Genomic DNA, 115,343 nt, shown 5'->3' on the forward strand with positions numbered 1-115,343 from the left:
AAAAGTTTCACGACTTAATGTTAGCATGGTTAGAGCAGCACGCGCCGGAGCAAGCTAAGCGGTGGCCTCAACTGTGGCCCCTTAAGGTTGATATATCTTTAAACAACCTAGCCGCTCCTTACGCCGAAGGCTTGCACTTTATCGTTAATTACTCGATAGATTTTTACCAAGGCGACCAAAGCCAAGCTGATAAGGCTGAGCACTTACTATATAAGATTATTAGCCAACTACCAGTAACAGAGTTAGAAAGCTGGCAACACTTTAATCCTAGGTTGAAGTAAGACGTCACTTAGCAAACATAATGATTAGTGATTTAGTTTAGGATAAACCATGAGCGAAACCGCTCCATTAAACTTGGTAAGCCTTCGCTCAAATCAGGCAAAATGCTAGTCAAGGCATTTGCCTGACTAGCTCTCAAACACCAACAAACTCGCTTCATCTAGCAAATACAAAATAGATTGGTAGGCTACGCTGCTAGCTTGAGATAAAGCTTGGAAAAGGTATTTTTTACTAAGGTATTTATGAATCAACTTAGAGCTCTAAACCATTTCTGCACTTTCCTCTTGCTAACAGTTGCAAGCAATACTGCACTTGCGGGAAGCGTCGGCGCTACAGATATTGCTTGTATGCTAATCAACGAAGGCTTTATTCTAGGAAAACCCGCGGTCATTCCCGTCCCAACTATTTCTCTGAATATAAATGATGACGCTAACCTTCACTCAATAATTGACACAGCAGCGTTGAGCATTGCCCTCACAACAGCAGCGACTTTAGAAACGAGCGTACAAAAACCATTCATTAGTCAATTTCAGGTTATGGTAAAAAACGGAGACGCTATAACAACAGTAAGAAGTTCCCCGAGAGAAAATCCAAGCCAGAATGTGTCGGTGTACGTTAACCTTAAAGAATCGAAAGGCGAGTTAAGCTTAGAATGCTTCTCCCAGTAACAAGATTAGGTAAATACTCGATCAAATATTTGCCTAGCTAGCCCCAAAACACCTATAAACTCACTTCATCTACCAAATACAAAATAGACTGATACGCTACGCCGCTGTGGTGCGATAAACCAATTTCGCAAGTTCTGCTATTGCTGTAACCACGAGTACAGCCTTCTGGTACTTGGGCTTTTAATGGCGCTAGCGCAGCTTGATTTAACTCAGGAGTGGTAAAGCCTTTGTCGCCCGCCCAGCCGCAGCAATAGATATGCTCGGGCAATATAGCTTGCTGGGCGCAGCGATTGGCGATGTCTAGCAAGGGATCGTGCATATCCATACGGCGCGAGCTGCAGGTTAAATGCAGCATTATGGGTTGTTCTAGCTTGGCGATGTTTAGTTTATCTAGGGCATGCTGATGAATAAAACCAATCGGTTCGTAAATATCGAGAGGCTGAGTAAATTGCTCTTGGCTGCGCTTAGCACAAGGGCTGGTATCCATGAGTACAGGCCAACGTCCATGCTCGCTAAGCTGCCAAATAATGTTCTCAAGCTGTTGGGATTTATCTGTAGCAATATCGAGCATGCCTTTGCTGTGATAAGGCATGCCACAACACAAATCATCTCCCTTGTCGGGAATAATTACCTCAAAGCCAGCTTTTTCCAGCACGTTACAAGTTACCTCTACCAATGGCCGAGGATCTATGGCATCGGCTTGTGGCGCCATAGTACGCGCCGCACAAGAGGGAATGTATACCACTTTATCTTTGTGAAAACGCGGCTGTGGCGGCTGGTATTTGGCGCGGGTGGGATAAGCAGGGTTCCAGGTTGGCACCTTACCCGCTGAGACTTTTGTAATGCCTTTACTAATAGAACTTATCGCGCTGGAACCAAGCACTTTTTGGCCTAACTCAGCGGTTCCTAACCCTAAACGCGTGATGCTAGCCACACTTGAGAAATGATCGGCTGTCCAACGCGCGATATTTTTATACTTGGCGTAATGTTGCTCGCGTAATTGGCGAACTAGATCTCCGGTATTGATCCCCACAGGGCAACGGTCGGCGCATAAGCCTACCGCGGCACAGGTATCTACTCCTTGGTACTTAAAGTCTTTTTCTAGTTGGATTAAACGCTTAGCATTACTGCCGCTGCGGCGCAATTCACTAAGCTCTCGATATAATACAATACGCTGCCGTGGACTAAGGCTCAAACTGCGCGATGGACACACGGGTTCGCAAAAACCACACTCAATACACTTATCCACCAGCTCGTTGGCGGCTGGCATTGGTTTTAAATTTTCTAGATGCGCTTGGCTATTTTGATTAAGAATCACCCCGGGATTAAGCAAACCTTGAGGGTCAAATAGCTGCTTAATTTGTTGCATAAGCGCTACTCCCTCACTGCCCCACTCTAGCTCGATAAACGGCGCCATATTGCGGCCTGTACCGTGCTCGGCTTTTAACGAACCTTGGTATTTAACCGCTACAAGTTGGCTAACGGCGTCCATAAAGCGGCCATAACGCGCGACTTCTGCTGGGTCTTCAAAACCTTGGGTGAATACAAAATGCAGGTTGCCCGCTAAGGCATGGCCAAAAATAATCGCTTCGTGATAACCATGCTCGGTAAACAAGGCTTGCAGTTCGTGTACACCATTGGCTAGGCGCTCGACCGGAAAGGCTACGTCTTCAATAATTACCGTAGTGCCGGTTTCCCGCACTGCACCCACTGCGGGGAACATGCCTTTACGAATGGCCCATAGGGCGGCGGTTTCTGACGATTTAGTGGTAAACGCAACCTCACCGATGCGGGGGAAACTGACCACGCTATCCATCACTTGTTGACAGAGCGAGGTCAGTTCATCGGCTTGGCTACTGCGCGCTTCCACTAGTAAAGCGCAGGCCTGCATGTCTAAGCTGGCAATAAAATCTGGCATGCCCGGTTGGTCTGCCACAGAAGCCAGCGCGCGGCCGTCCATTAGTTCTACCGCGGCTACCGGCTGGTCGGCCAATACTTGTACCGCTTTACATGCTGTGTCGCTATCGGCAAATACCAACAAGCTTGATGCTTTGTGTGGATGTTCTACCACGGTGTTATAAGTCAGCTCGGCAATAAAGGCTAAAGTGCCCTCAGAGCCAATCATCAGGTGCTGTAAAATATCGAAGGGATCACTAAAATCCACCAGCGCATTAAGGCTGTAACCGGTGGTATTTTTCAGCCGATATTTATGGCGAATTTTGTCGGCTAAGTCTTTGTTTTGCAGAGTGCTTTGAGCGAGTTCTGACAGCCCTTCTAACAAACCTTGATGGCTGCGTTTAAAGGCCGCTACGCTGTGCGGGTCACCGGTATTTAATACCGTGCCGTCAGAAAATACCACCGTAATAGACGCCATGGTGTGATAAGAATTCTGCGCCGTGCCGCAGCACATTCCCGAAGCATTATTGGCCGCTATACCGCCAATTTTACACGCGTTAATGGAGGCGGGATCAGGGCCTATTTTGCGCTGAAAAGGCGCTAAGTAGCGGTTGGCATCTGCGCCAATAACACCGGGCTGTAAGCTAATTTTGTCGCCGTCTTCCAGAATCTGATGCTGGCGCCAATCATCACTTAACAATATCAATACCGAATCTGAAATGGCTTGCCCCGATAAACTGGTCCCGGCTGCGCGAAAAGTATAAGGCAGCGCTAATTGGGCACAGCTAGCCATGACCAACTGCAACTGCGCTAAGTTATTTACCTTTACCACTAACTTGGGAATCAAACGGTAAAAGCTGGCATCGGTGCCGTAAGCCAGCGTTTGAGCGTGGCTGGTCATCAGCTGTTCGGGTAACAACTCTGCGGCAAGCTGGTCAAACAGTTGTTGGTAAGATCCCTCTAACGCCGGGCTGTTGGCTTGATTCATGGTGTAATCCTGTTCCATTTACTATCAATAATTAGCAATTAAATACTTTTTGGCGGCTTATTCGCCCTCAATCACTATCACAATTAATTCGCTGGGGCCGTGCGCGCCGTACGCTAAGGTTTGCTGAATATCAGCCGTTTTAGATGGCCCAGATATAAGCACCACATTACTGGGCAGCCCTTGGTGCCATTGCTGCTGAGCCATTAACAAAGCAAAGCTATCTACGATTTGACTGGCTTTAATAACAGCCACATGACACGGCGCTAATAGCGACAAACTGCGCGGCTCTTCTGCACTAGGTTTAAGCACCAAGGTTCCGGTGTCGGCAATTCCTGCGTCACACCCGGTTAAGCTTACCGACGTATTGTTGAATAAATCTGACTTGTGCTGCTCAAAATCTTGCTCAAAAACACCAAGCTTTAGTCGCGGTGTTAAAGCCTGAGTAAACAGCTGATACCACTCTCCCCCAGTGCCTAACATGGCGCTTTGCCATTGGTGCAACTCCGCTAACTCAATCAAGCTTCCAGTTAATTGTTCTACATTGGGTATGCTTATCACTTCAGCATGGGCGTTGGTTAGTTGCTGCTTAAATCGTGTTAAGCAAACCTCATGGCTAGGGCTTTGCCACGCTTGATGGCTACCAGCAGACGTTTTAGGGCTAAGCGCAGATACCGCACTTAAACGCTGCATAATATTGGCTTTTGCCAATGCACTTGCGTTGCTCATAAGCTCGCTCCTTTATTTGCCCGTTGTTTCATTTGCTGATGAAAACTCTGTGATGCCAATTCTGGTTTAGAACGGCAACGGGTCCACGCCCCCATAGGCAAAGGAATAAATCTCGCTAAGGTTAAAACCATGCGAGTGGCGAGGTGATAGATCTTTGGATGAGTGCTTAACCACGCCCAAAAACGCCAAGCATTGTGTTCGCTAAAACTGGCAGCACTGGCTTGGCCTTTTAGTGACGAAATGCCGCTCTCCGCAGGCATTTTTGCATCGTGACGCAAGCGCTGCAGCAAGCTGGGAATAGGAATATTCACCGGACAAACCTCTTCACAAGCACCGCATAAACTAGAGGCGGTGACTAAGTCACTGGTTTGCTCTAAACCTTGTAAATGCGGGGAAATAATTTTACCAATGGGGCCAGGATAGGTGGTGCCATATGCGTGCCCACCCACGCGGGTATAGACGGGACAATGATTCATACATGCGCCGCAGCGAATACACTGCAAGGTTTTACGCAAAGCGTCATCGGCATAAGCTTGCGAACGGCCATTGTCTAATAACACCAAGTGAACTTGCTGCGGGCCATCGCGCTCTGGCGAACGGCGCGGCCCCGAAATCATATTGAAATAAGTGGTAATGTGCTGGCCAGTGGCCGAGCGAGTTAAAATACTAAACAGTGGCGGCACATCGCTTAAATGCTCCACCACTTTTTCTATACCGGTCACCGCAATATGCAGGGGTGGCACGGTGGTGGTCATGCGGCCATTGCCTTCATTCTCCACCAAACAAAGGGTGCCTGTTTCGGCAACCGCAAAGTTCACCCCAGAAATGCCCACATCGGCTTGCTTAAACTTGTTACGTAAGGCTTTTCGACCGGTTTGGATCAACTTGTCTACCGACAAGGTATAATTAAAATCCTTGATATGCTCTAAGAACAAATCCGCCACTTGCTGCTTATTTTTATGGATAGCAGGCATAATAATGTGCGAAGGCGTTTCTTCTGCTAGCTGCACAATATACTCACCCATATCACTTTCTACGCACTCTATACCTAGGCTTTCCAGATGGTGATTTAGCTCGATTTCCTCGGTCACCATCGACTTACCTTTTACTACTTTTTTGCCCCCTGCTTGCTGGATTAAATCAGCAATCAGCTGTTGGGCTTGGCGGATATCTTCGGCCCAATGCACTTGAATACCGTTTGCTTGGCAATTTTGCTCTAACTGCTCTAGCAACTGCGGTAACTTACTTAAGCAACGCTGGCGAATGTTCTCGGCGTGTAAGCGTAATTGCGCTAATTCGTCTTCATCACTGAAGGCGTCTTTGCGCTTTTTTTGTAAGTAATCCATGGCGCCGCGAAAGTTCTGGCGTAGTTGTTGGTCGGCGAGCGATTCGCTGGCTTGGCGTTTAAATTGGCTTGCTTGGTAATGTTGTACACTCATGCTTTAGCCTCACTAGCGGGTTTAGTGCGCTTTAATAAAAAGCTGGCTAAGTGTTGGCCTTTAAACATGCTGGCCTCGCCACGATAGGCTAAGTGGCCATTAATGTTGGCCAAGCAGCCCCAATCGGCACTCACTAAGTAGTCGGCTCCCGATTGCTTTAAATGAGAGGCTTTGTCTTCCACCATCGCTTGGCTAATCTCGGCATGCCGCAATGCAAAGCTGCCACCAAAGCCACAGCATTCGGTATCGTAAGCGGCTTGTTTGAGTTCAACATTATCTAACTGAGCCAATAAGGCCTCAGAGCTTGTATGTATGCCCATTTCTCGTCGGCCACTGCAGGATGTATGCAATACCACTGAGCTAGCTTCGCCCGTGTCCGTTAGGTTTGCTCGGCATACTCGTGCCAAAAACTCACTAAATTCAAACACTCTTTGGCTAAATGCTTGTGCTTTTTCGGCATGTTCACTGGCTGCAAATAAGTCGGCATAGTGTTTAAACATCATACCCGCGCAGGAGCCAGACATTACCACTACCGGGTAGTTGTTGGGGAATAATGCCATTTGACTTAAGGCGACCGTTTTGGCTTGGTCTTGATAACCGGACGTGTAAGCAGGTTGGCCACAGCAACTTTGTTTTTCCACCCACATCACTTCTATGCCTTCGCGTTCCAGTAGTTCAATTGCGGCTAATCCGCCGTTGGGGTCAAGCACGTCTAACAAACAAGTGGCATAAAAATACACTTTGCTTGGCTTGCTCGGATACATCCTTAATCCTGCTTGGTTCATTCCCTACCTCATGCAAACTAGTCATGCTGATTTAGTGTTTATTGGCTTATTTTAGTTGAAGCTCCGCTGGCTAAAATAAGACCTTAGTGCCAAAGGCCAAATGTGAGAGTTCACACAAAGCCGAGGCTAAAACACACTTTTTATTAACATTTACTTTACACCTTCGACATTTATCCATATATAGAAACAAAGAAATTAATTATTTCCAAAAAATGCCAAATGTAGATGACTTAATTTTGTTTGCCAATGTAGTTGAGCAAGGATCCTTTAGCCGCGTTGCGGAACAACGAGAGCTTACTAACTCAGTGATTAGCAAACGAGTGGCTCGTTTAGAGCAAGAGCTATCGGTACAACTGCTATATCGCACTACCCGTAAACTCTCGCTAACCGAAGCAGGCCAAGCGCTATTTCTTCAAGCCAAAGATATTGCGCTAAGCGCACAAGAAGCCTTTGCGGAGGTAGGCGAATACGGAGAAAGCCTGAGCGGGAAAATTAAAATCAGTGTGCCCACCATTTCTGGCGAATTACTGCTGGCAGAAGCCTTAGCGTCGTTTTGTGAGCAATACCCAGACATTAGCGTGGATATGTCGATGGATAACCGCTTTGTAGACTTATTAGAAGGCGGTTTTGACTTGGCGATTAGAACCGGCAGCTTGCCTGATTCCTCGTTGATTGCTCGCCACATTATTGACTCACATTGGGTGGTGGTTGCCAGCCCCCGCTACTTGGCGAAGAGAGGTATTCCGTGGACACCCGACGAGCTCACCAAACATCGCTGCTTAAGCTACAGCTACCAAGAAGGTGGCGCTGAGGAGTGGATGTTTCACAGTAAGCAGCAAACTCAAGCCGTTCGAGTAAACAGTGGCTTTAGTACCAACAATGCCAGAGCCTTAAGAACCGCAGCAATAGCAGGACACGGGGTAATTTATGTACCTCGCTGCTTGGTACATGAAGACTTAGCCGCAGGGCGCTTACAGGAGATATTGGTAGGCCAAGCCGCCAAAGTACTCGGTATTTACGCGGTCTATCCTTTCACTCGCCAACAACCGAAAAAAATCAAATTACTTATTGAGCATATTCGCCAGCGCTATTTAGCCATCGCCGAATATTTTTAGCGCGCTTCACAACTTACTAAAAATGAGTAGTATTCGTTAGTTAAGATAAAAAATCCCCCTATACTGAGGGTATTCAACTGGTAAGAGCAATCTCTTGAAAAACCTTGTGGCTTGTTTAAGTTTAAGTCTACTCAGTACTTCAGTTATCGCTGCGGCGCTAATGAAGGTAGCTGTGCTCGACTTTGATTTAGATGAAGGTGAAGATGAACCGGGTTTAGATTACTTAGTAGAGGCTGCTAGACAAATTGATATTGAGCTCGAACTAATCCCCCTGCCTGAAGCGCGAGCCAGTCGCTTGTTAGAGTTAAACCTATTAGATGGTGAAGCTTTTCCTTACGATATTCCCAGCAGAAAAACTGACAACATGCTGAAAATAGATGTGCCTATTGAATCTTCAAAGTTGTGGATTTGGGTGCCTCACGATCAGAACTGCGTCTCCCACCCTGACCAGCTGAGTAACTTTAAGCCGGTTGGTTTAAGTGGTATCCCCTACTTCAACATTTTTTATCAACTCTCTGACGTTGGCTTTGAGAAAGTATCCTCGCCAAAACTAATGGTAGAAATGCTGCGGCGAGGTCGCGCCGACTACTTTGCAGCCAGCAAGCGCTCGGTCGAATTTATCTACAGCGCTCAAGAGAAACAGCAAATCAAATCCTGCTTTAACCAACACTTTATCGAAATCACAAGCTACTTTTACCTGAATAAAAAACACCAAGCCATTGCCGAGCTATTGGAGCAAGAACTATTAGAAGTGGTGAATTCACACCCCGATGATGATGACGATTAATATTTAGCATTCTCATTATTCAGCTAAACCTGCTACCTAAAACCATCTTTATAAAACGCATTTAAGCCCATGTTCCTAAAACACTTTAGCTTATGGCCAGCCAATAACAATACCGAGGCTAAAATAGTGAATGACACTAGAGCTCAAGCAAAAGTGCTGGTAGTGTTAGCCTATTCATCACATAACATGCAGGAGCTTAGCTTGTGAGCCGTTCTTCATTTCAACAGTTTCATTGGCAATCGAGCCAGTTCAAAAGTGCCAGCAATGATATTGATAGCTTTTATTCTTTACTCGCCGAGCAAATGCAGCGTTTAGGAATGCAGCAGCAAACACTTGGTGAAGTTGACGCTTACCCACTTGATCTTTACCAATCTCCTAACCCGCACTCTTCACGCCCAAACTTACTGATTAGTGCTGGTTTTCACGGTGAAGAAGCAGCTGGGCCTTGGGGCATGTTAAAGTTTCTCTCACAGCTAGATAGTGAGGTTTTCAACAAGATTAATCTTAGTTTACTGCCACTGGTAAACCCTACTGGGTTTAAAGCCGGCCATCGTTTCAACCAATATGGTGAAAACCCTAACCGAGGTTTTGAGTTTGCCGCCGGACGTGCGCTTGAAAGTGCCGATAGCTCTGCAGAAGGCAAACTGCTGATTGCTCAACAAGACTTGCTAAAAGCACTTAGTACAGATGGCATACTCACTTGCCACGAAGACGTGCTGCAGCATAACTGTTATGTCTATTCTTTTGAGCCTGAACAAGCCGCCGGTGCATTTAGCCTTAGTTTACGCGACAGCTTAGCGGGCTTTTTTGAAGTGGCTGCGGACAACAGTATCGATGGTTGCCCCTTAGATAAGGGCTTAATCCACAACCACTACGATACCTCGTTTGAATCTTGCTTGGTAAGATTAGGGGCTAAAAGGGGCGCTTGTAGCGAAACCCCTGCACTGGAAGACTTTGACCAACGGATAGATGCAAACTGCGCTGTAATGCAGCAGTTTGTTGCTTTTAGTCTCTAGGCCCTTAAGTTTTACATTTTACAGCCTAAGGATTCACTCTTAGGCTGGTGTTACTCTTTCAGCAGTTTGTAAATCTAACTGCATTTCTATCACCCCATCTTCCAGTTCAAACTTCACTCTAAACCCTAAATGTTTGGCTAAGCCTGCCATGCCTCGGTTTTGAATCATTGTCATCCCACTCAAGGTTTGGGTGCCCATTGCCTGATAATAAGCAATAAGCTTTTGCAGTAGCTGCTTGCCTAAACCCTGACCTTGTAAGTCACTTCTTACCACCATGGCAAACTCTGCATCAAGGTTATCTGGATCAATGCTCGCCCTTACTACGCCAAGGATGGCTCGGTCGTCTTCAGCGCTCTCGTCTACCGCAATAAAAGCCATCTCGCGGGCGTAATCAATTTGCGTAAGCAGCGCCATCTCTTCATGCGTCATTTGCCCTCTCGCGCCAAAGTAGCGCTTGTAACGGTCTTCTTCGGTAAGTGAAGAGTCAAAGGCTAAATGCTTGGGTTCGTCTTCTGGCAAAATAGGACGCAGCAATACTTTGCTACCATTTTTAATCTGGCAATATTCTTCTAATTCTTTGGGATAGGGGCGAATTGCCAAGCGCTGTCCTAAGCCTTGCTCAGCCGCTTGCAAGCGCATATTTACATCTAGCAAGGTAATGTTATCGCCTGCTGCGAGTACCGGGTTAAGGTCTAAACGAGCAATCTCTGGGCAATCAATCACCAAATCAGATAAGCGGGTGAGCATGGTACATAAGGCTTCCATTTTTAGCCCATTAGGCAAACGCCGGTCTCTAATTTTTTGCGCCTTAAGGGCAGAAATTACCAAGTAACGGGACAAACTCATATTCAGTGGCGGCAAAGCTACTGCGGCATCTTGGGTTTCATCCCACTCCGAGCCCCCCTCGCCTAAAAATATCGCAGGGCCAAACACCGGGTCGTTAATCACTGCCACTCGCAACTCTTGTGCTCCAGCGGTTAAGGCCATGCGCTGTAAAACCATCCCTTCAACTCTGGCTTGAGGGTAGGCCTGCTGAACCCTATCCAGCATTGATTCTGCGGCAATCTTAAGCTCTTGTTGGTTGTTAATGTTTAGACTGACACCGTGTACATCGGATTTATGCAAAATATCTGGGGATTGAATTTTCAGCGCCACCGGGTAACCAATATCTTCGGCACACGCGATAGCTTCTGCCACATCATGCACCAACCATGTATCGATAGTTTGCAAACCAAAAGCTTGCAGCAAAGGTTTAGCTTCATGGGTTTCTAATACAAATTTTTGCTGTTCTAGAGCACTTTGCAAAATCTGCTTCGCGCTTTGGTCAACGGCGGTTTCCACAGCAGTACTTGGGGTTTCTGAGAGCAGTTTCTGATTACGCCTAAATTCTACCATGTGCATAAACGCACCCACCGCTCCCTCTGGGGTGCGGTAAGTGGGAATGCCCGCTTTGGTAAATGCCATACGCCCTGGGTACGCCGTGGCTTCTCCCATCCAATTGGTGAGAATATTTAACCGCCGTGCTTTGCTATCTTGCTTAATCACCTTGATTAACGCCTCAGCGGTAGACTCGGCTCCCGCCAATGCCGACGGCGCGTGCATTAGTAACAAGGCATCAGCTTCACCGCTACTTGCGACAATGTCTAAGGCTTGGGCATAACGTGAAGGATCGGCATCACCAACAATATCTAAGGGGTTTTGCCCCGACCATGCGCTAGGTAAAACTTCAGACAACTTCGCTAAGGTCTCTTCGGAAAACTCAGCTAGCTTACCGCCGCGCTCCATCAAGGCATCAACCGCCAATACTGCTGGACCACCGCCATTACTCAAAATGGCTAGTCGTTCACCTTGCAAAGGATTGGCATAGGTCAGCGTTTCTACTGCAGCGAATAACTCATGTAAATCTTTAACCCTCAGCATACCAGCACGCTTAAAAGCCGCATCGTAAACCGCATCGTTGCCCACTAGGCCACCAGTATGTAAAGAAGCCGCCTTGGCCCCCACACTACTGCGCCCAGATTTAATCACCAAAATTGCTTTATTACGCGAGGCTGCCCGCGCCGCAGACATGAAACGTTGAGTATCTTTTACCGAATCGATATACAGCATAATTACTTGGGTTTTGGCATCTCGAGACAAATAGTCGAGTAGCTCACCAAAGTCGATGTCTAACGCATCTCCTAGGGAAATAAACGAGGAAAAACCTATGCCTTTATCATTAGCCCAATCAAGTACTGTGGTACACACCGCAGCAGATTGAGACACAAAAGCAATTTTTCCAACTTGGCTATTAGCATGAGCAAAAGACGCGTTAAGCCCAAGCTGGGGCAGCATAATGCCTAAACTGTTCGGCCCCAAAATACGCATACCGTAGCGTTGAGCCAATGCGAGTATTTGCTCGGTAACCGTTTGCTGTGGTTCATCAACACTTATGTCTAAACCACCGGCAGTAATAATGGCCGCCTTACAGCCAAACTGACCCAGCTTTTCTATTACCTCTGGCAGGCGAGTGGCGTTCACACACACCACCGCTAAATCGGGCCGCTGCGGTAACTTCTCAATGCTCGGGTAAGCAAGCACGCCCAGCACGGCTTTATACTTAGGGGTTACCGGCATTACTGGGCCATTAAACCCAGCACTCATCAAGTTCTTCATCACCACGTTGCCGGGGCGTAAAGCACGGTTTGATGCACCAATCACCGCAATAGATTTTGGAGAAAACAAGTCATGCAATTTGCGTTGGCTCATTCCAGCTGTCTCGCTTTTGCTTTTAGCTAATTAGGCTTAAGTGTAACGCTTATCTTAAAAGACTAAGGTATTCATTGTTCACAGTATTTACACTCTACTACCAAGGTCGCAGTCTACCGAGTGTTATCTGGGTAAGTACTTTGAACGAAAATGCCTTTAAGCTAAATAATCAGGCTATTACGTAACATAGCATCTACAATTATTTTAAAGTCACCCTGGTTTTTTTAACTCGCACTAGTTTTTTATACAAACAACTGGACAAAAAGCGTTTTTTTTATTCATATCTTAAAGAAACCCTGCAATTTTAAGGAAGAAAGCATGGCGTTAACCTCTATTCGCGCGATCGATTACATGACTAAAAATCCGGTAACGGTACAACCTACTACCTCGTTGTTTGAGGCTATCGACATCATGCTTGCTGCAAAAGTATCGGGTGCCACAGTAATAAACCAGCAACGTGAAGTGGTTGGAGTCATTTCTGAAATAGACTGTTTACAGGCGATTTTAAAAGGTACTTACCACGGAGAGATTGGTGGAAGTGTTGCCGATTTTATGACTGAAGAGGTGGATGTTATTGGCACTGACATGGACATACTGGCAGTAGCAGAAAAACTGATTAAGGAAAAACGCCGCAGAATGCCCGTAGTACAAAATGGTAAGTTTATTGGCCAATACAGTATTCGCAGTATTCTTAACGCGGTGAAAGAGTTTAATCTCAAGTAGCAAATAACAAAAAGGGCCGCTTATTGCCGCCCTTTACAACTTACCCGCTTAACGCACATTTAGTGAGCTTGGTTCACCACCATTTGCGATTGCAAACTTTCAATCTCAGCAATAATGCTCGCCGTGTTTTCACTGTCTGGCACCATGAGGTCAAGCTCGGCAGTAAATACATTCCCTCCGGCCTCCGGCACACTAACACGATGACACTCAAGCTTATTAACGTTCACCCCATGCCCCACCAACAAACGTGTAATATCGTTAATCAGTCCTGGTCTATCTTCGGCATCAATCACTAAGCGCAGAGATTCTGATTGCGATAGATGCGCAGGTTTACAATCGTGAATATCAAGCTGAACACCGTCTACATTAAGAAGCGCATCTTGTAAGGTTTGGCTATTTTTTTGTGGAACTTGAACTTTGAAGATACAGGCAAATTGCCCATCGAGGTTAACTACGCGACTGCTTAGCCACTTTCCCTGCTGAGAATGCGTTATATCGGCTAAGCGATTTAGCGTACCGGGTTTATCTTCGCCCACTGCGGTAACTAAAAATAGAGCGCTCATACTTCTACCCCTTTTTGTGCTAAAACCTACTCTAAGTTTATACCACCTGAGAGTGAACGGTGTGATAAAACTCCTAGTTTGAGGCAATTATCAGTAAAAGCTGTTTAAAATGCTAACTGGTAGCAAAAATTCATATTTTTTAATGACTTTTAACTATTTAGCAGACAAAAAAGCCGACGAAAGTCGGCTTAATTCAAGCAGGGCTAAATGAACTATTTGTTGCTATAAACACCAACATTTTTAAAGCCAGCGTCTTGTAAGTACAAGGCTTGTAGTTTGCTCATTACACCGCGATCACAGTACAACATATAGTGCTTGCTTTGATCCAAATCGCCAAACTGGGTGGCTAATTTAAAGAAGGGAATATGTTTCACTTCAACGCCATCCATTGCAAAGGGTTTTAGCTCTAGTTCTTCCATAGAGCGAATATCCAATATTACTGCTTCTTTATCTTGCGCAACCTCTTCGCTATCAACTTCGGTGACTTGCTCGTCGGTTTCTTTAGCAATATCGCGAATATCGGTAATGCGGCTATCTTCAACCACTTTGTCGAGTATAGAGAAATCAAACTTTTCTTCTTCAATAAGCAGTTTAGATTCAACCGCCTTCACCGTCGGTTTGTTAGAAATAACACCGCAGTACTCCGGCATAGTTTCCGCGAAATCATTGGTGCCAATGCGCTTAGCAACATCAATAATGTCTTGCTTGTCGGTAGCAATAAGCGGGCGCAATATCAAGGTTTCAGATACCCGGTCAATCATGCTTAAGTTTACTAAGGTTTGACTAGACACTTGGCCAACTGCTTCGCCGGTCACCAAGGCTGGTATATCCAGTTTCTTAGCTACCTCAGAAGCAGCCCGCACCATCATTCGTTTAAGCACAACACCCATTTGGCCGTTGTCTACCTTCTCAAGAATTTCGTTTACCACTGGGTCAAAATCTACGGCGACAAATTTCACCCGATGAGATGAGCCAAAACGTTTCCAAAGATGATGAGCAACTTGTTTAACACCTAGTTCGTGAGCACGCCCACCAAGGTTAAAGAAACAATAATGCACCTTGGCGCCACGCTTAATGAGCTGGTAACTTGATACACCAGAGTCAAAGCCGCCAGAGATGAGTGACAGAACACTTTCTTGTGTAGCTATCGGGAAACCGCCTAGGCCTTCATGTTTGGCCTTAACCAGATAAACATCTTCGTCAGATATCTCTAGTTTTACCGTCTCATCTGGATTCTTTAAGCGCACCCCATTGCTTTCGCAATGCTGGTTAAGGCCGCCACCAACATAACGCTCTACTTCAATTGATGAGAAATCATGCTTACCGCTACGTTTTACTCGAACACAAAAGGTTTTACCTTTTAAGCGGTCTTTCCACACCTCATAAGTCAGTTCATAAATACTGTGTAAATCAGTAAAAGTATGCTGAGATACTTCTAGAAAATGCACTATTCCCGGTGTAGACGACAAGGCTTCGATAACCGCCGCTCGGTTTTCTTCGCTTTCGTTACGCGAAGTGACCACCATTCGATCCCAGTCTAGGCGTACGCGAATCGTTTCATCGATAGGACTAATTACATTACGAATATTGCTTTGCAGGATTTTGCTGAAGCGCTTGCGAACTGGCTTACTCTTCATAGCAATTTCTGGAAATAGTTTAACGATGAACTTCATAACTCTGGGGCCTTGATAAATTTGGGCGCGAATTATACCGCGAGTTATGGCAGTGAGCCAATCTTGTTTATTTTAGGCTAAGAACAAGTGCAATACTTTTCTGAATAAAACGCAAAGCGAAGTAAAAAAGAGAGGACAAAAAAAGAAACTCGCCGGTATTAGCGGCGAGGTAAATAACTATTGTGCGTCGGAGACCGCGATCTCACCAGATTGAGAGGCTTTACCTTGCATAATGCCTATCTCTACACGGCGGTTGCGGCGACGATTTTCCAAGGTATTGTTTTTAAGCAGCGGTTGAGTATCTGCCACGCCACTTACTATCAACCGTTCTTCGGCAAACCCTTGTACCTTAATCAGCTCATGTGCCACCGATACCGCGCGTTGGCTAGAAAGATCCCAGTTTGAACGATACAGCTCCGATTCAGCTTGTTGATTATCGGTATGCCCAGACACCGTAACGATGCCCGGAATATCTTTAATCACTTCGCCCACACGGCGAATTACCGGCCTAAACTTAGGCTGCAAAAATGCCGAACCAGAAGGAAATGCGCCTTTTTCTCGGACGCGAATAATAATTTGCTGGCCTAATGACTCTACTTCAATTGCGCCATCTTCAATTTGGTCTCGCAATTGTTGAGCAATCCGCTTAGCGGTTTCATTTTGCTGAGCTTGAGTCTCTGATTGGCTTTGTGAAGATTGAGCTTGAGTAGCAGAGGCGCGGCCGCCGGTCTGTTGGCCTGCAGCTTTTTGCTGCCCGCCCGCATCGGCTTCTTCACCATCATGAAACTCCAGCTTGGCCTGAGTCATGTCAATGGTCTGCTGCATGATGGTTTCAATTGGTGTGGGTTCGGGCCGACCAGGGCGAAACTCCTGGGCAATCACCGAGGTTCCTTTGGGAATATCTTTTACTTCCAACAGGTTCTGCACACCAAAGGCATACTTCATCGACCCAGCGATTTGTTTAAACTTTAATACGTCCATCTCCGAGAATGCCAATAGCAATACGAAGAAACACATCAACAAAGACATAAGATCGGCAAAGGTGCCCATCCATGCGGGCAAACCTTCGGGGGGACATTTGCAAGGTTCTTCCATTACTGCGTCACCTATTCGTCGGTTGTACCAAGAGAGCGCTTACCTTCCGGCAGATAGTTTTTCAACACGCCTTCGATCACACGCGGATTTTGCCCATCTTGGATCCCTAATACCGCATCTAAAATAAGACTACGATTTAGCTTTTCTTCACCGGCACGCAGCAATAGCTTCTCACTAATGGGAATCGCCACCATATTAGCTAAAATGGCACCGTACAAGGTCGTTAACAAGGCTACCGCCATGGCAGGACCAATAGACTTAGGGTCATCCATGTTAGACAACATCGCTACCAAACCAATTAGCGTACCAATCATACCCATTGCCGGCGCCACATCGCCTAGAGCTTTGAATATGCCTGCGCCAAACTCGTGGCGTTCAGAAGTGAGAGAAATATCTTTCTCCATGGTGGCACGCACTACGTCAGCGTCGTGACCATCAACTAGCATATCAATGCCTTTTTGCATAAAGGGATTGGTGATCTCAGCTTCTTCCAAAGCTAAAAAGCCCCCTTTACGGGCAGCGTCAGCCATTTCAACTGAGCGCTCAATTAAATCATCGGGTTTGTCGGCCTTAAACATAAAAGCTTTGGCCGCAATTTTAATTGCACCCAAAAACTGGCCGAGGTTGTATTTCATCAATACAACGAATAACGAACCACAAAAAACAATCAGTACCGAAGGGATATCGATGAAAATCTCAATCCCGCCCCCCATCACCATCGCCATTACAACAAACGCGAAGGCGCCGATAATCCCAATCAGCGTTGCTAAATCCACTGCTTTTTCCTTTTAACCTGTAGCCTAGAGATTCTAATTAAACTAATACTAGTCTACTCCCAAAACAGAATCGAAGGTAATTTTGTGTTCTCATATCAATATCTTGACACACCAAGCTCTTCTATATTTATCGACCAAAATAAAAATACTTGAGTCGCATGTTTGACCTGCCTATACGCCTAGGGTAACTTTGCGCCAGCATAAGTATGAGAGAGGCCTTGGCTGTGGTTGCAAAAAAACCAGAAAAGATGAAGTTTGAAGAGACTTTAAATGAACTTGAGGACATTGTTCAACAATTAGAACAAGGTGAGTTAAGCCTCGAAGATTCACTCAAACAATTTGAGCGCGGTATCGGCCTTGCTAACGCTGGACAAGCAAAACTGCAGCAAGCTCAGCAACAGGTTGAGATACTTCGTCAAGGTCCAAACGGCGATACTTTAGAACCGCTGTCTCAGGAGTCTTCTGAGTGAATACTACTTTAGCCAGCACCATCGCTGACTATCAATCACAAATTAATGCGCACTTAGACCAAATACTAGAGCAGCAAACAGTAAACGACCCGCGTTTATTGGCCGCTATGCGCCATGGTTTATTGCTAGGCGGAAAAAGAGTTCGCCCGCTGCTTGTTTATATCGTAGGTCAATTAACCGGAGCTTCCACAGAGCTACTTAATACTGCAGCAGCAGCCGTTGAATGCGTTCACGCTTATTCGCTTATTCATGATGATTTACCTGCCATGGACGACGATGATCTACGCCGCGGCCAAGCAACTTGCCATATCGCCTTTGACGAAGCCACTGCAATTTTAGCCGGTGATGCCCTGCAAAGTTTGGCGTTTAGTTTAATTGCTGATGCTCCAGCCAGTGATGCGCAAAAAGTCGCTATGCTAAAAGTGTTAAGCCAGGCAGCCGGATATAATGGCATGTGTGGCGGACAAGCCTTAGATATTGCAGCAACCAATCAAACAATAAGCTTGCAGCAGTTAGAAACCGTTCACCAACATAAAACCGGCGCTATTATTAAAGCAGCGGTGATGCTAGGCGCAATTTGCGCCAATATTACCCAGCCAAATGAACAACAAGCTTTAGCTCGTTATGCCGATGCGTTAGGCTTAGCTTTTCAAGTTAGAGATGACATTTTAGATATAATTAGTGATACCGATACTTTAGGAAAACCTCAAGGCTCTGATGAGGCGCTAAACAAAAGCACATACCCAAGTTTGCTAGGCTTGGACGGCGCCATAGAAAAGGCTGAATTGCTAGGTAAAGAAGCGCTGTTAGCTTTAGAGAGTTTGCCTTACAATGGTGAGTTGCTAGCCTCATTGGCTGATTATGTCGTGCATCGAAACAACTAGTCGTCAACAATAAAAATAATGATAAGCATTTTATATGACACTGAATATTAAAGATTACCCAACTCTTGCTCTTGCAGACCTGCCTCCGCAGCTGCGCCAACTAGAGCAACAGCAGCTTCCCGAACTATGTGACGAACTTCGCCAGTATCTACTTAACAGTGTTAGCCAGTCGAGTGGCCATTTAGCCTCAGGCTTAGGCGCAGTTGAACTCACAGTTGCCTTGCATTACGTATACAACACACCCTTTGATAAATTGGTTTGGGATGTTGGTCATCAGGCTTACCCGCACAAAATTCTTACTGGTCGCCGTGAAAAAATGTCGACCATTCGTCAGTTTAAAGGTTTACACCCTTTCCCATGGCGTGGTGAAAGTGAGTACGACGTATTAAGCGTAGGCCACTCTAGCACCTCAATTGGTGCAGCCTTAGGCATGGCGATAGCCGCTGAAAAAGAACAACAGGGCCGTAAAGTGGTGGCCGTGATTGGCGATGGCGCCATGACCGCCGGTATGGCTTTTGAAGCGTTAAACCACGCGGGCGCAATCCACAACGACATGTTAGTGATATTAAATGACAACGAGATGTCGATTTCGGAAAACGTTGGCGCGCTCAATAACTCGCTAGCAAACATTCTTTCAGGCTCGTTGTACTCTTCGCTCCGTGAAGGCGGGAAGAAAGTACTCAGCGGTATGCCCCCTATTAAAGAGCTAGCTCGCCGCGCTGAAGAACACCTTAAAGGCATGGTAGTACCTGGCACTTTATTTGAAGAATTTGGCTTTAACTACATTGGCCCTATTGATGGCCATGATGTAAAAGGCTTAGTGCGAACATTAAGCAATATGCGAGACTTAAAAGGTCCGCAAATTTTGCATGTAATGACCAAAAAAGGGAAAGGCTATTTACCCGCCGAACAAGACCCTATTGGTTACCACGGCGTGCCTAAATTTGACCCTAGCCAAAGTAACCTACCTAAAAGCAAAGGTGCCGCGCCTACGTTCTCTAAAGTATTTGGCGATTGGTTATGTGACATGGCCGCCAAAGATAAAAAGCTAATGGGGATTACCCCAGCGATGCGCGAAGGTTCGGGCATGGTGCGCTTTTCTAAAGAGTTCCCTGAACAATACTTCGACGTAGCCATCGCTGAGCAGCACGCAGTGACCTTTGCCGCTGGATTAGCCATTGCTGGCTATCAACCAGTTGTGGCTATTTACAGTACCTTTTTACAGCGCGCCTACGACCAGTTGATTCATGACGTAGCCATTCAAAACTTGCCGGTGTTATTTGCTATCGACCGCGCCGGCATTGTTGGTGCAGACGGCCCAACTCACCAAGGTGCTTTTGATTTAAGCTACTTAAGAGCAGTACCTAACTTAGTAATTATGGCCCCCGCCAACGAAGATGAATGTAGGCAAATGCTCTACACAGGCCATTTACATCAGGGGCCTGCTGCGGTTCGCTACCCTCGTGGCGGCGCAGATAATACGCCAATCAACGATGCAATGAGCGCCATAGAGATTGGTAAAGCCAGGGTATTACGCGAAGGTAAAAAGATTGCCATTCTCAACTTTGGTAGCTTGTTATGTAAAGCCGCTCCTGTAGCCGAACACCTCGATGCAACACTGGTAGACATGCGCTTTGTTAAGCCGCTAGACAAAGACTGCATTCGCCAGTTAGTCGAGAGCCATGAGATAATTGTAACGGTTGAAGAAAATGCCATTTTGGGTGGCGCCGGTTCTGCAGTTAATGAGTTTTTATTTGCTGAACAACTTAACCAAGTAAAAGTACTTAATATTGGCTTACCCGACAATTTTGTTGAGCAAGGTAGCCAAGATGAAATATACCAACTATTAGGTTTAGACAGCGTAGGCATTCAACAAAAAATCGAAGACTTTAACAATAAGCCTTCTCGTTAATCTAACACCTGTAAACGTTCAAACAATGGGAATGGACTAGCCCGATTCATATTTTCAATATTAATCCGCTGGTTCAATGCCCATATCTTTCGTTGCCAATATAAAGGCACAAACACCGCTTCTTGGTATAATTGCTGCTCAAGATATTGAATAATCTTGTCGCGTTTTTCTTCATCAAGCTCTTGCTCGCCAGCCAATATAAGCTGGGTCACCTTTTCATTCCGGTAAGACAAGCAACCAGCCGTTTGCGGGCTTGTGCCGGTATCCTCAATGAACATAGAGCGAGCAATACTTAATACATCACCAGCATCACTTTGGCGGCGCGTTAACATCACATCACTTGCGCAGTTTTCAATATTGGCTTGATACTCTTGTTCATCTAACCATTCTGGAACGAGGGTGATGTTGACCCGATCCAACATCGACACCAATTGCGGTACCACTTTAGAGTGCTCACCAAATAGCTGTTTGGGGACTGCAATAGTAAGCGTAAAGCCATCTTCAAAACCCGCTTGCTGCAGCAATTGATGCGTCAGTAATAGGTTATAGCGCGGCAACAATTCTTTATTGTAACCAGGAAGACCAGGGATGCTTAACTGGGTAGACGCTAAAGCGTAAGGCCCCAACACTTCAGCTAACCTAACATTATCAATCGCCAAGTTTAACGCTTGGCGTACCCGCCGATTAGCCAGCGCGGGATGGCGTTGATTTAATTCAATGGCCAACCACTTTAGACCCTCGGTCTGAATAACCGATAGTTGCGGGTCTTTATTTAACAGCTCTACATAGTTATCGGGTACATGGTCTACCACATCCACATCGCGAGAAAATAAGCTCGCCATGCGCATTTCAGACTGCACAATTGGCACCACTTTAATTTGCGTAATATTACTGCGCTTGTTACGCCAATATTCAGGGTTGACGGAAAACTCGGTCACAATGCCCGGTATGTAACGGGCCAACTTAAAAGGTCCGGTTCCCGATACCGAGGAGACTATCTCGACGTTTTCTAATTCCTGGTTTGCTAGATAAAACTGTTTGTCTGCTGGGAATATATAACTTAAACGCTGAATCAACTCTGAGAATGGTCGGTAGGTGAGCACTTCAAACTGCGAACTATTTAAAGCTTTTAAGCTCTTAATCGGTGCAAACAAACTTTGTAAGTGAGGCTGTTGCTGAATGCGGTTAAAGGTCCACTCTACGTCTTCAGCCGTAAGCGGATTTCCCGAATGAAAAACAACATCATTACGTAACTCAAACTGAATTTGAGTAGGCGATATTATTTTCCACTTGGTCACCAAGCGTGGGGCGACTCTTCCTTGTTGATCAAGTAAAAACAAAGGGTCGAACAACAAGTGGTTGATAAAATTACTGTTAGCATCCACTTCCTCAACAATTACGTTAGGCTCAGCATGAAAAGCCGTTCCCCAAACCAAGGTTTTGGCTGGTGAAACATTTACCCAGCCTACAATTAACACCAATAACAGCGCTATTTTGTGTATTTTAGCTTTGGTTTTATCTAACAATGCCAACGTGAAGAGTCCTTGGTAAGTTTATCCAACTAACTTACACGGGATGAGGCAATAAAAAAAGCGGGACAAGCCCGCTTTTTGTTTGGTTTCGAGATACTTAGGCGATTCGCCCCTCTTCTCGCGCAAAACATGCCACTTGTGCATTTGTTTCGCGAACTAAGGCTGGCTGTTCTTTGTGGCAGCGGTCGTTAGCATAACGACAGCGCGCATGAAACGCACAACCTTGCGGCGGATTAAGTGGCGAAGGCAGTTCACCCTCTAGTTTAATCTTTTCGCGGCGATGAGCTGGGTCTAAACGCGGCGTACTCGACAACAACGCTTGAGTGTATGGGTGTTTAGGGTTAGCAAACAACTCTTCACAAGAGGCGTATTCAACCGCTTTCCCCAAATACATTACCATCACTTCATCGGCAATATGCTCCACCACCGACAAATCATGCGAGATGAAAATGTAGCTTAAGCCCATTTCTTCTTGCAGGTCCATCATCAAGTTTAGCACTTGAGCTTGCACAGACACGTCTAAAGCGGAGACAGGCTCATCGGCTACCACAACCTTAGGGTCTAGCATCAAACCGCGAGCAATGGCGATACGCTGACGCTGACCGCCAGAAAACATATGCGGATAACGGTCATAATGCTCTGGGCGTAAACCTACTTTGGCCAACATCGCTAGGGCTTTTTGCTTACGCTCAGCTTTGCTCATGTCGCTATTGATGACCAAAGGCTCTTCTAAAATGGTCCCCACCTTCTTACGGGGGTTAAGTGAACCATAAGGATTTTGGAAGATAATCTGAATTTTTTGGCGCAATGCTTTAGCGGCATCTTTACCCAAGCTTAAGATATCTTTGCCATCAAAACACAACTCACCAGCGGTAGGTGTTTCAATCATAGTGAGTACGCGAGCCAAGGTTGATTTACCACAACCAGACTCCCCTACTACCGCTAAAGTTTTCCCCTTTGCAAGACTAAAGCTTACCCCGTCAAGGGCTTTTACTGTAGCGTCTGGCTTAAACATGCCCGCTTTAACGTGGTAATGTTTTTTCACCCCGTTGACCGACAATACCGACTCTTGCTCTTGATTCGCGGGTTGCTCTGAATCTAACGCAGCCGCTTTCATAATAGTGTCACTCATGCGCTTGGTCTCCCTGCTTCATCAAGTGGCGTAAAACAACGCACTTGACGAACGCCCTCTCCCTGCATAGTGGGTTGTTCTTTCTGACAACGCTCTGTGGCATAAGGGCAACGTGGATTAAGCAAACAACCTATCGGGCGATCAAATGCGCCTGGCACTACACCTGGCAGTGCATCTAGGCGGTCTTTGCCCAGTGATGACTCAGGCAACGATCGCAATAGCGCTTGAGTATAGGGATGTTTAGGTTTAGAAAAAATCTGTTCCGCCGGGCCCGTCTCTACTACTTGGCCGGCATACATCACAATCACTCGATGCGCCGCTTCTGCTACTAATGCCAAATCGTGAGTAATTAACACCAAGCCCATGTTCTTTTGCTTTTGCAGATCTAATAACAAATCTACAATTTGCGCCTGAATAGTCACGTCTAATGCGGTGGTAGGTTCATCAGCAATCAATAGTTTAGGATCACAAGCAATCGCCATCGCAATCATCACGCGTTGACTCATACCACCAGACAACTGGTGCGGGTAAGTTTTCAAACGTGATTCAGGGTCAGGAATGCCCACTTGGTCAAGCAATTCAATCACTCGTTGACGGCGCCATTTTTTATCACCGCTTTGGTGAATTTTGAGCGCTTCGCTAATTTGATACTCAACCGTATAACAAGGGTTAAGGCTCGACATTGGTTCTTGGAAAATCATCGCGATTTCGGCACCAGTAATCGCACGGCGCTTATTTTCTGACATGGCCAATAAATCTTGACCTTCAAACTTAAGCGTATCGGCTTTTACCTTACCTGGGTATTCTATCAAGCCCATAATAGACAGTGAGCTTACACTCTTGCCTGAGCCAGACTCGCCTACAATGCCAACAATTTCACCTTTCTCTACGCTGTAACCCACTTGGTCTACCGCGCGAAACGGATTATCGCCATCACCAAATTCAACAGTGAGGTTATTAACTTCTAATAAAGACACAACTAATCTCCTACTGCTTCAATTTAGGGTCGAGTGCGTCGCGTAAACCGTCACCCATTAAGTTAAAGGCTAACACCGTTAACAGAATAACAAGGCCAGGGAAGGTTACGACCCACCAGGCGCGTTGCACAAACTGTAAGGCATCCGCCAACATGCTTCCCCATTCAGGTGTCGGTGGTTGAGCACCTAAGCCTAAGAAGCCTAAAGCAGCCATATCTAAAATAGCGTTAGAAAAACCTAAAGTCGCTTGCACAATAAGTGGTGCAGTACAGTTAGGTAAAATAGTGATGAACATTAAACGCAACGAACTAGCACCTGCTACGCGAGAAGATATTACGTAGTCTTTGTTTAGTTCGGCAATAGTAGAGGCACGCGTTAAACGCACGTAGTGTGGCAAGGATACAATAGCAATCGCCATGGCGGCGTTGAAGATACTTGGACCTAAGATTGCCACAATAGCGATAGCCAACAACAAACTTGGCATTGCTAGCATGATATCTACGGCACGCATAATCACAGTTTCTACTGCACCACGGAAAAATCCAGCGGTTAAACCCAATATTACCCCTAGGCCTAGCGAAAGGGTAACTACCAACACACCAATAAATAGTGATAACTGCGCACCGTGGATAAGACGAGACAAGATGTCCCGGCCTACGTCATCGGTGCCCAGCAAGTAAGCACTGTTGCCACCATCTAACCAAGCAGGAGGTAGTAACAAGGCATCACGATATTGCTCAATCGGTGAATGCGGCGCAATAACGCTGGCAAATATCGCTACGATTAGAATACAAATGATAAAAACCAAGCCAATCACCGCCCCAGTGTTTTGGCTAAAGTAGCCCCAAAACTCCTGCAAAGGTGTTTGAACTTGAGGCCCTGTCGTGGCAGGGCTAGTTGTTTGTTCTGACATTAAATTATGCTCCGTTATTTGCTATGACGGATCCGTGGATTAACCACGCCGTACATAATGTCTACTAGCAAATTAACTACAATAATGATGGTGGCAACGATTAAGATACCGCCTTGTACTACCGGGTAATCACGGCGACCAATAGACTCAATAAGCCACTTGCCAATGCCAGGCCATGCAAAAATAGTCTCGGTTAAAATCGCTCCAGAGAGCAAAATACCTACCTGCAAACCAATAACGGTAATTACTGGAATAAGCGCATTACGCAACGCGTGCACCACAATCACTCGCATTGGCGCCATGCCTTTTGAGCGCGCAGTACGGATATAATCTTCGCCTAATACTTCCAACATAGATGAGCGGGTCATACGGGCAATAACCGCCATTGGAATAGTGCCCAGCACAATGCTTGGTAGTACTAAGTGGTGCAAAGCTGAAGCAAAAGCGCCCTCTTCGCCAGACAGCAAAGTGTCAATCAACATAAAACCGGTGACTTCATCAATCCAATAAGTCACATCAAGCCTACCGGAGACGGGAGTTATCCCTAGGTTCACTGAAAAGACCAGCATTAACAGTAGTGCCCACCAGAATATGGGCATCGAATAGCCGGTTAAGGAAAAGGTCATGACCGAGTGGTCGAATACCGACCCTCGTTTCACCGCCGCTATAATGCCACAGGGCAGCCCCACTAAAATGGCAAATAAAGCAGCACAAGACGCCAGTTCCACGGTTGCGGGAAACAGCGTTAAGAATTCTTCGGTTACCGGTGTCTTGGTAATTAATGAACGGCCAAGATCACCACTCGCAATGTTTTTAACGTAATCAAAATATTGGACCAATAACGGTTGGTCTAAGCCTAATTCGGCACGCAAAGCTGCGTGGCGCTCAGGTGACACGCCTCTTTCTCCTGCCATTACCTCAATCGGGTCGCCAGGGATCAAGCGAATTAAGGTGAAAGTTAAAAGAGTAATGCCGATGAAGGTGGGTATCACCAACATCAATTTTTTTATAATAAACTGGAACATAACTACAGCTCTGTGTCAGAAGGAAGGAAAGGGGCTGTTGCCAGCCCCTTAAGCATGTTTATTTTAGCGACACGCCGTAGAAGTGGTGACCGCCTAGAGGGTCAACCTTAAAGCCTTGAACTTCTTTGCGAATAGGCTTGTAAGCAACTGAGTGAGCGATAGTGATCCAAGGAGCTTGCTCTTTGAAAATCAACTGTGCTTCTTCGTATAGCGGAGCACGTTCGGCTTGAGCAGAAATCTGCTTAGCTTTCATGATCACGTCATTAAATGGTTTATGACACCACATAGCACGGTTACCACCACCAACAGCATCACAACCTAGTAATACGCTTAGGAAGTTATCTGGGTCACCATTGTCACCAGTCCAACCTAATAATACTGTGTCGTGCTCGCCTTGCTTAGAACGCTTAAGGTACTCACCCCATTCGTAGCTAACAATCTCCGCGGTTACACCTACTTTGGCCCAATCAGCTTGAATTACTTCAGCCATACGACGTGCGTTAGGGTTGTAAGGACGCTGAACCGGCATAGCCCAGATATTGGTCTTAAGATCAGTAATGCCCGCTTCAGCTAATAAAGCTTTGGCTTTTACAGGATCGTAAGCGTAATCAACAGTTTTCTCGTTGTAAGACCACATTGTTGGTGGAATTGGGTTTTTAGCAATTTTGCCGCTGCCCTGGAAAACCGCATCAATAATGGCTTGCTTGTTAACAGCAAGGCTCAATGCTTGACGCACTTTAACGTTATCAAACGGTGCTTTTTGAGTGTTAAACGCCAAGTAACCAACGTTCAAACCTTCTTGGCTAAGCAAGTTGATGTCGGCATCTTTTTGCATTTGCTCAACGTCAGCAGGGTTTGGATAAGGCATTACATGACACTCGCCCGCTTTAAGCTTGGCATAGCGTACTGAAGCATCCGGTGTAATTGAGAATACTAAACGGTCAATGGCTGGAGCGCCTTGCCAGTAGTTAGCATTACCAACGTAACGAATGATTGAATCTTTTTGGTATTGTACTTTTTGGAAAGGACCTGTGCCCACCGGGTCTAAGTCTAATTTCTCTGGCGTACCTGCGGCTAGCATCGCGTCGGCTTGCTCAGCTGAAAATACCGATGCAAAGTCCATTGCCATGTTAGCGATGAATGGCGCTTCTGGCTTGCTTAATACAAACTTTACGGTGTAATCGTCAACTTTAACGATATCTTTCACAAGCTCGTTCATGCCCATGCCGCTGTAGTACTCGTAAGAACCACCAGACACTTTGTGGTAAGGATGTTCTGGATCATCTTGACGTTCAAAGGTGAACAATACGTCATCAGCATTAAAGTCGCGAGAAGGTTTGAAGCCTTTCTTTTGAGTATGGAATTTTACGCCTTTGCGTAAGTGGAAAGTATACTCAAGGCCGTCTTCAGACACGTCCCAAGATTCAGCTAGGCCAGGAACAACATTGGTTGTACCTACTTCAAACTCAACCAAACGGTTGAAGATGGTCTTAGAAGACGCATCAAATGTGGTGCCTGCAGTGTATAAACTTGGGTTAAAACCTTCTGGGCTGCCTTCTGAACAGAAGACAAACGTTTGTGTTTTAGCTTGCGCGCTCATCGCTATTGCACTTGCTACAAGTGCGATAGACAGCTTAGCTAATCCTTTTTTCATTATGATTCTCCGTGTGACATCTTGTCATGTATGCCGCCGTTATGGCCGCATTTCCGGTGTGTTTGCGAATAGACTAATAATTATTGTTCTTGATAAATCTAGACCCTGTTCTGCAAATTGTCGGTATTACACCAACATTTGTGAACTGAGTAAGACCTAAACAAGCCTGATCCGCTTTTTGCCCGTAATAAACTAGTATTTTTATCTGCCACTGTAAATAGCATAAACAGCATTTTATAAACCAAATCAAAGCCGAGCCAGTTAAAGTGATTAGGAAGTCGATATATTGTCATATTTATGCAGAAAAGAATAAGCTTATGCGTGATTTACATAAGCAGATTCAACTAGATTGAGGGGCAGTAGAATTCAGGAACTAGAGAATTTGATTAATTAAGCGAGAACAAACAGCACAACTTGCAAACAGATGGCGGCAAAAACGCCAGCTAATACGTCGTCTATCATTATACCAAAGCCGCCGTGAACTTTTTTATCTAAAACTTTAATCGGCCAGGGCTTTAATACATCAAAAAAGCGAAATAGCACAAAACCAAGCAATACATTCAGCGGTGACAAGGGCACCATAAACATTGTAATCCAGTAACCAACGAACTCATCCCACACTATGCCGCCGTGATCATGAACCCCCATAGCGTCACTGGCTTTTTGACAACACCACACGCCAAATATAAAGCTCAACACAACCAAAGTGATATACAACCATGACGATAACGGTGCGAGCAGTAAATAGAGGGGAATAGCTGCTACAGTGCCAAAAGTGCCTGGCGCTTTAGGGGCTAAGCCGCTACCAAAACCAACCGCACACAAATGTAAGGGGTTACGCAAATTTAAACGGGCTAAAGCCTTATCCATTATTGGTTCTCGTGAATAGCTTGCTTATACGAAATGGTCCCAACCAGCTTGATCTAGCTGATAAGGCTTGTCTTTATATTGTAATTTTATTTCGCCCTTACCCGGCGCTAACTGACCAATACAAGTATATTGTATGCCGCTAAACGATAGCGAAGTATCCACCGAGCCTTTATTAGATTCCGGCACGGTAAAGCACAACTCGTAGTCTTCTCCACCGTTTAAGGCAAAAGCAATGCTTTGGTCAATACTTACGGCTTCGTTCATGGTTTCAGATAAAGGTAATTGCTCAAGTTTTAAAGTCGCTGAACAACTGCTTTTTCTTAAGATGTGGCCTAAATCGTTGTATAAACCATCAGAAATATCGATAGTGGCAGAAGCAATATCGCGTAGTCCATAACCGGCTAATACCCGCGGCTGAGGGAAATAGTGCTGCTTTAAACTCAACTCCAATTGCTGCGGACTTAAGCTCAGCTGATTTTGTAAATGCGCTAAGGCCAAACCCGAATCCCCCAAGTTACCGGTCACATAGATCCAATCACCTGGTTTAGCCCCATCTCGACGCAGCGCTTTGCCATGCGGCACCACTCCATGCACCGTAACAGTAATGCTAAGCGGACCTTTGGTGGTATCACCTCCAATCAGGCTCACATTAAAGTACTCGGCTAAGTCGTAAAAGCCTTTGCTAAATTGGGCCAGCCACGCTTCATTTATTTCGGGTAAGGTAATCGCCAAAGTCACCCAGCGCGGTTCTGCCCCCATGGCGGCCATATCGCTAAGGTTAACAGCCAATGCTTTGTGCCCTAAAGCGCGTGGGGGAATATCGGCAAAAAAATGCACGCCTTCAACCAGGGTATCGGTTGAAATGGCAATGTGACTATTATCGGGTAAGGCAACTACCGCAGCATCGTCACCTACGCCAAGAATTACATCTTGGCGAGGCGCGCTTTTCTGGAAGTATTTGTCGATAATATCGAATTCACCCAGTGACGGCTGAGACGACATTAATTAAGACTTAAACTGCTGTAAGCGTAGAACTTTATCTAGTACACCATTCACAAACTTGTGGCTATCTTCAGCAGCAAATGATTTAGCCAGTTCAATGGCTTCATTAATGACAACTTTTGGCGGAACGTCAGTCACCATCAATAACTCATAAACACCGATTAATAAAATCGCATGCTCAACGATGTCTAATTCTTCTAACTTACGCGACAACGAAGAGCTCATCGCTTTATCTAGTTTTTCATGGTTAGCCACTACACCAGAAATTAAAGTAGAAAAATAAGGAACATCAGCCTTACTCATGTCTTGTTCGGTTAAGAACTGATGTTCGATGTTAGCAACGCTGTCCTTGGTCACTTGCCATTGATAAATTGCTTGGGTAGCAAATTGCCTAGCTTTACGACGTGCAGCTGGTTTCACAGAGAATTCCTCAAATTAAACTTCTATCTGATTAACTAAGTTAATCATTTCCAAAGCGCTTAGGGCGGCTTCGGTACCTTTATTACCCATTTTAGTGCCAGCGCGTTCAATCGCTTGCTCAATAGACTCAGTGGTTAGCACACCAAATGTTACTGGAATATCGTACTCCATCATCACTTGCGCTAAACCTTTGTGGCATTCATTAGCTACCAATTCAAAGTGGTAAGTTCCACCACGAATTACCGTACCTAAAGCAATAATAGCATCGTATTTTTTAGACGCTGCAATACGCTTAGCTGCTAGCGGAATCTCTACCGCACCAGGCACACGAACAACAGTGATGTTGTCATCGCTTACACCGCCTTGACGGGTTAGCGTGTCTACGGCACCAGATAATAAGCTTTCATTAATAAAGCTATTAAAACGGGCGATAACAATGGCTACTTTAGCGTTTGGAGTCGCCAAGTTTGCTTCAATTACTTTCATGGTTGTTCTGCCTATTCTTTGAGTCCATCAAAAAAATCGCGCCATTCTAGCACAACTAAAGTGATAGACCCTTAATTTAATTTTACGCCAAAGCGCATCGGAAATTATTCCTGGTCAATGTACTCAACAACTTCAAGACCAAAGCCAGAAAGCGCGTGATAACGTTTCGGAGAGCTTAACAAACGCATTTTACTCACACCTAAATCAGCCAATATTTGAGAGCCTACACCCACGGTGCGAGAGGCACTTTGCTGACGCTTTTGTGGTGGTGTTTCGCCACGGTCCTGCAACGCGAAGGCTTTGACTTGTTCAATCAAGTTTTCAGCATCGTCGTCGGTACTTAACAACACCAAAACACCATTTTCATTAGCGATCTTTTCTAATGCTTTATCCAGCGGCCAGCTCATTTTTCCGGCTCGGTCACTGCCTAATAGGTCACTAAAGGTATTGTGCAAGTGCACACGAACCAAAGTGGCTTGGTCTTCTTTAACCTCACCAGCTTGCATCACAAAGTGTACTTTCTCGTCGATAGTATCGCGGTAAGTAATCAGCTTAAAATCACCATGACAGCTAGGCATTTTACATTCTGCCACTCGCTCAATGGTGGTTTCATTGTTATTGCGGTATTCAATAAGGTCTGCAATTGTGCCCATTTTTAAGTCGTGTTCTTTACAGAACACTTCTAGATCGGGGCGACGCGCCATGGTGCCATCTTGGTTAAGAATTTCAACAATCACTGCGGCAGGTTCGCGCCCAGCCAAACGGGCTAAATCAGTTCCGGCCTCGGTGTGACCAGCACGCGTTAGTACTCCGCCTTCTTGTGCCATTAACGGGAAAATATGCCCAGGCATAACAATGTCACTAGGTTTTGCATCGCGAGCAACAGCCGCTTGAACGGTGCGTGAGCGATCAGCAGCAGAAATACCTGTAGTGACGCCTTGAGCGGCTTCTATAGACACCGTGAAATTAGTGGCAAATTGCTCGGTATTTACATCCACCATTAACGGCAACTTAAGTTGCTGGCAGCGCTCTCTGGTCATTGGTAAACAAATCAGACCACGCCCATAGGTGGCCATAAAGTTAATGGCTTCAGGCGTCACCATATCAGCAGCCATGATTAAATCGCCTTCATTCTCGCGATCTTCATCGTCCATGAGTACTACCATCTTGCCATGGCGTAAATCTTCAATAATTTCTTCGATACTGCTTAGTGACATAGCAAAACCTTTCTTACCTAAGGGGTGTTATTTATAGTTATTAGTGCATTTCATTATTGCTACTGGCTACTTTAAAAAGCCATGTTGCGCCAAAAATGCAGTATTGATGTTTGATTCGTTTTTACTCTCTTCAGCATAGCCGATTAGGCGCTCAACATAACGGGCAATCACATCAACCTCTAGGTTAATTTTTTGCCCTGGCGCCCATTGCGAGATAGTCGTTTGCTCTGCGGTGTGGGGGATAATGGTTAAACGCAGCTGCTGTTGTTGAACTTCATTTACCGTAAGACTAATCCCATCTACGGTTATTGAGCCTTTATGAGCAATATAGCGAGCCAGCTCGTTAGGAACTTTTAACCAAATGTTTACTGCCCTAGCACTAGGGCTAATAGTCACCACTTCCGCTAAGCCATCTACGTGGCCGCTAACGATATGGCCGCCAAAACGATTTGTGGCGAGCATGGCTTTTTCTAGGTTCACCTTATCGCCCTGCTTACATTTAGCCAAAGAGGTTAAACTAAGAGTTTCGGTGGAAACATCGGCGCAAAAGTAATCACTACCAAATTCAACGACTGTTAAGCAAATACCATTTACGGCGATACTGTCGCCCAGATGCACATCAGCCATGTCTAAACTGGAACAGGCGATATGTAAACGCACGTCTCCGCTGCGCTTTTCAATGCTCTTGATAATGCCAAGGGCTTCGATAATTCCAGTAAACATTATTATGCACCCTTTGCTTGTGGGATCCAGATAGTTTTAATGTCGGGGCCTACGCGGCGGGTTTCAAGGCATTGCCAAGAATTTAACTGATTCATCTCAGTAAAACCCTCTAGGCCTATTAAGCTTTGCGCATCGGCGCCCATCAACTTACCTGCTTGATAACAAATTAGCTCATCGACCAGCTTTGCTTTAATCAGTGCGGCCGCAAAATTTGCTCCTGCTTCCACCCACACATCGTTGATTTCAGCTTCCGCTAGCTGTTGCATCAACTCACTCAAGCTCTGGTCTGAATCACTTATGATAAATTGCTTATCAGCGGCTACTTGCGGCTGAAGTTGGGTTCCCGCTAGCCACAGTGACTTGGGATGTTTGAATATGTTTAAAGATTGAGAAGCCGCAGATAAACGTTGCTGACGATCCACCACTATACGCAATGGCTGGCGTAAGCTCTGTTGCTCTAGTTGGTGGGTTAAACTACCTAACTCATTATGGCGAACATTTAAACTCGCGTTATCTCTAAGCACAGTGGTAGCGGTAGACAAAATAGCATGGCTGCGAGCGCGTTCACGTTGAACATCACTCCGTGAATAAGAAGAAGTAATCCACTTACTTTCGCCATTCGATAAAGCGGTTTTGGCATCTATCGAGCCAGCCAGCTTTAAACGTACAAATGGGCGCTTACGTTCCACTCGGCATAAAAAGCCAGGGTTTAGCGCCCTCGCCGCTGATTCCATTAAGCCAGTGCGAACTTTAATGCCCGCCTGTTCTAACATACCAATGCCTCGACCAGCGACTTGCGGATTAGGGTCAACCATCGCAATAATCACTTCGGCGACTTGCTCTTCTATCAACATGCTTGCGCAAGCGGGTGTTCGGCCTACGTGGCTGCAAGGCTCTAGGGTGACATAGGCAAGTGCACCCACTACGCTATGACCAGTTTCTTTAGCCTTTATTACCGCGTTAACTTCGGCATGCCCTTCACCAGCCTTTTGATGATAACCTTCACCAATAATCTGGCCATTTTTCACCAGTACACAACCGACATTTGGATTAGGCGCGGTAGTGTAAGTTCCTAACTCAGCAAGGCGTAGCGCTTTTGCCATATATTGGCAATCTTGAGGGCTAAAACTCACTTATTTTTCCAATTTTGCAATTTCGTCACTAAACTCTTTAATGTCTTCAAAGGAGTGGTATACCGAAGCAAAGCGCACATAAGCCACTTTATCGAGGCTAATTAGCTGCTCCATCACAATCTTACCAATGAACTTGGTTTCAACTTCACGTTCGCCGGTGGCGCGAAGTTGAGACTTAATTTTATTTACTGACTGCTCAACTTGGTCAACACTCACCGGACGCTTCTCTAACGCTCGCATCATGCCTGCTCGCATTTTCTCTTCGTTAAAAGGTTCTCTTATCCCATTGCCTTTAATGACTCGAGGCATGACCAATTCTGCTAACTCAAATGAAGTAAAGCGCTCATGGCACTCTGAACACTCACGGCGTCTTCTCACCTGATGGCCATCAGCCACTAGACGTGAGTCAATAACCTTAGTTTCATGGGCGGAGCAAAATGGACAGTGCATGGGTGTTCCTTTAGTCAGATATGTAACGATTTTATCTGCTTAACAGGCCAAGGTACAGATCAGTAAAAACTTAAGCGCTGAAAACTTAAGGATTAATGGACGAGAGCTTTACAGCAAGTAACATTTCATTAGCACTGTCTTTTTAATAAGTGAAAAGCGAAGACCAACGCTCAGTTTGCTTTAAATATCTAAAAATTATAATCCCAAATAGCCATATATAAACTGTTGAATGAAATAGACTTTTATTAGTTCCGTTGATCCCCAAGTGTAATGTAGTAACCAATTACTACCCCTTACACTCTGCTAGCCCTTATCCTGCCATTGAAATGTAAACAAATTGTTAAGGTTAGAGTGATGGCTAAAGTACTTATTATTGCGGGCGATTTTGTTGAAGATTATGAATTGATGGTGCCGTTTCAAGCGCTACAAATGGTAGGGCATAATGTTGTTGCCGTTTGCCCAGAAAAGCAATCAGGTGAGCAGATAAAAACCGCGATTCACGATTTTGAAGGTGACCAAACTTACAGCGAAAAGCCAGGGCACAATTTTACTCTTAACGGCAGCTTTGATGAAATAGTTGCCGATGATTTTGACGCACTATTGTTGCCTGGCGGCCGTGCGCCTGAATACCTGCGCTTAAACCCTCAAGTGCTAGAGATCATCAAAATCTTTGCCAATAAGCAGCAACCCATAGCGGCGGTATGCCATGGTGCCCAGTTGTTAACGGCGGCAGGTATTGCCTCTGGCAGACACATTTCTGCCTACCCTGCTTGTGCGCCAGAAGTAACCGCAGCCGGCGGCGACTATGCTGATATTGCCGTAGACCAAGCAATAACAGACGGAAACTTGGTCACCGCCCCCGCATGGCCCGCCCATCCTCAATGGCTAGCTCAATTTAACGCATTGTTAAAATAACCTAAGTGAAAGAGCAAGTTTTGACGTTTTGTACCATGATTAGACTTCGATCTAATCATGGTGAGATTTGTTATGTGTGAGATCTATTCAGGTACTGAAGCCGAATTATTTGAGTTAAAGTCGCGTTCGGTGCGTTTAGACGGTGTGGTCACGAGTGTTCGTTTAGAAGCGATTTTCTGGCAGCTTTTAGAGCAAATAGCCGATGAAGCGGAACTGAGCCTAGCTGGTTTTCTAACCCAAATTTACCATGAAGTTTTGCAGCGAGAAGGCAAAGTGGGCAATTTCACTTCATTACTAAGGGTCGCCTGTACTACCCATTTAAATCAGGGCAAGCGCTTAGTGCTGCATCAAGGTACTATTGAGCAAACAGCAGGCAAATCCTTTGCCCATAACACTGTGTAGTCATCGCTATTGAGCAATGATTAACAGCATAAAGCTTCCCCAAATTACAAACTGTAGAAAAACCATTCTTTTTGCGCTGGCCACTGGATTCATGTCCATTGTTATTCTCTCTCTTTTGAAACTACCAACAATGCTGGTAATTTGACTTATCAATTAGATCTAAAAACTCAGCAAAAACAATACCAACTGCATGTTTGTTAAGCGTAGATCTAAACTATCCCTCCTTGGTTTGTGTTCCTATTCACATTTAGCCCGTAGAAATCCTAAGTTGGACTAAAAAACAGATACAAAAAAGGAGGCCATAAGCCTCCTTTCATTTATCTTGTCAGTCCCTGACTATAGATTGCTTACTTAAGCATAGACCGGGAAACGCTGGCAAAGTTCTAACACTTGGCCTTTAACACGTTCGATAACTGCATCATCTTGTAAATTATCTAGTACATCACAGATCCAGCCCGCTAAGTCTTTAGCAGCAGCTACATCTAAACCACGACGGGTAATCGCAGGCGTACCGATACGCAAACCACTGGTCACAAATGGTGAACGAGGATCGTTTGGAACCGAGTTCTTGTTAACAGTGATGTTGGCGCGGCCTAGTGCTGCGTCAGCGTCTTTACCAGTAATGTCTTTGTCGATAAGGTCAACTAAGAACAAGTGGTTTTCAGTACCGTTAGATACAATTTTGTAACCACGCTCTTGTAGCACCGCCACCATCGCTTTTGCGTTATCCAATACCGCTTGTTGGTATTGCTTAAACTCAGGCTCCATAGCTTCTTTAAAAGCTACTGCTTTAGCTGCAATAACATGCATTAAAGGACCGCCTTGGCCGCCAGGGAATACTGCAGAGTTTAATTTTTTCTCGATAACTTCGTTAGCACGAGCCAAAATCAAACCGCCACGTGGGCCAGCTAAGGTTTTATGCGTAGTGGTAGTCACTACGTCTGCAATAGGAACTGGGTTTGGGTATAAACCTGCAGCCACTAAACCAGCAATGTGTGCCATATCAACAAATAGGTAAGCACCTACTTCGTCAGCGATATCGCGAAAACGCTGCCAGTCAACCACACCTGAGTATGCTGAGAAACCAGCAATAATCATTTTTGGTTTGTGTTCTTTAGCTAGCTTTTCAACTTCAGCGTAATCTAGCTCGCCAGTTTCCGGATTAATTCCGTACTGAACAGCATTATAGATTTTACCTGAGAAGCTTACGCTGGCACCGTGAGTTAAGTGACCGCCATGAGCAAGGCTCATGCCTAGCACAGTGTCACCAGCATTTAGTAATGCCATAAAAACAGCTGAGTTAGCTTGTGAACCTGCATGAGGTTGCACGTTTGCGTAGTCTGCACCAAATAGCTGTTTAGCACGCTCAATAGCAAGTACTTCAGCTTGGTCTACATACTCACAACCACCATAGTAACGCTTGCCAGGGTACCCTTCGGCGTACTTATTAGTAAGGTAAGAACCTTGCGCTTCCATTACCCGTGGGCTGGCGTAGTTCTCAGAAGCAATCAGCTCAATGTGCTCTTCTTGGCGAACTTCTTCTTTAGTAATGGCTTGCCATAACTCGGCATCGTAATCGGCGATATTCATATCACGCTTTAACATCAGTATCTCCTGACTCTTTTGTTACATGTTGGTGGGTGATTTTTCGAAGGCGCATTCTAACCTGAGTCCTTTTCAGATCACAGCAAAATTTTAAGCTCTAGGTTTACCTTGATAGCATAAACTTAACATAAACCCCGTATGGCGCATCGAAGTGAGATAGTGAGTGTTAAGGCACCTGTTTGCAATTCTCTCACCGCCTGCTTTGATCTTTATGAAATAAATTCACGTTAATTTAAGCATTACTTTTAGGTTTAATAAAGGCTAAGATGATAATGATTATCATCTACATTTAGAGTATTGACCCCTATGTTATTTCGTCTTTCAAGTTTACTGTTTATCTTGGTCAGCTTAACGGCCTGCAGTACTAGCCAACCAAACACTGGTCTTCAACAAGCGAGCATCGCTGCCCCGTTAGAGACTTATTATGATTACCTCCTTTTTGACCCACATGCTCAGCAAGTTCTCAACGATACTGAAACACTAGCCAGTTTGCTTGCAGATTCAAATGTGGTGTTATTTGGTGAGTACCATAGTCACCCAGGGATCCATTTAGCACAGTTACGTTTATTCCAATCTCTGCATGCGCAACACCATCAATTAAGCTTATCTTTGGAACAATTTGATCGTAGCCAACAAGCTTTAGTAAACGAGTATTTAAACAATGAGATCGGTGAAGAATGGTTGATTAAGCAAACTAACGCTTGGCCAAATTACCGTTCCGATTATCGGCCCTTAGTTGAATTCTCGAAGGCTAAGCACTTAAACGTTATTGCCGCCAACGCCCCTAAAGCGCATGTGACTTGTATAGGTAACGAGGGTTTGGCCTATTTAGACACGCTAGACTCGGAGCAGCGCCTTTTGTTGAGCCAAGAATTTACCGTAGATGATCCCGCTTACCAGCAACGCTTATTTGGAAATGCTCATCATGGCGACAGCCAACAAAGCCAAAATCATTTTCTAGCCATGTTAGCCTGGGACGAGACCATGGCTGAGTCTATTGCCGCTCACTTTGGCAATGAAGAGAACCAACAAGTCATGCACATTGTGGGTAATTTTCATATCGAACAAAAACAAGGCACCTACTCACGGGTGCAACAACGTTTACCAAATTCAAAAATAAGCTCAGTGGTTGCAGTCAGTCAGCAAGAGTTTTTGGCACTCTCTATAGAAGAGCAACAAGCTAAGGGGGACTACCTTATCGTGGTGTTAAGTTTACCCAAACGTTACCAAAGTGCAGACAACCGCAAGGCGGAATACCAACATATTAAGCAGCGCTCTAATAAACAATGTAAAAGCATTAACTAACAGCAGGCTAGCAATAATCCTGAAATGTCCCTACTAGGCGACATCTTTTGTTGCGAAAATGTTAACAAAATAACTTAAATCCCTGTTATCACCCTATTTTTCTTTTACTTTTACTATCTAGGGCTTGCAGCTTAATAATATTGAGCCATAATCATATCAGCGGCTCACTCAACGCAGTGAATGGCTTTGCTTAATACGAATTGACGATTGATATCATTCGTTAGACTTGAACATAAAGGACGGACTTACCATGAATAAGTTTTTAGTTGCAGGCGCTATTGCTTCTACCATTTTACTAGCGGGTTGTTCTTCAAACACTACCGCTTTAGAAAACAACGTACAATCTCTAAGCGACAAAGTTGATGCACTATCTAACGAAGTTGCAGCTCTTCGAGCAGAGCAAAGCTCTTTGAGTGGCGACATCAAGTCAGCTCAAATGAGTGCTGACCAAGCGAAAGCTGAAGCTATGCGCGCTAACGAGCGTATCGACAACATCGCTTCTTCTTACACTAAGTAAGTTTAAACCGATGTGAAAAAGGAGATGCTATGGCATCTCCTTTTTTTATCCCTGATTTTCACCCACCATTAAAGCAATGCCTTGCTGGTTTTTCAGCGCTTGATTGACAACCGAAGAATCAACCCCCGCTTGAGTAATAAACTTAATATCATCTCTACTTAGCTTTAATGAAGTTGCTTGGCTTACATCTTCTTGTGAACGATTTAGCGGCTGATGCACTTCTAACAAGTACTCACCACTTGGCTCTAAGGAATGTTTAATCGATTGATCAATAATACGTACGGGTGTTTTCACATTAACTTGAGAAAACAAATACTCAATATCGTTCGGGAACAAGCGAATACAGCCAGAGCTCACTCGCAGGCCAACCCCAAATTCTTTGTTAGTGCCATGAATCAAATACTCACCATTGCCATAAGCCAATCGCAGCGCATATTCGCCCAATGGGTTTTCAGGTCCAGCTTGAACCACTTGCGGCAGAATGATGCCTTTTGCAGCGTATTCGTTTCGAATATTCTGAGTTGGTGTCCAAGTTGGTTTTTCTCGTTTCTGGCTAATATAAGTACTCATTTCAGGTGTTTCACGACCAATTCGACCAATGCCAATTGGCAATACATCTACTTGATGGTTATTTGGTCGAAAGTAGTACAAACGTAGTTCAGCCAAATTAACCACTACGCCTTTATGCTCAACATCAGGTAGTAGTATTTGAGTGGGGATAAGCAGCTGGCTATCCACTTCAGGTAAAAATGGGTCGACACCCTTATTGGCTGCCATTACAGCCAAAAAGCCTACGCCATAACGCTCGGCAATAAGCGCGATAGTTTCACCTTTTTGGATCCGGTGCCACTGGTTGCCCCCCAATAAACGGCTACCGTCATTGGGTAGGTCATAAGTTAAGGCGGAGGCCGTAAACGCCAGGCTAAGCGCTAGGCAAGCTAACAACAATCTTTTCATCAGTCAGTTACTTCAAATAGTGATAACAGCAACATAGCATTAATTATTGGCAAATTCGACTCGAAGCCATCACCCACTCGGTTATCGACGGTGGCCAACAGCAGATTTAGCCGCTTTTCATATAAAACAGTGACAACATCAACAACAGGCTGAATAAAGTGATTGGCAAAGCTAGCATCCAGCAAGGAAGCCAGTATCATAGCGGAAGATAAAAACAATCTGATTTGGGTGTATGCTTTAGCTGCACCAAACACTAGTTTTGACATTCTATAGGAACGGCAAATGGCCCAATTTATTTATACGATGAACCGCGTCGGTAAAATCGTCCCCCCTAAAAAGCACATTCTAAAGAACATCTCTTTAAGCTTTTTCCCTGGCGCCAAAATTGGTGTGTTAGGTCTTAACGGCTCAGGTAAGTCTACGTTATTACGTATTATGGCTGGCATCGATACCGAAATTGAAGGGGAAGCACGCGCCAACCCTGGCACCAAAATCGGTTACTTAGCGCAAGAACCACAAATGGACTTAGACAAGACCGTTCGTGAAGTGGTAGAAGAAGCGGTAGCGGTGGTTAAAAATGCCCAAACTCGCTTAGATCAAGTTTATGCAGAATATGCTGAACCAGACGCTGATTTTGATGCACTTGCTAAAGAACAAGGCGAATTGGAAGCTATTTTAGCCACTCACGATTCTCACAGTTTAGAGAACCAGTTAGAGCGAGCAGCCGATGCCTTGCGCCTACCGGAGTGGGATCAAAAAATTGAGAAACTGTCAGGTGGTGAACGCCGTCGCGTAGCGCTATGTCGTTTATTGCTTGAAAAGCCAGACATGTTGTTACTAGACGAACCTACCAACCACTTAGATGCTGAATCTGTTGCTTGGTTAGAACGTTTCCTACATGACTATGAAGGCACCGTTGTAGCAGTAACTCACGATCGCTATTTCTTAGATAACGTAGCAGGTTGGATTTTAGAGCTAGACCGCGGCGAAGGCATCCCATGGGAAGGTAACTACTCATCTTGGTTAGAACAAAAAGAAGATCGTTTAAGCCAAGAAGCGTCCCAAGAGAAAGCCCGCATGAAATCCATTCAAAAAGAATTGGAATGGGTTCGCTCTAACGCGAAGGGTCGTCAAAGCAAAAGTAAATCACGTATGGCACGCTTTGAAGAGCTTAATACTCAAAGCTTCCAAAGCCGTAATGAAACTAACGAACTGTTCATTCCAGCCGCTCAGCGTTTAGGTGACAAGGTGATTGATGTCACTAAGCTAAGCAAATCTTACGACGGCCGAGTTCTTATTAATGACCTATCATTCAGCATCCCTAAGGGCGCGATAGTAGGCATTATTGGGCCTAACGGCGCCGGTAAATCAACCTTATTTAAGATGATAACCGGCGCTGAGCAAGCAGACTCAGGTACTGTAGAAGTGGGTGACTCGGTTCAGATCGCCAGTGTAGACCAATTCCGTGATGCAATGGATGACAAAGCCACAGTCTGGCAAGAAGTGTCTGGTGGCTCTGACATTCTAAAAATTGGTAACGTTGAAGTACCAAGTCGTGCATATGTGGGTCGCTTTAACTTTAGAGGTGGCGATCAACAAAAACGTGTGGGTGAGTTATCTGGAGGTGAGCGTGGTCGTTTGCACCTCGCTAAGCTGCTTCAAACCGGTGGCAATGTATTACTCCTAGATGAACCAACCAATGATCTAGACGTAGAAACACTACGTGCACTTGAAAACGCCTTATTAGAGTTTGCTGGTTGTGCCATGGTTATTTCGCATGACCGCTGGTTCTTAGACCGCATCGCAACTCATATTCTTGATTACCGCGATGAAGGCCAAGTGAACTTCCACGCGGGTAACTTTACTGAGTATGAAGCTTGGCTTAAAGAAACCATTGGCGAAGAAGCAGCACAGCCTCACCGTATTAAATACAAACGAATAAGCTAGTTTGTGAAACTAAAAAGCCACCTACAGGTGGCTTTTTTATTGGAAGCGGAACCTTTAACTTAAGCTGTCTAATAAGGCCTTAGCGTCTTCGTACTCAGAAAACTGTTGATCTAATTCTAAGGCTTCTTGTACTTCTCGCCTAGCCTCCGCTTTTCGCCCTAACTTATCCAACGCAAAAGCAAGATGGTAACGAATCGCAGCATCCGAAGAATTCATTGTGTAGGCTTCGCGCAAAAACACTAAACCTTGGTCAAACTTTCCTCGCTGTATTTCAATCCACCCAATGGTGTCCAAAATTGCCGCATTCTTAGAGCCCTGCTCTACCGCAATAGCAATAGTACTGTAAGCCTTGTCTAAATCAGTTTTGGAGTAGATATAAGCCAAATTATTTAAGATGCCCGGCTCGTTTTCTAATTCGGGAATAGTTCGTAAGGCTTCATAGTGTGTCTGCGCCTGACTCAATTGCTTGTCTTGCAAATAGCTGTCTGCCAATAAACGGCGATGCCAAGCTGTTTTGGTGCTATCTTCCAACAAGGCTTCTAGTTGCTGATGAAATGCCTTCACTGCTACGCCTTGCTTAGACAGTTGATACAAACGCACCACTGCTTCGCGATTGAAATGGTTTAAGGCCACCGCTTGGCTATATTGTTTTTGAGCGTCAAGCGGTAGACTTTTACGCAGCAAGATATCGCCCTTTAGTGCATATAACTCACTGCTATCACCAAACAACTGCTGTAATTTAACGACCGTTTTCTCGGCGTCTTCAATCTGTTGCTGCGCTAATTCTACTTTGGCTAACAAGACTAACGTTGTCATTGTATTAGGGTCAAGTTCGTGAGATTTAAACAAGCTCGCTTTTGCAGCAGACAGTTGCTTTGCTTGAATCTGCATTTGAGCCAAAGTAATTAAGTTTTCCGGTTGCTCTTTCCAAATACTGTCCAGTAATCCAATAGGATAAGCGGCATCGTCATAACGCTCTAAACGAATTAATACTTCAGCATAAGAGCTTAAATATTGCTCATTTAAAATGTATTCACGATTTAATTTTTCAACCTCGACTAATGCCAAAGACCACTGTTGAGTTTGCATATATGTATCTAGCTTCAACTCCCTAGCCACTCTATTGTCTTGCTGATAAAGCAGTACTTTATCCAATTGCTCAATAGCTTGTGGGTAGTCTTGCTGCTGCAAGTAAATACGAGCGGCCAGCAAATAGCTCGCCACATGGTCATTTTGCGTTGTAAGAATTTGCTTGAGCAATACTAAAGCCTGTTCGGGCTTACCTTGGCTTTTTAGCACCACTGCTTTATTAAAACGTGCACCCAAATTACTTGAGCTGCTGGCTAAAACGTCATCAAGATAACGCAGAGCCAGATCAAACTGCTGAGTTTTAATGTAGTAAGCAGCGATTAAATTTTGCGTAGGGCTGGTTTTAATATTTCGGCCAATCAGCTCTTCTACTGCTAGTTTAGCCTGGGCATAATTATTAACTTGCAGAGCCAACTCACCTTTCAACTGCAGCCACTTTATCGGGGCGTCTGCTTCGCTATAAGGTAAAGTTTGCAACAAACTTAAAGCTCGCTCTGCTTCACCACTCGCTCGTGCTAGCTCAGCTTCTAATATAACCACATAATTTGAATCACTATGATAAGCGCGAATTTGCTCAAAAGCCTGTTGCGCGGCACGTAATCGCCCTGCGTCTATATAGAGATATACCAACTGTACCGACAATCCGAGGTCGCGAATAATATAATCAAAGTTTTCTTGAAGGAGTAGCTGCAGTTTATAAGGCTCGCCCGAACGCAAATACACCTTAGCAAGCATTCTTGTTGCGCCTAAATCACTGGGTTTCTGCCGTAAATACTGGCTCAGGTACTGCTGGGCTTTTTCATCATTTTTTAAAATAAATTCTGAGGCACCTTGAATAAACAACAGCGTATTTGCATCAGTCAGTTCTTCGCCTTCTGCAGCAGATACCTTTTGAGATAATTCAGTAAGCGCTTGCTCAGCCAACTCGGCATTATCTTCATCACTTAACAAGGTAGCACTTATTAAAATAGCGGTAGGATCGTTAGGAGTCTGTTCTTGGACTTTCTTTAAGTAGCGCTTAGCCTCTTCTAGCTGATTGGCTTTAAGGTGGGTCATCACCAAACTACGTAAAACTTTAGGGTCTTCAGGATCTAAACTATAGGCTTTCTGATAACTTTCTAGCGCGGCGCTCATCTGGCCTTGGTTCGCTTCTAAGTTTCCCTTTAATAGCCACGTTCGCTCATTGTTTTCAGCAATACTTAAAGAACGTTTAACCCACTGCTCAGCTAGAACATACTCTTTCTGCTGCAGATATAAAGTAGCCAAGGTATTCATTGCACTAGGTTTATTAGGGATTAACTTCGTCGCTTGCTCAAACTCCTTACGCGCTAAATCAGCTTGGGAGTTTAATAAGTAGATCCGTCCACGCAACAGCTTCCACTCAAACTGAGTTTGTCGCGAAAACTCGCTCGCTCGTTCTTCAAAAGCCAATACTTCGGAGGTCTTTCCTTGCAGCAATAGAACATTACCAAGCATTGGCAATACTAAATTAATATCAGCACCAAGGTTGAGTGCTTCCTCCAGTTGTTTTTCAGCTGAACCTAAATTATTAGCGTTGAAATACACCTTTGCGAGTAACAGCTTTGAAGAAAGATGTTCAGGGTTAGCCGTTAAGGCATTTTTTAAATGAATAAAAGCTTCGTTTTCTTCCCCACTATGAAAGGCTTTAACGGCCAACTCGTATTCATTTGCTTGCTCATTAGCAGAGCTAAAGCCGGCAACACACAAAAGTAAGAAAGAGAGAAAAGACTTTTTCATTTGCAAATAGGTTCCTTGTTACTGCGAGGGTCAATCAATTAACCGACAAACAGTATCTAATGAACCAGAGGCAAAAAAAAGACAAAAAAATACGAAATACAGAGTATTTCGTATTTTTCGTTAAACAGGAAAAGGAATTTTATATTTAAGCTTGGCGCTTTCTGGTACGTAGTGCAATACCAAATAGGCCCGCTGCAAATAACAGTACTGTACCTGGTTCTGGAACAGTAGCAGCAAACTGAGGTGTTTCGGTATTTACACCAGCAAGCTTGAATCCATCATTGTTAGCAGACCAGTTCAAGTTACCGAATATAGGGTTGTATGCACCAATCAACCAATATTTAGACACAGCATCTGAATCAATAGCTTGATAAGCGTAATCGTCGGCATTACTTACTTCGGCTTCAGTTGTCCAACCTAAACCAGCTAAATCAGCCCATCTTTGATTATTCACAGTAGCAACATCACTGCCCGAATAAGCCAATACTGAAACATCTGCGTGACTAGCTTGCCTATTAGTTCCGTGATCTTCACTCGCCCAACCTAAAGTGAAGCCCGCTAGATTTACCGCTTCATCAAAGGTTAACAAGACCATATCAAAATCGTCGCCGTAGCTGTCGATAGAATGTTGCGGAGTATTGTTCGGCTCATCTCTGTTATCAGACATCAAGCCATATGAGTTCGAATATCTAAGTTTGGTATTTTTAATACGTCCGTCATTAGGGTTGGCGGTATCCGACCAACCAGTAACACTTAATCCAGACATATCCAGAGAGTTACCGTTTCCAGTGCCGGATAGTGAACCATCATCAAAATCCCAAACTTGCTCCGCAGAGAAAGCTGACATAGACACAGCACACGTTGCTACTAATAAAATTTGTTTAAACACAGCGCCCCCAAAATAGCATTCTGTATATTATTTAAAAACCGTCCTAACCAATACAAAGCAATAAACAAGCCAATAAAATTAAGTCTTTATTTCCAATACTTTACAGTTCAAAAATTCAGTAAAACTGTAACATTGTAAAGAAAACCGACAACAAGCGTTGCTTTTGTAACCACTAAAAACTAAGTTGATGTTCAGGAGCTAAAAATTTGATGCGAGCAGATTAACATCAATGCTCATAAAACGCACTACCAGTAACGCTCCACCGTTACTTGCCCAGGTTTACGTCGTAAATTTTTCTTCAAACCTTTATGCTCTAAGATCACTTGCGCATCGGTGATCATTTCGGGGTTACCACACATGATCACTTGGGAATGCTCGGCGCTTAATGTAAGGCCAAGCCCTTGTTCCAACGACCCATTAGCTAGGGCTTCAGGGATTCTGCTTTTAAGCGCACCTTCGCAGTCTTCACGAGTAACCATGGCTTGAAACTGGAACTGTGTGGGATGTTCTGCTTGGTATTTATCAATAAGCTCTTTATAAGCGATATCTTTGATTTTTCTCACGCCGTAGACCAACGCAATTTTCTCAAAACGTTGCCAAGCTTGCGCCGTTTCTAACATTGAGAAATACGGTCCTATTCCTGTTCCGGTGCCAATTAACCACAAGTGCTTCCCCTCGGGCACTTCATCCAACACCATAAACCCTGCGGCACTGCTTGAGACATCGATGGCATCACCAACACTCAATTGATGAAGGTTAGGTGACAGCAAGCCTTGTGCTACCTTAATCGCAAGCACTTCTAGGTAATCGGTATCAGGAGGATTAACTAATGAATAGGCACGAGCTACGCGCTTGCCCTCTCTTAACTCTGATAACTTAATGAATTGCCCAGCGACAAATGGCGTAATATCGGCCTTAATTCGTAAACTGAATAGCTCATCATTCCAATCAATACGTTCAATTACTTTACCCTCAGTCCACATACTTGTTCCTTTACTAAGACAAATTCTTATTCTTGAGAAGTAATCACTTCAGAGTGATGATCGACATAAATCAACGCATCTACATCGTAGCCTAAGTCTTTAGCCTCGTGAACCAAGTCGCTTTTCACTTGGTGAGCTAAGTCAGGCGTTCGAGCAAGCAACCATAAATATTTTCGGTTAGGGCCAGCAACCAACGCGTATTGGTAGTCTTGCTCATCCAAGGCAAACACGACATAAGCACCATAAAATGGTCTAAAAAAGGATACTTTGAGATGCCCAATGTCTGGTGAGTCAACAAACTGAGCAATGCCTTCGGCTTCAAACCACTGTTGTTCCTGCTCAGAAAAGCCTTTATTTAGTACCGTTACTTTGCCGTCATCACGTAAGCTATAAGTTGCGGTCACATGGCTCATGCCACGCTCGAATGAGTGGTCTAAACGAGCAACTTCATACCAAGTTCCCAAGTATTTTTGTAGCTGAAAATTACTCACCGGCTCAATGCCTTCTGGTTTGCCGCTACATGCACTTATCAACAATACCGTAATAAATATAACTGTCTTTTTCATCAGTACGTCCTTTCAACTAAAACCATAAGGCGGCAATACAGCCAATCAAAGTCATAACAAACAAAAACCATTTAAGCGTATTAGTCGCCGCTTTTATAGCAAACTTCACAGCATAATGGGCACCAATAATGTAACCCACCGCTAACACTAAACCCGGCAACCACAACACTTGCCCTCTGGCAATAAACACCACCAGAGCAATACTGGTAAAAGATAAGGTACACACTAATTTAAGCGCATTCGCTCTTACTAAATCGTAGCGCAAACTGCCGGCCAATGCTGCGATCAAAATAAACCCTACGCCGGCCTGAACAAAGCCGCCATAAAACCCTGCTAAACCCAAGCTCCACTTGGCTGAAGGCGTATCGTCCATTTTGCGAGCAAGGGTGCCCGGTTCTGGCGCAACGGCACTGGGTTTAAACAGCATTAATGCCGCCATTGCCAACATTGCCCCCAGTAACAGGTATTTGATAATCCAAGCTGGTGAATAGGAAGCAGCAACCGCTCCCACTAGTCCTCCCACTAAGGTGGGCCACAAAATGGGAACGACATCTTCAGTATCAAGCTTGTCGTGCTTCTTGAAACCCAAAACACCGGTTAAACATTGTAAAAAAATGCCCACTCTATTAGTGGCATTAGCCACTTCTGCTGGCATCCCCATTACCATTAATGCTGGCAAGGTTAAATTGGAGCCGCCGCCTGCTAAGGTGTTAATCACACCAGCGATCAGCCCTACCACCAGCAGTAACACACCATGATAAATAGTAAAGTCCATTTACAGTTCTCTATAGGGCATTGATAAGTTTGACCTTATCATTGCATTAACTGGAATTCAGCAGCTGATTGATATCTTTAGTCTAAGCTTCGGATTTTTGTGCCAAAATAACTAGGCCTAACACCTTGAGTAATGAGTCAAAAGGATTATCCATTGAGTTACGACTACATCGTAATTGGCGGCGGAATTGTGGGTTTAGCCACAGCTTGGCAGCTAAAGCAAAATCACCCCGAAGCCAAAATAGTGGTTCTAGAAAAAGAGCCTTCGCTAGCTTTTCATCAAACCGGGCATAATAGCGGCGTCATTCACGCCGGGGTTTACTACCCGCCGGGCAGTTTAAAAGCGCAATTTTGTAAACAAGGTTTGAAGCAAACCATCGCGTTTTGCCAACAACACGACATTCCTTACCTTCAGTGCGGGAAATTACTGGTTGCGACTACCCCTCTCGAATTAAGCCGTATGCACGATTTAGCGGCTCGTTGCTTAGACAACGAAATAGCAATAAGCCAGTTATCAGCCCAGCAACTAACTGAGCTGGAACCAAATATTTCAGGCTTAGGTGCGCTTAAGGTTAACGATACTGGTATTGTGAGTTACCCGCAGATTTGCCAAAAAATAGCCGAATTGTTTACTCAGCAAGGTGGTGAAATTAAACTTTCACATCAGGTGAACGGGCTAACAGAGAGTGGCTCTCAAATAACTGTGAATACACAACATGGCCAGTTTAGCGGTAAGTATCTCGTTAGCTGCGGTGGCCTTATGGCAGACCGTTTATGTAAAATGCTAAACATTGATATCAACTTCCAAATCATTCCCTACCGAGGCGAGTACTATCAACTGCAGCCCCGCCATAATCAGTTAATTAAACACCTCATTTACCCCATTCCTGATCCCGAATTGCCATTTTTGGGGGTGCACCTGACTAAAATGATTGATGGAACGGTAACGGTTGGGCCAAACGCAGTGCAAGGCTGGTCACGAGAGGGTTATAACAAAGCCTCTTTTAACTTAGCAGATACTAAACAAATGCTGAGCTTCCCCGGTTTTTGGAAAGTGGCTAAACAGCATTTAGGCAGTGGCTTTAAGGAAACAAAGGACTCTTTGTTTAAATCAGGCTATTTACAACGAGTAAGGAAGTACTGTCCTAGTTTAAACATTCATGATTTACGCCCCTACCCAGCAGGCATTAGGGCACAAGCGGTGCTAAAAGATGGCAGTTTAGTGCATGACTTTTTATTTGCTAATAGCCCACGCAGCCTTCATGTTTGCAACGCGCCTTCACCAGCGGCTACTTCAGCATTTCCAATTGCTCAGTATATATGTGAAAAAGTACAACAAGCTGAAGAGGCTAGCAGGTGGCGCAGAAGGTGAAGTATTTTATGAATAGTAGCGAAGCTTGATACAGTTTTGGCAATATGACCTACTGGCGAAAACTGACAAGTAGGTCACGTAATTATTGTCAGTTCCGAACTAATAAAGATGAGCTTATTCGTTTTTATTACCGCATCATGAAATGGACTCAGTTTACTTTGCCCACGCCCACTTAAAGGCAACAGCCATGAGCTACCGCATCCACGTAGAAAATAACAAGCTAATCGTCATCATTACGCGCCCAGGTAAAGCTGATTTATACCAAGAAGTCGACATGTCAGGCAGTGGCGACGACGAAGGTGGCCAGTACATGTATTTCAAATCGGGTGTGTATGCTTAGAAAAAACCCGACCAGACAGAAGACTTTGTTCAATCTACATATTACCAAATTAACGGGACTCACTAAGCCCTAACAAATCATTACCCTTACTCCAGCCAAGGCTAATCTTCGCATTAACTGTGTTACTGTAAATTAACAAATATTTAGATACTTAATGTAGGTAAACTGGCGTGAAAATTATTGCTGATGCCGTTCCTTGCCATTTAGTCAGTGGCTTCTTGGGCTCAGGAAAAACCACCTTAATTCAGCACTTATTGGCGAACAAACCCAAGCATGAACGCTGGGCAGTGCTGAGCAATGAGTTTGGCGAAATAGGCTTAGATGCAGCCTTACTAGAAGCCCAGCAACCACAACAAGATGTGTTTATAAAAGAAGTTCCCGGAGGGTGTTTATGCTGCGCTGCCGGTGTACCTTTTGTAGTCGCCTTAAACCAACTACTCAAACTGGCTAAGCCGCAACGCTTAATCATAGAGCCCACCGGTTTAGGGCACCCGATCAATATTAAGCAACGTTTAGAACAGCTGGCTAAACAAGGTACCATTCAATTGGGGACAAGCTTAGCCTTAGTTGATGCGCGCGTATTAGCCGACAAACGTTACACTGAACACGAGAATTTTCTGGCGCAGTTAAGCATTGCCGACGCTATTGTGGCAAGTAAAAACGACTTGTATCAAGCGCAAGACAAGCTTGCCTTAACCAATTACCTACGCCACCAAGGCCTGCAAGATAAACCCCTTGTATATAGCCAACACGGCCAATTAGAATTGAGCGTGCTATTGAGTCCAGTAACTAAGCTACTCCCGCAGTTAAAGCCTTGGTCGCTCACTGCAAACTCAATCGCCACACCAAGGGTTGAAGATAACCCAGAAGTTGCTGGAGAACCGCTGCCCTTTATCGTTAAGCAGCATCATCAAGATGGTGTTTATTCGCTGGGTTGGCAGTTTCCTGCTAACACTCGTTTTAAGCAAACTGCACTGCTCACTTGGCTCGAATCTTTAGATTTACTACGCTGTAAAGCAGTGTTACAAACCCCACAAGCCACATTACTAATTAATCAAGTTAACGGCCAAGGTAAGTTACAAACCTTATCGCCCAGTGAAAAAAATCGCATCGAGCTGATTGCCTCGCAAGCCCTTGATCAAACGCACCTTAGCGAGCAGTTGTTAGCCTGCTGCGAACCACAATAGGCAGTAACTTGCGAGTAGCGCTTATTCGCTCTAGGCTAAACCGCGCTTAAAAGTTATTACGAATAATACGATGTATCCAACAACACATGGAGAGCAACATGATTGAAGTAGGTCAAACCATTCCAGAAGCACATCTTGCCGAGCTAAACCAAGAAGGTATGCAAAACCATTCAACTCACCAGCTATTCGCAGGAAAAAAAGTGGTGTTATTTGCGGTGCCCGGTGCTTTTACCCCCACTTGTTCAGAGTCTCACCTACCTGGCTTTGTAGTGTTAGCCGACAACATTAAAGCCAAGGGCGTAGATATTATTGCCTGCGTATCGGTAAACGATGCCTTTGTGATGAATGCTTGGGGCGAAGCCCAAAATGCAGAGCAAATAATGATGCTGGGTGATGGCGACGCCAGCTTCACTAAAGCCCTTGGCTTGGAAATGGATACAGCGGGATTTGGTGGCGTTCGTTCACAGCGTTACGCCATCATCATCGATGATTTAACAGTAAGCACGGTTAATGTTGAACAGGCTAAGAGTTTTGAAGTAAGCAGTGCCGAGACTATTCTAAACTTATTATAAACTTGTTGAGAAGGCGCCCTAGCGCCTTCTTATTTTCAAGGATGTTATGTGAACCGCTTAACCTTGCTCTTCATTGTTACCCTCATTAGCTTACCTAGCCATGCCTTTGGAGTGCTTGGACATCAGCTCATTGCCTATATCGCTCAGCAACAACTAACCCCCCACGCAAACCATCAGATTGAGCAGTTACTTAATGGGCAGTCATTGGTTAACGCTTCAACCTGGGCAGACCAAGCACGCAGAACCGCTTTATGGAAGCATACTGGACCTTGGCATTACATAAACATTCCAGAAGGACAAAACTTACAGCAAGCTAAACGTAGCAAAAAGGGCGATGTATTAAGTCAACTTAAGTACTTTGAAAGCACTTTGCTAGATCAAACTTTAAACAATGAAGATCGCCAACAAGCCTTAAAGTTTTACATTCACTTTGTTGGCGATTTACACCAGCCCTTGCATGTGGCCTACGCCAAAGATCGTGGTGGGAACAATACAAGAGTAAAATGGTACGGGAAAACCTCTAATTTGCACCGAGTATGGGATACCCAATTGCTTGATACCAAACACGGTTCAGTAGAGCAATATGCGCAATATTTGGCGCAAAATTATCCGCTAACAAACACTCAAGGTAGTTATGAAGACTGGCTACAAGAAACTCGTGCCTTAGTGCCTGCAGCTTACCAGTTCTCCAGCATCAAGCTGGCTGATGAATATGCCGAGCAACACCGCTCAAGCCTCGAGAGACAACTAGTGCGCGCCGGAACTAGACTCGCCAGCAAGCTTAACCAGCTGCTTGCTACAACAAACTAAAAAATAATTTCACTCATTGTGATCGCAAAACACTGAGCCACGTAATACTTAGTAATACTCTCAGGGGATGCCATTATGAACCGATTCTCAAGCGACAAAATTTCAGTAGGAATTAGCAGCTGCTTACTTGGCCAAGAAGTGCGTTACGACGGCGGCCACAAACAATCTCGCTTTTGCAGAACCGAGTTAGCCAACTACTTTGATTTTGAACCTACCTGTCCAGAAATGGCCATTGGTATGGGCACTCCTCGTAAAACTATTCGCTTAGTTCAACATGAAGACGTGATTAGCCTTCAAGCTAGCGATGGCAGCTTTGACGTTAGCGAAAAGATGAACAACTACGCCGACCGCCGCCTACCTCAGCTTGGTCATTTAAGTGGTTATGTAGTGGCCGCTAAGTCACCTAGCTGCGGCATGGAGCGGGTAAGTGTATATTCTCCTGCAAAAAACAACGCCAGCAAAGAAGGCGTAGGTTTGTTCACAGCCAAACTAATGGAGGCTTATCCACTGCTTCCAATAGAAGAAGATGGCCGCTTAAACGACCCAGTGCTACGCGAAAACTTCGTAAACCGAGTATTTGCCTTCCATGAGTGGAAAACCATGGAGCATGAGGGTTTAACGGTCGCTAAAGTACAAGCCTTTCACGCTAAGTTTAAGTACTTGTTAATGGCGCATCACCCTGCCAAATACCGTGAATTAGGCCCCTTGGTGGCCAGTTTAAGCAATAAGAACCAGCATGGTTTTGCTGCGTACATTGAAGGCTTTATGGGCATACTCAAACATAACTGCAGCCGCAAAAATCACTGTAATGTATTGCAACATTTGCAAGGTTACTTTAAGCGCGACCTAAGTTCACAACAGCGTGAAGAACTGTCTGAGCGGATTCATCAATATCGTGAAGGTTTAATGCCACTGCTGGTGCCAATTAGCCTTATTCAACACTATTTGCGTGAGCACCCAAAACACTATGTGGCAAAACAAGCCTATTTGGCCCCTCACCCTAGCGAGTTAAAGCTTCGTTATAGTCTGTAATTCTTAACTGCAATTGTTCGCCCAAACTACATGGTTTGGGCTTTTTTTTATCTGCTATAGCTGCTCCTCCCTACACAAGATTATTTAGTTATTACTGTGTTAAAATGGCGAGAGTCGCCAACAAAACTATACTTACAGGCGAGATAACAAAAACTAACTAGACCACGCATATTCGGGTATAAACGCTAAATAGAGAATATCCAATGAATAATATTTATAACGTATCTCTTATTGCGTCGTTAACACTTAGTTTAATTGCCTGTGGAGGCGATGGTGGTTCAGATATTACTCCACCAAGCACTGCAAAGGTGTCGTTTTCAATAGCAGATGCACCTGTGGATAGCGCTGCAGAAGTAAATGTGAGTTATACATCAATCACCCTACAGCGCACAGGGGAAGATGATATAGAACTGCCAATCGTTGATGACAATGGCGACCCCATCACGATTAATTTGCTGGACTACCAAAACGGGGAAAGCCTGCTTGTACTTAGTGATACAGAACTGCCAGTGGGTGATTATAGAGAATTAATCATCAATACTTTTGAATGTCCTCAAAATCAAAATGGGAGCACTGAGTTTTGTAACGTAGTGGAAGACTCCAACGCTACTTTGCCACTTAAGACACCTAGCAACAAACTGCGTCTTGGTGGTTTTAGAGTGACTACCGAAGGCACTCAAGCCTATACCATCGACTTCAACTTACGAAAATCTTTAGTCAGCACCGCCAATGGACAAAGCTATAATCTCAAACCACATGGTGTCACTATTGTTGACAATACCACTGTCGGCGAGATTTCTGGCAGCATTGACCCAAACCTGCTTTCAGCGGGAGATTGCCAAGCCGATACCGGCAACGTTGTTTACTTATATAATCAACCGATTGATGGGTTTTCTGTGCTGGGTGATGAGTTTGACCCTGAAATTGATACCGAAGTACCCACTGACATTGTTGCGCCATATTCATCAAAAATGGTGCAACAAGACAGTGAAACCAACTTATATAGCTATAGTTTTGCTCACCTTCCCGCTGGGGACTATACGCTGGCCTTTAGTTGTAGCGCAGTAGATGATGACCCAGAACTTTATGATGCTATTGTTATTGCAAACCCACAAGACCAAGACGTTGAACTAACGGTTATTACTGGTGAAGTGACTGAACATAACTTAGAAGAAGCTATTTAGGGTTTAGCCTTACAAAAAAGCCCGCATAAGCGGGCTATTAAACTCAATATCTGCCGAAATTAGTCTTTCTCGTTAAGCACAATACCGGTTTTACTAATGGTAATTAAGCCGTCTTTATATAACTTGCCAATAGCCTTTTTAAAGGTGCCTTTACTCACGCCAAAAATCGCAGAGATTGCTTGAGGCGAGCTTTTATCGCTAAGCGCTAAATAGCCCTGCTCTTCATGTAATTTGGCAATAATGCTATCGCCAATATCAATCGCCTTTTGAATACCAATCGGCTCTAAACTGAGATCAAGCTTTTGGTCTTCACGTACTTTTTGAATATAACCGGTACACGCGTAACCAGCTCGAATACGTTTAAAGACTTGGTCGTAATACAACACGCCCCAATGCAGATTGTTCACTACCACTTTGTAACCTAGCTCGGTACGCCCAGCGACTAATAAGTTAACTTTTTCGCCGCGCGTATATTTGTGGTCAGATTTATCAATGAAGCGATCCAACTTATTACTGGCAGCGATGCGTTGTTCATTGTCTAAATAAACGTATACAACATAATGGCGATCCACCTCCATTGGCTGCTGTTGTTCGCTAAATGGCAGGAACAAATCTTTATCTAAGCCCCAATCAAGGAAAATACCTACATCGTTAATTTCTTTAACTTGTAGGTTGGCGCACTCACCCACCTGAACCAGTGGCTTTTTCAAGGTGGCTAATAAATTTCGTTCACCATCTCGATAAACAAAAACGTCTAGCTCATCACCTATACCCAGCTCAGGACTAAGCTCTCTAGTGGGCAACAGTATGTCACCAAATTCGCCACCGTCTAGGTAGGCACCTAAGTCAGCCATTTCAATCACGGCTAATTGATTAAGGCGTCCAATTTCTAGCATTTTCACTCTCTTTTCGCATGCAATAGGCCCCAACTGAGCCAATGTTGCAGTATAACATGCCAAGGGCAATAAGCCCTTAGCTTTATTGTTTACGCGGGTTTAAGGGTGTTCACAATGGTAGTGACTTGCAGGCTTACATCTGACTCAATTTTAGTGGCGAGCTTGTAGGCCGATTCTACCTGCGTTTTTACGGTATTCATCTTCGAGGTAAAACTGCCGACATGCTCACTTTGCTCTCGAATGTATTCGCTGGCTTGGTGAGCAACATTGGCTGAAGTTTGGGCCTGTTCACGTACTTGATGCGTGGTTTCCATCAGCTTGGATGAAATCAACTGCTGATGCTCGCTGGCTTCCTCTATGCCACCAATATTGTTTTCTAAGCTATTAGATGACTGTTTAAGTTGATTTAAGATACCGGTAATTTCTTCTAAAGAGCTTTGAGTACGCATCGATAAGGTACGTACTTCATCGGCGACTACCGCAAAGCCGCGGCCATGCTCGCCCGCTCGCGCCGATTCAATGGCAGCATTCAGTGCCAACAAATTGGTTTGCTCGGCAATGCCGCGAATCACATCTAAAATGGCACTTACGTCGGTAACGGCGGTAACCAAAGTAGCCAGTGATTCACGCCCTTCTACCACCGAGGCCGTTGTACGTTTACTGGCGCTAATAACTTGTTCAACGTCTTGCTGCGATTCGTTCATGGCATTTTTGGTAGCGTTGGCGTTGTCTTCAACATCACTTGATACTTGATTTAACTGCTCTGTTAGCGCGCGTAACTGTTCCATCAATTGTTGTGATTCAGCCACCTGCAGATCCGTTTGCTCTGAGGTTAAATAAACTTGGCGAACTTGTTCTGAAACTGAATCTAAGGAGCTAGAAACAACCGACAATTGTTGATTTTTAAGCTCTTCAAGATCGCCTTGTTTAGCTAAAAGTTGATTGAAAAAAGTGGCAATTTCGCCGATTTCGGTATTCTTTCGGCGTACTTGTAAGCGTTGAATACTACCGTTTTCAACCAACAAGGCAAAACCATTGCGCAGCTCGCGAAGTGGTTTAAGCACCGCTGTTTGCATGACTAGCTGCATAACAAAGGCCAGTAATACAATGAGTCCAGCCACGCTATACAGGGTTATCTCTACGCTTGCCATCACCATGTTTCTTTGTTCAATAACGCCTTGTTCGGCCTGAGAAATTTGCTGCGTTAATTGTTCTATGTCGGCACTTAAGGCGCTGCGTAAAACCAGCCGTTGCTCAATCAGCGCGTTGGTTGATTGCAACTCTCTTGGATAACGCTGGCTCAAACTCAGTAGTTCGCCTCTTAACTCTTCAGCTAAATCACTGGCCTCTTCAGGGTCACCTAAAGCAAATTCATCCACTTCAACTTCGCTCATCACACCCAGCAAAGGTAGGCGGCTAATAGACCTTGCATACTCACTCACTTGAGTAAGCGCATCATCGTAAGCCAATTTGCTCTCATCGCTAGGATGAGAGAAATAGCGATTACGCTGCATGGCTAGACTCACTAAGGCATTCATTAATTCACTGCCATTCTGAATATAAGCGGTAGCGTCGCTTCCCGTCGCTTTTAAGCCGTAATCCACAGTGCTATCGGCCCAGCCCAACATTTCTCGCTCGGCATTAATTAATAAACCTTGTTCGTTGCCGCTAAGTTTTCCTAGGGCCAGGTAGCGCTCTTGAAGAGCGGTGAGTAACTCTTCAAGCATTACCGATAAACCACTAAGTTGCTGCTGTTTTGACCTCTCAACTAGAGCCTCGAGTAAGCTTTCAGCTTCGCTTAGTTGTAAGGCATTCCCGGTGTTGAGGTAATTATTTACCTTAGCCACTAGCTGGCTGTTAAACTGAGACTTAAGAGATTGATAGTTATGTAATTGCTGATTTGAGACAGACAATTCAACTAATGAAAAGTACAACGCAACAATGAGCACTGCACTAACAGCCAATAACGCAAAGGCCGACAACCGAGAGAATCGAGATACGCGCATAAAAACTCCAATAGCAGATCATTAAATGAAATCTGCATTCTTCCCTGAGAGGAGCCTTATTAGGCTCCAAATTGGGCGAAGATTTTATGACCGTGATGTGACATAAATATGACAATAACAATTATATTAAAAAAGAGTGGTAAACAACAAAAACAATAACAACAAATAGTAAAATCTTTTAACTACAAAGAGATAGGAACACAAAGTTGTAAATCAAATAATTCATCCTTATCAATAAATTGACAACGTTGGTAGCGCACAAACGCCGGAATATCACCTAATCGATAACCACTATCAGGCAGCCACTCAACATAAAACTTATGCAACATCGGTAGCAGTTCACCGTATTGCCCAGACACATTTAAAGTGGCATGCATTCCACCTGGAATGGTTAAACAACTCACAGGACCTCTTCGCAAAATTGGCGCGTCTACCGCTAAACACGCAACATAATGACACAATGGGGCAGGTACAATATCAGGATTAGAATGGTACAAACCTAAGAGTCTATTCTGGTCCCATTCAAGGCCTTGGTTATCAGCCCACATTTGCAGTTTTTCATAGGCTTGGCGAATACTGCGGCCGTAACCTTGATGCCTAACATAAGCCACAATTTGTGGTGCTAAGCGCTGAATAGTGACCGTAGGCAATGATAGGTGCTTGGCATGTTGCATTCGCAGTTGTAACTCTTCGCTCCAGCTTTGCTGGTAATTATTACGACTGTAATCGTCATAACCACCATCTCGCCATTGCTTAGGCGAACGACCAAAGTGCTTTTTAAATGCTTGAGAAAAAGAGGCCGGAGATTGGAAGCCACATTGAAGTGCCGCATCCTGCACAGTAAGCCCAGGAGAAAAAATCAATAAATTAGCGCAACGCTCTAAGCGAGTACGGCGAATATAGTCGTTAACATTTTCGCCTGTGAGTTGCTTAAAACAACGGTGAAAATGGAACCTTGAATAAGCAGCAATTTTCGCCAGTTCAGTCGCACTTTGCGGCTCAGAAATAGTTTGATGGATGTGATACAGCACATCATTTATTCGACTTTGTCTATTTAGCTCTGTATTCAGCAACACCGTTCTTCCTGGCACTTGTGTATCTTGCAACTCTCAAAAATTAGCACAAATGGACAAGTATTTGCACATAAATACTAAGACCTGCATTTTGCAAACTCGCTATTGTGTCAACTCAAATACACAGCATGCCTAATGCAACTGAGCACACATGATAGAGCTAAGTAATCGAGTAAAACAAACAAAAGAGTCTTACATTCGCAATATATTAAAAGTCTTCCAACAACCCGGTATGTTGTCGTTGGCAGGTGGCCTACCCGATACTCATCGATTTCCACAATCTATTCTGGCTTACGCTGCGGCGGAATTAGCCGACCAGCCAAGCATTTACCAATATGGCGCTACCGAAGGATTAACAGAATTGCGTGAGTTTATTCTCGCCAGTAAACCCTTCGCCGAAGAGGTCATTATTACCAGCGGTTCTCAACAAGCCTTAGATTTAATTGCTCGCTGTTATCTAAACCCCGGCGACCAAGTATTGTGTGAAACGCCAAGCTATTTGGGAGCGCTACAGATTTTTGACTTAGCGGAAGCAGAAACCTTAAGTGTTGATAGCGAACAAGATGGGCCGAATTTAGCCCACCTCGAACAAGTACTTGCAGCCAACAACGTTAAATTCTTTTACGCAGTGCCTGATTTTCAAAATCCCAGCAGCCGCTGTTGGAGTCAGGCTAAACGACAAGCAGTGGCGGATTTACTGGCAAAATACAAGGTCGCGTTTGTGGAAGACGCGCCCTATCGTGAACTGCGTTACGAAGGAGAACCCTTAACTACAGTGACCGAATTGTGTAAAGGCGATGCTTTTTACTTAGGCTCATTTTCAAAAATAGCGACCCCGGGTATGCGTGTTGGTTACGCTATGGCATCTAAACCTCTGCTGGCTCCACTCATAAAAGTAAAACAGGCCAGTGACCTTCACTCGGCACTACCCATGCAAAAAATGTTGCTATCAACCATTACTCACCCAGACTTTGGCCTGCACCTTGAACAACTTAAATCCCATTACTGCAGCCGCCGCGATGCGCTAGTAAGCGCCTTACAAAAACACTTAAGCGACTATGTAGATTTTGCAGTACCACAAGGAGGCATGTTTGTTTGGTGTCGTTTAAAGCAACACCAAGCCCAACACATTGCAGCGGCGGCTCTAAAAGCTAAGGTGGCTATAGTTCCTGGTGATGAGTTTTGGCCTGCTCGTTCAACAGTAAACGACCAAGCCATTCGTTTGAACTTTACTGCTTTAGACAGTAAGGGCTTAGAACAAGCGGTCATTCGTTTAGCCACGGTAATGCAACAAAGCCAAGCTAGCGGCTAAACAAACTAAACGTCTTTTGTTCTTTCAAAAAGAAGTAAAGACGCTTATCCCTCTAGATTTATAGAGATCTACAATTAATTACACTAAAGGCTCTTACTATTTCAGAGCGTTACTCTAATGTTACCTTCAAATTCTCAAGAAGCCCCTACTTCAGCGCGCGCCTTACTGCCAATTATGTTGTTCTTATGCCTATTTATTGGTGTAGGCAGCTATTTACATTGGCTGGGGGTTGAGTTTGCTTTTTATCAACTGCCCGCGCCTATTGCGATTATTCCAGCCATTGTATTGGCGATAATACTTAGCAAACACAATATCAACCAAGCCATAGAACAGTTTGTGGGGGGCATGTCTAACCACAATATCATCACCATGTGTTTGATTTACTTATTAGCGGGCGCATTCAGTACGGTAGCAAAAGCCAGTGGTGGCGCAGAAGCAGTGGTAAACCTTGCTTAAAATGGCGTACCTAGTTGGTTTTTACTACCAGGTATATTCGTTGTAGCTGGGCTTATTGCCACCTCTATGGGCACCTCTATGGGCACCTCTATGGGCACCTCTATGGGCACCATAGCAGCAGTTGCACCTATTGCCTTAGGCATTGCCCAAACCGCTGGAATTGATCCAGTTTACATGGCCGGTGCCGTATTAGGTGGCGCTATGTTTGGTGATAATTTATCGATTGTCTCTGACACCACTATTGCCGCCACTCGCACCCAAGGTTGTGCGATGAAGGATAAATTTAGGCAAAACCTAGGGATAGCTTTACCTGCAGCCTTGCTCACCATCGTTCTATTGTTTGTGTTAAATGACAGTGCAAAATTAGAAAGCCTGCCAATAAATAACCCTTTAAGTGCTTTGCCTTATCTCGTGATCTTGCTAATGGCTGTTTTTGGGGTGAACGTATTTGTGGTCTTGTTCAGTGGTATTGTGCTGGCTGGCGGTACTGCCATTCTGTCGGGTGATTACCCACTATTAACCTTTGGTAAAGACATTTATGCGGGCTTTAGTGGCATGCAGGAAATCTTTTTACTGTCATTGTTCATTGGCGGTTTAAGTGCGCTAATGCGCGAACAGGGCGGCTTACGATTCATTCAACAATGGGTAGGGAAACGAGTAAACAAAGCCAAGTCACGCTCTTTTGCCGCACAAAACGGCATTGCTTTAATTACTGCGCTCACCAACTTAGTTGTAGCTAACAACACCGTAGCCATTTTAGTGGCCGGCGATCTGACTAAACAACTAGCCAAAGAAAACCAGATTGAAGCGGCTCGTAGCGCCAGCCTAATGGATATTTTTGCTTGTGTCATTCAAGGCTTAATTCCCTATGGCGCGCAAGCACTGTTAATAGGTTCATTATTCTCGTTAAGCCCAATAGTAGTGGTAAGTGCGGCTTGGTACCCAATGATCTTAGCCGCGGTAGCAATTGTGGTGATGCTTCGCCGTAAATAACGCTCACTATGGTTGATTCTAAAAGGCGGCTTAATGCCGCCTTTGTTCTACGCGTCTTCTAAGTGGGCATCAATGTAACGGGCTTTTTTCTTTTCTTTAAGTTGGTGTAAATCCACCAATACCAAGCCATCAATACACTGATTGAAATCGGGATCTACGTTAAAATCAATAAACTGAACACCACCACGTTGGCATAGTTCAGTATATTGTTTATACAAGGTAGGCACGGCTGTGCCCATGCTAGCTAACGCGCTTTTAAGCTGGGCAAAATCTGCTTTGTAGTCGTCACCACTAAACGACATATTGATGCTTTTTTTGATTTGTTTAGCCAATTGGTAAGGCTGGCGAGACCGTGCGTAATTGTTAGTTGCGGGGAAGTAGGTCTGATAAAAATGAATCAGTAAATCTCGTCCTGCTTCTGGCATTGCCGCGCTAATACTCACCGGGCCAAATAGATAACGGTACTGCGGATTCCGTGCTAGAAACGCACCAATACCTAGCCACAAATAGTCTAAACTGCGCTTCCCCCAATACTTAGGTTGAACGAAGCTGCGGCCTAGTTCTATTCCTAATTCAAGAAAGTGACTAGTTTCTACATCATATTCAAACAAGGAATGGCTATACAGTGCATTAATGCCTTGTTCTTCAATTAAACGCTTGGTATCTGCAAAGCGATAAGCACCAGCTATCTCGAGTTGTTCAGCATCCCACAATATGAGATGCAGATAATTAGCATCATATTTGTCGGTGTCGGTTCGTCGCCCAGTTCCTTCGCCAACCGCTCTAAAAGCTAATTCACGCAAGCGCCCTAGTTCTGACAAAATCAACGGTTGGGAATTGCCATAACAAATACAAATTTGTTTCCCGTCCGGCGTTTCGCCTATCTTCTCTAGCTGCTTTATGGCTTTTTTTAGCGCTAAGCGTTGCTCAGGATGAGCAATAGCGGCTTCAGTATGAAACAGGCCTTTTTTATTATTACCAATGCGATACAGGTGCTTTTTGATTAACTGCGCCTGAGTAGAACGATCGAGACCACTTAAGCCAAAGCTTTTAACCGGTATTTGCTCGCCAACCACCATTGAGAACACTTTGTTGCGGTGAAAAAATAGTTCTTTCACCAACAACAGAGTCGACAAAGGACGATAGATAAAAGAACTTAAATAAAACAGGTGACTGTTCTTAGCCTTTACACAAATGGGCAGTAAAGGCGTATTGGTTTTTTTAGCGATGCTGACAAAACCTTTGGTCCATTTGCCGTCTTGAACCTTAACCCCCTTTAAACGAGACACTTCACCAGCCGGGAAAATAATTACCGCGCCTTCTTCATCTAATAAGTCTTTAATCGCATTAAGCTGCTTACGTTGGCTATTGCGACGCATATTATCTACTGGCAGTAATAAGTCATCTAAGGGTTTAATTGCGGAAAGGATTTCATTAGCAACAATTTTTACATCTTTACGCACTTGGCTAACTAGATGCAGCAATGCAAGGCCATCAATGGAACCAATCGGGTGATTAGCCACTATCACTACGCGCCCTTCACTTGGGATCCGCTCACGCTCATTTTGGCTTACTCGATAGCTTATATTGAGCTCGGTAAACACCTGGTCGATAAAAGCAACCCCTTTGAGGTGTGGATGTTTTTCCCCAAATGATTGAAACTCATCTTCAAATAACACTTTTGAAAAAAACCACTTGGCAAGTGAATAACGTCGCGGATGCTGTGACAAACTGGGGTAATGTTGATTAAGTACCTGCTGCGCTGAAATCATTGCTCTCTCCCTCTATTCGCCGTTAGGCTAGAAGTAGAACGTGACAAAGAAGCAACAGTTTTATGGCAGTTGTATGACAGGGAATCAGCGTAAAGCTAGAGACAAATATGCTGAAAACTAAACACTAAAAAGGAATTAACGTGATGATAGGCAGTGAACGCCCCAAGGCCGTTTTATACTTGAATTGTCAGCCCCCTCAGTTGCCGCTTAACTATCAACAATTAGCGCCAGCTCAACTAAGCCAAGAGATTTTGCAAAACAATAATAATAATTGGCGAAAAATACTCACCATTTACGCAAAATTAACTGCGCCAAATGAAGATTGGCGAAACCATTTATACACTAAGTTATTGAGCGAAAACCAGATTCACTTTGATGCTAATTTGGTTAAAGATGCATCAACACACATCATTGCAGGTAAAAATAACTGGTGTCGGTTTGATCATTTGAACGCTAACAAAGGTGAATCAAGTCAAAAAAAATGGCTTTTTTTACCGCCCAATATTTATCTCACTCCCTACCCTGATTACCGTCAATTCCCTAATATTTTAATCGAAGAATGTAGAACTGCACTTCACCAAAATGGTGAGGTGCTACGCTAGCTAATTGAATTCCAATAAGTTTAATTTTTTAACGGAATGAGAAATAAAACGAGGTCGCTTCAATTGATAAATTCAACAAAAACAAAGCCATAGCTGAATTTAAAGCGCTTAGCTAGCTGTTAGGTTTGACAGTTTAAAATGTGAGCAAGCTGGATTGTACTCATAGCATCATCACCAAGGGAGAGATGCTAATGGACTTTGTTAACGGCGTTGCAGAACAACTTACACCCTCAACATTCCAACACCTAAATCACTACCGTCATCAAGTATTTGTAGAAATGCTCGGTTGGGAACTTGATACCCCAGAAGGCATAGAACAAGATCAATTTGACCGTGAAGACACTGTATATGTCATCGCTCAAAACGACCAACAGCATATTAGTGGCTGTGCAAGGCTATTACCCACCACTCAACCTTACTTGCTTGAGGAAGTGTTTCCTGAATTGCTTAATGGCCTTGCCTGCCCCAAAGAAAATGACACTTGGGAGCTGTCTCGCTTTGCGGCTGTCGATTTTGACAATCACAGCCAAGCCCCCACTCAACTCATGTCGAGCGAAGCTTTAGCGTTACTCACCGCATCGATTGAATGCGCTAAGAAACACGGTGCAAAACGCTTAATTTCGGTTTCGCCTTTAGGTATTGAGCGAATGCTGCGCAATGCAGGATTTCGCTATCACCGAGCAGGACCACCAAAAATAATAAACGGTTACGCGCTATTTGCCTGCTACATCGATATCACTTAATAGTTGTTCATAGGTGACTCGCGGTAGCGATTTCTGATCGCTGCTGCAGTTGTTGCCTGCCATGAAAACTGTTCAATCGCCTGCTTTAATAATTGATCATTACGCCTTGGGCTAACGTCAAAGCCGCTTTCTTGAAGCTGCAAATTACTGCGCGGAAGATCTTTTAAGCAGCATTTCATTGCGCCATTCTTCCACACCCAATGCCAGTCCCAACCTATGGTAATAGCGCTAACGCTTTCGAATAACCATTCGGTATAGCCGGTAAATTTTGCATGTTCACTATTAAAATCATCAGCGCTAATGTTATCTAAGCCAGAGATGATATGGCTAAAATTTAGTACGCTGAGTTGTTCAATCGTAATTCTGACTAATCCATCGTCAGAAGGAACTACCTGATAGCTCTCAGAATCGATTACATTCTGTACACTTGCCTGTGTTTTCATAATATTTTTTGTTTATTTGTTTGAACTCTCCCTCATCAAAGCATTCTGACGGCAAGGCTTCAATTGTCAACATTAACAGTTGCGCTATACTGGTTACTCTACAACAAAATGATTATGCTCAATATATGCATAACTAGGAGATGATAGCCCGCTCATGGAAGCTTGGTTAGAAGAACAATTCTGCTTGTTAGAGACTCAAGGTTCTAGCGATGCCTTTTTTAAAGAGTTATCAAAAATTACCAATGCTTTAGGTTTTGATTTTTGTGCGTATGGCTTGCGAGTTCCTTACCCCCTATCTGCCCCTCGTACAGAAATGCTCAATAACTACCCCACCATCTGGCAGCAGACCTACCAGGCCAAAAATTATTTAACGGTAGATCCTACGGTTCATCATGGAATGAGCTCACAGTTACCGATTGTATGGAGCGACCAAGTTTTTGCCCAAGCGCCTGAATTAATGGAAGATGCTCGCGCTTTTGGATTGGAGTATGGTTGGGCTCAGTCCTCTCGCCAAGCCAACGGCACCGTTGGAATGCTCACATTAGCTCGCTCCGCAGACATGCTTACCCCCGCAGAACTAGAACGTTACCGCTATCAGTTATTATGGTTAACTCAGGTTGCCCACCATGGCCTTTCTTCACGAATTACCACTGAGAAAATAGACATGCCTGATTTAAGCATGCGCGAGTTGGAAATGCTGAAATGGACTGCCGATGGTAAAACCGCCGAAGAAATTGCCACCATTCTTAATATCACGGCTCGCACTGTTAATTTTCATATTAGTCAGGCTATGCGAAAGCTCGATGTAGTAAATAAAACTGCTGCAACAGTAAAAGCCGCCTTAATGGGCATGATTTAAGAGAATGGCTAAACCTAGAGAGTCATCAGCTCTAATCTAATACGCTCAAAACAGCTAGGCTTCAATTGTTAAAAATCAAAGCCTAGTTGGCATTAGCTCACTATACTTTAGCGGTTTTTAACTGGCTTACGATTTCATAATGACTTTAGATTTTCACTCCACACTGTATCAATTTGGCTTAATTGCGGTTTTTGTATTTGCTTTAACGGGGGCTTTAGCCGCTGCCAAACGCGAGCTAGATATATTAGCCTTTGTATTTGTTGGTATCGTCACCGGCATTGGTGGCGGCACGATTCGAGACTTACTACTGCGTACAGACCACATTTTTTGGATAGCCGATCCAAGCTACCTAACCGTTTGCATTGTTGCCTCGGTAATGACTTACTTCTTTGCCCATTGGGTAATCAAAATTGACCGCATCTTGCTGTGGATGGACGGCGCAGGCATTGCATTGTTTGCAGTATTAGGCACTAGTAAAGCCTTAAGTTATGAGGTTGCGCCTTTGGTAGCGATATTGATGGGAGTGATTAGTTCAACCCTCGGCTCGGCCATTCGAGACTTAATGCTACAGACCAAGCTAGTGATATTTGAACCGGAAATTTATGTAACAGCCTGCCTGATAGGCAGTGTTAGTTATGTTGTGCTGGGGTATTTTGAAGTACCAGAGTTAACCAATATATTGCTATCAAGTGGAGCAGCCTTTTTGTTGCGCATTCTAGCCATTGAACTGGACTTAAGGTTTCCCAGTTTTACGCTATCGAAGCTGCAAAACCGGGAAATTCGTAAACAACAGCACAAGCCTTAAGCGTGCTCTCCAATCGCATTCACATGGAATACATGCTCTACGCCGGCAATGGCGTCTAACAAGCTTTGGGTGGCAGGCGTGGCAATATCCATCAAGGTATAAGCAATATCGTTGCGGCTCTTGTTCAACATGTCGATAACGTTAATATCCATGTCTGAGAGCAAAGCTAATACATTGCTGAGTACTTTGGGTACATTATCGTTAGCAAAAGCGATACGGAAGCCCTCAGTGCGGCTGAGCTTAATATTAGGAAAGTTTACAGAGTTGTGAATGTTGCCATTCTCTAGGAAATCAATAAGCTGCCTAGCCGCCATCACCGCGCAGTTTTGTTCTGCTTCGTTGGTACTAGCACCTAAGTGCGGCAGCATAAGTACTTGCGGATGATTCAACAAAGCAAGGCTTGGGAAGTCCGTTACATACTGCGCTAACTGCTGTTGCGACAAAGCGGTTAATAAGGCGTCTTCATCCACAATGCTACCGCGAGCAAAATTAAGTAACACTGCGCCACGTTTTAGCGACGCTAAGTTATCACTATTAATTAGCCCTGTTGTATTTTTGTTTGCAGGTACATGAATAGTGACGTAATCGCTCAGCGCTAATAAATCTTTTAATTCATCAGCACACTCAACATCTGATGACAAACGCCAAGCAGCTTGAACACTAAGTGCCGGATCAAAGCCGACAACCTTCATCCCTAAAGCTAAAGCAGCATGCGCAACTTCAGCGCCAATAGCCCCTAGGCCAATGACACCGAGGGTTTTCCCGGTTAGCTCAGAGCCCACAAAACGCTTCTTTTCACCTTCAACAGTCAGTTGCAAGGCACTGGCATCTAATTCGCTATCAAGGCTATTGATAAAACTAAGGCCCGATGCAATATTTCTAGCACTTAATAACATGCCACCCAACACCAACTCTTTAACAGCGTTAGCATTAGCACCTGGGGTATTAAAAACAACGATGCCCTGTTCGGAGCAACGCTGAATGGGAATATTGTTAACGCCCGCTCCGCAACGCGCCAAGGCTTTAACTTCTGTTGGAAAGTCATAGTCATGTAAATTAGCGCTGCGCAGCATAATAGCGTCTGGCGCAGCTTGGCCCTCGGCCACTTGGTAGCGCTCAGTAAAACACGCCAACCCTTGTTGGTGAATATTATTAATGGTCCGAATATTCGGCATACAGTTTCTCCCTAAACAACAAATCTTGTGTTTTCCGTGACAAACTGCAGCACGAAAATGTATTAATTTTTTACATTACGCTTATAAGCACACCTGCCGATAAGCCCACGCTAGCCATGGCATAAAGCGACTTAAATCTTCTTGCTCTACCGTAGCGCCACACCAAATACGCAAGCCCGCTGGCGCATCTCGATATGCCCCTATATCAAACGCCACCTGCTCTTGGTCGAGTAAAGCAATAATGCTTTTAACTTGATCGCTACTCGCCTTCAAGGTTAGACATACACTGGTATTAGATAAGATTTCGGGTTGTTGAGCTAAAAAGCTAATCCAGTCATTTTCGGCTACAAACTGCTTTATGACTTCGAGGTTTTGTTGGGATTTTTTGATGCTGGCACTGACTCCGCCGAGCGATTCCACCCACTGGAGGGCATCGACATAGTCCGCCACACATAACATCGACGGCGTGTTAATCGTTTCGCCTTTGAATATACCTTCAATGAGTTTCCCTCCCTGGGTTAATCGAAATACTTTTGGCATTGGCCAAGTAGGTTGATAACTTTCTAAGCGCTCAACTGCCCTAGGGCTGAGAATAATCACTCCGTGAGCCCCCTCTCCGCCTAAGGCTTTTTGCCAGCTATAAGTTACTACATCTAACTTTTCCCATGGCAATGGCATAGCAAATACCGCTGAGGTAGCATCACAAATTGTTAAGCCACTGCGCTGCGAATTGATCCAATCACCATTAGGCACAGCCACACCCGAGGTGGTGCCATTCCATGTAAAAATGCAATCGTTGTCAGGATTCGCTTGGTTCATATCTGGCAACTGACCATAGTCACTGCTGTAGTGATTAACCTGCTCCAACTTAAGTTGCTTGGTCACGTCGGTAAACCAACCTTTGCCAAACGATTCCCAGGAAAACAAATCTACCGCTTTCTCGCCCAACAGTGACCACATCACCATTTCCATTGCGCCAGTATCAGAACCGGGAACGATGCCTACACGGTAACCTTCTGGAAGGTCTAATAATTGATGAGTTAACTCAATGGCTTGAGCCAATTGTGCCTTACCAATCTTACTGCGGTGTGAACGCCCCAAAGCATCGTTGTTTAATTGTTCGAGCTGGTAGCCGGGTCGTTTAGCACAAGGCCCAGATGAAAAATTTGGGCAATTGGGTTTTAACTGCGGTTTCATTGACTATCCTTGTAGGTGAATGCCAGTGGCAATAATGAAAATAAGCTAAAGGCAGTATATGCCAGAGTTCACGGCTAGAAAATGACCTAGCACCAGTTTTACTGTCCGTCAAAAACTTCAATACAATCAATGGAAAACCAAACAAAAATCAGAAAGTTAAACGGTAAAAACCTTCATCTAATAAACCTTCTCACTGTTTTAAACGTAAAATTCACCAGATAAAACTTATCAAATAGACAGGGCTTTTCATCGCTAATAAAGCTCGCTACTATCAATCAAATTGTCTTAGAAAGTGAGTATTCACCTGCCTACTCCTCGTTTTTGCCCTCAGTGTGGCCAAACTAGCTTAAAACAGCGAGATGCTAAAAAGTGGGCTTGTCAGCAGTGTCAATTTAGCTATTTTCATAATATGGCTTCCACCGCGGGAGCACTGATCATTGTTGAGCAAGAGCTATTACTGGTAGAACGGGCGATTAATCCTAAAAAGGGATGTTGGGATTTACCGGGCGGTTTTGTTGAATACCATGAAAGCCTAGAGCAAGGTCTACAAAGAGAGCTAGAAGAAGAGCTAGGTTTACTCATTACCAGCCAACAACTGCAGTACTTTGGTTCTTATGCCAATCAATATCGCTATAACGAGGTGCTGTATCATACCTGCGATGCTTTCTTTATTTGCCAGTTAAGCCACAAACCTAATCTACACGCCAAAGACGATGTGGCCAGTTTGCAATGGCACTCTCTTAAAAAGCTGCCTTTTAACAACATTGCTTTTAGTTCAGTTAATCAAGGACTTAATGATTTAGTTAAAAACCGTCCGCAACAGCTTACAAATAATTCACATTAAATTGATTTAGATCGCCCTCCTTTATCCATATATCTACTAAGGTTAATTTGCTCAAAAAGCAAACAACAAGAACTTCTAGCAGGAAGCCACAGAGGGTACAAATATGGACAACCATCCCCGTAGTTCTAGTTTTATCACTGCCATTCTTACTTTGGCAGCAGCCTTGTGCTTGGTAATGTCATTTGCCACTAGCGCAGAACCTAAAGCCTTAGTGCTTAAACCATTTAAACAACTCAGTACGGAAAGCGCCGAATGTGCCGCTTGTCATAAAGAGAAAAATCCTTCCATTTACGCCCAGTGGGGGCGGTCTAAACACTATGGTGCTAATGTTGGCTGTTATGAATGCCACCAAGCGAGCCCTGAAGATAAAGACGCCATTACCCACGAAGGCCAGACCATTGCTGTTATTGTCTCACCTAAAGATTGCTCCACTTGCCACAATCAAGAAGTGGATGAATTTGCCAAAAGTCATCACGCTAAGGCAGCTCAAATTATCGGCTCTTTAGATAACTTCCTCGCAGAAGTGGTAGAAGGCGCACTCACCTTTAACGGCCAATCACCAGCTGCAGTAAATGGCTGCTGGCAGTGTCATGGTTCAGAAGTAAAAGTATTAGAAAACGGTGATTTAGATCCCACCACTTGGCCAAATACAGGGATTGGTCGAATTAACCCAGATGGCTCCTTAGGGGCTTGTACGGCATGTCACCAACGCCACGAGTTTTCCATGGAGCAAGCTCGCCGACCAGAAGCCTGTGGTAAATGTCACTTAGGCCCAGATCATCCACAAAAAGAAATCTATGAAGAATCGAAACACGGTATTAATTTCTACGCCAATGTAAATCGAATGAACTTAGACTCGGCCAAATGGATAGTGGGTGAAGACTACGACGCAGCGCCAACCTGCGCCACTTGTCATATGTCGGCAACCCGTGAGCTTCCAGTGACTCATGATGTAGGCGATAGAATATCTTGGACACTACGCCCAGCCATTTCTGAGAAGATTGACGCCAAAGCGAAAGCTCAAGGCAAGGAAGTTAAATCTTGGGAAGCCCGTCGTGGCGACATGATGAATGTATGTGAATCTTGCCATACCAAGTCGATGGTTGATAATTTCTACCAGCAGTTCGACTCATTAGTTAACTTATATAACGACAAATTTGCTCGCCCCGGTAAAGAGTTGATGGACATACTGAAGAGCGAGAAAATGCTTACCGAAACAGCCTTTGATGAAGAGATAGAGTGGACGTGGTTCTACCTATGGCACCACGAAGGTCGCCGCGCTCGCCACGGCGCAGCGATGCAAGCACCCGACTACGTTCAATGGCACGGTATGTTTGAAGTCGCAGAGCGTTTCTATATTGAACTGGTTCCTCAGTTCCTAGAAACAGTAGAAAAAGCAGAGCACGCAGGCAATACCGAAGGTGCAGAAAAAGCCCGTGCAATACTGGCAGAAATTCTCGACCGACCAGAGCACGCTTGGTTTAGCGGCAATGAGCCCGAAGAGGTGAAAAAAGCGCGTAAAGAAGCGCAAGCATCCTTTAAAGCTCGCTACTTGAGTGAAAGCAAATAGCCACTAGGGGGAGCAGCAATGCTCCCGCCTTATTAAAGAGGATGCTGATATGACAAATAAACAGCAGGCAACTCGGTGGCAACGGCTTTGGGCTTGGCTCAAAAAACCACTCATTATAGGCATACCCATTGGTGTATTTGTGTTGGTGCTGGGCTTGGCTTCAGTGCAAGGCAGCTTAGTATTATCTAGCACTAATGAGTTTTGTTTTAGCTGCCATTTAAAAATGGATACGATAGTGCAGGAGTACAAAGCATCAAGTCACTATGGGGACGGCAGCAATATCGCCGCTACTTGTGCAGATTGCCATGTACCCCACCCTTATTTTGAGATGCTCAAAGTTAAAATTGCCGCCACCGCAGACATTTACCACATGATGGTAGGCACCATTACCAAGGAAAACTTTGAGGAGCATAGGCCAGCACTTGCTGAGACGGTATGGCGAGATTTTCAAGCTAATGACTCAGCCAACTGCAGACATTGCCACCAGGGGGATAATTTTGATCTATCTACTCAGCCACAACGTGCTCGCTTAAACCACCAGCAAATTGCGGCACGTGGTGAAACCTGCGTAGACTGCCACCAAGGCTTAACCCATAAGCGTATTGTTATAGAATAACGCTATAAATATACTTAAGTCTTCCGAGCATCAGCTTGGAAGACTTTTCTTTCCCCCCTTTACTCATCCGACCTCGTGTGTTAAAAATTTGTAAAAAGCAAACTAAGTACCCAATGAATCACTATTTTCGCTTGTTAAGCATGTTTATCCGCCATTGGTTTGGCAGCAAAACCCATCAAGATCCTACCGACGACTTTGTTATTTCGCTACGTGCATTGCCCTTAGACTGTGATGCAAATATGCACCTCACTAACTCTCGCTACTTTAGCTTTGGGGACTTAGGTCGCATCGACATGATGCTCAAAACCAAGTTGGGATCAGTTGCCCTACAAAAACGTTGGCTAGGCGTGGTCAACGCGCAATCGGTCACCTATATTCGCCCAATTAAACCCATGAGCAAAATTGAGCTTCATAGCAAATTATTAGGTTGGGATGAGAAATATTGGTATTTTGAACATCGCTTTATTGCCAACAAAACCTTATATGCCAGCATACTGGTGCGCGGAGTATTTTTAAAAGGTAAAAAGCCAGTGCCAATGAGTGAATTACTCGGCTTGGTTGACTATACCGAGGCATCGCCAGAGCTGCCTTTGCGCGTGATTCACTGGAAGCAGCTGCTCTCAACTAAAAAACAAGAGTCACCCGCTTTAGCCTAAGAGGTTCTGCGACGCACAGAGTAAAATGAAAAAACCATCCTTTCTGCCATACTTGAGAAGGGATCGTTTTTGGATTTGCTATGTTGCCACTCAATATCATTCTCACCTTAGCGTTCATTCTCAGCAGCGGCTTACTGAGTGGCACTTTACAAGCTAAAACGATTACTCTCGCCACAAGCAAATCGATCCCACCTTACATCATTAAAAATAGCCAATCAGGCATTCAACTAGACATCATCAAACAGGCTTTTGAGTTAGCCGGACATCAGGTCGATCAGGTTATTTTCACCTCAAATATTCGCGCCGAAAAGATGCTTAAACAACAAGCGGTTGATGCCATTGTTAACGCCCCCAATACTGTTCAACATAGTTTTCTCTCCGACCCCGTCATCTTTTATCACAACGTAGCAATTAGCCTGAGTAGCCAAGATGTAGATTTACAACAGATTAGTCAGCTTGCTAAGTACAAACTACTGGCTTTTCAAAATGCAAAGAAGTACTTAGGCGAGCAATATGCTAACGCAGTTGCCCACGCTAAGTCCTATACAGAAGTGGCTAACCAATATGCTCAACTAGAACGTTTATATCGCGGTCAAGTTGATGTAATCATTATGGATAAACGCATATTCGCTTACTTAAATAAGCAACGATTAAAGGAAAAAAAAACCGTTGAAGAGGTTCGCTTTCATACTATTTTTGAACCCTCCCCTCGCTTACTAGGTTTTCATCAAGCAGCGTTACGCGACCAGTTTAATCTTGGTTTAAAGCGACTCAATGATCAGCGAGTTAAAGACTCCGAGTGAGCGATAGCAATAGCCAAACTGGCTAAACCAGTGAAAATATCGCTTTGGTATTACAATTAGAAAAAAGCGTTTGTTTTTTACAGTTTACATGCTGATTTCCAACCTTATTGCGCACAACAAAAAATCAACAGTTTATTAACCACACAAGCTTAAACTAGCAACACCGTCTGTGTTATTAAGGCTTAAAGACATGTATCAGATCACTTTATAGAAATATCATCTTTATTTTAGTTAACTAATAAAAGAAAAGGGTCAAAACTGTCATAAATGACAGTTACATTCAGCATGAAAGCGCTATCATAGTAATTCAATCACGCCCATGAGGAAATTTTCGATATGTCCGAAAACCGCTATTCCCATACTTCTAGTAACCGCTTAGTTCGACGTTCTGTTGCTTTGGTTCTTGCTGGAGGTAAAGGCACTCGTTTAAAAGAACTCACCAACAAAGTTGCCAAGCCAGCTGTATCTTTTGGCGGCAAGTACCGCATTATTGATTTCACCTTATCTAACTGCATCAACTCGGGAGTACGAAATATTGGAGTACTCACTCAATATATGGCTCACGACTTGATCATGCATCTTCAATCTGGTTGGCAAATTCTCAATCCTGCACTTAATGAGCGTGTATCCATTATTCCTGCTCAGCAGCGTACTGGAGAAAACTGGTATCGCGGCACCGCCGATGCGGTATATCAAAACCTCGACATTATTGACCATGAGCACTATGACCGAGTATTGATTCTAGGCGGCGACCATATCTACAAAATGGACTACTCACGCATGATTAACTTTCATGCTGAAAACGGCGCAGATGTAACGGTGGCCTGTATTCGCAAACCACTTTCTCAAGCGTCTTCATTTGGCGTAATGGGTCTAGATAGCGAAGGACAAATTGTTGATTTTGAGGAAAAGCCTGAAAATCCCAAATCAGACCCTCACAATCCTGAGCTGGCGCTAGTGTCTATGGGCGTTTATATCTTCAACATGGACGTATTAGACGATGAACTGCGTCAAGGCTTGCTAACCCCTGGCTACTCTCATGATTTTGGTCACAACGTTATTCCAAACATGATTAAGAACCGTAAAGTTTATGGTTATGTATTTGCAGATAAAGGCCACCCAGGCCGCACCGCTTACTGGCGTGATGTAGGTGATATCGACGAATACTTTGCTGCAAATATGGATTTAGTCGACCCTGATCCTGAGCTTGATTTATACGACCGCGACTGGCCAATCATCACCGATCAAAAACAGCGTCCGGGTGCAAAGTTTGTATTTAACGAAGATGATCGCCGTGGTTACGCTACAGATTCGCTATTATCGGCGGGTACCATTGTTTCTGGAGCTAAGGTAAATCGTTCGTTGCTCTCGCTAGACGTGCGAGTGGAAGAACATACCGAACTTGACCAAGTGATCGCTCTCAATGGTTGTAGCATTGGTAAAAACTGTAAAATTCGCAAAGCAATTATTGCTGAAGACTGCGTAGTGCCAGACGGCACTGTGATTGGTTACAACGAAGAAGAAGACCGCCGCCGTTTCACCGTCTCTAAGGGCGGGGTAATACTCGTTGCTTGTGAAATGCTAAAATAAATTATTCCGCACTAGCAAACCATTACGTTTGCTAGTGCTGTTTATTCGACAAATAAAGTGTCGTCTTCTACCTTACAGTCCACCAACAGTACCACGTCATTACTTAAGTAAGTGCTAAAGGTTTTACACATTATATGGCTGCTTGAGTCTCGGTAAATTTTCGATAGTATTAACTGCTGAGGTTTTACCGCATCCAACGCCACCAAAGCATGAAAGTAAGGCCTGAAACTCCAATTAAAACCTACAAATTGCTCATCTTCAGTAATACCTTGCTGATTGACATCGAAGTTAGGCGAAATTTGGGTACCGTCGGTTTTACAAAGAAAGTACCTAAGAATACCCGCTTGCATCAATTGTGCTGCTAAGCTCACCGTAGATTGCAATTGTTGCAGGGAGTGTTTCAAAGCTAGCACACTGGTTTTTACTTCGGCATTGTGCCTAACGGTTTCCAGCGTTTTCAGACTCTTTCGGTCTAAATAACTCGCGAGTAAGTCTTTTACTTTGTCTTGGCTAAGATCTGGGGCTAGAAAATTAAGATCAGCTTTATGGAACAACCAACCTTGCATGTATTTAGCACCACATTCTACGCCAAAGTGAAACTCTTGCTCAGTTTCTACGCCTTCACAAATTAGCTCACATCCAGCGCGCTGCGCCAAATCAGAAACCGACAATACCACATCGGCGGGCAAGCCTCCTCGAGTGGCATTTTTAAACAAACGCATGTCTAATTTAATAATGTCTGGTTCTAAAGCAATAATACGGTCTAACTGTGACGCGCCGGCACCAAAGTCATCAATGGCCACTTTCAAGCCCGCTTGATGATAAGCCTTCACTACTCGCTTTAAATTATCCACGTTACCGCTAGCTTCAGTAATTTCGATCACTACGCGAGCAGGGTCAATACCTATTTCATCTATCATTGAAATGGTGGGGGTGCACAGTTTGCTACTCAGCATATCGACCCAGTCGGGCACAATGTTAATGGTGAGGAAACCGTCCTGCACCGAGTTAGCAAATTGCTCTAAGGCATTTTTTCGAATGGAGCGGTCAAGATCTCGGCGATTACTCAAGGAATACTGGCTGTTAATAAAAATCTCACCGGCACTCACTACCTTGCCATTTTTGTTATGTGTTCTGGCTAGCGCCTCGTAACCGGCAATTTTACCAGTAGGCAAAAACACAATCGGTTGAAAATGCGGGTAGTAATGGTGCGGATTTAACAGCGGACGGTCTTCGGCTTTTATCGCCGATTTGATACTCACAACCTTATGACTAATATTGTCCAATACCCTCATCCTTGAAGTGTTGAGAAAAAGCTATCGCAAAAAATAAGCGCAAACCGTAGCGACAATTTGCGCTTATTTATGAATAGCTTAGTCGCTACTCCACGGTAACTGTTTTTATCATACGTTTGATTTCTGGTACACATGATCCACAATTAGTACCCGCCTTGCAATGGCTACCCACCTGGTCGGCGCTCTCGCAAGCATGTTCGGTAATCACATCGGCAATAGTTTGCTCGCGCACTTGATGACAAGAACAAACTATTTTACCCAAATCAGGAGCTGGACTAGTGCCCGCTAATACGCCTCGGCGAATATTGTCCGACATAGGTTGTTGTAGTAATGATTCTAACCAAGAACTGGCATTTAGCTGGCCCTTGGCAGTAACACTAAAACTTGAGAACAGCTCACCTTCAATCACTAAGGCTGAACGGTAACGTTGTTGCTCGGTATCAGCAAAATCGAGGCTTTGCAGCTTGCTATTGGTGAGCAAAAACTGCTTCAATTTACTGGCTAACTCCACCGCTTGGCTAGTATCGGCAATACGGTATAAATAGCCATCGCCCAAGCCTTGTTTTACCCAATAGTCTGCGGGTAAATCTTGGCATTGCAGCTTTGTTAATGGAGTTGCCGTTAGTAATACGGCTTCACTGACATAGTCCCACGAGCTTAATTTTACGGGTGTATGTTTCGACTCAGGCTGACCAGAAATGGGGTCAACTGAGCTATCAACCACTTGGCTAACTAAGCCATCACTGGAGTATTGTGCGTTCCAATGAATAGGCATGAATAAGTGCCCAGGTTTTTGCCCTTCACTAATACTTAAACGTACTTTAAGCGCCCCCACTTGGCTGGTTAGGCTCACTACGTCACCATCACATAAACCTTGGTTAGCAGCATCTTGTGGGTGAACCTCTAACAACGGTTCTGAAGCGTGACTGCTTAACTGCGGTGCCAAACCTGTGCGTGTCATGGTATGCCATTGATCGCGCACACGGCCGGTATTTAGTACCAGCGGGAACGCTTGGCTCAATGGCTGCTGAGTGGTTTGGTTAGTTACCGCAATAAGTTGCGCTTTGCCAGAATCAGTCGAGAAGCGGCCGTCGCTAAACAAACTGCGGTTAGCGGCTTTTTTATCTGTGGTAATAGGCCAACGTTGTGGCTCTATTTCATCAAAGGCCTGTTGATCTTTACCACTCAAACCACTGATATTGAATTTTCGTTTACTGTCATCGGCTAATACCCCCGATAAGGCTGCATGCTCACTAAAAATGTCAGCAGAGCTTTGAAAGTCAAAAGCTTGCGCAAAGCCCATTTTTTTAGCCACTTGGCTCAGCAAATACCAATCGGGCTTAGTATCACCCTCGGTCTTAACAAACGCACGTTGGCGAGAAATCATCCGCTCAGAATTGGTTACCGTGCCATCACGCTCCCCCCAACCTGCTGCAGGTAAAAGAACATCGGCGTAACGCGTGGTATCTGTTTCAGCAATACAATCTGACACGACAACTAAGGGACAATTGAGTAAGGCTTCTCTCACCTTTGCCGACTCAGGCAAGCTTACCGCTGGGTTAGTCCCCATTATCCATATTGCTTTAATCTCACCACTGCCCACTTTTTCAAAGAGGTCTATCGCTTTATGACCTGGCTTTTGGCTAAGAGTATCGGTTTTCCAAAACTGCGATAACGCCGCCAAATGCTCTGGCACATAATCTAAATGCCCTGCTAATAAATTAGACAGCGCACCAACTTCGCGCCCTCCCATGGCATTGGGCTGGCCCGTAATAGAGAATGCACTAGCACCCAACTTACCTATTTTTCCGGTTGCTAAGTGGTTGTTAATAATCGCGTTAACTTTATCTACGCCTTGGCTACTTTGATTCACCCCTTGGCTAAATACCGTTACACAGCGTTGATTGTCGGCAAACAACTGGAAAAAACGCAGTAGAGCCTCGGGCTCAACACCGCACGTTTTTGCTAGTGCTGGTAAATCACCTGCATCTTCTACCGCACTCGCTACTGCATTTTCAAAACCCTCGGTAAACTGGCCAATGTATTCGGCATCCAGTTTTCCGTGCTCACTCAAATATGCGAGCAAACCATTAAACAAAGCGACATCAGTGCCGCCATTTAAGGGAAGATGTAAATCGGCAATGTCACAACTGTCGGTACGACGCGGATCGATCACCACCATCTTTAAGTTGGGGTTTGCTTGCTTAGCGCGCTTTAAACGCTGATAAACGATGGGATGACACCAAGCAAGATTAGACCCCACTAAGGTCACTAATTCAGCATGCTCTAAGTCTTCATAACTTCCTGGAACAATGTCTTCACCAAAAGCACGTTTGTGGCCAGCCACCGCTGAAGACATACATAACCGAGAGTTAGAATCGATATTTGAGCTACCGATAAAGCCTTTAATCAGCTTATTGGCAACATAGTAGTCTTCGGTTAACAATTGGCCGGATACATAAAAGGCCACAGATTCAGAACCATGTTCGGCAAGAGTTTGGCTTAGGCGAGAGGCCACATAACTTAGCGCCTTATCTAGGGGCTCTTTATGACCTTTAATGTAAGCGCTTTGCAAGCGCCCTTCTTTAATCACTGTTTCGCCTAAAGCCGAGCCTTTTGAACAAAGCAAACCACTGTTTGCGGGGTGGGCTTGGTCGCCTCTCACTTCAACCGTTCCGTTATTCGCTACCTTCGCTTCTACGCCACACCCGGTGCCACAATATGGGCAGGTGGTTTTAATCCATTGTTGAGATTGCTGTTGAGACACGCTGTATACTCCTCACCGTATTCATTCGCGAGTCGATGCTCTTCGCCCGCGTTTTATAAGGAATACATAGCAAGAGATGAACCAACAAAAAGCGCTAAAAAACCTATTACTTAAGGAGTAGAAAAAGCAGATATTGGCGCTAAAACCCCCTCAAAAAAACAGTCTGAGATAAACCTTGCACTCGATTGGTGCGAAACATCCCGAATTTGAGCCTTCTTGAATGTGCTAGCAAACCCGCTTTACCAACTAAAGATCTGTAAAATAGGCCTACATTTACGTTGCTCGGCTTTCTCGCACACCACCTCCATACTCTTGCTGCATGCCGCTTAGTGACTTCTACTCACCTTTTTGACAATTTTATTGCGACATCTGCTTGCAAATAAGCAAATGTTAAATAAGATCACCAATTAAGTTAACGACAGTATTCTAGCAAGTGCTGAATTTGCTGCACCTCAGGGATGAGCCAACATAAAACGTACAAATATTAAACATTGGGTACTATCAGCCTGGTTATGCAGTTGGCTGTTGATTACCCTTATGCCAGTGATTAACGCGCACAGCTCTAGTGCTGGCGTTTGGCAGTCTATTTGTACTTTAGGTGGCTTTAAACTGGTTCAAGTAGAAGGTGCCAGCGACAACTCACCGCATTCCTCAAAAGGCAACCATTGTTCTATAAGTCAGTTCAGCACCGTTGGTCACTCGGCGTTTACCCATTCGCTGTATCAACTGCTTGCTTTAGTGGCTATTACCCCAAGCTATTGGCTGGAAACCAGTAATACCCGTTACCTAGTGCAAAGCCCACGCTCACCTCCCACAACATTCTTTACTGATACTTTTTTCTAAGCCAATTTAGTCACTAATAAGTAATCTGAATAGTGTGTATTTGCGCCTTTATTTATAACAAATCGAAGGTGTAAGCAGGCTATTTAGCAGCTATGTAAAGGATAAATGTCATGTTAAGCAAACCTGCTGTACAGACTGAAACACCTCTAAAAACAACAACTAAAAACCCGAAGTTATTTTATTTTGTGGCCTGGCGCTGGCATTTTTACGCCGGCCTATTTGTGGTGCCATTTCTAATTGTGCTATCGCTAACTGGGTTAGTCATGCTTTACGACGATGCCATTGAACAAGCTGAATACTCGCAAATTATAAATATCGAACCTCAAACAACGCCGCTGGCCCCTTCTGTACAATTGGCTGCAGTAGCAGCGCAATATCCCAATACACAAGTAAAACAATACCTCACTCCACCCGCCGCAGATAAAGCCAGCCGTTTTGCCATTTCAAACCAAAGTGATGCGGCTTTATTTATCACCGTTAATCCCTATACCGCAGAGGTATTAGGCGAAATAAATCGAGATGAAAGCTGGTACAGCCTAGCCAACGACATTCATGGCACTTTACTCATCGGTGATACAGGAGACAGGCTAATTGAAATAGCTGCCAGCCTAAGCATTGTATTGCTAATCACCGGCTTATATCTTTGGTGGCCAAGAGACAAAGCCAGTAAAGCGGGCTTTCTAAAAATTCGTTTCAATAGCGGGAAAAGGCTATTGTGGCGTGATTTACATGCCAACATTGGTGTTATTACAGGTATATTTTTGCTGCTATTTTTGGTGTCTGGCTTATCTTGGGCCGGCATTTGGGGCGGTAAATTCGTACAACCGTGGAACAGTTTTCCTGCAGAAAAGTGGGACAATGTGCCGCTATCTGAGGTAGACCACAGCAGCATGAATCACAGCCAAAGCAAAGAGGTAGCTTGGAACTTAGAGCAAACCCCAATGCCCAACTCGAAGGCGCAGCTCAATACGCTACATGCCGCTAACTCATGGAATATCGATCAGGTGGTAAACTTTGCTTTAACCAATGGATTTAGCCGATTCAGAGTTAACTTTCCTAGCTCTGAGACAGGTGTTTTTACCGTTTCGGCCAATACCATGAGTGGTGATATAAGCGATGCCACCCAAGATAGAACCACCCATATAGACCAATACAGCGGTGAAGTTCTGGCTGAAGCTGCCTGGCCCGACTACAGCCTAATGGCTAAGTTTATGGCTGCTGGCATTGCGCTTCACCAAGGTGATATGGGGCTAGCAAATGTTATTGCCAACACTTTACTATGTGTAGCCTTTGTCTTTATTGCGATATCTGGGGTGGTGATGTGGTGGTTACGCAGGCCTAAAGGGGCGTTGAATCTTGCTGCACCACCACTGCCACAAAACCTGCCATTATGGAAATCTGCCAGCCTAGTAATGATTGCAGTATCGCTCATGTTCCCCTTAGCAGGCATCAGTTTGCTTAGCGTACTGCTGTTAGATTTTATCTTACTATCTCGTGTACCAGTGCTGAAACGGTTAACAGATTAGGTAAATTAAAGACATAAAAAAGCCAGAGTGAACCGTTGTTCGCTCTGGCTTTTAAGCTCTCATGTATCACTCACTCATTAGCAGGGGTGAAGTAAGTTTTTATCCATTCATAAAAAACCGCTTCAGACAGTTCAGCGTTAGCCAAACTTATAAACTCACCATCTGGTTCTTGGTCTTTATAAGAGAACTGATAAGACACTTGCTCGGGATCTTGGTCATGTAAAACCACAATAATTCGTTTGCCTGATTTTAAGCAATCAATGGTCATAATATCTGCTGGCACGCCATTTTTTCGCATGTTACGGCTTATGCCAATCACCGGATCAATATCTTTAAAATCTTGCTGAATACGGAAATGCGCCAAGTTAGCCACATCAGAAAGGCTGACTAAACGTTGCTCGCTGAGCGATTTTGCTTGCGTGTTTTCCATTACATCACCCCGCGCGCAAAGCTAAAATAGCCTTTAAATCAATGGGCTGAGGGTAAGCACAAAACTGCGGGTCTTTCTCGGCGATAGCATGAATCGACATACGGTCGGCCAATTCATTCCCTTCGACCCCCACGTGACCATTAACATGTAACACTTGGATCTTGTCTTTTAGCTCTTGGTGGCGTTCAAACATTTCTTGAATAAGCGCTAAGTTCTTAATTTCACCTGAAGCTTTTTTCCATCCCTTCTTCTTCCAGCCTGCCGCCCATTGGGTGACGCACTGAATCGAATATTTAGAATCACATAAAATAGCCACTCGGTTACCATTGGCCAATTCTTGTTTGGCCATGATTAATGCTTGGTTTAAGGCATTTAACTCAGCAGTATTATTGGTCCCCATCGGGTTATACAAACCGTACCACAGCTCAGCCACTTTATTGTTCCGATACAAAGCAATGCCCGATCCCGCTTTACCTGGGTTAGGCTCACAGCCGCCATCAGTAAATATTTTCACTTCAGCCGCAAGTTTATCTATCTCGGCTGCAGTATAGGTTTTAACGGTTTGCCCGGCGCTACGTTTTCTTGCTGGCGCAGCGGCTCCTGAGCTACCACTAGTACTGGCTTTGCCACCAAACGCCGCTTCTGCTTCAGCTTTCGTAGGAAAGGATTTATATCTCGCGCCTGCAAACTTATCGATTTGTCGTTTACAGGTAGGCCAATCGGTAAATATGCCGGTTTCGCGACCCTGCCACACTACGTAATACTTTTTAGCCATGACGAACTCTTTTGATTATTTGCTGGCTAATATACCGAGCAAACGCAGCGCAGGAAACGATTAAGTGACAATACACAGCTCTGCATTGCGCTATTTAGCTCACTATGCTGCTAATTTGAGCAACAAAGTGATCTGCTTAGAGTTAAACATCACAAACTCTATATTTACTTAAGCCCGTTTATAAACAAGCAGTTTCCTTAGGCTAAAGTATAAACATCTTAAGCAACCCATAGAGCAACATGCAGTGTTTGTAGGCTTACAAAAGAAAGCTAATTTAGTCTTTATTTTATCGTCTATTTTATTTTTTAGCGCAGCCATTGCGGGCACTCAATTCGCCACTCAATATTTTGTGGCTCATGAATCTAAAAAAGTAGAGGCGGTGCTCAGCAAAAACTTAGCACTTGTTCGTTCAAAATTTGAAGCCAACATCTTTCAAGATACCTATTTAGCCGACAGCCTTGCCACTGTAGTTACCATAGACCCTGACCTAGCCACTAATCACTGGAAAACCATTGCCCAAAAGTTACTCAACAAAGCCAACTTTGTAAGAAATGTAGGCATTGCTCCTAACAATATTATCTCTATGGTTTACCCACTTGACGGCAACGAAGGCGCCATTGGGCTTGATTTTAGAACCAAGCCAGAACAGCTAAAAAGCGTATTAAAAGCCAAACAAATGAAGCAGGTTTATATCGCAGGTCCCCTGCCGTTGGTGCAGGGAGGAATTGGCTTAATTGCGCGCTATCCTATTTTTTCGGATTACCCAGTGAACAAACAGTACTGGGGAGGCGTGAGTGTTGTGATGGATTACCAGAAAATGATCAGTGATACCGGCTTAGACACATTTGACGGCGCCAGTATTTCTCTGAGAAAACACACCATCGACGGCGCAGCAGGCGAGGTTTTTTATGGTGAAGAGTCAACCTTCTCACAAGCAGATGTAGAGCACATCATTCGCTTACCCTCGGGCAGTTGGTTAATGGCTGCCAAATTCAATATTGATGAGCTTAAGCACATTCAAGAAACCAAAGATCTATCCAACGCTATTGGCGGCATTGCCACACTGCTGGTTTACTTAATGCTGGTATTGCACTTTTTGCATTATAAACAAGTTCATAAAGCCTCTTTGTTAGACGAACTCACCCAACTGCCTAACCGGCGTTACGTGCTCAACTTACTGGACGAGCTCACTACAAAAAGCATGGTGCGCAACAACTTTGCGCTACTCAACATAGATCTAAATGGGTTTAAGCGGGTAAACGACAGTATTGGACACCAAGCGGGTGACGAATTGTTAAAGCATGTCTCTGCTCAACTTATTGCAAATGTTCGCGGCTCGGATACCGTTGCACGATTTGGCGGAGATGAGTTTGTAGTTGTACTGCGTGGCATAACCAATGACGCCAGCGCGAAGAAGATCATCAGCAAAATTCAACAAGCAGTAGAAGCCAGTGACTTGCTTTGGTACGAACAGCGTATTTCACCGTCTTTAAGCGTTGGCTTTACCTTGTATCAAGGCCAAGAAACCAATGTAAAACAACTCCTATCAGACGCTGACAAAAGCATGTATCAACAAAAAAGAGGATTGAAAGAATAAACCAAGGTGGGAATGTTTATCACAGCAAATAGGCCAAGGGCCGACAGTACTTTAGGCATAACCAGCTATCAAGCTATCAAGCTATTAAAGATACCATCGACCCACTGTTAGCTACTCAGGCACTTTTCAACCGTTGGTAAAGCGCATCTTTTAATACTGACCGGTCATGTTTTAGCTTATGCATTGCTTCATCATCAATCGGCCCACCTTGCAGCTCAAGCACTCTAATTTCTTTATCTAAGGTATTGTAATGCTTAGTATCTTTAGCAAAACCAGCGTCACTTTTTACCAAAGCAGTAATCGTATCTAAAAACTCAGGGAACTCGTTCACTAAGGAATGATCTTCACCTAACATAAAAACTCCTTTCAAATTAAGGCCACAGAAACTAAAAGCTTAGCTTAAAGCGTAAGAATCGAACAACTAGCGAAGATATAAGTTGTTAAGCCTTACACCAGCTTGACAATTTGCGCTTCAATGGCCGCCAATACAGCCTCAGATTTTTGCTCGTTTAAGGCATCTGAATGAGGTGAGGCGAATTGACCTAGGTCGTTATCAAAATACAGGCCGTGGGCATGGTTAAACTCTTCGCTTAAAGCGGCGCGGCAAAGAATATCTGCACCAATGCTTAAACTGCCACCCGCGATACCGTAAGCATCTTTCACCATTTTGCTGCCTAATAGTGATTTAGGGTTAACCGATACCACCATTGGGCCCTGCGATTTTTGCGCGAGTCCCATCAAGCGAGACCACATAGTCAGCGCCAGCTTACTTTGCGCATAGGCTTCACCATCAGACAACTTACCCTCCCCCGCTAAAGCATTAAGGTTTACCGTGGCTTGTGCCGCCGACGATAAGTTAACCACTCGCCCACTCGCATTCATTAAGGGCAACAACAATGTTGTGAGCAAATATGGCGCAAAAGTATTCACCACAAAACGCAGGTCTAAACCCTCTTGGGTCATGGCATTGGGAACATTAAATACACCCGCATTATTAATTAACACATCCAACTTGGAGTGATCATGACTAATCGCCTCAGCCAGTTGCTTAACAGCCGGTAAGTTAGACAAATCGGCAACATAACCTTGTACCTTGGCACACTCTACCGAAGCAGCCAAATTCTCCTCAACTTGCTGCAATTTAGTGGCATTGCGCCCATGTAATAAAACTTGATGCCCCTGAGCCAACAACATTTTTGCAGTTTCAAAACCAATGCCGTCGGTAGAGCCAGTAATCAATATCGTTTTTTGCATGGATACATTCCTTAAATAAAGCTGGGAGCAATATTGCTTCAATGCGCTAAAGATTAGCAGCAGTATGAGAAATTGATAATCAGGCGGTTACATTAAACAGTTTATAGAAATAGTTAATAATGTCTTTCTCCACTGCTTGTAAGGCCTGAGAACCGCAGACACGTTCTAGGTTCTCAAACAACTGTTGTTTACATCCCGTAACTCGAAATTGGACAGAAATGAGTCAGGGTATCAATTCAAACACTCTCTATTAGGATTAGTAAAAGTCCTCTACCGGCTCAATCTAGACCCGTAAGCCTATACTAAGGTGCACACTGAGAGGTGGGATCTGAAGGGAGCAAACGGCAAAACTTGGTTGTTACGAACAGAAATCTGATAATAGACCTATATAACTTGGGCAACCAAGCCTTAGATAGAACAGCCCAGTACCTTTGCGGTAAGTTTATGCAAGTAAAACAGCCATAACCAATATGAAGATCGACGCCTTACCTCGGGATTTCTTCTAACCTGTCTCTAACGCGGGTATGTTGTAGGTGTCAACTTAGCAATACCTAAGGCCCATTTGTGCCCTGTAGCAATTTAGAGTTTTATCCTGCAAACTGCCAATAAACAACCATAAACATCAACATTAAAACACAATACCTTAAAATATTAGTTATATATATAATTTAGTCAGTGATTTTAGTTGCTTTTAAACTACCTGTTGTGAATAATACCGCCGATCGTATGGATGACGAATGAATAACTAGCTAATAGTGTTTAAATATCAAGCACTTATGGATAAATAAGCTAATTAAGTCGCTACAAGACTTATTTTCTAACACTTCTCATAACGTATTCATTATAAAAGAAATAATCCATTCTCATCTATGAATGGCTATTCACGATCTACCGTGTTTATCGTCTTCATACACAATAAAAAAGCATTAATTACAAAACGGAGTTGTAATGTTGGCAAAACCATTACTTATTAGCCTCTGCTTAGTCAGTACCTTGGCACATGCAGGCTTGGATTCACGCTCACCAATCTTTACCTTTGGCGGGGAAAATTTTTATGACACCATTGAGCATGAGATTGCATATTTTGGCGATGATCCCTATGTCTTAGTCTTAGACAAAAACAGGAATACCTATGTGGGGGGAGAGACCGGGGGTGAAAATATCAACTTTTCAGCCAATGGCTCCAATCCCAATATGGTGCTGACCAATACCACCCTTCATCCTTACTATAAAGCGTATGAATCTGATGGGTTCTTGACAAAATTTAATGCCGGTGGTGTTGCTCAGTGGACATTTTTAGTCGAGGGGGAAGAAGACGTAGCAGTGCGTGCGGCGGCGACTGACAGAGACAATAATGTCTATATCATTGCTGAAGTAAGAAAAGATATTGCATTTAGTCGCTTAAATCAAGACGGCACAAAAACCCTACTTCACGAACAAACCTATGCTTTAAGCAGACAAGCTTCAGCGGTTATAAAACTATCGCCTTTAGGTAATATTATATGGGTAAAAAATATATGGGCAAAATTACAAAACGACTCAAATAACGATCTTGATAGCGAAATTGATCCCAATACAGTAACTGTTGATGATAGCGGCCTTTATATTGCGGGGAATTTTGAAGGTGAAGTCTATTTTAATCCTGATGATAAATCTGTTGTCGGCAAAAGAGAGGATGGTGATACTTCTGATGAAGCCTTTATCTTAAAGATGAACTTTGATGGTCAATATCTTTGGAGCCGATATATTGGCTCAGATCAAACCGATACCATTATTGACATAGAAGCTGATAATGGGTTCATTTACAGTGTCAGTAAACACAAATCAACGGAAGACGGCACGAGTTTTGATGGTGCATACCAAACAATCTCCCATGCCTCAGAGCCTTCTTATGAAGTCACAGGTTCAAAAGAAGATGAGGATTTCTGCGCTATTCAAAAATTTGATGCCGCTACTGGTGAAACTATTTGGACACAAACAGTTGAAACCGGGCCATCTGTCGAGCAACTAGGTGGTGATTGCGCACCAAGTATGATTGCTGTGGGGGATTCGCTGGTCTCCATTAATGGTAGCTATGACGGTATTCTGGACTTTGATCCTTCTGAGGCCAAGGTCGCAACCAGTGTGAGCAACGCTAACCATAACTCGTTCATTCTTGCCATTAATAAAAACAATGGACTCAAAGAATGGTATGCAACCTTCAATCACCCTGCTGCTGATGATGGCTCGACCAATTGGTCTCAGGTTTATTCACATGATTTAGCCGCCTTTGGTGATTCTATCTATTTTGGTTTTTCTCTTCGCAACCGAGGTGGCGAGACGGATCGATTACAAGTAACAGGCGATGCAAAAAATGTCCAAACATGGGCCAATGAGATCGTAACCACTTATAGCCCCAGCCCTACGACATTAATTCAAGACATTGCCATCGTTAAACTCGACAAAGAAGGCGATGCCAAATGGATACAACAATGGAACGGTGATCTTAGCTATAAAATCGTTCGTGCCTTCGCAACATCCACAACGGGTGAAGTGATTATGAGTGGTCAGTTTACCGGTTCGATGGATATTGACCCAACACCAAGAACAAACAATGTAGAGACCATTGATTATAAATTGCACAACAGTACAAACGGTAGAGATGCTTTTGTGGTTCGACTCAATGCTGACGGTAGCTATGATGAATCTGTGCCTGTTAATAATGCACCAGTCATTGTTCATGCCGAAGAAACACTGCCACTAAACAGCCCTGATGTCACGCTTGATCTATTAGCACACGCTTCGGACGTTGACGGTGATGAAATCTTCATTGACACGGCAGTTGCGGAGCATGGCAGTATTTCCATTGTTGATGGTGTTGTTACCTACACTCCTTTAGCCGACTTTGAAGGTGAAGATATCATTACTTATACCGTTTATGACTCAAACGGAGAGAGTACTACAGGCACCCTTAAACTAATTATTAGCTCAAATGTTAGCAGCGAAACTATAATTTCAGGCGGCTCTACGGGGTTATTTTCCTTAACTCTACTTGGACTTTGTGGTCTCTTTCGTAATAAAAAAAAGGTGTTGCCTAAAGCTATCTTGTCACTTTTCCTTGCTGTATCTTTGCCCTCTCATGCAAAAAATGGTTTGGACAACACGACGCATCATGGCTGGTATGCCAATGCAAACCTTGGGTTAGCAACAACCCATGACCTAGATAATGTGGGCACAGCAATATCAAACAGCTATGGATCTGCTTCCAATATTGATATTGATGACAATGGTGTCAGTGGTTCTCTTTATCTTGGCTACCAAGTGACTAATCATTTTGCAGTTGAGTTTGGCTATTGGAACCTTGGCTCTCGTGAAGTCTCTTTTGAGCAAAATAGCAGTGATAGCGATAGCTATTTAGATCAAGCACAATTTGGTTATGTTAGCTCGGGACATGGTGCTCATCTTAACCTCATTGGTAAAACTGCGTTGACTGATAAGTGGCAAGTAGCAGCAAAATTAGGCTACTTACAATGGCAAGCAGATTACGATACTAAAGTTGCAGGTGAGAAGCTAAAGCGCACTCAAACTCAGGGAGGGGATCTCACGCTAGGCTTGGGACTCGGTTATCAGGTGTTATCCAATGTTGAACTGCATCTAGACTATAACTACGTTTCACTTAAAGGTAGTGAGATCACTGAAGTGGCATTCGGAACTCGATATCACTTCTAGTTATTAACAAAATTTTAGCAAGACGTGTGTAACGCAATAAAGAAGTCCTGTTCATTCAGTTTGAACAGGGCTTTATTCTTTTACTATCAATACTTAATCAGCACCTATTTTTGCTGAGTACATTGACCTCGCTGGAAGATAGAACCTTTTGATTGTACGTCATAAGTATTAAGATTCAGCAAAGATGAGTTAGGTTGTGCACTTTGTATACTCACCAACTTCAAAGTAATAAAACTAAGCCAAACGAGTTATAAGATCCCACCATAATGGCGAGAAACCATCGTAAATAGATAAGCTCTTGATCTATAAGAATTACATCCGATTGTAAAAAATCACACTGTAAGTAAAACCTACAGACCTGTAGGTAACAGCTAAAAGTGTAATTTTTATAGAATAAAAAAGTGTTTACTTTCAGACTGTTGCAAATAAATTTACAATTAAGGGGGGACATAATTTCCAATTAACAGCGTAACTGGAGCTAACATTTACGCTTAAGCGCGTAACTTTTCTAGCTGAAAAACTAACGTTACCACTTAATATGTAATTGATAAAAACAGCAAGCACCAGCAGATAAGCTGGCGTTATATAGAGAATAGAAAATTTAAGGGGTTTGGCAAGAGTTTTCCGCCAGTTTTAAGATGTGTAGAACAACCTTAAAAGGAATGCGTAACGCGGGGATTCTTTATTATTGAGCTACAGAGAACAGTCGTATTTAAGAAACTCAGTTAAGCGCAGCTCTAACAGAGCAGATTTTTCGAATACATAAAACGCATTCCCTGGATAGTTTGAGAAAGCCGGGTGAAGACCTTTTTTCTGTAAGTAGAAGTGCACTTTAGATGTGGGTATTTTTCTTAATCTGCACCATTGGTTTAGCACCATGTAGTGACTTACAAATCGATGAAGATACTGCACGCTCTCCTCTTTAATCGATTGCTCACCGCAGATTTCACCCAAAAAAAACACAAATTGAGGCAACACCTTTGGTGGGACAAAGAAACAGTTCTTGATAGTTAGCCATGGCACCCCTCGCGCTCCACCGCACAAGCTGTCATTTATTGCTACAAAAAGCTGCTCTTGGTTAATGTGTATTGTTAAAAGGCTAAATGATTCATCGTCGGTTTCAACAAAAACCTCACAAGTTCCCGCCAATACCAGAGCAAGTACATCAGCAATGCTCCACTTTATATTGCGCAATACCGGTATCACTTTTCCAATGCTCACTAATTGATGCGGTGTTCGGCACACTTGTAGCGGCGATGTTTTCTTACGCAACTGTTCATAAAACGCATCGATATCTTGCGCGTTAAACCAAAAATCGCGAGGCAACGTCGTGTCGTAACACGATTTAAGTAACTGGCGCTTCACCAATGCTGATACATCCGTCGTTTTTAAGCCCATGCAATCCGCGACACTCGTTAAATCCAAATGAAGATGCGCAGCCGTTCCATTTTTGACTAAGGATTCTCTAGGGTTTGATATACGTTTCGATTGGAAGCGTTTCACATCAATTGAACACTCTTGAGCATCAAAATGGTTAGTCAAAAATGGAGTGTATTGACGATACTCTTGGTGCAGCGCATCAAAAAAAGTATCAGGAAGATGCTTGACGCCTGCATTCTCTTTCCAATAGTCGATACGATGCTGCAATTGCTTTTCTCTGAAATACTCGTCGACTAAACAGCGATAACTAAATGCAAATAACGATTGAACATCATCAACATCATTTGGAAAAACCTTAAACTCTCCGCGCTGCATATCGTGAAAACGAAGCGCTAGCCTTACCATCAAGTACAAGTTAAAGCGGTAGACCTTCTGCTGCTCTGGGGAGAGGAGATATTCTGCTGCCTGATAATCCGGTAAGGGGCCGGCTTTTAGCTCAACATCCTTCCAGTGCGCGTCGCAACTATCACACCGAGAATAAAGAGAGGGTTTCCACTTCAATGGTGCCTCACACTCAGGGCAATGACTGAGCAAAGGGACTTGATGATGCTCACAATGCGTCACATGCGCAAGACGCCAGGTCGCCATCATCGGTTTATTCTCGCTTAAACAAGCCAGACAAACTTTAGGCGCTTTTATGGCGATATTCTGCACTACTCGACAGTCATTATACGCCCCGTCCAACTCAGCGCTAAAGTGAGCACTAAGTGCTTGAACAGGTATGCGCAAGCGCATCGACATCGCGTTAAAAACAGTATTTACCTTGCTGTAATGACAAGTAATGCTATGCAGTGGGATACCGCTTAGGTCAAACAACGCTTGCATGGTTTGGACTTGGCGATACCCATTTACATGGCTAATACGCAGCATATATCCCAATAGCGTTTCATATGGCTCAGGACGATATCGTAGCGGAAGTTCAGTATGCATCACTGTCATAGAGCCCCCGTTTCTCTGCTTCCTTTTTGACCTTACTGAACGCAACGTCAAAAGGATTGAAGCGAAGTGGTATATCGAGATTGTTCGCCATGGATAAAGCTTTTTTAAAATGCTCAGTGGTCACCACTTCATCCGCTTGCGTTGTCTCTATCACTTCTCGCAGTAAATACCTTAACGTGCGCGGACTACCCTCGGTTACCAGTACAATTCTGACGAGGTTATTAATATTATCGCTTAGCGAGATATCGCCTTCTGGGAGCTCGTTAATGAAGTTAAAACCGTGGAGTTTGCGCGGGAAGAAATTCAGCAACCCTTCGAGATAATCAGCAAAATCCAGAGCATCTTCAGCGGTTCGGCAAGTAAAGTAGTCAAGTGAGAGCTTACAACGAACACGAGAACGAAGCGCATCATCTGCCGCAATTAGCGAAACGGCATCTTTGCCCGCAAAAACAATCGGAATAGTTAAATCATCAATGAGCTCACGCAAGAGCTTGATGTTAGCGCTTTTATCATCAGCTCCAGTCCGGGGGACAACGTTTTGTGATTCATCCAACGCAATCATTCTCGTTTTTTGTTGGGTAACTAACTGCTTGAGCCGCAAACGTCGGTCAACAATTTTGCATCGTGTTGGCATCGGGTCACCCATGGCCGCGAGCAGTTCACCCAATAGCCCGCTAAGTGTGTTTTCGGGTGGGATACTTGCGTACAACACGGGTCGAAATGTCTGCTCGTCGGTTTCAGTTGTTGGAAAATCTCGCTCCAGCTGCTGAAGAAGATAGCTTTTACCTGTGCCTACCGGTCCAGATAGCAATAGAGCTTCCGCGTCATTGCCGCCCCACCGCAAACAATGCACCAGAGTGTCATAAGCCTGTTTAAATCGCGGATACCAAATTACACGCGCTAAGAATTTATCTCGCTCTTCAGTGTCGACAGTCATTTATCGACCTCCCGAGCGTTGACGACCAGAACCCTTTTGAGTTTTAGGTGGTTGACTCACCGCCGGCTCCATAGATGTTCTTTGGGTGTCATCTTGTGCAAGACGCGCCGTCCCTTCTTTGAGGACATCCCTCGAACTGTAGCCTTCATGTGTTGCCACCGTGGACTTCGCTCGAGTTGTTTCAGTTGCCTCACTCAGTTTTTTGGGTTTAGGCTTTTTGTGGTTTTTGTGCTTTGACGGAAACACTTTAGCTTCTGCCTTTGCGGTTGCGGCTCGCCCTTTTGATTTCAACACTTTGTATTCAGAAAGTGATGTGCCAAGCGCTACTGTTTTATCGCGCAAGGGCACGATAAGCATGTCAATTTCACCGGGGACTAACACCGTGACAGATGAAATATCTTGCGCGTTAAAAATCACTTCAACTTTACCCGGTTTTTTATTCTCACGATTATTCATTAAACGAAAGCGAAGATTTCTTAGTTCTGTTGAGTTGTAATGTAAACCTTGGATTTGTATCCCATGTGTTTCTTGAATGGTGCGCTCACAAGTCGCCCCGGTTAGTGCATTGATCTTCGATAAGTCCGCAACTGGGCGGGGTAAAAAGTCATTTCGGCATTGCTCGAGCTTTTGCGATGGAGATAAGCCATCAAGACCTTTATGAGGATTTTGGTGATAGTAATCCGCGATGAATTCTTCAAGATAACGGGTAAACTCCGAAAGAGTCACTACCGCTGCTTGCTCTATGGTTTTGTTGAAATTATTACTGTCAATCCGTTTGCCTAAGTATCCTGGAATTTTAGTCATTAACTGCTCGCGGAGCGTACGGTTGAAACGCTCGATAAACGGCCTGCGTTGCGATTTACGTGACTCCGAGCGGTGAAGGTCGGTGTTGAGCATTGCACAAAAACGTAGTGTCGATTCAGCAATAAAGCCCGCGCCGTTGTCCGCGTGAATACAGTGCGGCACCCCCAAATCATGCCAGTCATTCGCAAAATTTCCGTTGTTCGCTTTTGGTGAAACCATGTGTTTGAGCAAATTGATGACTGCTTCGCCGGATTCAGCTGGTTTATCACCGTAGACGATGCTGTAGCCTGTGATATAACGTGTATGAACATCTATCGCTATAAACAAGATAACCCGACCCTGATACTCTCCTGTTGTCTCATCAACCAAGCCGAGGTTGAGATGAACCGCATCAATTTCTACTCGCTCACCAGGGAAATAGGTTGTTATTTTTTCATTACTGTTACGAAACTGTGCGTTTGCAGCAGCAGTGCCCTTTTGTGCGGCGATGACTTCGTATGGGTCAAGGGAGTCGACGATATTGTCTAGCGCTGTCTTGCTCATCGGCTTACCGGTGAGATCAAATTTGACTTGGTTAGATTCGAGCTCAAATTGCGCTTTGAAGCAACGATACAGTTCCGAACGATTACCGCCATGCGGCACTAGGAAATGCTCATCAATGATGTGCAGTGCAAAGTCGAGCTGCGCATCAGTCACGGGCTTAGTACGTGTCTGCTTAGTCGCAAATAACGCGTAAATCTCCTTTCCCGCTCGTACCCATCTTTTATAAAATCGATAGAGCTGCATATGGTGCGGCGGCTCTGGGTCGTTAATTCTCAAAGCAATCGACTTAATCACACGACGCCTGGTCATTTCAGAACCTGGCGCACCCGAGGCATCTAATTCATTGAGGTATGCAAGCATACGCTCCGCTTTGGCCAAATGGTCTGAGTCGGTTATTGGATGCAGCGCTATCACCTTATCCGGCAGCGTGATGGTCAGCGCACCGTCACGATAGGCTGAGGACCATTCTTCAGGGGTGACCCATTGCAGTTTGTGGTTTTTTTGGTGCTGTAAAATCATGTAGTCCGGCTCAGCACTTCGAATACAATATGGCTCGTTTTTATACGTCACAAACATGCCTACGCGAAACAGCATCGGCGCTTGGCGATGGGCGATTGTCTGGGCTGGTTTTACTAAGGCGCTCATGCTGTCACCTCAATGAGAGTCTCACGTGTAATGACTTCGGGATGAACACAATGAAGCACTTGGTGCGCGAGCATCACAAGCGGATAAAAGTCTGGAACATCTTCGATTTGGCAAAACAGCTCTAACTCCCGAAGCGTTATAGCTTTACCATTTTCGCTGATGAACTGACACACATGTTGATTGAACACCTTGCAAGTCTCATAGCGATAATAAGCTTTGAGCTGCCGCCATTGCGTCAATGTATGCGGGTGAACCGCTGGCTCTACGATAAGTTCTAGCTCTAAACCACTGTGCTCTTTGACAATACGCTGATGCAGTGCAAACTTCTGCTTGAAGCTTTCAGAATGCGTCAGTACTTCAGGTTTGATTTCTAAGAAGCGGAAATCATCATTATCATCGCTGTAGAACTCTGCAAGCACGTCAGGCGTGTAGCGACGCCAACCTCCTCGACCACTGGTGTTGATGAAACTGTCAGGTTGAGTTGTATAGGCTTTGACCGCTGGATTGAACTCCAGGGCAAGGCACACATCAGTTTCGTTGAGCGATTCGGTGTACTGCATCGAACCGGTTTTGATACTGAAACTGTTACGTGCAATTTTTGCGGTAGTCGCTTTATTGATTTGTCGACTAAGTGACATAGATGCTCCAAATAAAAAGTTGATGAATTAAGAGCGATAAGATTAGTTCACATTTTCAATCAGTCCATACTAGAATGCTAATAAACCATTGTTTTTATTAGTAATTTAATATATTAATAAATGCATAAAATGTCATTAGACACTATTTTTGAAAGACTAAGTCTCTGAATAATATGTAAATTGAAATTGAATTTTTTTGAAAAAAAGGGCGGGAATTAACTGAAAAACTTCTTATACTTTTTTGGAATAAAGGCATTTTATTTGTCGATGAGTTGCTGTTTATGCGTAAGCCATCTCACATCCATCAAACAACTTTTGTAAGATGACAACGCCTAAACCAGCTAGCTTGATTGCGCAATGTCCATGCGCTTGCTAAGAAAAACGTCAAGCATATCCGCCTTGTTCTAGATGCATGATATAGGTGACGACGGCCTTGGCGTCACCTTGATCACATAACTGCTTAGCGGTTCGTCCGCCAAATTCAGGTAGCGTAGTCTTTTCAAACCATTGAATAACGTTATCCACGTCTCCGCACCAACGAAGCAGATGCGCAAGCACATACTCAGCGTCTTGCTTAGAGAAATACTTAGTTAGCTTCTCTGTTTTATCAGAATTATTCATAACTCGCTCCTAGCATCTCATGGGGGCTCAATTCTACAACTGTTCCCAAGTTTCTTTCAAAATGACATAACTGATTGTTCAAAAGATCAACGGTGAGAACACTGACTAATTCATCGTGCTTTGCAACGAGGTGTAACATCAAGCATTTTAACTTTGATAAGTAATTCAAGTGCGTAGTCTCAGACACATTATGATTGGTTAAAAACAGTGAGTCTGCTCGATGAAGCTCACTCATAAACTCAAACACGTATTCATCAAATACCGCATATGGATCGTAATGCCGACTACATGCTTCATTCAACGTTAGAAATGAATATTTTGCTGCATATGCATTGGTGAAATAGCCGTAATCTCTAGCTAATAATCTCGAGCTATATTCTTCAATCAGTGCTCGAAGCACCACAGCACAGCACTCAGAGCTCTCAAAGAATTGCGCACTATGAGCATTTAGCATTAACTCAGCAGCAAGGCGCTCCAATGTCACGCTAGATAGCGCTAACGCGTCAATGACTTCATCAAGTAAGTCAGTCGAGTAACGTTGACTGAAGCTATGAGTAATTCTTTGTTGTATTTGAGTATGCATAGTCATCCTTAAAATAGAATGACGGAGTGAGCGGGTATAAAAAGCGGGGAAACAATGAAGTAACTACTTACAGCATAAGCTCACTAAAGAATAATAGCAAAGTTGGCTTTAAAGCTGACGAGCGGCGGGAAATGCTCTAGCCAACAACCAAGAAGTAGAAATGAAATGAGAAAGCAATCTTGCATACCAGTCTCTGGGTTGGAAGTTAGTGCTCATCTCTTAACTTTTTCCGAAACACGAGTCATTTCACCCATAGACCTGTGCATTTTTAATTAAACCAATCTGGCGGAATGACGACGCAATCCAACTCATAGCTTTTCGGATTATAGTCTTTTTCTTCTTCGGACAAGTAAACGACACCTATATCACAATTCAGTATCGACTTAATCTGAGATAAGCAGTCTAGCTGTGCTTGTGATAAGCGATCCTTTTCTTTTTTTACCTCTACAAAGAGAACGCTCCCATCTTCTTTATAAAGGAAGAGATCTGGCTCTCCAGCCAATAGGCCTTCTCGCAATGCTTTAAGTACACTTAACCTTTTTGGATCTATGTACTTCGCGATTAATGCTCTGCCTTCATCGTATTTGGTATTATTAGGCTCCCAATTACCCAATGCATAGTATGCACTACCGTGCCAGCCCAGCTCTTGAAACTTAGATAAGGTGAAGTACTCACCAAAGTGGTAATGCGGCTGATTAAATACCTCATCGGGGACAAACAATTCATCAGGTATCCAACTCTTATCGCCCTCTTTCCAAGCTTCGAGAAGAGACTTCTGGTATGTAAAAACAATCTCTGAAATAGTCGTTTTCATTGTTTGAACCTAGATGATTGAGCCTATCTTATTGATTTAAAGTATCCTGTACTTAGGTATAGTCCGCAAGATGTCCTAAAGCAGATTCCCAAGGATCATCTAGAGTTTCTTCACAAAATTAGCAGCTAGCTTCTAGCTGGCAAGCTGTTCCTTGAGGAGCACATTGCCACTCTAATCCATAACCTTCGAGGACTCGTATTAAGTTCGAGAGTTTAACGTCCGCGCCTTTTTCAATTCTAGATATTTGCTGCTGACACACTCCTATTATCATCAGTAAGTCCGGCTGTGAATATCCTTTTTCCAAGCGAATATTGGCTGATTTTCATCCAATTCCTTTATTGTTCCCATGACTCCCTCACAACACTTATGTTGTAAGCTCAATTCTTATTTATATCGCCTCTGGCGATATTCATCTTAATTGTAAATCTGGGTGATTTTTATACTAAACGTAATTAATCTGCCTGAAGCTACACTTGTTGGACTTAGAGATGACTGAGGCGTTAAAACTAAATTGGAAGATGATAAACACGAAGACAATTGCTTCAACCAGCATGAAAAAAAATCCTTATTCTTTAGAATAGAATAAGGATTTAAATAACAGTTGCAGCTCTTCAATATCCCAAGTGACCTGCGATTCCGAGATAGGAACCCGTCGCGGACTGTGTCCCCACAGCGGCATACTAGCTCTTACGTTTTGTAAGTAGCAACTCATGCTGAGTACATGTTGAACTATATGCTCCTTTTTTTCTGTTATCAACTAAATCATGTGTAGTGTAGGTTCTAGACGTGCGGACGTCCAAAAATTTGAAGGGTATGCGAATCGATTTGTTAATCAATCTATGCGTTTTAAAAGAACACCTGAGTGATGTCGACTACAACGACGCTTACGGCTCGGGCTAGCCTTATTCATCATCTATAAAGTCCGTAAACTCTATGTTTGACTTTTAACTTGCTAAACTGAATACTTAGTTCACTCATAGTTTAGTAGAGAGAGTTTTTTATGTTTGGTCCTCGTATCGTTTAATCTGGTAAGGCCTGATAAGCCTAGCAACTTTCTATAGCGAAAGTATGTCTCATCGGATCATTTGCTTCCTCTTACTGATCATTCTCACTAAAACGCAATTGGACATTTTTGAGCTAGCTATATTGCTTCAATATGTTAGTACGCATTGGGTCAGTTACGGAAAATCGAGATGATGACCGTCGTGTCCAGGTCCCCTCTATGCAATCAAATGCAAATTTTCGCGGTTAATATTGCCTATACATATAGGCAAACGACAGCGATTTTCTTGCTGTGCAATTGCGGTTATTCGGTGGAAATATTGGGTGGTATATTGGCTAAAGAGAAGTTCACTATCAAAACTATGGTGCGCAGTTACTCTGAAGATGAACAGCTTTTGAAATTTCATCTGGTAGAACATAGCTTTCAGTATTAGAGAAACTAATTATCTTCACTAACTTGGTACCTTCTAGCGAGCGTTGCAAAGTACGTTCTATACGTTCTAATTCCCGATCTACTGGTTGATTTGTTTTTAAAAATGGTTGTGTTCTCAGAGAGTTAACTCTTTCTACAAGATGCATTGGGACCCCTTGTTTTATAAGGACTTGTTTAGTTTCACTGTCCACTCCTCGGATTAAGTCATTTGCTGTTAGATTCAACTGTTCTCGCCTAAATGACACCCTATTTTTTTGATCTTCACGCCACATGCCACATACCAAGTCCACGAATATTTTTTTGCTTTGATCTGAAGGGTTCGAAAGGTATGTAATGTATTGACTCAAAAACCTAGACTTAGAATCTAAAGCTCTGATAAGTTCAGCTTCAAAAGCCAAAGTTTCTTCCAGTGAAGCCTTTTTATTTTCTAAGTCATTGATTTTTCTAATTAGTGCATCAGTTTCCTGCATGTGCCTGAAGCTATTTTCTCGGATGATGTTGTCTTTGTCATTTAGCAAGCCGTCACTTTGGGTCTTCTGAACAAAAGATCCGAATATGTATGTGCCTACAATTATAGCGACACAAGCTGCACTGATTGCATAAAATTGAGTTGGAGTTAAGCTGGATAGAATATCCTTAATCGACAATTCTTTATCTGACATGAGTTCACCAATTCTATTCTATTTAGTTTGGCAGCCAAGGTGGTTAGCCCAACTGCCAACTATTGTTAGGCGCATCATTATCCTAAACTTGCTGTCAAAAGCCTCGGAATAGTTCGCAAGTTAATTTTTGTGCAGATGAATAGCATTTATTGTGCCGACATATAAGCACTGAGATGTATTAAGATAAGTATGGCAGATATATGACCGCGAATGTGACATTTTCCACTAGTTACACGTATTAGAACACTACCTAGTTAGAAAGTGCTCACTGTGAAGGTTCTGGACAAAAACAGCTTAAGGTGATTATATTAATCAATGGTAATACTCATTAGATTTTATAGGGGAAACGAGAAAACTTAGCTGATTACCTCGCCCCGATTAACATTAGCTAGTAACGGTCAAGACTAAAATTATATTCATCAATATTGAAATCATCATAGTGATTTTCTCGAGTTAAAACTGATACAGAACAGAGATAAATATCTGGCTTATCTTGTAACTCTCTTTCTAACCATGCATTATTATTGTGATCGAATATGGTACACGTGCCATATAGTGATTTGATTTTTTGGGGGTGAGATAAAGAATGTACTGAAGGCCAAAATATAGATTCTGCAATCTGTTTCTCACCCAAAAAAAGTGATGTTTGAAAAGCATTATGTTTAGCGATGATTTTTTCATCAGTAAGCGGTATATACAGCCCTCTCGATTCAAGATCAATTTGCCAATACCCTATCCTTCTAAGAGGATGAATAGTACCAAATAATGGGTGGCAGTTATCATACTTACTGTAAGAGCTAAGTTTGGTCTTAAATTGTAAATCAGTCCTTAGTTTATCTCCAAAACTAAATCCAATATCACCACGTGATATATTGAAATCCACATCATATTGATTTGTTTTTTTCGCTAAAAGAATCGTTATATCGATCCACTTGTTTGAATCAATCTTAAGAGGAAACGACAACGCCCCAAGATCCAAAACCTCACTATAATTAGTTATACAATTACCTAAATATTTACGTATATTACTTTCAGATACATCTTGACCAAACTCCCATTCAGGTAGCCAAACTGGCTTATTCTGAATAGATGATACATATACAGGCTCTACAGGAAAAGCAAGAGTAGAAACAGATTCTGAATAATCACGAGGCATGCCAAATACGTTTTCCGCTATATTTATAACATTGAGAAATGCTGACCGACCTCGATGACTATTACGAGTAAAAAAATTACCAGTACTTTTACGATCACTACTCAGGAAATAATCAATATTATCCCAACGAGGTCTTATTCGCTCACAACTGTTTATCCATTCTGAGTGATATAAAATCAAGAAAGGAATTCCAGTTTTTTCTTCTAGATTTTCTAATTCAGAATGGAAAGCTAGTGGTACTTCGGTTCCTTGCGCTTTCTGAAAGCCAAAATCATTTGCATAATCATTAAAATCAGGTACGAGTTCTTTTGCATATTCACCATAGCCATCAATTTTTGACAGTATTACATCTAAAATCATATCTGAGAGTCTAGAGCGAGCTTTTATATAAAAAGCTATATTTTCTTTTGCTTCATAGCCTTTCTGCTTTGCCAACCAGAATACCACGAGTATTTCAACAACTTCTGATTCTAATAATTTTCTTGCTAATTCGGCAAGCAATAGCCTCTCGATGTTAACTGTATGAGTTTTGTCACAGAGTAAACCAGCTATTTGGCTAGCAACTTGGAGTTTAATTTTAGGTACAGGCCAGGCAATTCGACTAATCAATATATTTGCATTTTTTAAATCTTCGGATTCCCCAACCACCCATGACCAATTAGGTTGTACTAAAGGTAAATTAGCAGTTTCTTTTTCAATTTCACAAATCATTGATAAAGCTAATGAATTAGCTTCATCTACTCTTTTAGCTTCGGCTAAGAGGAATGCTAATGTTTTATTAGGGATGATTAAATTACCTACCTCTTTGCTCCAAGGATCAATCTGAGTGGTAGTTTTATACAAGAATTCATTAACTCTGCTTGGATAATGTTTAGCCACCTTTTTAAGTCTATCAAGTGAAGCTTCTGAAGTCTCATACCAAGAAGACCAACCTCGCATTTCGACTTGAGCTTTCACAAGTACGTTAAACGCTTTCCGAGGTCCATATATTTGTCTACAACTAACAAATAAAGGGTCTAGAAGATATTTAGAATTCCCTAGATCTAGCTCTTTTTCCAATAAAATAGAATATAGATGATTTACTAACTCTGACTCTTCTCCTCTAGTAAGCCAGAAGTTATACCACATTAAATAAAACTCTTTCGAAGGTCGGCAAGTTAACAGAATATCAAATTGGCTAGGAAGATAATCAGTAGGATTTAACTTACTTTCATCCTTCGCTACATCTTCTTCTTTAATTTCGTCTATGGAAATTTCAATACCAGAGCGGTTTAACTCGTCAATTATATTTTGAGCAGATAAATCCCCATCATCTGCTCGACTCGATATTATTTTCAACTGGTCATTCGTTAACCCAGTGAAAGAAAGTGCTTTCGCGAAAATTGATGAAAGATCTGTGTACTTCAAAAAGTATTCAAGAGAAGTATCTGCGTGATACCACTCTCCGTCATTAACTTCTTGATTGTATTTTGAAGCTATTGCAGAAATATTGTATTTAGCGCTAATCCTAGCAATATCAGATAAAGCAAACCGAGTATGGTCACCATCAGTAAACTCGCACACATTAAAGGCTAAAGGAGCTACCCGCTCTAATAAATTGACAGCCTTGTCAAGATCTCTATCCGCAATGTATTCTATAGCTTCTATAGTATCATTAATCGTCGTATCTTTATGGTGTACATAGCCTAATACGTAATCCCATGACAGCTTAGTGTGCCATTTCATCGAATCATAATTAGCATGACGTAAAGCAATTGAAGCTAGTTCCACATTTCTATTTGTTCTTGCATTCGTATCCTCTAATGTATGAGCTTGGTGAGTAATATCTTTTTCAATTAATAGATTTACAGCTTCATCAGTAAGTAAGCTGTCTCCACTCTCATAGTACCAAAGCCTAAACCATTCAATGTCTAATACATCAATTTCGAATGCATTTTTTAATATGGTATAATCAATCTTACTTCGACTGAACACTACTGCACAATTTGCTGCGATACGTATCCAATCTCGCTTAAATTTAATATCTTCTCGCCTTATGTTCCAATTTGTTGAGGTGCTTTCTTCTATAGCAGTGCTCATGAAACATAAGTCATCAAAAGTTACTTCTCTGTGTTCTATAAAAATCTCAAAGAAAATATCAGCAAAAATACAAAGCTGTTTGTAATATTTAGACAGATCAATTCGTTCATGTTCTACGTTTACAGAAAGCCAGCAGAAGTCACCACAGGCATTCAAGCGAACAAGTAAACTTTCATAAAACCACTCATCGTAAGAAACTTTAGGCGTTATACTCCCCCCCTCGACACTGTAGATTGTAGAGATTGGTAGTTGTTTAACTTTACCTACTTCCTTATATAAGATTGATAGATGACTATGTTTAAAATTATTAAATTCTTTCCAAGCTGTTAAATCTACCTCTTCCACAATACTTAACATGATCGTCGCAGTTTCGATTAAATATTTAGTTTTTTCATTGGTAACCTTACTATGCAACTTGATTAACAATCTTAAGTCACCCTTAATTTTTACAGCAGTAATAAACTCATTTATATATTCGGTAGGCCATTTAAGTATGTGTTCATTATTGCTTAACCATGCCCCATCAAAACACTCTGTTATCACAGATGCTCGAATAAGAAGTAAATCGTCAGAACGGCTATTACTTTGCATTCTCGAGCTATATATATCTAATTCACTGCGGTGACGACTAAGGGCTAGTTCAGCAATTTTTTTAGCATTATATTCATCCTCTCTATACCAAAGAGTAATTGCTAAGATAGACAGCATCTTAGGTGAATACTCAGCTTTCATTGCTATTAGTTCATTTATCAAATCCGAAGGAGCAGAAACTAAACTGCTTATCTTCAATTTTGATAAGTCCTCGAGCTGAAAATTTGGACCATTAATCAACCGCGTTTTTAAAGAACGATGGCTATAAGCTTCATCGAACTTAAACTCCATAAACGCATAATGCTCCGCGCATTCAAGTAACCTTAAAATACTACTGTCATCATAACCTTCAGATAATCGTTCAAGTACCCACGTTCTAGTTATGCCTTCTCTAAGAGGTATTTCGTCACCTAAACGTCCTTTACATAGCCAAAGCCAGCATGCATTAATATGTTCTGGAGCACTATTTTCAAGCCAATGACATACTTTGGGTAAGAGCTTATCAACTCTAGCTTCATGTTCAGCAACGGTTTTAACAAATACAATTAAACTTTCATGAAAAGGTCTCAAGCCAGATAATGAATCATGAAGTAAATGTACAACGCTATCAACACTAGGAGTGTTAAGAGGGTTCTCTTCCAACAGATCAGAAAATGAATTCTGTGGCCAAAGAAAATTAAAGTCACAGCATAAGTGTAAAATATCTTTTTGAGGACCATTCAATGTACGCCAAATCGATTTGTAATAAGTTTCAATTTTACCGTCTTCACATGGAGGAAGCTGTTCTATTGCATATTTAGAAAGCCCATTTCCTGACGAGATTAAATATTCACACGAATATATAACATGCAGTGGGTAACCATTTGTAATTGATGTGAGAGCTTCGGCAGATTCGTTTAAAACTTCACCTTTGATTTCCTCATGGAACGTTTGCTTAAGACGATTTGATTTTAATTGATATTCCAAATAGCATTTTATTGAATTACCTGTCATTGCAGGTAACTCATCCCATTCACTTTTTGGGCATTCTCTAATCAATGAATCTGGCAGCATGGCTTCATTTACAGGTTGCGTGCCTATAACTAAAACAACATTATCATGGGTGGGAATTAACTGATTGAATAACTCATCAAGTGGTTTTTTGTTTTTATTATTATCCCGCCACACATGATCTAAACCATCGATAATGACGACAAAAGGAGTTTTGCTTTTTTTGCTAAAATCGCCACATTCTTTTAACGATAAATTTAAATTTTCCGATTCACATTTATTTAAATCTCCAACATCATATTTACTCGTAATTTGAGTCATCAAATCTTCAGAAACTACCCTTGGACTTAAACGGTCATTGGTTCGATCGTCTAACGAAAGAAAATAGTGGTGTCTCACATATGGGATTTTATGCTCTTTTAATTCCTCACAGAAATAACTTAAATAAGTGCTTTTCCCCTTACCAGGGGAGCCTGTAAGTACATGTATATTCGATTCAAGTTGGATGATTTTTTGTAGAAAATATTGGTGAAAATCTTCATCCGGTAACACATAGTGCTCTGGAATAATAAAACTTTGAGGTATTGGTTCTGGACGTTTCGTAGATATCACGCCCCTTATATCTTCGAGCGTAATCCAACCACCTTCAGTCGGCTGATTTTTAAATTTAGACCAGTCCCTAGATTTATTAATTAGGCGGTGTACGCCAGCCTCATCGGTTAACTTTCTTAATGATTCTTCTATATCGATACTTAATGTTTTATAACTTAGGTCACTGTGATGCACGTCTAGAACAGAAAATAAGAGTCTAGCTTTTTCTTCACTACCAAGTTGCACTACTATTTCATCTTGTGTTTCTATTGGTATTAGATCGTAAAAAATTTTATTATCATTTAACGCACATTCAACGTTTCTTTCTGGTATTTTGTTCGTGAGTAAAATAACGTTTTCAGTGTTTTCAATTGAAATATCATCAATTGCATCTGAAAATTTTTGAAGTAAAGTACGTGACCTTTCCGTTTTTCCACTTTTTTTCAGTAACCACTCCCAAGAAAGCAGATTATTATCAGTATTTGGGGTGAATTTCACTTGTATATAATCACGCTTTAAATTTTGTCGCTCACAAACGATGTCATCAATACCTTGGGGAATACAGTCTTCATAGTCATCGACCTCGAAACCAATGCGCTTGTATCTAGTTGGAGAATTTAACCAACTAGCTAACAATTTAACACCATGTAGTGTTTGATATTCATATCCTGTATAGGTTATTGCGCTTGATTTGACCTCGAACATGCCACTTCCTAAGGTTTTACTGAAATTAATAAAAACATTATACATTGATTAATAGTCGTAAATAATCAAGGTAATACTGATGTTCCCTCGATTCTGTGAACACCTTACATACATGAGAAAAACTTGGTCAAATTGCGGCTTGTTGAAATAAGACATTAATCAGTCTAAACACAGAAAGGGGCAAAACTGAGTTACGGGTGACCCGTATTTTGAGAACCTTAAAGTATCTGGGATGCTCAGACCTCACAATTACGAGTAATTCGAGCTAAATTCGACTATAGATAACTCAAAAAATATACTTAAATCAAATAGGGAGTCGGTATTCCTATTTTCTCAACAGCCTGTTAGACATCAAAGAGAGAGAGCATGAAGTTTTTAGCTGTATCGGAAGCCCCATTTTATGAAATAAAATATAGATCGTCAGGGCGAGGAGGAGAAGTTCGTAATGTTGTACTTCCCTTCTATAAAGCGATAGTTGATCAGTTACCACAAGGAATTTCGTCTTTTGTTTTAACTTCTGACCTACAGGGCCGTGAACAAAATCAAAAAACAAATCGACTGATTGGAGAGCTAGTAGCGGAAGAGTTAAGTTTGTTATCAGATATGGGTGAAATACCTTCCATTAGCTTTGTCGCGTTAGCGGGCGATTTTTATGATCATCCGCAACTCCACAAAGTTGGCGGCACTGGCGACGTTGCAGGAGTTTGGAATGCATTCGCTAAAGAATTTCCGATTGTGGTTGGGGTGCTTGGAAACCACGATATCGTAGCGGAGTCGCACCTTGCATCGAATGCGATAGTACTGGACGGTAATAGTAAAAATTGTTTGGGAATTCGCATCGGCGGTGTTTCAGGTATTATCGGAAGCAGTGACAGAAATCAAAGAAAATCACAGCCGGAATTTATGAGAGCTTTAGCAAAAGTTACAAGTGTTAAGAACGATCTCATACTTCTACATCTCGGCCCAGAAGATACTGTAAATAGTCAGAAAGGCGACCCCGAAATCACAAACCACTTATTGACAAAAGATACAGGAATCGTTGCTTTCGGCCATCATCATTGGCGCAAACCGTTTATAGAGCTTGGTAAAAACCAAATGCTCAATGTCGACAAAAGGTTGTATCTAATAACCACAGCTAATGCCTAACAAGCAAACCTTACGCTTTGCAGCACTAATTCGTAAAGTGTCCAGGTTTCTCAGGCCTTACCAAACATCACCATGGAGCTAAATCTGGAAGCACAACGGTGCCAATGACATCACTTCCGGAACTTAACAACGGATGCCTAAAGCCGCTGTATTTTTTTTGACATAACCTTGAAAAACAATATAGCAACAACACATGCTGTTAGTACTAAGGCAACAATTCCCATTGTCATAGTTCCCCCGATAAACGCAAGTGTCGCACTCGTAGCCGCCGCTCCTGATAACGCTGCAATTGCAGTTCCCGTTGATGCGATACCGAACAAAGCCGCCAGCTTAAATACAGCAACACTCGCTAACCAGCCCACCGCAGTGGAAGTAACAAAAAGAAATGCTTTACGTAAAGGAAGTGTTTTAGGTGAATCATTGTTCGAATTGCGAACAGGTTGTTTACTCATATAGGGTACTCTTTAACGTTTGCTCTTCATGCCTGTGTTTATATCATTAGCATTTATCGATTTTTATATCGGATAGTACTCGTCTTCATTTGTTCATCTATGTAATGTCTCGTTCAGCTTAAGGCACAGAGATTAGTGGCTGAGTCTGAACATTAGTAGTCATCTCCGTCATTCCCCATTTCAGCAGAGTAGTCACAGAGATTTGCATCAGTCATAGTATTGCCACCTGCATAGCTTTCTAAACCGCTGTCTCCATAATCAACATAGCTTGATTCATATGGATAAGCTTCTTCATGAGAGGGAGAAGGTAAGTAAACACCCGTGGCCTTATTGATTATCATAAAATCAATGTATCGATTGCCCCCACGGTCATCGATAAAATGAAACTGTGGGGTAACATCATCAGGAGAAATCTCTGGTATTTGACTTAAGACAGCACCAACAAAAGCCTCTTCATAGCCAGCTACATGTTTAATTTTATCTCGATGCTGTTCTTTCCAGCTCGACCAGCAGTTCATTACCAAAGGTTTCTAAGAAAAGCCAGCATTATACACCATCAAACAACAAGTCTGCCAACGTATACATCGTATAACCAAAATGAATCGAGATTATAAATTACCATATAAAATAGCGGATTAGGGTTTAACAGTATTTTTGCACTGGTCATTTTCTATTCCATAACCTGAGCATCCCCAGAACTCCCCGTACTTTCCGGTTCGCTTTTTCATCGGCCTGCCGCACTTTTCACAAATTTTAAAGGTATGTCCACAGTCTTGATTATTACAGTCACTGGAAAAGCGCTTATCTATAGAAGGCGCTCCACAATCAGAGCAAACACGGGCCTTTCCAACTTTGCAGCCTCGCCCTGTACTGCATGAATAGAACGCACCAAATTTACCGTTAATCAGCTTTAGGTAACCTTCTTCGCAATTTGGGCATTTGAAGATTTTACGGTAGCGCTCTTGAAACGCTTTAGAGTGAATATTGACTTCGTACTTAGGCGCGAGCAATTCGGTGATAAACGCGGATGGTGAACTAGGGTCACCGATGATGTAAGATTTTTTCTTCGCCCTCGTTAATCCCACATAAAGCAGACGCCGCTCCTCAGAATGCGGGTAGTCATCTAAAGTTGGCAACAAAGCTTCGACTACTGCCTGGTCTTTATTTTCATTGGGGAAACCTAACTTCCCTTGTGAAAACCCAATCAAAATACAGTAGTCCGCCTCAAGACCTTTGGATTTATGAAAACTCCAAAACGCCACATTTTCATCGAGGTGAGACTGTTTTAGTGCTTCTCGAGACTCGTTGAGTAGATAGTTGTATCGACCAATCACCGCGATTGACGCATCACTCTCTTGGGATCTTATTTTAGCGACAACTTCAGTAACGCGTTCATATAAACCATTTGCCACACCGACTTTATCATCAAGCAAATAGACTTGAGAGCTATCGACCTGAGTGTGTGTTTCTATATGCTTTTTATACTGCTCAGGGTTTTCCATGATGAATAGCCCTGCGGTATCAGCAATGCTGTTGTTGTAGCGAAACGTTTTTTGTAGTTTGGATGAAGTATATTCACCCACTAACTCTTCAAAGCGCGTGGTGAGCTCTAGCTTACCACCGGAAAATCGGTAGATAGATTGCCAATCATCTCCAACCACAGTGAGTGAAGGAGATGGCCCTTGCTCAACAATCGATTTAACTAACTCCATTCGAGAAGCGGAGATATCTTGAAATTCATCAACCAGCAAGTAACGCCAAGTTGGGCGGTACATATGGCTATTGAGCGCACTGATACTGCGGATAATCATGTCGTCAAAATCAATCGCGTCTTGACGCTCTAGCTCTTGAACATACGCATCTTGCAGGGCACTGAGTAAGGAGGTGTATTTATGTGGCTGAGAGACGCCAGCGCTTTGTAATCGAGCGAGTATCCCCTCTTCATCTAGACGTTCTACGCGAATAGCGCTTAAAGCTTTATGTAGCAAATCACTCCAATCAGAAATCTTACCTTCGCTTTTAAGCTGACTTAACAATTCATCGGCATCGATAGGACTGAACTCGACACCTAAGTCTTTCAGCTGAGCTTCCAATCCCGCCGTTAAGGTTTCCTCAACCCACTCATAATGATAGGTTTCAACTAAGGTGGTTTCACACTCTAAATGCAGTGCGCGTTTGCTTTCCATCTCTTCGTTGTATTTCTCCGCGTCGATATCTGCACGAGTGCCACCCTGCCTATCCACACCGAAGTGTTCGATGTAGATATCCGTGCCATTGATATGAAAGTCGGGCGTATAATCAAACCCCACTTCTATTCTACGCTTAGTGACATAACGGGCTTCGTAGGTATAAGGCACACCATTTAGGTACAAGAAATTTGCAATAACCAACTCCTGATAGCCTTTAACCAACTCCCCCGACAAGGTCCGTAATTCGTTGTCTCTTACATAGGCTTCATATTCTGCCTGGGTGTTGATATTAAACGGGTCAGTCGGCTCAGGAGATAGACTAATAAAATCCACCAACCTTCCCAAATCAGAGGAAAGGTAGTTCACGAGCCAATCTGTTAACCATTGCTTGAGCTTAAGCTCATCCTCAACAAACACACTCAAGTAAGTCGATATCTTGGACTCCTTCAGTATTTCACGGCCTAGAGAGTGAAAAGTAGAAATATGGGGGGAGCTCTCTAACGCAATACCACTTCGTTGCGCCTTATCAGCCAGCCGTTCTTTTAACTCATTTGCCGCTGCTTTGTTGTAGGCCAATATTAGAATGTCGCTCGGTTTAGCCAGTTCACGGTCAATTAAATCAAGTGCCTTTGCCACCATCACAGAAGTTTTACCTGTACCGGCAGCAGCTAATACCATATTCAAATCATTCGAGCGTAACACCCCCAACCGTTGCTCATGCGTGAGAGGGTTTGATTCAACACAATCAAAGAAGTCTGAGCGCTTATCTAGTTGGACTTTCTCATGATGAGCCTGAAGTTGACTGAGCTTTAATGGATAGAAACCAACAATATCCCGAATACGGCGCGTTAAGTCGGAGTCAATATACTTATCCCAGAAGCGTTTCTGATTTACCCAACCTTTTTTTAGGTTGGTGATAATAGCTGTTAATTCTTCTAGCCGAGATTGCCTGGGATACTCATGTATGACCCACTGCTCAAATCGGCTGGTATTCTTAGAAAGGTAGCGACTAACTTGAACAGCGATTAGCTCATTCAATGTATCAACGAAGTCATCAATGCCTGCGTTCTTCAAAAAGCGGTAAGTATGGGTGTCACCATCGATATCAAAGGACAGTTCAGCACCAAACCAATACCTTTTTATACTGAAGAACTCAGAGAGCTCAGATAATGAAACCACTTTGGTATTCGCCCGCTCCGTCACGAGCTCTAGAGATGAGCTATCGAACGTCAATCCGGACGAGCCGAGCAGTCGCCCTATTAAGTTAGTTTTTAATACCTTGAGGTTTTGTGACATGAATTATTCTTAAACGATGGGTGTTCAATACAAGAAGTAAAAAGATATCGCGACTTGTGGCTGTGCTGAGTCTGTATACAGGCTGCGTTTACTTTTGGGTTATACCTGTTATCACATAGAATATATCAACACCATTATCGTTAAGTGATCTCAGATAATCGATGTCTGGTTTTCTATGTTCTTTTTCATAATGCGACTGACAGTTTTTTTTAACGCCTCCTAGTGAAGAGAACTCAGTCTGGTTCATACTCATACTTTGCCTAAGTTCTCGTAACCTTTTGCCATACCCCATATATATTCCTCGTAACATAGCTCTTTTTATCAGGTTGAAAAGTATTTCAATGGGATAGTCTGCTGCGTTTTTACAGACAACAAATACCTTGTAACCAACTAATTTAATGAAACAAAATAATCATAGTTGATAAAAAACATTTATGTAGCCACGGTCCAAGCAATGCGTACCAATAAATAGATTTCATCAACTCGAACTACAACACTATAAAAAACCTTTCGTATAAACTTTTAGCCGCTAGCAGGTTACTCAATGATGGTCGGATTGCATTTATGCCCATAATAGGCCATGGTCAAAAAACAAACATTGTCATATCCGATGCCCATGAGCATTATCGAGTAAAGGTTCAAACACTTGAAACCAATGACGACAATTATAATTAGAAGTTAAGCCGCCTAGCTTCATAGGCTAGAATATTGGCTAACCTCGGAGTAGCCGGTTGGTCAGTGCAGATTCCCTTACCCAACCTAGAATAAACCCTTGAGTAATCGCAAACATCAGACGAAGCTATGCCGTCCAACTCACGAACTGAATAAAGTAATTGAATACTAGTTCCTAACTTTTCGAATGCAGGGCGAAGAACTTCCAAAATCTGACCCAATGACAGCTGATAAGTTTCTTTTGTATATCTGGCACTTGGTAAGGCCTGAGAATCTTAGCCACTTTCTAGGTTCTCAAACAACTGTTGTTTACATCCCGTAACTCGACATTGGATAATTTCGAGTTACATGTAAACTGTGTTTTTGAGAGCTTAAAAAGTATCCCGGATTCTCAGGCATTACTAGTTCAATATCATTAAATCTAGTTATTCAGCAACTTATTGTTATACACTATGTAATCACTAAATTGAGTTTCGACTTTAGGCATTAAATGCAATTCGATTTATCCGACATTCAGTTATGTATTTTCGATCTCGATGGCACTTTAGTAAACAGTGCCACTGATGAAATACCATTTTTCTTTGAAAAACTATCGAAAAGACTCGATAAATCGATAGCTAAAAACTTCACTCACTATCCTCATAGAACTTTTGCTTCAGCTATAAATAATGTAACTCCTGAACATAGAAGAACAGAGCTTTATGACCTTATTGAAAAAGAAATGAATAATTTTGCTCGTTCACGCTTATGGAGCCCGTTAAAAATGGGGAATGAGCTCTTTAAACAAGTATCTAAACATAATATTAACTGGCGTGTAGTTACTGGAAATTTTAAGTCCGCATCTCTCACTAAAGCATCGATGGCCGGACTAGAGTTACCAATTGAAGCTGTTTATGCCACAGATGTTAAAAGCGAATCTAAAGCTAAGCTAATCAAATATTTAATGAAAGAAAGCCATTGTCTACCACACCAAGTTTTAAGCATTGGCGACAGTTCATATGACAAAGCCACGGCGAAACAACTTGGACTAAATTTCTTTCAAGTCTAAACATTCAGTTTAAGAGAGCTTTGAAGTCACCACCTAATTTAATGAACAACCTATCAATTATTTGCTTGTGTTCAGATTTGTCTTTAGACAAATAGTGAATAAGCTCTTGAGTTAACAAGTAACATTCTGGGTTTTTTTTGAACTTCCGAATGTTTCTAGTTGCCTTAATGAACTCGCCTACAGCCTTCAGACTACCTTGAGCAGATGTAAAATCCGTAAAGTCTACAGTGAACCGGCCAAATAAGCGCTTAGCTCCGTTACCATTAGTTAAAGACAGTATACTCGCTATATCCTTATATGCGTCATCAAGGTTATTACTCAGTCTAATTTTATCGCTATCACTATTTGAGAACCTTAAATCATTAAAATCGCATAGTACTTCGTCTCTATACCAACTTACTTTTTCTCTGATTTTCACAGCTCTAACAATTAAATCTTCTGCACTTTTTACATCATCAGCAAGAAGAAGATGTAATGCACTCGGTATATCTAATTCATATTGCTTACCAGAAAGCTTAAGTTCCTCCATTTCTTGATAAGGATCTTTATTAAGCTTATTCCTATACGTATCCATGAATGAATAAGCTGTATTTCTGTTTCCTTGAGCTCTTGATGCGGAGGGAGTAAATACAAGCTTTAAATCCTCCGCCAATAGAAGATTATACTTATTTCTAGCTAAGGCGATGAAGTGTAAAAGCTGCTTTTTTCCTACATTCTGCTTCTTAAAATTATGGCGGATAAGCTCCGTAAGCTGACTATCACAGAGCATTAAACCAACCATGTAGCTTATAGTATCGTCATTCAATGATTCTTCGATTTCGGAGCTGTGGCGAGTTAGCGAAACATCGGAAAGCAAGGTGTCGGAGAATATATCCACGCTGTTGTTTAGCATATCAAAATAGCCTGATGGAAAGCTGTCACGGGAAGCTTCTCCTAGCTCAGGGAAGTGAATGAGCCAATCATATTTAAGCTGATCAGCTATCCTATTTCTCTGCAATATTCGCTCACTTCCTAAAGGATATGAATAGCGCTCAACCACTCCTTTCGGTAAACCCAAAGCCTCAAGTTTCTCAATTACTTCAATAGTGCCACTGGTAATACTTTCCGGCCCTAGAATAGAAACAGTAATTGTTTCGCAAAACACAACCTGACTAAGGAAGTTAAGCAAATCAACAACATTCTTCGTGCTTTCTGGTTTGTTCCCAATCGCCTTGCCAATCGAATGAAAGCTAGTTATGTCCCTATAATGCTTCATTTTTTATCCTAATTTGATGCGAGCTAATATATTGACATATGTAATATTAAAAATAATAGTACTTCAGGCTAACTATCTTGCCTTAATTGATATGAATCAAAATGGCATTATGGTAATGCCTGAAAGGACCCGACACTTTTTATGGTCTTATCCGTGACTTGTACACGTATTGTAATCCAATGAGCATAGAAGCTACTACAGCCCAATAGAATGAACTCAATCCCATAAGCCCAATTGGAGAAAAGTCGATTACAAGTTCGTTATCTACTTGAAGTAAAATAATGAAATTATTTATTTTAATTAAATCCGATTGTCCTGAGTACAAGGCGGAAAAGTTGCCCATAGAAAATATTAAGTAACCAAACTGGACAGCCCTAAACTCGAGTTTCTTTTGAGTAATACGTTCCGTCCCTAAAGTAAATCCTAGAATGGCAATACTGACAGTACTAAAGTACCCCCAAACCAAATCGATTTGTGAATAATGAGTCTGATATATATGAATGGCATCTTTCAGTTCCATTTAATGCCTCCTAAAAACTAAAAGATATGGAAATCAGCTTAACTAAACACATTCATTTACCATCACTTTACAGAAAAGCACTACAAGGCCTATAGCGATCATTCCATAGAGAATGGAGAACAACCTAACAGCGCTAACCAAAAGGTAGGCATGTGGAGCACATGTTACTTTTAGTTTCTTCGTGCCAAGTTTTTTAAGGGCGTCGCGTAATTCTTGTGCTGGATTGATGCTTCTAAAATATAGATATGACAAACCTAATGAAAATACCAATGGCATCAATAAACCTAGTCCTAAGATTTTGTTTTGAGCGTCATTAAGGATATAAGCGGATAACCCTCCTATCGCAGCAAAAGAAAAAGCACCTAGATTTACCATAAGCCCTAAATACGATTTATATAAACTGGTTAAATGTTCATACTCTTGCCACCACTTATCCATACAATAGCCTCTAAGTTGAATTGTGCTTTGCGTAATTAGGCTATACAAATGCCATATTTAGGAAGTACATCCCGTACCATCTCAATACGAAATGTTTTTAACGCATCATGGAAACACTTCCAATCGGACTCAAGAAATTCCTCTTTAAATGTATACTGAACCAGACCAGCACTGCCATTGATGGGTTTAGCCTTCCCCCTTGCTAACTCCTTCCAGCTATTTTTTCCTTCCGGAATGAACTTCAATTCAACAGGGTCGAACCCAAACTTTCCCTGCTTTAACCACTTCAACCAAGTCTTATGCCGTTCATCACCCTTATCATCTTTAATTGTTCTAAATGCTTGTTCAATTTGATTAATCGACTTACTAGGCATATCAGGCTGAGCATCTAAATTCATAAGTAAATCGCTTTCTAAATAGCACTTGATAACTTTATACATCTTGTTAGCGGCCTCTAAGAAAATCTCCGTATTGTCTCTATTGACCCTTTCACCAAATCCGTTTTCGTAACTCCAAGATACGTAGGGCCGGTCAGGAAAAGACAACGCGGCTCCATGGCCTAGTGGTGAAACGGAAGATACAGCCCAAGACTTTAGCCCTTCCCACGCTCTATTTAGAAGACCTTGATCGTCACTTGAATCTAGGTCAGAGATCTCATTTACTTGATGAGTAATGCCTGCGAATCCTTGGTGTGCAAAAGTGTCGGCATAAACATGCATTGCTATACCCATTAGATGTAACCCAAAAGCCTTGTCACGATACTGTGCAACGGCTCTAAGCATGTCGCGTGCTACATAACTATCAGGTCGACAAATAAGCCTGTTAACAAAACTCCCATGAGCGGCCTCATCATGTTTCTTTCCATCATTGCCAGGTAAGAAGTGAAATGGGATCCACGCCAGATGATTAGATAGCTCAACACTATTGCGGTAATCCAGCATTTTATGAGCTGATGCGATGCGTTCAAACATTGCGCCGTTATCAAAAATAACAGGCTTTACATTCGTTGCTTCATCTACATATTGAGCGCTGTATGCAAGCTTTTCTGCATGGTTGTGTTCCATTCCAGCGACACGTGCTACAACATAAGTAAGCGTATGATGCCCATCAATTTGCATAGTGATTTCCTTATATTTTGGATTACATGTTGCTTCATAAAGCCCATAGAAAGCACAATTTGACATAGATCAATTGTTGACTTAGTTGTCATTTAAACTTGATAAAAACAGTATGGTGGTTAATATTTAAACAATCAAATTAACCTTAA

Annotated in this window: 99 protein-coding genes and 1 pseudogene (1 of these 100 running past the window's edge); 39 read left to right on the forward strand and 61 right to left on the reverse strand. The window is 43.3% G+C overall.

From position 1 onward, the window contains the following. Together ACLD71_RS21160 and ACLD71_RS21165 are read left to right on the forward strand one after the other, a co-directional pair. On the forward strand, positions 1-281 hold the end of the coding sequence (locus tag ACLD71_RS21160; protein ID WP_411991972.1) for a hypothetical protein. It extends 1,045 nt beyond the left edge of the window; the window shows 281 of its 1,326 coding nt (coding positions 1,046-1,326); its start codon lies beyond the left edge, outside the window; it ends in the stop codon at positions 279-281. Positions 282-521: 240 nt separating this feature from the next. Beyond that, complete coding sequence (locus tag ACLD71_RS21165) at positions 522-947, forward strand: hypothetical protein (RefSeq protein ID WP_411991974.1); 426 nt, start codon at positions 522-524, stop codon at positions 945-947. 52 nt (positions 948-999) lie between these two features. Here ACLD71_RS21165 and ACLD71_RS21170 read toward each other — a convergent pair whose 3' ends face one another. Genes ACLD71_RS21170 through ACLD71_RS21185 form a run of 4 tightly spaced genes read right to left on the reverse strand, consistent with a single transcriptional unit; the run spans position 1,000 to position 6,760 of the window. Continuing rightward, positions 1,000-3,831 carry an FAD-binding and (Fe-S)-binding domain-containing protein gene (locus ACLD71_RS21170; protein ID WP_411991976.1) on the reverse strand — a complete coding sequence of 944 codons (2,832 nt, stop codon included), beginning with the start codon at positions 3,829-3,831 and terminating at the stop codon, positions 1,000-1,002. Positions 3,832-3,888: 57 nt separating this feature from the next. Beyond that, complete coding sequence (locus tag ACLD71_RS21175) at positions 3,889-4,557, reverse strand: LutC/YkgG family protein (RefSeq protein WP_411991978.1); 669 nt, start codon at positions 4,555-4,557, stop codon at positions 3,889-3,891. Further along, positions 4,554-5,996, reverse strand: coding sequence for a LutB/LldF family L-lactate oxidation iron-sulfur protein (locus ACLD71_RS21180; protein ID WP_411991980.1), 1,443 nt, complete (start codon positions 5,994-5,996; stop codon positions 4,554-4,556). Before ACLD71_RS21180 ends, ACLD71_RS21175 begins: the two co-directional genes overlap by 4 nt. Continuing rightward, on the reverse strand, positions 5,993-6,760 hold the full coding sequence (locus tag ACLD71_RS21185) for a (Fe-S)-binding protein (protein WP_411991982.1): 768 nt from the start codon (positions 6,758-6,760) through the stop codon (positions 5,993-5,995). The genes ACLD71_RS21180 and ACLD71_RS21185 overlap by 4 nt, the downstream gene beginning before the upstream one ends. 233 nt (positions 6,761-6,993) lie before the next feature. Here ACLD71_RS21185 and ACLD71_RS21190 point away from each other — a divergent pair, with 233 nt between their 5' ends. The 3 genes from ACLD71_RS21190 (at position 6,994) to ACLD71_RS21200 (ending at position 9,699) form a co-directional block, all read left to right on the forward strand. Continuing rightward, on the forward strand, positions 6,994-7,896 hold the full coding sequence (locus ACLD71_RS21190; protein ID WP_411991984.1) for a LysR family transcriptional regulator: 903 nt from the start codon (positions 6,994-6,996) through the stop codon (positions 7,894-7,896). A gap of 94 nt (positions 7,897-7,990) precedes the next feature. Continuing rightward, entirely contained in the window at positions 7,991-8,683 is a 693-nt protein-coding gene (locus ACLD71_RS21195) for a hypothetical protein (protein ID WP_137671705.1), read from the forward strand. Positions 8,684-8,886: 203 nt separating this feature from the next. Next, positions 8,887-9,699, forward strand: a complete 813-nt coding sequence (locus tag ACLD71_RS21200) for a M14 family metallocarboxypeptidase (RefSeq protein WP_411991986.1) — start codon at positions 8,887-8,889, stop codon at positions 9,697-9,699. Positions 9,700-9,738: 39 nt separating this feature from the next. Here the strand turns inward: ACLD71_RS21200 and ACLD71_RS21205 are convergent, their stop codons facing one another. Further along, a complete protein-coding gene (locus ACLD71_RS21205; protein WP_137671707.1) occupies positions 9,739-12,447 on the reverse strand; it encodes a bifunctional acetate--CoA ligase family protein/GNAT family N-acetyltransferase in 2,709 nt (902 codons plus the stop codon). A gap of 318 nt (positions 12,448-12,765) precedes the next feature. Between ACLD71_RS21205 and ACLD71_RS21210 the strand changes: the two genes are divergently transcribed. After that, entirely contained in the window at positions 12,766-13,170 is a 405-nt protein-coding gene (locus tag ACLD71_RS21210; protein ID WP_137671708.1) for a CBS domain-containing protein, read from the forward strand. 59 nt (positions 13,171-13,229) lie between these two features. On the opposite strand, the gene ACLD71_RS21215 is transcribed toward ACLD71_RS21210, so the two are convergent. From ACLD71_RS21215 to pomA, 4 genes are all read right to left on the reverse strand, one after another. Further along, the gene (locus ACLD71_RS21215) at positions 13,230-13,733 is read right to left on the reverse strand and encodes a glycine cleavage system protein R (protein ID WP_411991988.1); all 504 of its coding nucleotides are present in this window, start codon (positions 13,731-13,733) and stop codon (positions 13,230-13,232) included. 212 nt (positions 13,734-13,945) lie between these two features. Beyond that, positions 13,946-15,406 (reverse strand): tRNA uracil 4-sulfurtransferase ThiI, encoded by a 1,461-nt coding sequence (thiI, locus tag ACLD71_RS21220; protein ID WP_411991990.1) that lies wholly within the window; start codon positions 15,404-15,406, stop codon positions 13,946-13,948. A 177-nt stretch (positions 15,407-15,583) separates the two neighbouring features. Then, positions 15,584-16,501 (reverse strand): flagellar motor protein MotB, encoded by a 918-nt coding sequence (locus ACLD71_RS21225; protein ID WP_303510990.1) that lies wholly within the window; start codon positions 16,499-16,501, stop codon positions 15,584-15,586. Between the two features lie 11 nt (positions 16,502-16,512). After that, positions 16,513-17,277, reverse strand: coding sequence for a flagellar motor protein PomA (gene pomA, locus ACLD71_RS21230; protein WP_137671712.1), 765 nt, complete (start codon positions 17,275-17,277; stop codon positions 16,513-16,515). 206 nt (positions 17,278-17,483) lie between these two features. Here pomA and ACLD71_RS21235 point away from each other — a divergent pair, with 206 nt between their 5' ends. From ACLD71_RS21235 to dxs, 3 genes are read left to right on the forward strand one after another with little or no spacing between them, the layout of a single operon-like run. Then, positions 17,484-17,747, forward strand: coding sequence for an exodeoxyribonuclease VII small subunit (locus ACLD71_RS21235; protein ID WP_137671713.1), 264 nt, complete (start codon positions 17,484-17,486; stop codon positions 17,745-17,747). Beyond that, positions 17,744-18,631 (forward strand): (2E,6E)-farnesyl diphosphate synthase, encoded by an 888-nt coding sequence (gene ispA / locus ACLD71_RS21240; protein WP_411991992.1) that lies wholly within the window; start codon positions 17,744-17,746, stop codon positions 18,629-18,631. Before ACLD71_RS21235 ends, ispA begins: the two co-directional genes overlap by 4 nt. A 34-nt stretch (positions 18,632-18,665) precedes the next feature. Further along, positions 18,666-20,543: a 1-deoxy-D-xylulose-5-phosphate synthase gene (gene dxs / locus ACLD71_RS21245; protein ID WP_411991993.1), complete on the forward strand. Its 1,878-nt coding sequence runs from the start codon at positions 18,666-18,668 to the stop codon at positions 20,541-20,543. Here the strand turns inward: dxs and ACLD71_RS21250 are convergent. The 14 genes from ACLD71_RS21250 to nrdR form a co-directional block, all read right to left on the reverse strand. Continuing rightward, positions 20,540-22,075 carry an ABC transporter substrate-binding protein gene (locus ACLD71_RS21250; protein ID WP_411991995.1) on the reverse strand — a complete coding sequence of 512 codons (1,536 nt, stop codon included), beginning with the start codon at positions 22,073-22,075 and terminating at the stop codon, positions 20,540-20,542. The two genes, dxs and ACLD71_RS21250, sit on opposite strands and share 4 nt — an antisense overlap. Positions 22,076-22,172: 97 nt before the next feature. Then, positions 22,173-23,207: a peptide ABC transporter ATP-binding protein gene (locus tag ACLD71_RS21255; protein WP_174235917.1), complete on the reverse strand. Its 1,035-nt coding sequence runs from the start codon at positions 23,205-23,207 to the stop codon at positions 22,173-22,175. Further along, on the reverse strand, positions 23,204-24,184 hold the full coding sequence (gene dppD, locus ACLD71_RS21260; protein ID WP_137671717.1) for a dipeptide ABC transporter ATP-binding protein: 981 nt from the start codon (positions 24,182-24,184) through the stop codon (positions 23,204-23,206). The genes ACLD71_RS21255 and dppD overlap by 4 nt, the downstream gene beginning before the upstream one ends. A 10-nt stretch (positions 24,185-24,194) precedes the next feature. After that, complete coding sequence (gene dppC, locus ACLD71_RS21265; protein ID WP_137671718.1) at positions 24,195-25,097, reverse strand: dipeptide ABC transporter permease DppC; 903 nt, start codon at positions 25,095-25,097, stop codon at positions 24,195-24,197. Between the two features lie 14 nt (positions 25,098-25,111). Next, on the reverse strand, positions 25,112-26,122 hold the full coding sequence (locus ACLD71_RS21270; RefSeq protein ID WP_137671719.1) for an ABC transporter permease subunit: 1,011 nt from the start codon (positions 26,120-26,122) through the stop codon (positions 25,112-25,114). Between the two features lie 58 nt (positions 26,123-26,180). Further along, on the reverse strand, positions 26,181-27,776 hold the full coding sequence (locus ACLD71_RS21275) for an ABC transporter substrate-binding protein (RefSeq protein ID WP_303549983.1): 1,596 nt from the start codon (positions 27,774-27,776) through the stop codon (positions 26,181-26,183). Positions 27,777-28,166: 390 nt separating this feature from the next. After that, positions 28,167-28,646, reverse strand: a complete 480-nt coding sequence (locus ACLD71_RS21280) for a phosphatidylglycerophosphatase A (RefSeq protein WP_137671721.1) — start codon at positions 28,644-28,646, stop codon at positions 28,167-28,169. 24 nt (positions 28,647-28,670) lie between these two features. Further along, complete coding sequence (thiL, locus tag ACLD71_RS21285; protein WP_137671722.1) at positions 28,671-29,648, reverse strand: thiamine-phosphate kinase; 978 nt, start codon at positions 29,646-29,648, stop codon at positions 28,671-28,673. A gap of 3 nt (positions 29,649-29,651) precedes the next feature. Then, positions 29,652-30,068 carry a transcription antitermination factor NusB gene (gene nusB, locus ACLD71_RS21290; RefSeq protein WP_137671723.1) on the reverse strand — a complete coding sequence of 139 codons (417 nt, stop codon included), beginning with the start codon at positions 30,066-30,068 and terminating at the stop codon, positions 29,652-29,654. Positions 30,069-30,083: 15 nt separating this feature from the next. Continuing rightward, on the reverse strand, positions 30,084-30,554 hold the full coding sequence (gene ribE, locus ACLD71_RS21295; protein WP_137671724.1) for a 6,7-dimethyl-8-ribityllumazine synthase: 471 nt from the start codon (positions 30,552-30,554) through the stop codon (positions 30,084-30,086). 104 nt (positions 30,555-30,658) lie between these two features. Further along, the gene (ribBA, locus tag ACLD71_RS21300; RefSeq protein WP_411992000.1) at positions 30,659-31,771 is read right to left on the reverse strand and encodes a bifunctional 3,4-dihydroxy-2-butanone-4-phosphate synthase/GTP cyclohydrolase II; all 1,113 of its coding nucleotides are present in this window, start codon (positions 31,769-31,771) and stop codon (positions 30,659-30,661) included. A gap of 66 nt (positions 31,772-31,837) precedes the next feature. After that, positions 31,838-32,494 carry a riboflavin synthase gene (locus ACLD71_RS21305; protein WP_411992002.1) on the reverse strand — a complete coding sequence of 219 codons (657 nt, stop codon included), beginning with the start codon at positions 32,492-32,494 and terminating at the stop codon, positions 31,838-31,840. A 2-nt stretch (positions 32,495-32,496) separates the two neighbouring features. After that, positions 32,497-33,627, reverse strand: coding sequence for a bifunctional diaminohydroxyphosphoribosylaminopyrimidine deaminase/5-amino-6-(5-phosphoribosylamino)uracil reductase RibD (gene ribD / locus ACLD71_RS21310; RefSeq protein ID WP_411992003.1), 1,131 nt, complete (start codon positions 33,625-33,627; stop codon positions 32,497-32,499). Continuing rightward, positions 33,628-34,077 (reverse strand): transcriptional regulator NrdR, encoded by a 450-nt coding sequence (gene nrdR, locus ACLD71_RS21315; protein ID WP_137671727.1) that lies wholly within the window; start codon positions 34,075-34,077, stop codon positions 33,628-33,630. Between the two features lie 354 nt (positions 34,078-34,431). On the opposite strand from nrdR, the gene ACLD71_RS21320 reads away from it, so the two are divergent. Both ACLD71_RS21320 and ACLD71_RS21325 read left to right on the forward strand, forming a co-directional pair. Then, on the forward strand, positions 34,432-34,992 hold the full coding sequence (locus tag ACLD71_RS21320) for a DJ-1/PfpI family protein (RefSeq protein ID WP_137671728.1): 561 nt from the start codon (positions 34,432-34,434) through the stop codon (positions 34,990-34,992). 72 nt (positions 34,993-35,064) lie between these two features. Beyond that, positions 35,065-35,394, forward strand: coding sequence for a ribbon-helix-helix domain-containing protein (locus ACLD71_RS21325; protein WP_137671729.1), 330 nt, complete (start codon positions 35,065-35,067; stop codon positions 35,392-35,394). A 351-nt stretch (positions 35,395-35,745) separates the two neighbouring features. Here the strand turns inward: ACLD71_RS21325 and glyA are convergent, their stop codons facing one another. Continuing rightward, complete coding sequence (gene glyA / locus ACLD71_RS21330; RefSeq protein WP_303510939.1) at positions 35,746-36,999, reverse strand: serine hydroxymethyltransferase; 1,254 nt, start codon at positions 36,997-36,999, stop codon at positions 35,746-35,748. A 306-nt stretch (positions 37,000-37,305) separates the two neighbouring features. Between glyA and ACLD71_RS21335 the strand changes: the two genes are divergently transcribed. Further along, positions 37,306-38,304, forward strand: coding sequence for a ChaN family lipoprotein (locus ACLD71_RS21335; RefSeq protein ID WP_137671731.1), 999 nt, complete (start codon positions 37,306-37,308; stop codon positions 38,302-38,304). Between the two features lie 250 nt (positions 38,305-38,554). Then, positions 38,555-38,821, forward strand: coding sequence for an Lpp/OprI family alanine-zipper lipoprotein (locus tag ACLD71_RS21340; protein ID WP_016402681.1), 267 nt, complete (start codon positions 38,555-38,557; stop codon positions 38,819-38,821). A gap of 45 nt (positions 38,822-38,866) precedes the next feature. On the opposite strand, the gene ACLD71_RS21345 is transcribed toward ACLD71_RS21340, so the two are convergent. Next, positions 38,867-39,778, reverse strand: a complete 912-nt coding sequence (locus tag ACLD71_RS21345; protein ID WP_137671732.1) for a L,D-transpeptidase family protein — start codon at positions 39,776-39,778, stop codon at positions 38,867-38,869. Then, the gene (locus ACLD71_RS21350; protein ID WP_303550007.1) at positions 39,778-40,044 is read right to left on the reverse strand and encodes a hypothetical protein; all 267 of its coding nucleotides are present in this window, start codon (positions 40,042-40,044) and stop codon (positions 39,778-39,780) included. The genes ACLD71_RS21345 and ACLD71_RS21350 overlap by 1 nt, the downstream gene beginning before the upstream one ends. Before the next feature lie 16 nt (positions 40,045-40,060). Here ACLD71_RS21350 and ettA point away from each other — a divergent pair, with 16 nt between their 5' ends. Further along, a complete protein-coding gene (ettA, locus tag ACLD71_RS21355; RefSeq protein WP_303510892.1) occupies positions 40,061-41,725 on the forward strand; it encodes an energy-dependent translational throttle protein EttA in 1,665 nt (554 codons plus the stop codon). A gap of 54 nt (positions 41,726-41,779) precedes the next feature. Here the strand turns inward: ettA and ACLD71_RS21360 are convergent, their stop codons facing one another. The 5 genes from ACLD71_RS21360 to ACLD71_RS21380 form a co-directional block, all read right to left on the reverse strand. Further along, on the reverse strand, positions 41,780-44,572 hold the full coding sequence (locus tag ACLD71_RS21360) for a tetratricopeptide repeat protein (RefSeq protein ID WP_411992007.1): 2,793 nt from the start codon (positions 44,570-44,572) through the stop codon (positions 41,780-41,782). A 145-nt stretch (positions 44,573-44,717) separates the two neighbouring features. Next, positions 44,718-45,461, reverse strand: a complete 744-nt coding sequence (gene xdp1, locus ACLD71_RS21365) for an exosortase-dependent surface protein XDP1 (protein ID WP_411992009.1) — start codon at positions 45,459-45,461, stop codon at positions 44,718-44,720. Positions 45,462-45,706: 245 nt separating this feature from the next. Continuing rightward, complete coding sequence (locus ACLD71_RS21370; RefSeq protein ID WP_411992011.1) at positions 45,707-46,444, reverse strand: ferredoxin--NADP reductase; 738 nt, start codon at positions 46,442-46,444, stop codon at positions 45,707-45,709. Between the two features lie 26 nt (positions 46,445-46,470). Next, positions 46,471-47,010, reverse strand: coding sequence for a lipocalin family protein (locus ACLD71_RS21375; RefSeq protein WP_411992013.1), 540 nt, complete (start codon positions 47,008-47,010; stop codon positions 46,471-46,473). Positions 47,011-47,026: 16 nt separating this feature from the next. Further along, entirely contained in the window at positions 47,027-47,785 is a 759-nt protein-coding gene (locus tag ACLD71_RS21380; RefSeq protein WP_303550018.1) for a sulfite exporter TauE/SafE family protein, read from the reverse strand. 153 nt (positions 47,786-47,938) lie between these two features. On the opposite strand from ACLD71_RS21380, the gene lhgO reads away from it, so the two are divergent. The 7 genes from lhgO to ACLD71_RS21415 all read left to right on the forward strand — a co-directional run bounded on the left by lhgO (position 47,939) and on the right by ACLD71_RS21415 (position 54,281). Beyond that, on the forward strand, positions 47,939-49,156 hold the full coding sequence (gene lhgO / locus ACLD71_RS21385; protein WP_411992015.1) for an L-2-hydroxyglutarate oxidase: 1,218 nt from the start codon (positions 47,939-47,941) through the stop codon (positions 49,154-49,156). Between the two features lie 187 nt (positions 49,157-49,343). Continuing rightward, positions 49,344-49,496 (forward strand): hypothetical protein, encoded by a 153-nt coding sequence (locus ACLD71_RS21390; protein ID WP_411992017.1) that lies wholly within the window; start codon positions 49,344-49,346, stop codon positions 49,494-49,496. Positions 49,497-49,666: 170 nt separating this feature from the next. Continuing rightward, positions 49,667-50,683 (forward strand): CobW family GTP-binding protein, encoded by a 1,017-nt coding sequence (locus ACLD71_RS21395; RefSeq protein ID WP_411992019.1) that lies wholly within the window; start codon positions 49,667-49,669, stop codon positions 50,681-50,683. A gap of 98 nt (positions 50,684-50,781) precedes the next feature. Continuing rightward, on the forward strand, positions 50,782-51,255 hold the full coding sequence (locus tag ACLD71_RS21400) for a peroxiredoxin (RefSeq protein ID WP_411992021.1): 474 nt from the start codon (positions 50,782-50,784) through the stop codon (positions 51,253-51,255). Positions 51,256-51,303: 48 nt separating this feature from the next. Next, a complete protein-coding gene (locus ACLD71_RS21405) occupies positions 51,304-52,065 on the forward strand; it encodes a S1/P1 nuclease (protein ID WP_411992022.1) in 762 nt (253 codons plus the stop codon). A 75-nt stretch (positions 52,066-52,140) separates the two neighbouring features. Beyond that, complete coding sequence (locus ACLD71_RS21410; RefSeq protein WP_137671744.1) at positions 52,141-53,097, forward strand: YbgA family protein; 957 nt, start codon at positions 52,141-52,143, stop codon at positions 53,095-53,097. A 203-nt stretch (positions 53,098-53,300) separates the two neighbouring features. Then, positions 53,301-54,281 carry a DUF4382 domain-containing protein gene (locus ACLD71_RS21415; RefSeq protein WP_411992024.1) on the forward strand — a complete coding sequence of 327 codons (981 nt, stop codon included), beginning with the start codon at positions 53,301-53,303 and terminating at the stop codon, positions 54,279-54,281. 59 nt (positions 54,282-54,340) lie between these two features. Here the strand turns inward: ACLD71_RS21415 and ACLD71_RS21420 are convergent, their stop codons facing one another. The 3 genes from ACLD71_RS21420 to ACLD71_RS21430 form a co-directional block, all read right to left on the reverse strand. Beyond that, a complete protein-coding gene (locus tag ACLD71_RS21420; RefSeq protein ID WP_411992026.1) occupies positions 54,341-55,177 on the reverse strand; it encodes a S1 RNA-binding domain-containing protein in 837 nt (278 codons plus the stop codon). 89 nt (positions 55,178-55,266) lie between these two features. Then, positions 55,267-57,183, reverse strand: a complete 1,917-nt coding sequence (locus ACLD71_RS21425) for a methyl-accepting chemotaxis protein (RefSeq protein ID WP_411992028.1) — start codon at positions 57,181-57,183, stop codon at positions 55,267-55,269. A 182-nt stretch (positions 57,184-57,365) separates the two neighbouring features. Next, entirely contained in the window at positions 57,366-58,259 is an 894-nt protein-coding gene (locus ACLD71_RS21430; RefSeq protein ID WP_411992030.1) for an AraC family transcriptional regulator, read from the reverse strand. A 148-nt stretch (positions 58,260-58,407) separates the two neighbouring features. On the opposite strand from ACLD71_RS21430, the gene ACLD71_RS21435 reads away from it, so the two are divergent. Beyond that, entirely contained in the window at positions 58,408-59,568 is a 1,161-nt protein-coding gene (locus ACLD71_RS21435) for a PLP-dependent aminotransferase family protein (RefSeq protein ID WP_411992032.1), read from the forward strand. A gap of 117 nt (positions 59,569-59,685) precedes the next feature. Beyond that, positions 59,686-61,017: pseudogene (locus ACLD71_RS21440) on the forward strand (Na+/H+ antiporter NhaC family protein). A 47-nt stretch (positions 61,018-61,064) separates the two neighbouring features. On the opposite strand, the gene ACLD71_RS21445 reads toward ACLD71_RS21440, so the two are convergent. Further along, the gene (locus ACLD71_RS21445) at positions 61,065-62,789 is read right to left on the reverse strand and encodes a lysophospholipid acyltransferase family protein (RefSeq protein ID WP_411992034.1); all 1,725 of its coding nucleotides are present in this window, start codon (positions 62,787-62,789) and stop codon (positions 61,065-61,067) included. Positions 62,790-62,932: 143 nt separating this feature from the next. On the opposite strand from ACLD71_RS21445, the gene ACLD71_RS21450 reads away from it, so the two are divergent. Both ACLD71_RS21450 and ACLD71_RS21455 read left to right on the forward strand, forming a co-directional pair. Further along, positions 62,933-63,391, forward strand: a complete 459-nt coding sequence (locus ACLD71_RS21450; protein ID WP_411994895.1) for a DUF6942 family protein — start codon at positions 62,933-62,935, stop codon at positions 63,389-63,391. Positions 63,392-63,582: 191 nt separating this feature from the next. Next, a complete protein-coding gene (locus ACLD71_RS21455; protein WP_411992035.1) occupies positions 63,583-64,134 on the forward strand; it encodes an acyl-homoserine-lactone synthase in 552 nt (183 codons plus the stop codon). On the opposite strand, the gene ACLD71_RS21460 is transcribed toward ACLD71_RS21455, so the two are convergent. Next, positions 64,131-64,577 carry a DUF4902 domain-containing protein gene (locus ACLD71_RS21460; protein WP_411992037.1) on the reverse strand — a complete coding sequence of 149 codons (447 nt, stop codon included), beginning with the start codon at positions 64,575-64,577 and terminating at the stop codon, positions 64,131-64,133. The genes ACLD71_RS21455 and ACLD71_RS21460 overlap by 4 nt on opposite strands. A gap of 154 nt (positions 64,578-64,731) precedes the next feature. Here ACLD71_RS21460 and ACLD71_RS21465 point away from each other — a divergent pair, with 154 nt between their 5' ends. Continuing rightward, positions 64,732-65,436 (forward strand): autoinducer binding domain-containing protein, encoded by a 705-nt coding sequence (locus ACLD71_RS21465; RefSeq protein WP_411992039.1) that lies wholly within the window; start codon positions 64,732-64,734, stop codon positions 65,434-65,436. Positions 65,437-65,575: 139 nt separating this feature from the next. Continuing rightward, on the forward strand, positions 65,576-66,241 hold the full coding sequence (locus ACLD71_RS21470; RefSeq protein ID WP_411992040.1) for a trimeric intracellular cation channel family protein: 666 nt from the start codon (positions 65,576-65,578) through the stop codon (positions 66,239-66,241). On the opposite strand, the gene ACLD71_RS21475 is transcribed toward ACLD71_RS21470, so the two are convergent. After that, positions 66,238-67,416, reverse strand: a complete 1,179-nt coding sequence (locus tag ACLD71_RS21475; protein ID WP_137671758.1) for a 3-phosphoglycerate dehydrogenase family protein — start codon at positions 67,414-67,416, stop codon at positions 66,238-66,240. The genes ACLD71_RS21470 and ACLD71_RS21475 overlap by 4 nt on opposite strands. A gap of 81 nt (positions 67,417-67,497) precedes the next feature. After that, entirely contained in the window at positions 67,498-68,613 is a 1,116-nt protein-coding gene (locus ACLD71_RS21480; RefSeq protein ID WP_137671759.1) for a phosphoserine transaminase, read from the reverse strand. A gap of 292 nt (positions 68,614-68,905) precedes the next feature. On the opposite strand from ACLD71_RS21480, the gene ACLD71_RS21485 reads away from it, so the two are divergent. The 6 genes from ACLD71_RS21485 (at position 68,906) to glgC (ending at position 74,692) form a co-directional block, all read left to right on the forward strand. Continuing rightward, positions 68,906-69,457: an NUDIX hydrolase gene (locus tag ACLD71_RS21485; RefSeq protein ID WP_411992042.1), complete on the forward strand. Its 552-nt coding sequence runs from the start codon at positions 68,906-68,908 to the stop codon at positions 69,455-69,457. A 103-nt stretch (positions 69,458-69,560) separates the two neighbouring features. Next, a complete protein-coding gene (locus ACLD71_RS21490; RefSeq protein WP_137671761.1) occupies positions 69,561-71,027 on the forward strand; it encodes a multiheme c-type cytochrome in 1,467 nt (488 codons plus the stop codon). Positions 71,028-71,076: 49 nt separating this feature from the next. Further along, the gene (locus tag ACLD71_RS21495) at positions 71,077-71,643 is read left to right on the forward strand and encodes a NapC/NirT family cytochrome c (protein ID WP_137671762.1); all 567 of its coding nucleotides are present in this window, start codon (positions 71,077-71,079) and stop codon (positions 71,641-71,643) included. A 113-nt stretch (positions 71,644-71,756) separates the two neighbouring features. After that, a complete protein-coding gene (locus tag ACLD71_RS21500; protein WP_137671763.1) occupies positions 71,757-72,299 on the forward strand; it encodes an acyl-CoA thioesterase in 543 nt (180 codons plus the stop codon). 80 nt (positions 72,300-72,379) lie between these two features. Next, on the forward strand, positions 72,380-73,102 hold the full coding sequence (locus ACLD71_RS21505) for a hypothetical protein (RefSeq protein ID WP_411992044.1): 723 nt from the start codon (positions 72,380-72,382) through the stop codon (positions 73,100-73,102). A 336-nt stretch (positions 73,103-73,438) separates the two neighbouring features. Beyond that, positions 73,439-74,692: a glucose-1-phosphate adenylyltransferase gene (gene glgC, locus ACLD71_RS21510; RefSeq protein ID WP_137671765.1), complete on the forward strand. Its 1,254-nt coding sequence runs from the start codon at positions 73,439-73,441 to the stop codon at positions 74,690-74,692. 41 nt (positions 74,693-74,733) lie between these two features. Here the strand turns inward: glgC and ACLD71_RS21515 are convergent, their stop codons facing one another. Then, positions 74,734-75,978, reverse strand: coding sequence for an EAL domain-containing protein (locus ACLD71_RS21515; protein WP_411992046.1), 1,245 nt, complete (start codon positions 75,976-75,978; stop codon positions 74,734-74,736). 94 nt (positions 75,979-76,072) lie between these two features. After that, positions 76,073-78,754, reverse strand: coding sequence for a molybdopterin-dependent oxidoreductase (locus ACLD71_RS21520; RefSeq protein WP_411992048.1), 2,682 nt, complete (start codon positions 78,752-78,754; stop codon positions 76,073-76,075). A 537-nt stretch (positions 78,755-79,291) separates the two neighbouring features. On the opposite strand from ACLD71_RS21520, the gene ACLD71_RS21525 reads away from it, so the two are divergent. Together ACLD71_RS21525 and ACLD71_RS21530 are read left to right on the forward strand one after the other, a co-directional pair. After that, entirely contained in the window at positions 79,292-79,597 is a 306-nt protein-coding gene (locus tag ACLD71_RS21525) for a hypothetical protein (protein WP_411992050.1), read from the forward strand. A gap of 110 nt (positions 79,598-79,707) precedes the next feature. Further along, positions 79,708-81,123: a PepSY-associated TM helix domain-containing protein gene (locus tag ACLD71_RS21530; protein ID WP_411992052.1), complete on the forward strand. Its 1,416-nt coding sequence runs from the start codon at positions 79,708-79,710 to the stop codon at positions 81,121-81,123. A gap of 70 nt (positions 81,124-81,193) precedes the next feature. Here the strand turns inward: ACLD71_RS21530 and ACLD71_RS21535 are convergent, their stop codons facing one another. Together ACLD71_RS21535 and ACLD71_RS21540 are read right to left on the reverse strand one after the other, a co-directional pair. Then, positions 81,194-81,553, reverse strand: a complete 360-nt coding sequence (locus ACLD71_RS21535) for a hypothetical protein (protein ID WP_411992053.1) — start codon at positions 81,551-81,553, stop codon at positions 81,194-81,196. 4 nt (positions 81,554-81,557) lie between these two features. Continuing rightward, positions 81,558-82,328 (reverse strand): ribonuclease H family protein, encoded by a 771-nt coding sequence (locus ACLD71_RS21540; protein ID WP_137671771.1) that lies wholly within the window; start codon positions 82,326-82,328, stop codon positions 81,558-81,560. Positions 82,329-82,572: 244 nt separating this feature from the next. Here ACLD71_RS21540 and ACLD71_RS21545 point away from each other — a divergent pair, with 244 nt between their 5' ends. After that, complete coding sequence (locus ACLD71_RS21545) at positions 82,573-83,925, forward strand: diguanylate cyclase (protein ID WP_411992056.1); 1,353 nt, start codon at positions 82,573-82,575, stop codon at positions 83,923-83,925. 115 nt (positions 83,926-84,040) lie between these two features. Here ACLD71_RS21545 and ACLD71_RS21550 read toward each other — a convergent pair whose 3' ends face one another. Both ACLD71_RS21550 and ACLD71_RS21555 read right to left on the reverse strand, forming a co-directional pair. After that, positions 84,041-84,280 carry a YdcH family protein gene (locus ACLD71_RS21550; RefSeq protein ID WP_303510788.1) on the reverse strand — a complete coding sequence of 80 codons (240 nt, stop codon included), beginning with the start codon at positions 84,278-84,280 and terminating at the stop codon, positions 84,041-84,043. Positions 84,281-84,372: 92 nt separating this feature from the next. Next, entirely contained in the window at positions 84,373-85,179 is an 807-nt protein-coding gene (locus ACLD71_RS21555; protein ID WP_411992058.1) for an SDR family NAD(P)-dependent oxidoreductase, read from the reverse strand. A 948-nt stretch (positions 85,180-86,127) separates the two neighbouring features. Here ACLD71_RS21555 and ACLD71_RS21560 point away from each other — a divergent pair. Further along, a complete protein-coding gene (locus ACLD71_RS21560) occupies positions 86,128-88,887 on the forward strand; it encodes an Ig-like domain-containing protein (protein ID WP_411992060.1) in 2,760 nt (919 codons plus the stop codon). Positions 88,888-89,580: 693 nt separating this feature from the next. Here the strand turns inward: ACLD71_RS21560 and ACLD71_RS21565 are convergent. The 10 genes from ACLD71_RS21565 to ACLD71_RS21610 all read right to left on the reverse strand — a co-directional run bounded on the left by ACLD71_RS21565 (position 89,581) and on the right by ACLD71_RS21610 (position 105,060). Next, a complete protein-coding gene (locus ACLD71_RS21565; RefSeq protein WP_411992061.1) occupies positions 89,581-91,266 on the reverse strand; it encodes a TniQ family protein in 1,686 nt (561 codons plus the stop codon). Then, positions 91,247-92,203, reverse strand: coding sequence for a TniB family NTP-binding protein (locus ACLD71_RS21570; RefSeq protein WP_411992063.1), 957 nt, complete (start codon positions 92,201-92,203; stop codon positions 91,247-91,249). Before ACLD71_RS21570 ends, ACLD71_RS21565 begins: the two co-directional genes overlap by 20 nt. Then, positions 92,204-94,195 carry a transposase gene (locus tag ACLD71_RS21575; protein WP_411992064.1) on the reverse strand — a complete coding sequence of 664 codons (1,992 nt, stop codon included), beginning with the start codon at positions 94,193-94,195 and terminating at the stop codon, positions 92,204-92,206. It abuts the gene before it with no gap. Further along, positions 94,192-94,833: a TnsA endonuclease N-terminal domain-containing protein gene (locus ACLD71_RS21580; RefSeq protein WP_411992066.1), complete on the reverse strand. Its 642-nt coding sequence runs from the start codon at positions 94,831-94,833 to the stop codon at positions 94,192-94,194. Before ACLD71_RS21580 ends, ACLD71_RS21575 begins: the two co-directional genes overlap by 4 nt. Before the next feature lie 384 nt (positions 94,834-95,217). Beyond that, positions 95,218-95,454: an antitoxin Xre/MbcA/ParS toxin-binding domain-containing protein gene (locus tag ACLD71_RS21585; RefSeq protein WP_411992068.1), complete on the reverse strand. Its 237-nt coding sequence runs from the start codon at positions 95,452-95,454 to the stop codon at positions 95,218-95,220. After that, positions 95,447-96,037 carry a hypothetical protein gene (locus ACLD71_RS21590; RefSeq protein ID WP_411992070.1) on the reverse strand — a complete coding sequence of 197 codons (591 nt, stop codon included), beginning with the start codon at positions 96,035-96,037 and terminating at the stop codon, positions 95,447-95,449. The genes ACLD71_RS21585 and ACLD71_RS21590 overlap by 8 nt, the downstream gene beginning before the upstream one ends. 268 nt (positions 96,038-96,305) lie before the next feature. Continuing rightward, the gene (locus tag ACLD71_RS21595; protein WP_411992072.1) at positions 96,306-96,851 is read right to left on the reverse strand and encodes a VRR-NUC domain-containing protein; all 546 of its coding nucleotides are present in this window, start codon (positions 96,849-96,851) and stop codon (positions 96,306-96,308) included. Between the two features lie 118 nt (positions 96,852-96,969). Beyond that, on the reverse strand, positions 96,970-97,155 hold the full coding sequence (locus ACLD71_RS21600) for a helix-turn-helix domain-containing protein (protein WP_411992074.1): 186 nt from the start codon (positions 97,153-97,155) through the stop codon (positions 96,970-96,972). 1,058 nt (positions 97,156-98,213) lie between these two features. Then, positions 98,214-98,948, reverse strand: a complete 735-nt coding sequence (locus tag ACLD71_RS21605) for a hypothetical protein (RefSeq protein ID WP_411992075.1) — start codon at positions 98,946-98,948, stop codon at positions 98,214-98,216. Positions 98,949-99,336: 388 nt separating this feature from the next. Next, the gene (locus tag ACLD71_RS21610; RefSeq protein WP_411992077.1) at positions 99,337-105,060 is read right to left on the reverse strand and encodes an ATP-binding protein; all 5,724 of its coding nucleotides are present in this window, start codon (positions 105,058-105,060) and stop codon (positions 99,337-99,339) included. Positions 105,061-105,426: 366 nt separating this feature from the next. On the opposite strand from ACLD71_RS21610, the gene ACLD71_RS21615 reads away from it, so the two are divergent. Continuing rightward, positions 105,427-106,206, forward strand: a complete 780-nt coding sequence (locus ACLD71_RS21615; RefSeq protein ID WP_411992079.1) for a metallophosphoesterase family protein — start codon at positions 105,427-105,429, stop codon at positions 106,204-106,206. Positions 106,207-106,343: 137 nt separating this feature from the next. On the opposite strand, the gene ACLD71_RS21620 is transcribed toward ACLD71_RS21615, so the two are convergent. The 3 genes from ACLD71_RS21620 to ACLD71_RS21630 form a co-directional block, all read right to left on the reverse strand. After that, a complete protein-coding gene (locus ACLD71_RS21620) occupies positions 106,344-106,658 on the reverse strand; it encodes a hypothetical protein (protein WP_411992081.1) in 315 nt (104 codons plus the stop codon). A 152-nt stretch (positions 106,659-106,810) separates the two neighbouring features. After that, complete coding sequence (locus ACLD71_RS21625; protein WP_411992082.1) at positions 106,811-107,176, reverse strand: hypothetical protein; 366 nt, start codon at positions 107,174-107,176, stop codon at positions 106,811-106,813. Between the two features lie 117 nt (positions 107,177-107,293). After that, positions 107,294-110,143: a UvrD-helicase domain-containing protein gene (locus tag ACLD71_RS21630; RefSeq protein ID WP_411992084.1), complete on the reverse strand. Its 2,850-nt coding sequence runs from the start codon at positions 110,141-110,143 to the stop codon at positions 107,294-107,296. A 1,162-nt stretch (positions 110,144-111,305) separates the two neighbouring features. Here ACLD71_RS21630 and ACLD71_RS21635 point away from each other — a divergent pair. Continuing rightward, complete coding sequence (locus ACLD71_RS21635) at positions 111,306-111,863, forward strand: HAD family hydrolase (RefSeq protein WP_411992086.1); 558 nt, start codon at positions 111,306-111,308, stop codon at positions 111,861-111,863. Between the two features lie 4 nt (positions 111,864-111,867). On the opposite strand, the gene ACLD71_RS21640 is transcribed toward ACLD71_RS21635, so the two are convergent. From ACLD71_RS21640 to ACLD71_RS21655, 4 genes are all read right to left on the reverse strand, one after another. Next, positions 111,868-113,118, reverse strand: coding sequence for a hypothetical protein (locus tag ACLD71_RS21640; RefSeq protein ID WP_411992088.1), 1,251 nt, complete (start codon positions 113,116-113,118; stop codon positions 111,868-111,870). 139 nt (positions 113,119-113,257) lie between these two features. Then, positions 113,258-113,638 carry a hypothetical protein gene (locus ACLD71_RS21645; protein ID WP_411992090.1) on the reverse strand — a complete coding sequence of 127 codons (381 nt, stop codon included), beginning with the start codon at positions 113,636-113,638 and terminating at the stop codon, positions 113,258-113,260. A gap of 42 nt (positions 113,639-113,680) precedes the next feature. Continuing rightward, a complete protein-coding gene (locus tag ACLD71_RS21650; protein WP_411992091.1) occupies positions 113,681-114,076 on the reverse strand; it encodes a hypothetical protein in 396 nt (131 codons plus the stop codon). 35 nt (positions 114,077-114,111) lie between these two features. After that, complete coding sequence (locus tag ACLD71_RS21655; protein WP_411992093.1) at positions 114,112-115,194, reverse strand: DUF6765 family protein; 1,083 nt, start codon at positions 115,192-115,194, stop codon at positions 114,112-114,114. Positions 115,195-115,343: the final 149 nt, after the last annotated feature.

It is taken from the genome of Agarivorans sp. DSG3-1, from assembly GCF_046774965.1.
In the GTDB taxonomy this organism is placed as follows: domain Bacteria; phylum Pseudomonadota; class Gammaproteobacteria; order Enterobacterales; family Celerinatantimonadaceae; genus Agarivorans.

Excerpts from the sequence above, each read along its gene's own strand:
- ACLD71_RS21205 (WP_137671707.1), bottom strand. The coding sequence starts at position 12,447 with ATGAGCCAACGCAAATTGCATGACTTGTTTTCTCCAAAATCTATTGCG.
- ACLD71_RS21460 (WP_411992037.1), bottom strand. The coding sequence starts at position 64,577 with ATGAAAACACAGGCAAGTGTACAGAATGTAATCGATTCTGAGAGCTAT.
- ACLD71_RS21635 (WP_411992086.1), top strand. The coding sequence starts at position 111,306 with ATGCAATTCGATTTATCCGACATTCAGTTATGTATTTTCGATCTCGAT.
- ACLD71_RS21625 (WP_411992082.1), bottom strand. The coding sequence starts at position 107,176 with ATGAACTGCTGGTCGAGCTGGAAAGAACAGCATCGAGATAAAATTAAA.
- ACLD71_RS21215 (WP_411991988.1), bottom strand. The coding sequence starts at position 13,733 with ATGAGCGCTCTATTTTTAGTTACCGCAGTGGGCGAAGATAAACCCGGT.
- nrdR (WP_137671727.1), bottom strand. The coding sequence starts at position 34,077 with ATGCACTGTCCATTTTGCTCCGCCCATGAAACTAAGGTTATTGACTCA.
- ACLD71_RS21340 (WP_016402681.1), top strand. The coding sequence starts at position 38,555 with ATGAATAAGTTTTTAGTTGCAGGCGCTATTGCTTCTACCATTTTACTA.
- ACLD71_RS21210 (WP_137671708.1), top strand. The coding sequence starts at position 12,766 with ATGGCGTTAACCTCTATTCGCGCGATCGATTACATGACTAAAAATCCG.
- ACLD71_RS21185 (WP_411991982.1), bottom strand. The coding sequence starts at position 6,760 with ATGTATCCGAGCAAGCCAAGCAAAGTGTATTTTTATGCCACTTGTTTG.
- ACLD71_RS21530 (WP_411992052.1), top strand. The coding sequence starts at position 79,708 with ATGTTAAGCAAACCTGCTGTACAGACTGAAACACCTCTAAAAACAACA.
- ACLD71_RS21170 (WP_411991976.1), bottom strand. The coding sequence starts at position 3,831 with ATGAATCAAGCCAACAGCCCGGCGTTAGAGGGATCTTACCAACAACTG.
- ACLD71_RS21605 (WP_411992075.1), bottom strand. The coding sequence starts at position 98,948 with ATGTCAGATAAAGAATTGTCGATTAAGGATATTCTATCCAGCTTAACT.
- ACLD71_RS21595 (WP_411992072.1), bottom strand. The coding sequence starts at position 96,851 with ATGAAAACGACTATTTCAGAGATTGTTTTTACATACCAGAAGTCTCTT.
- ACLD71_RS21650 (WP_411992091.1), bottom strand. The coding sequence starts at position 114,076 with ATGGATAAGTGGTGGCAAGAGTATGAACATTTAACCAGTTTATATAAA.
- ACLD71_RS21175 (WP_411991978.1), bottom strand. The coding sequence starts at position 4,557 with ATGAGCAACGCAAGTGCATTGGCAAAAGCCAATATTATGCAGCGTTTA.
- ribE (WP_137671724.1), bottom strand. The coding sequence starts at position 30,554 with ATGAAAGTAATTGAAGCAAACTTGGCGACTCCAAACGCTAAAGTAGCC.
- ACLD71_RS21500 (WP_137671763.1), top strand. The coding sequence starts at position 71,757 with ATGAATCACTATTTTCGCTTGTTAAGCATGTTTATCCGCCATTGGTTT.
- ACLD71_RS21435 (WP_411992032.1), top strand. The coding sequence starts at position 58,408 with ATGATAGAGCTAAGTAATCGAGTAAAACAAACAAAAGAGTCTTACATT.
- ACLD71_RS21580 (WP_411992066.1), bottom strand. The coding sequence starts at position 94,833 with ATGTCACTTAGTCGACAAATCAATAAAGCGACTACCGCAAAAATTGCA.
- ACLD71_RS21225 (WP_303510990.1), bottom strand. The coding sequence starts at position 16,501 with ATGGAAGAACCTTGCAAATGTCCCCCCGAAGGTTTGCCCGCATGGATG.
- ACLD71_RS21165 (WP_411991974.1), top strand. The coding sequence starts at position 522 with ATGAATCAACTTAGAGCTCTAAACCATTTCTGCACTTTCCTCTTGCTA.
- ACLD71_RS21505 (WP_411992044.1), top strand. The coding sequence starts at position 72,380 with ATGTTGCCACTCAATATCATTCTCACCTTAGCGTTCATTCTCAGCAGC.
- ACLD71_RS21370 (WP_411992011.1), bottom strand. The coding sequence starts at position 46,444 with ATGTGGACTGAGGGTAAAGTAATTGAACGTATTGATTGGAATGATGAG.
- ACLD71_RS21415 (WP_411992024.1), top strand. The coding sequence starts at position 53,301 with ATGAATAATATTTATAACGTATCTCTTATTGCGTCGTTAACACTTAGT.
- ACLD71_RS21575 (WP_411992064.1), bottom strand. The coding sequence starts at position 94,195 with ATGAGCGCCTTAGTAAAACCAGCCCAGACAATCGCCCATCGCCAAGCG.
- ACLD71_RS21450 (WP_411994895.1), top strand. The coding sequence starts at position 62,933 with ATGATAGGCAGTGAACGCCCCAAGGCCGTTTTATACTTGAATTGTCAG.
- ACLD71_RS21585 (WP_411992068.1), bottom strand. The coding sequence starts at position 95,454 with ATGAATAATTCTGATAAAACAGAGAAGCTAACTAAGTATTTCTCTAAG.
- thiI (WP_411991990.1), bottom strand. The coding sequence starts at position 15,406 with ATGAAGTTCATCGTTAAACTATTTCCAGAAATTGCTATGAAGAGTAAG.
- ACLD71_RS21630 (WP_411992084.1), bottom strand. The coding sequence starts at position 110,143 with ATGTCACAAAACCTCAAGGTATTAAAAACTAACTTAATAGGGCGACTG.
- ACLD71_RS21560 (WP_411992060.1), top strand. The coding sequence starts at position 86,128 with ATGTTGGCAAAACCATTACTTATTAGCCTCTGCTTAGTCAGTACCTTG.
- ACLD71_RS21465 (WP_411992039.1), top strand. The coding sequence starts at position 64,732 with ATGGAAGCTTGGTTAGAAGAACAATTCTGCTTGTTAGAGACTCAAGGT.
- ACLD71_RS21255 (WP_174235917.1), bottom strand. The coding sequence starts at position 23,207 with ATGAGTGACACTATTATGAAAGCGGCTGCGTTAGATTCAGAGCAACCC.
- ACLD71_RS21350 (WP_303550007.1), bottom strand. The coding sequence starts at position 40,044 with ATGTCAAAACTAGTGTTTGGTGCAGCTAAAGCATACACCCAAATCAGA.
- ACLD71_RS21470 (WP_411992040.1), top strand. The coding sequence starts at position 65,576 with ATGACTTTAGATTTTCACTCCACACTGTATCAATTTGGCTTAATTGCG.
- ACLD71_RS21235 (WP_137671713.1), top strand. The coding sequence starts at position 17,484 with ATGAGAGAGGCCTTGGCTGTGGTTGCAAAAAAACCAGAAAAGATGAAG.
- ACLD71_RS21375 (WP_411992013.1), bottom strand. The coding sequence starts at position 47,010 with ATGAAAAAGACAGTTATATTTATTACGGTATTGTTGATAAGTGCATGT.
- ACLD71_RS21280 (WP_137671721.1), bottom strand. The coding sequence starts at position 28,646 with ATGGATAAGGCTTTAGCCCGTTTAAATTTGCGTAACCCCTTACATTTG.
- ACLD71_RS21425 (WP_411992028.1), bottom strand. The coding sequence starts at position 57,183 with ATGCGCGTATCTCGATTCTCTCGGTTGTCGGCCTTTGCGTTATTGGCT.
- ACLD71_RS21615 (WP_411992079.1), top strand. The coding sequence starts at position 105,427 with ATGAAGTTTTTAGCTGTATCGGAAGCCCCATTTTATGAAATAAAATAT.
- ACLD71_RS21655 (WP_411992093.1), bottom strand. The coding sequence starts at position 115,194 with ATGCAAATTGATGGGCATCATACGCTTACTTATGTTGTAGCACGTGTC.
- ACLD71_RS21400 (WP_411992021.1), top strand. The coding sequence starts at position 50,782 with ATGATTGAAGTAGGTCAAACCATTCCAGAAGCACATCTTGCCGAGCTA.
- ACLD71_RS21525 (WP_411992050.1), top strand. The coding sequence starts at position 79,292 with ATGCCAGTGATTAACGCGCACAGCTCTAGTGCTGGCGTTTGGCAGTCT.
- ACLD71_RS21410 (WP_137671744.1), top strand. The coding sequence starts at position 52,141 with ATGAACCGATTCTCAAGCGACAAAATTTCAGTAGGAATTAGCAGCTGC.
- ACLD71_RS21480 (WP_137671759.1), bottom strand. The coding sequence starts at position 68,613 with ATGAAACCGCAGTTAAAACCCAATTGCCCAAATTTTTCATCTGGGCCT.
- ACLD71_RS21550 (WP_303510788.1), bottom strand. The coding sequence starts at position 84,280 with ATGTTAGGTGAAGATCATTCCTTAGTGAACGAGTTCCCTGAGTTTTTA.
- ACLD71_RS21335 (WP_137671731.1), top strand. The coding sequence starts at position 37,306 with ATGTTATTTCGTCTTTCAAGTTTACTGTTTATCTTGGTCAGCTTAACG.
- ACLD71_RS21570 (WP_411992063.1), bottom strand. The coding sequence starts at position 92,203 with ATGACTGTCGACACTGAAGAGCGAGATAAATTCTTAGCGCGTGTAATT.
- ACLD71_RS21540 (WP_137671771.1), bottom strand. The coding sequence starts at position 82,328 with ATGGCTAAAAAGTATTACGTAGTGTGGCAGGGTCGCGAAACCGGCATA.
- ACLD71_RS21325 (WP_137671729.1), top strand. The coding sequence starts at position 35,065 with ATGTGTGAGATCTATTCAGGTACTGAAGCCGAATTATTTGAGTTAAAG.
- ACLD71_RS21535 (WP_411992053.1), bottom strand. The coding sequence starts at position 81,553 with ATGGAAAACACGCAAGCAAAATCGCTCAGCGAGCAACGTTTAGTCAGC.
- ACLD71_RS21180 (WP_411991980.1), bottom strand. The coding sequence starts at position 5,996 with ATGAGTGTACAACATTACCAAGCAAGCCAATTTAAACGCCAAGCCAGC.
- glgC (WP_137671765.1), top strand. The coding sequence starts at position 73,439 with ATGTCCGAAAACCGCTATTCCCATACTTCTAGTAACCGCTTAGTTCGA.
- ACLD71_RS21320 (WP_137671728.1), top strand. The coding sequence starts at position 34,432 with ATGGCTAAAGTACTTATTATTGCGGGCGATTTTGTTGAAGATTATGAA.
- ACLD71_RS21610 (WP_411992077.1), bottom strand. The coding sequence starts at position 105,060 with ATGTTCGAGGTCAAATCAAGCGCAATAACCTATACAGGATATGAATAT.
- ACLD71_RS21345 (WP_137671732.1), bottom strand. The coding sequence starts at position 39,778 with ATGAAAAGATTGTTGTTAGCTTGCCTAGCGCTTAGCCTGGCGTTTACG.
- thiL (WP_137671722.1), bottom strand. The coding sequence starts at position 29,648 with ATGTCGTCTCAGCCGTCACTGGGTGAATTCGATATTATCGACAAATAC.
- ACLD71_RS21270 (WP_137671719.1), bottom strand. The coding sequence starts at position 26,122 with ATGTTCCAGTTTATTATAAAAAAATTGATGTTGGTGATACCCACCTTC.
- ACLD71_RS21445 (WP_411992034.1), bottom strand. The coding sequence starts at position 62,789 with ATGATTTCAGCGCAGCAGGTACTTAATCAACATTACCCCAGTTTGTCA.
- ACLD71_RS21360 (WP_411992007.1), bottom strand. The coding sequence starts at position 44,572 with ATGAAAAAGTCTTTTCTCTCTTTCTTACTTTTGTGTGTTGCCGGCTTT.
- ACLD71_RS21490 (WP_137671761.1), top strand. The coding sequence starts at position 69,561 with ATGGACAACCATCCCCGTAGTTCTAGTTTTATCACTGCCATTCTTACT.
- ACLD71_RS21305 (WP_411992002.1), bottom strand. The coding sequence starts at position 32,494 with ATGTTTACTGGAATTATCGAAGCCCTTGGCATTATCAAGAGCATTGAA.
- ACLD71_RS21455 (WP_411992035.1), top strand. The coding sequence starts at position 63,583 with ATGGACTTTGTTAACGGCGTTGCAGAACAACTTACACCCTCAACATTC.
- ACLD71_RS21565 (WP_411992061.1), bottom strand. The coding sequence starts at position 91,266 with ATGACAGTGATGCATACTGAACTTCCGCTACGATATCGTCCTGAGCCA.
- ACLD71_RS21275 (WP_303549983.1), bottom strand. The coding sequence starts at position 27,776 with ATGAAAAAAGGATTAGCTAAGCTGTCTATCGCACTTGTAGCAAGTGCA.
- ACLD71_RS21420 (WP_411992026.1), bottom strand. The coding sequence starts at position 55,177 with ATGCTAGAAATTGGACGCCTTAATCAATTAGCCGTGATTGAAATGGCT.
- ACLD71_RS21380 (WP_303550018.1), bottom strand. The coding sequence starts at position 47,785 with ATGGACTTTACTATTTATCATGGTGTGTTACTGCTGGTGGTAGGGCTG.
- ACLD71_RS21620 (WP_411992081.1), bottom strand. The coding sequence starts at position 106,658 with ATGAGTAAACAACCTGTTCGCAATTCGAACAATGATTCACCTAAAACA.
- ACLD71_RS21495 (WP_137671762.1), top strand. The coding sequence starts at position 71,077 with ATGACAAATAAACAGCAGGCAACTCGGTGGCAACGGCTTTGGGCTTGG.
- dppC (WP_137671718.1), bottom strand. The coding sequence starts at position 25,097 with ATGTCAGAACAAACAACTAGCCCTGCCACGACAGGGCCTCAAGTTCAA.
- ACLD71_RS21590 (WP_411992070.1), bottom strand. The coding sequence starts at position 96,037 with ATGCATACTCAAATACAACAAAGAATTACTCATAGCTTCAGTCAACGT.
- ACLD71_RS21640 (WP_411992088.1), bottom strand. The coding sequence starts at position 113,118 with ATGAAGCATTATAGGGACATAACTAGCTTTCATTCGATTGGCAAGGCG.
- ACLD71_RS21190 (WP_411991984.1), top strand. The coding sequence starts at position 6,994 with ATGCCAAATGTAGATGACTTAATTTTGTTTGCCAATGTAGTTGAGCAA.
- ACLD71_RS21475 (WP_137671758.1), bottom strand. The coding sequence starts at position 67,416 with ATGCCGAATATTCGGACCATTAATAATATTCACCAACAAGGGTTGGCG.
- ribBA (WP_411992000.1), bottom strand. The coding sequence starts at position 31,771 with ATGTCACTAAGCAGTATCGAAGAAATTATTGAAGATTTACGCCATGGC.
- ACLD71_RS21555 (WP_411992058.1), bottom strand. The coding sequence starts at position 85,179 with ATGCAAAAAACGATATTGATTACTGGCTCTACCGACGGCATTGGTTTT.
- ettA (WP_303510892.1), top strand. The coding sequence starts at position 40,061 with ATGGCCCAATTTATTTATACGATGAACCGCGTCGGTAAAATCGTCCCC.
- dxs (WP_411991993.1), top strand. The coding sequence starts at position 18,666 with ATGACACTGAATATTAAAGATTACCCAACTCTTGCTCTTGCAGACCTG.
- glyA (WP_303510939.1), bottom strand. The coding sequence starts at position 36,999 with ATGTTAAAGCGTGATATGAATATCGCCGATTACGATGCCGAGTTATGG.
- ACLD71_RS21645 (WP_411992090.1), bottom strand. The coding sequence starts at position 113,638 with ATGGAACTGAAAGATGCCATTCATATATATCAGACTCATTATTCACAA.
- ACLD71_RS21390 (WP_411992017.1), top strand. The coding sequence starts at position 49,344 with ATGAGCTACCGCATCCACGTAGAAAATAACAAGCTAATCGTCATCATT.